Raw genomic sequence first — 110885 nt, 5'->3', positions numbered from 1 at the left:
CGCATCTTCTTTGCACAGTTGCCCTTCGTCGTGGTGGGCTCGGTGGATGCAGACGGCCAGCCCTGGGCGTCAGTGCTGGCCGCGCCACCCGGCTTTGTGGCGTCGCCCAACGACCAGACCCTGACCGTGCAGGCCCTGCCGCTGGCGGCCGACCCGCTGCACGCCAACCTGCACCCGGGTGCCCCCCTGGGCCTGCTGGGCATAGAACCCCACACGCGTCGGCGCAACCGCATGAACGGCGGGGTGAGCGCATTGCACGGCCAGGGCTTTGCCGTGCAGGTACAGCAAAGCTTTGGCAACTGCCCCAAGTACATCCAGGCACGCGAGCCGGTGTACCTGGCACCCGACGCCAGCACGCCGCCCTCGGTGCACCGCGCCACGGGCTTGGACGCCACCGCACGCCAGATGCTGGCGCAAACCGATACCTTCTTCATTGCCACCGCCTACACCGGCGCCGACCTTGCGCAGCGCGGCCCCGCCCACGGCGTGGATGTCTCGCACCGCGGCGGCAAACCCGGCTTTGTGCGGGTGGACGGCAACACGCTGACCGTGCCCGACTTCATCGGCAATTTCTTCTTCAACACGCTGGGCAACCTGGCCGTGAACCCACGCGCTGGCCTGCTGGTGGTGGACTACACCACGGGCGACCTGCTCTACCTGGCCGCGGATGCCAAGATCATCTGGGACGGCCCGCTGGTAGACAGCTTTGTGGGGGCGCAGAGACTGTTGCGTCTGGAAGTACGCAGCATGCTGCGCATTGAGGCGGCGCTGCCGCTGAGGTGGGGTGCGGCGCAGTTGTCGCCGGTTTTGGGGGCTACGGGGAGTTGGGACTAGCTTGGCCTGCGGCGCTCGATGGGCCAGAATCTGGGCAACACAAGCCGTAGCCCATCCATGCACCTTCGACTCCTCGCCGTGATCACCGCACTGTGCGCTGCACACGCTAGCGCCGCGTCGCTTCAACCGGTAGAGGCCGGCCTCCAGCCCCTGTATGACCGAGTTGCCGCCCTTCAAGTTGAGGCGGAGGAAATCCATTTGAAATTGCAAGATGCCGGTTTAGACGGGGAAAGCCGTTCTGCAACCAGCCAGCGCTTGAAAAACGTCGAGGCAGAGAAGCGTCAACTCGAAGAGACCATCGCAAAATCAAAGGCACTCGCTCGATCACCCTTGGTCATGTTTGCGGGACCGGCAGAGTAGGAGAGCATCATCACTATGCTCAGCCTTCTTCGAAGCGGCGCAGCCCTTCTAACTTTTCTTCTTTTTCTCGCCAGCTTCCCTATTTTTTTGCTCTCACAAATATTCCCCGGCGAGGAAGTAATACCTGTCTGGGAGTTCGTAGTCATCGAATATGGTTTTCTGTCTGTCTTCGCCGCCGGTTTTGTTTTGATTACTTGGTGTGGCGATCGCATGCTGCGGTCGATTCGACTACGCATCGTGGGCGGGCTTCTGCTGGCGTTCCCTATTGGTATTTGTGCACTGCCCCTCGTCAGAGAACCCGGAAACTTCCATCCCCTCATCGTCCTGTTTTTGCTCTTGTTGTCTTTTTCCCTTCTATTGTTCTCAGCATTTGTGTTTCCTGCTTGGCTTAGGTACACCAGCGCTAGGGCTTCGCGGCCCGCTTCAGCAGAGGCGACGCCTGACAAGACCATTCATACATAAAACAAGCCTCCAGCCCCCGTAAATATTGCGCCAGCAGCTACAAAAACCGTAGCACCTAGAGCCGCCAGGCAACCGATTGCGCAACCCAGCGCCGATAATTGGGGGATGACCGCTTTCTCCTCTCTCCCCCTCTCCCCCGCCGTATTGGCCAACCTGCAGCTACTGGGCTACGAGTCCATGACGCCCATCCAGGCGGCCAGCCTGCCGATTGCGCTGGCGGGGCAGGACCTGATTGCCCAGGCCAAGACGGGCAGCGGCAAGACCGCCGCCTTTGCGCTGGCGCTGCTGGCCAAGCTGAATCCGCGCTGGTTTGCCGTGCAGGCCATGGTGCTGTGCCCCACGCGCGAGCTGGCGGACCAGGTGACGGTGGAAATTCGCCGCCTGGCGCGGGCACAAGACAACATCAAGGTGGTGACCCTGTGCGGCGGTGTGGCCACGCGCGGCCAGCGTGCCAGCCTGGAAAATGGTGCCCACATCGTGGTCGGCACGCCGGGTCGCATCATGGATCTGCTGGAGCGTGAATACCTGTCGCTGAAAAACCTGAACACCCTGGTGCTGGACGAAGCCGACCGCATGCTGGACATGGGTTTCTTTGACGACATTGCCACCGTGGTCAAGCAAACGCCCAAAGAGCGCCAGACCCTGCTCTTCTCGGCCACTTACCCCGAGGGCATTGCCAAACTGGCCCAGCAGTTCATGCGCGATCCGCAGCAGATCACGGTGAAGGCCGCAGTGGCCGAGAGCACGATTGAGCAGCGCTTTTATGAGGTAGAGCGGAGCAACCGGCTGGAAACCGTGGGCCTGGTGCTCAACCACTTCCGCCCCGTCAGCACCATTGCCTTTTGCAACACCAAGGCGCAGTGCAACGACCTGGTAACGCTGCTGCAAGGCCAGGGCTTTGTGGCCCAGGCCCTGCATGGCGACCTGGAGCAGCGCGACCGTGACCAGGTGCTGGCGCAATTTGCCAACCGCAGCTGCTCGGTGCTGGTGGCTACGGATGTCGCCTCGCGCGGCCTGGATGTGAAAGAGCTGGACCTGGTCATCAACGTGGACATCACGCCGGACGCCGAGGTGCATGTGCACCGCATTGGCCGCACCGGCCGCGCGGGCCAGTCCGGCCTGGCGGTTAGCCTGGCCACCATGAATGAGATGGGCTCAGTCGGAAAGATCGAGCAGTACCAGAACGCACCCTCGGTTTGGTTCAAGCGCGACGAGCTCACGCCTACCGGCAGCGGCCGCTTGTTGCCCCCCATGGTGACGGTGCAGATTGCCGGTGGCCGCAAGGAAAAGATCCGCCCCGGCGACGTGCTGGGCGCGCTGACCAGCCTGGACGGTGGCCCGGCCTACACCCGCGAACAGATCGGCAAAATCGCGGTCACCGAGTACTGCACCTTCGTGGCCGTGGAGCGCAGCATTGCCAAGGACGCCTGCGCCAAGCTCAACGCCGGCAAGGTCAAGGGCAAGAGCGTGCGGGCGAGACTCTTGTAGGAAAAAGCCTTACAAGGTTTACAGCGCGTGTCGGACTCCAGTTCCGCGGGTCTGTGACTACAGTTCATCCAAGCGCCAGTGTTTCTGCACAGCGCACGGAATCCACTGGAGAACTGCCATGAAAGACACCGCCACCGCACTCAACCCCTTCAGCCTGATGATGGAGCCTGAACTGGTTTTGCAAACCATGGAACGCTCCCAGCAGCTGCGCGGCCTGCGCCGCCACAAGCTGCGCCCGCTGGACAAGCCCCTGATCCCCTACACCAAGGAAGCGCTGGCCAACCGCGCCGCCTATGACGCCGCCATCGACGCCGAAGACCTGGAAGCCCAGGCCGACGCCTACCTGCTGAACTAAACCAGCCCCATTTCCCGCCCCAGGCAGGCGGGAGCGAAGCAGGATGGACTGATAATGTTTCGGTCCCTCTCATCCACCAAGGAAGCTTCGCAATGTCCCTCGCCCGTCTTGCCTCCCTGCGCCTTGTCGCCGCTGCCGCACTGGCCGCCTGCTCTGTGGCCGCTGTGGCCCAGTCCACCGAACCCGTGCGGGTCGGCCTGCTGAGCACCCTGTCCGGCCCCGGCGCTGGTTTGGGCGTAGACATCCGCGATGGCTTCCAACTCGCCGTCAAACTGAATGCAGGCAAGCTCGGTGGTCGCACCGCCGAAGTCATCGTCGCCGATGACCAGGCCAACCCCGACGTGGGCCGTCAAACCGCCGACCGTCTGGTCAAGCGTGACAAGGTGGACTTTCTCACCGGCATCGTGTTCTCCAACGTCATGCTGGCCGTGGGCGCCCCCACCTTCGCCTCCAAAACCTTCTACATCAGCACCAACGCCGGCCCCTCGCAGTACGCGGGCGAGCAGTGCAACCCCTATTTCTTCAGCGCCTCGTACCAGAACGACAACATGCACGAGGCCGTGGGCAAGACGGTGACAGACAAGGGCTTCAAGCGCGTGGCGCTCATCGCCCCCAACTACCCCGCCGGCAAGGACGCACTCACCGGCTTCAAGCGCTTCTACCAGGGTGAAGTGGCCTCTGAGACCTACACCGCGCTGAACCAGCTGGACTACAGCGCAGAGCTCTCCAAGCTGCGCGCCACCAAGCCCGATGCGGTCTACATCTTCCTGCCCGGCGGCCTGGGCATCAACTTCATCAAGCAGTTTGTCGGCGCCGGCCTGTCCAAGGACATGACGCTGTTTGGCCCCGGCTTCTCGGGCGACGAGGACGTGATAAAGGCCGTGGGTGAGCCCATGCTGGGCATGTTCAACACCAGCCAGTGGGGCCACGACATGGACAACGCCGCCAACAAGAAGTTTGTGGCCGAGTTTGAAAAGGAATACGGCCGCCTGCCCACGCTGTACGCCGCACAGGGCTACGACGCGGCCCGCCTGATCGACGCCGGCGTGCGCGACAGCAAGGGCAAGCTGGACGACAAGGCCACCGTGAAAAAGGCGCTGGAAGCCGCCAAGTTTGACTCGGTGCGCGGTGCCTTCAAGTTCAACAGCAACCACTTCCCCATCCAGGACTACTACCTGCGCGTCATCACCCGCGACAACAAGGGCCGCGTGACCAACCGCACGCTGGGCGCCGTGTTCAAGAACCACGCCGACGCCTACGTGGGCAACTGCAAGATGCCGGGCCTGTAAGCCACGCACCTGGTTCCGCACGATGGGGATTTTGTTGCTGGAGCAGGCCCTGAACGGCCTGCAGCTGGGGCTCATGCTGTTCTTGCTCGCGGCGGGCCTGACCTTGGTCTTCGGCATCATGGACATGGTGAACCTGGCCCACGGCTCGCTCTACATGGTGGGGGCCTACCTGATTGCCACCGTGTCGGCGGCCAGTGGCTCCTTCTGGCTGGGTCTGGGGACCGGCGTGGTCGCCACTGCGGTGCTGGGCATGCTGCTGGAAGTGACCGTGCTGCGCCGCCTGTACCGCCGTGACCATGTCACGCAGGTGCTGGGCACCTTTGCCATCCTGCTCATGTGCAACGAGGGCGTGCGCATGGTCTGGGGCTCCCAGCCCCTATCGCTGAACCCGCCGGCCGCGCTGGCTGGCCCGGTGGAACTGCTGCCCGGCTTTTACTACCCCGCGTTTCGCCTGCTCATCATTGGGGTGGGCATGGCCACGGCGCTGCTGCTCTACCTGCTGGTCACGCGCACGCGCATGGGCATGCAGGTACGCGCCGGTGCCTCCAACCGCGACATGGCGCTGGCCATGGGCACCAATGTGCAGCGCCTGTTCACCGCCGTGTTTGGCCTGGGCGCCGCGCTGTGTGCGCTGGCGGGTGGCATGCTGGGGCCGCTGCTGGCGGTGCAGGTCGGCATGGGCGAGAGCATCCTCATCCTGGCCTTTGTGGTCATCGTGATTGGCGGCATCGGCTCCATCCGCGGTGCGCTGGTGGGCGCGCTGCTGGTGGGCCTGGTGGACTCGGGCGGGCGCACGCTGCTGCCCATGCTGTTTGAGGCCGTGTTCAGCCCCCAGGTGGCAACGGACGCGGCGCCCGCAGTGGCCTCCATCCTCATTTATGTGCTGATGGCCACGGTGCTGGCCTTCAAACCGCGTGGTCTCTTCCCCGCCCATGGCTGATCCGCGCCCCGCCCCCAGCTTGCTGCAGCACAGCCTGAACCTGCGCTGGACACTGCCGTTGCTGGCCGCGCTGTGCGCCCTGCCCTGGGTGGCGGCCGCGCTGGGTGACAGTTTTTACGTGACGCTGGCCACGCGCATTCTGGTGTTTGCATTGGCCGCCACCAGCCTGAACCTAATCCTCGGCTTTGGGGGCATGGTGAGCTTTGGCCACGCGGCCTTTGTGGGGGTGGGCGCCTACACCGTGGGCATCCTCATGCAGCACGGCATCAGCAGCGCCTGGCTGGCCTGGCCGCTGGCCATGGCGGTGAGTGCGCTGCTGGCGCTGCTCATTGGCGCTATCAGCCTGCGCACGCAGGGCGTGTACTTCATCATGATCACGCTGGCCTTTGCGCAGATGCTGTACTACCTGGCCGTGTCGCTCAAGGCCTACGGTGGGGACGACGGGCTCTCGCTACCCGGACGCTCCACCTTGGGATTCGAACTCACCGATACCGCGCTCTATTACGTGACGCTCACCCTGCTGGTGGCAACCATCGTCTTCATCACCCGCCTGCTCAACGCGCGCTTTGGCCAGGCCCTGCAGGCCATCCGAGAGAACGAGGTGCGCATGGCTGCACTGGGCTACGCGGTGCTGCGCTACAAGCTCGTCGCCTTCACGCTGGCCGGTGCGCTGGCTGGTCTGGCGGGTGCGCTCTTGGCCAACCAGGGCAGCTTTGTCAGCCCGTCGCTCATGCAGTGGAGCCAGTCCGGCATTCTCATGGTGATGGTGATTCTGGGTGGCGTGGGCCATGCGCTGGGCGGCCTGGTGGGCGCCGCGGCCTTCCTGCTCATGGAAGAGTTTTTGGGCCATATAACCGAACACTGGCAGCTGGGCCTGGGCGCATTGCTCTTGCTCGTGGTGCTGGTGGCGCCGCAAGGCCTGATGAGCCTGCTGAAGCGGAGGGCGCCATGAGCACCGTGCCGCTGCTGCAGGTGAATGGTCTGGTGAAGCACTTTGGTGCACTGGCCGCTACCGACCACGCAAACTTGACGGTACAGCCGGGCCAGATCCACGCGCTGATTGGCCCCAACGGCGCGGGCAAGACCACGCTGATCCACCAGATATCGGGCGCGCTGCAACCCGACGCCGGCCACATCGTGTTTGATGGCAACGACGTCACCCGCCAACCCATCCACCGCCGCGTGCACCGCGGTCTGGCGCGCAGCTACCAGATCACCAACGTGTTCTTGCGTCTCAGCGTGCTGGACAACCTGGCGCTGGCCCTGCAGGCCGTGGACGGCAGCAGCCTGCGTTTCTGGAAAGCCGCGCATGCAGAGGCGCAGCGCATGGACCGCGCTGCCGCCGTGGCACGCCATGTGGGCCTGGACACGCGGCTGGACGCGCTGGCCGGTGCGCTCTCGCACGCGGAGCAGCGCCAGCTGGAAGTGGGCCTGGCGCTGGCCGGTGGCCCGAAGCTGTTGTTGCTGGACGAGCCGCTGGCCGGCATGGGGCCCGATGAGTCGCAACGCATGGTGGCGCTGCTGCACAGCCTGCGCGCGGAGACCACGCTGCTGCTGGTGGAACACGACATGGACGCGGTGTTCCAGCTGGCCGATGCCATCTCGGTGCTGGTGTTTGGCAAGCTGATTGCCAGCGGCGCACCCGCTGCCATTCGCGAAGACGCCGAGGTGCGCCGCGCCTATCTTGGCGATGAGGTCTGACAACATGGCCCCAGAAACCCTGCTCGCCATAACCGACCTGGACACCGCCTACGGCAGCAGCCAGGTGCTGTTTGGCCTGAACCTGCACATCGCAGCGGGCGGCGTGGCCACACTCTTGGGGCGCAACGGCATGGGCAAGACCACCACGGTGCGCAGCATCCTGGGCCTCACCCCGGCGCGCAGCGGTAGCATCCGCTTCCGCGGTGAGCGCATTGACCAGCTCAGCCCCGACCGCATTGCGCGCATGGGCGTGGCAGTGGTGCCCGAGGGGCGGCAGATTTTCCCCAACCTCACGGTGCTGGAGAACCTGACGGCCTTTGCCGCGCAGCGCAACGCCAGCCCCACGCCGTGGACGCTGGAGCGCATCTATCACCTGTTCCCCGTGCTGGAGAAGCGCGCCCGCAACATGGGCAACCAGCTCTCGGGTGGCGAACAGCAGATGCTGGCCATTGGCCGCGCGCTGATGACCAACCCGCACATGCTGATCCTGGACGAGGCCACCGAGGGCCTAGCACCGCTAATCCGTGAGGACATCTGGGCCTGCCTGGCCACGTTGCGCGCGCAGGGTCAAAGTATTCTGGTCATTGACAAATACGTGCAACGCCTGCTGCCGCTGGCGCAGCAGCACACCATCATCGAACGCGGCCGCGTGGTCTGGAGCGGCGACTCCACCACACTGGCCGCGCAGCCCGACCTCTGGCACCAATACGTTGGCATCTAACCGCAGGAACCCCACATGCCCAAGCTCTACCGCGACTTTGACACCCAGGCGCAAATCGACGCGCAGTACAACCCCTCCATCGCGCTGGCCGATGCCACCGCACCGGGCAAACACTTTGTGGCCCAGGCCACCAAGGCGCGCAGCACGCTCAAAAACCACCTGGACATTCCGTTTGGGCCCACGGTGCACGAGACGCTGGACATCTTTCCGGCCGACCAGCCCAACGCACCGGTGTTTGTATTCATCCACGGTGGCTACTGGCGCGCCATGTCGTCCAAGGACTTCAGCGGCGTGGCGCTGGGCCTGCAGCCGCTGGGCATCACCACCGTGGTGGTGAACTACGCGCTGTGTCCCTTTGTCACCATTGCCGAGATCACGCGCCAATGCCGCGCGGCCGTGGCCTGGACGCTGCGCAACATCGCTCAGTACGGCGGCGACCCCACGCGCGTGGCCGTGGGTGGCCACTCGGCCGGCGGCCATCTCAGCGCCATGTGCCTGGAAACCGCCTGGGACACCGACTACGGCTTGCCGCGCGACCCGCTCAAGGCCGCAGTGCTGATCAGCGGCCTGCATGAACTGGAGCCGCTGCGCTACAGCTACCTGCAGCCCATGATCCAGCTCGACGAGCAGACCGTGCGCCGCTACTCCCCCGCCGCGAATGTGCGCGCCTGCCCCACACCCACCTGGGTGACCTGGGGCGGGGCCGAGAGCAGCGAATTCGCGCGCCAGTCAGCGCTGTACCACGCCGCCGCACAAGCACTGGGCAACCCCACCGAGCTGCGCGCCGTGCCTGGTGCAGACCATTTCACCATCGTGCAGGAGCTGGAGCGCAGCGACAGCCCGATGGCGCAGTGGCTGAATCGGCAGCTGCGCGCCTGATGGATAGATAAATACGCCTCTAGCCCCCGTGAAATAAGCACAGGTAGCTCCTAAAAAAGGAGCTGCCCCTTTTCCAACGCGCCTGCGTCAGTCAACGGATTGACACAAAACTTTCACAAACGATCACTAGCATCAGCCGCTTCTTTACCAAGGAGTAGTGCATGCCTTCGATCCCGTTCCGCCTTCACCCTGCCGCCAGCGCCGCGCTGCTCTTGGCCCTGGGCCTCTCTGCCTGCGGCACCATAAACACACCCGACGGCCGCGTTGCCACGCTGGACGGCAAGCTGCCCTTGGTGATTGCGCACCGTGGCGCCTCCGGCTACCTGCCTGAGGAAACGCTGGAGGCTTACACCCGCGCCATTGAACTGGGCGCTGACGTGATCGAGATGGACATTGTGGTCACCAAGGACCGCCAGCTCATCACCCGCCACGACCCCAACCTGGCCATCAGCACCGATGTGGCCAAGCACCCCGAATTCGCATCGCGCAAGAAGACCATCCAGGTGGACGGGGAAACGCAAACCGGCTGGTTCAGCGACGACTTCACGCTGGCCGAGATCAAGACCCTGGGCGCCATTTCCACCGATGTGGAACGCCCCCAGGAATTCAACGGCAAGTTCAAGGTGCCCACGCTGCAAGAGGTGATCGACCTGGCCAAGACCCAGTCGACCAAGACCGGCCGCACCATTGCCATTTACCCCGAAACCAAGAACCCCAGCTACTTTGCGGCCCAGGGCCTGCCCATGGAAGACCAGCTGATTGCGCTGATCACCAAGGCGGGTTGGAACAGCAAGAGCGCGCCCGTGTTCGTGCAGTCGTTTGAACCCGGCAGCCTGAAATACATGAAGAGCAAGGGCCTGCAGACCAAGATGGTGCAGCTGATCGACGGTGACGATGTGGACCTGCGCACCGGCAAGGTCACCTACGCGCTGCCCAGCGACCGTCCCTACGACTGGACCATCATGGGTGACAAGCGCAACTTTGACGTGATGGTGACGCCCGAAGGCCTGGCCGAAATCAAGACCTACGCCGACGGCATTGGCCCCTGGAAGCGCTACATCATCAGCACCAAGGGCACCATTGGCGCCGATGGCAAGCCGGTAGACGTGAACGGCGACGGCAAGATCAACGACGCCGACACCACCAGCCTGCCACCCACCCGCCTGGTGGCCGATGCGCACAAGGCCGGGCTGTTTGTGCACCCCTTCACCTTCCGCAATGAGTCGCGCCGCCTGGCAGCCGATTACCAGAAGAACGCGATCGCCGAGTACACCGCCTTCTACCAAGCCGGTGTGGACGGCGTGTTCACCGACTTCACCGACACGGCCCTGGTCGCGCGCAAGGCGCTGGCCCAGTAAACCGCAGGCCCGGCCCTAGCGGCCGCGCCGACGGTTGGGCCGGTCGTCCTGGCCCTGCAGCCAGGCGACAAACTCGTCCATCGGCTGCGGCCGGCTGAAGCAGTAGCCCTGCAGCTCGTCACAGCCCAGCGCGGTCAGCGTCTGGGCCGTGGGAAGGTTCTCCACCCCCTCGGCCACCACCTTCAGGCCCAGGGTGTGGCCCAGCGCAATGACGGCGTGCACGATGGCCGCATCGGCGCTGTCGTCCAGCATGCTTTGCACAAACGACTGGTCCACTTTCAATTTGTCGATCTCAAAGCGCTTGAGGTAGGCCAGGCTGGAATAGCCCGTGCCAAAGTCGTCGATGGCGATTTGCACACCCAGTGCCTTGAGTGCCGACACCTGGGCCTGCGCAGCACCCGGGTTGTCCATCAGCTGCGACTCAGTCAGCTCCAGCTCCAGCTGGTGTGGCGGTATGCCACTGGCGCGCAACACCGATTCCAGCTGCCCGACCAGCTCGGGGTCTGACAGCTGCGCGACCGACAGGTTGACCGACAGCTCGAGCCCCTTGCACACGCCCTGCGCCTCCAGCGCCATCCATTGTGCGCAGGCCTCGCGCAGCACCCACAAACCAATCGGCTTGATCAGCCCGGTCTCTTCGGCCAAATGGATAAAGTGCCCGGGCGCCACCTGGCCCAGCATGGGGTTGTTCCAGCGCAGCAGGGCTTCTGCACCCTGCACGCGACGCGTGCGCGCGTTCAGCCGCGGCTGAAAGTGCAGGCTGAACTCGTCATTGGCCAGCGCCTGGCGCAGCTGGCCCTCCATGGTCTGGCGCGCCAGTACACGCTGGTCGGTCTCGGGCGAGAAAAAGCGCGCAGTGTCGCGTCCGGCGGACTTGGCCTCGTACATGGCCGCATCGGCACGGCGCATGAGCTCGTCCTGGTCGGTCGCGTCGCCCGGGTACAGCGCCACACCCACGCTGCAGGACACCGTGAGGTTGTTGCCGTCCACCAGCGCACTCTGGCGAATGGCGGGAATGAGCCGCTGGTTCACCATGGTGGCCAGCTCTTCGCGGCTCACCACGTGGCGCAGGATGACGACAAACTCGTCACCGCCCAGGCGGCTCACCGTGTCATCAGCCCGCACCGCATTGGTCAGGCGCCGCGCCACGGTGCGCAGCAGACCGTCGCCAATGTGGTGACCCAGCGTGTCGTTGATGAGCTTGAAGCGGTCGAGATCGATGAACAGCACGGCCACCTGCTCGCCGGTCACCCGGGCCTGCGCCAATGCTTCGCCCAGGCGCTGCTGGCACAGCGAGCGATTCGGCAGCTCGGTCAGCACGTCGTGCTGCGCCAGGAAGCGGATGCGCTCTTCCTTGGCCTTGCGGTCGGTGATGTCGATGGAGATGCCGATGTAGTTCACCACCTCGCCGCTGGTGGCGTTTTTGTGCACCGCCGACACCATGAGCCAAGCCGGGTAGGTGTCACCCGACTGCTTGCGGATGTGCACCTCGCCCTGCCATGCGTCCTTGTCTTCCAGGTCGGACCACAGCATGTCCTGCGGGCTGTCCATCACCAGCGACAGGTCATGGCCGATCACCTCGTAGAAGTCGAACGCCGTGCTGCGGCAGAACGCACGGTTCACGCTGATGATCTTGCGCGACTCGTCCATGATGATGATGCTCTCGCTGGACGCTTCAAACACCTTGGCCCACAGCTCCAGGCGCTGCTCCATCACCTTGAGCTTGTTGATGGGTGCAAACGCGGTCAGGATGGCATCGCGCCCCTGGAACTTGAGGCGGCGCGCCGACAACACGGCCCACGACGGCGTGGCCCCCCCCAGCCAGCGCACTTCAAACTCATCGACCGCATCAAAATCTGCCAGGCGCTGGAAGAAACGGCTGCGCACCCCGGCGTCCAGCCCGGTGCGCCAGGGGTCGCCACTGCTGTTGCCCAGCCAGGGCAGGGCCGGCGTGTTGGCGTGCAGCACTTCATGGTCGGGCACCGAGGTCACCACCAAAGGTATGGGAAAGGCCTCTACCAGCTCGCGCTGGGCCTCGGAGGCACGCGCACTGGCGGCCAGCTCCTGCTGGGCCAGACGGTCGCGGTCCAGTTGGGCCAGCATGCCGTTGAAGGCGCTGAACAGCTGGCCGATCTCGTCGCGGCTGTGCCAGGTGGCGCGGTGGGTGTAGTCGGCGGTGCGGCGCACCTCGTCGGCCACACGGGCCAGTGCCTGCAGCGGGCGCGCAATCTGGCTAGCCACCAGGTAGACCAGGCTCAAGATGCAGCCCAGCAGCAAAAAGGCCGTGCCCAGGTGCAGCCACATGCGGTGGAACAAGCCTTCCACCCGCGCTTCCAGCAACACTTGCAACTGTTCCACCCCCACACGCCAAGCGTCGTCCAGGGCTGACAACGCCTGTTGGTAGGCCTGGTCCAGCTCGGCCACTTGGGCCGCCGTGGGTTTTTCCTGTGCGGTGGCCTGCACCGTGACGGCAAAGGCGCGACCGGCTTGCAGCAGGCTTTGCCGGGTATCCAGCAGCGCGCCTTTCAGCTGGGGCGAGCCCGCCAGCCAGGCCTGCTCGTAATCCGACTCCATGCCCTGCAGTACGGCGTCCAGCCGGCCCACCAGGGTCAGCAACTGGGCCGTGGGGTTGGCGCCGCGCTGGTTCTGGCCCCAGTTGCGCATGAAGTCGCGGGTGTCAAACAGGACCTGCAGCAACTCGGGAAAGCGCAGCACCGTGAGCGACATGACGTAATAGCTGTCCAGATCCGGATCCAGGATCAGATTGGACTGGTTGCCCACAATGGTGAGCAGGTCACGGCCCTGGGCCAACAGCTGGGTTTTCTCACGTGTGCCGGCATTGCCTGCCAGCAAGGTCTGCAAGCGCTGCGAGGGCTCCGTGGTGTTCAGCTCGGCGTCGTGCTGCGCGCGGATGGCCTCAAAGTCCTGCAGGGCGGGTGCGGGTGTCGGCACGATGAACACGCCCATCAGATTGCGACGCACCACATCGGTATAGCTGGCGCCCACGATTTCCTTGCGCGCAAAGTCGATGGCCAAGTATTTCTCGTGGATCAAAATGCCCGAGACATAGATCACTGCGGTCAGGTCCAGCAGGTAAATGAGGGTGAGCTTGCGCCCCACACTCAAGCGGCCCAGCCACAACGGAATTTTCGACAGCATCAGGTGTCCTTCCCAACGAAGGAACACTCAAAGCAAAAAGCGCACCAACTTGGCGCAGTCCGGTTTTTACATATTGCGGCGGTACTGCCCACCCACCTCGAACAGCGCGCTGGTGATCTGGCCCAGCGAGCAGACGCGCACGGCGTCCATGAGCACGTTGAAGACGTTCTGGTTGTCGATAACGGCTTGCTGCAGCTTCTTGAGCATGGCGGGTGCGGCGTCGGAGTGGCGGGTGTGGAAGTCTTGCAGGCGCTTGAGCTGGTTTTGCTTCTCGTCATCGGTGCTGCGTGCCAGCTCCAGCTTTTCCAGCACTTGGTCCCCATGGGGGTTGCGGAAGGTGTTGACGCCGATGATGGGCAGTTCGCCCGTGTGTTTGAGCATCTCGTAGTGCATGCTCTCGTCCTGGATCTTGCCGCGCTGGTAGCCGGTCTCCATGGCGCCCAGCACGCCACCACGCTCGGCAATGCTTTCGAATTCCTTGAGCACCGCTTCTTCGACCAGCTCAGTCAGCTCTTCAATGATGAAGGCGCCTTGCGACGGGTTTTCGTTCTTGGCCAGTCCCCACTCGCGGTTGATGATGAGCTGGATGGCCATGGCGCGGCGCACGCTGTCTTCGGTGGGCGTGGTGATGGCCTCGTCAAACGCATTGGTATGCAGGCTGTTGCAGTTGTCGTAGATCGCAATCAGCGCCTGTAGCGTGGTACGGATGTCGTTGAACTGGATCTCCTGCGCGTGCAGGCTGCGGCCGCTGGTCTGGATGTGGTATTTCAGTTTTTGTGAGCGCTCATTCGCGCCGTATTTTTCTTTCATGGCCACGGCCCAAATGCGGCGCGCCACGCGGCCCATCACGGTGTACTCGGGGTCCATGCCGTTGCTGAAGAAGAACGACAGATTGGGCGCGAAGTCATCGATGTGCATGCCGCGCGCCAGGTACGCTTCCACAAACGTGAAACCGTTGGACAGCGTGAACGCGAGCTGGCTGATGGGGTTGGCCCCGGCCTCGGCAATGTGGTACCCGCTGATGGACACGCTGTAGAAGTTGCGCACATCGTGGTGCACAAAGTATTCGGCAATGTCGCCCATCACTTTCAATGAAAACTCGGTGCTGAAGATGCAGGTGTTCTGGCCCTGGTCTTCTTTCAGGATGTCGGCCTGCACCGTGCCGCGCACATTGGCCAGCACCCACTCACGGATCTTGGCGACCTCGGTATCCGTAGGCTGCCGGCCATTGTCGGCCTGGAATTTTTCGATGTTCTGGTCGATCGCCGTGTTCATGAACATGGCCAGTATGGATGGCGCGGGGCCGTTGATGGTCATGGACACGCTGGTGGACGGGCTGCACAGATCGAAGCCGCCGTACAGCACCTTCATGTCGTCCAGCGTGGCGATACTCACGCCGCTGTTGCCCACCTTGCCGTAGATGTCAGGACGGGGGTCGGGGTCGTTGCCGTACAGCGTGACGGAGTCGAATGCGGTGCTGAGCCGCTTGGCTGCCATGCCACTGGAGAGCAGTTTGAACCGCGTGTTGGTGCGGAAGGCATCGCCCTCGCCCGCGAACATGCGCGTGGGGTCTTCGCCCTCGCGCTTGAAAGCGAAGGTGCCGGCGGTGTAGGGGTAGCTGCCGGGCACGTTGTCCAGCATCAACCACTGCAACACTTCGCCGTGGTCTTCGTACTGCGGCAGCGCCACCTTGCGGATGGTGGTGCCGGAAAGGCTCTTGGTGGTCAGCGCCGTGCGGATTTCCTTGTCGCGGATCTTCACCACGTACTCGTCGCCGGCGTAGGCCTTCTGCATCTCGGGCCACTGGGCCAGCAGCTTGCGCTCGGCCGCGCCCATGCGCTCCTCGCGCTGCTGGGCCAGGTCATGGACCGCCAGCACTGCGCGTTCCTTGTCGGGGTTGGCCTCCTGCAACATGCGACCCGAGGCACGCAGCTGCTGGATCTCGCGCGCCAGTTTGGCCTGTTCGCACGCCCGCTTCTTGTAGCCACGCACGGTGTCGCTGATCTCCGCCAGGTAGCGCGTGCGTGCGGCGGGCACCACGGGGGTCTGGTTGCTGCTGTGGCGCACCAACACCTTGGGCAACATGCCGTCCTTGAGCGGCATGCCCAGGGCCTGCAAGCGCGGCAGTAGCGCCTGGTAGAGCGCGGTCACGCCGTCGTCGTTGAAGCGCGCAGCCATGGTGCCAAACACCGGCATCTTGTCGGCAGGCGTGGTCCAGGCTTCCTTGTTGCGCTGCACCTGCTTGGAGACATCGCGCAAGGCGTCGCTGGCGCCCTTGCGGTCGAACTTGTTGATAGCGACAAACTCGGCGAAGTCCAGCATGTCGATCTTTTCCAGCTGGCTGGCCGCGCCAAACTCTGGCGTCATGACATACAGCGGCACGTCCACATGCGGCACGATGGCGGCATCGCCCTGGCCGATGCCCGAGGTCTCAACAACGATCATGTCGAAACCCGCCACCTTGCACGCGGCAATCACGTCGGGCAGCGCGGCGCTGATCTCGGAGCCAAAGTCCCGCGTGGCCAGGCTGCGCATGAATACGCGGGAGCCTTGCTGCCATGGCGAGATGGCATTCATGCGGATGCGGTCGCCCAAAAGCGCACCACCACTCTTGCGGCGGCTGGGGTCGATGGAGATGACTGCCACGCGCAGGCTGTCATTCTGGTCCAGCCGCAAGCGGCGGATCAGCTCATCGGTCAGGCTGGACTTGCCGGCGCCACCCGTACCGGTAATGCCCACTACCGCTATCTTTTTAGTAGCTGCTTGCGCATGTATTTCGCGGGATAGAGCATCATTGAGCTTGGAAGCCTCGATGGCGGTGAGCAACTGGGACAGTGCGCGCCAGCTGGCCTCGGTATGGCCCTGGATAGCGGATAGGTCGGTGGGCGCCAGCGCGGTGATGTCCTTGTCGCAGCGCATCACCATCTCGCCAATCATGCCTGCCAGGCCCATGCGTTGCCCGTCTTCGGGGCTGTAGATGCGGGCCACGCCATAGGCGTGCAGCTCGCGGATTTCGGCCGGCACGATAACCCCGCCACCGCCACCAAACACCTGGATGTGCGCCCCACCCCGCGCCTTGAGCAAGTCCACCATGTACTTGAAGTACTCCACATGGCCGCCCTGGTAGGAGCTGATGGCGATGCCCTGCACGTCTTCCTGCAGCGCAGCAGTGACCACCTCGTCCACACTGCGGTTGTGCCCCAGGTGGATGACTTCGGCACCCATGCCCTGCAGGATCCGTCGCATGATGTTGATCGCCGCATCGTGCCCGTCGAACAGGCTGGCCGCGGTGACAAAACGCACCTTGTGCGTGGGGCGGTAGTTGGCCAGGGCCTTGAAGTCGGCGGACAGATCGGTCATGGGGGCGCTCGCAGAAAAGAGGCTGAAACGGCGAATTGACGTTTACGTAAACGTCAACTGTAAACCATCCCGCCCAACCCAGGCTTACGCATTTACCCGGCCCTCGTCAGCACCGGCAAATCCAGTACAGTGGCAAAGCGTGTTTACGCTTTGTTACTCGTCCACGGACCCGCCCCGCCATGCAACCGATCCAGCTCTTCGACCCGGCATCCAGCACTTACACCTACATCCTGTTTGATGAGGCCAGCCGCGACGCACTGATCGTGGACCCGGTGGACGAACAGCTGGAGCGTGACCTGGCCACGCTGCGCCAATACGGCCTCAAGCTGCAGTGGGCGGTGGAGACCCATGCCCACGCTGACCACATCACCAGCGCCGCGCTGCTGGCCGAGCACACCGGCGCCAGAACGGCAGCCCCTGCAGGTTGTGGCATTGGCACCGCCGCCGTGCAGCTAACCGATGGCGACACCCTGGCCTTTGGCGCCGAGAGCATCCGTGCGCTGCACACCCCGGGCCACACCAGCGGCAGCATGAGCTTCACCTGGCGCGACCACGTGTTCACCGGTGACACGCTCTTGATTGGCGGCTGCGGCCGCACCGACTTCCAGTCCGGCAGCGCCGAAGACTTGTACCGCAGCCTGACCACCGTGCTGTTCGCCCTGCCCGACGCCACCACGGTCTGGCCCGGCCACGACTACCAGGGCCGCACACGCACCACCATTGGCACCGAGAAGACCAGCAATGCGCGCGTGGCCGGCAAGAGCCTGGCGGAATTCGTGGCCATCATGGAAGGGCTGAATCTGCCGCGCCCGCGCCGCATCGACGAGGCCGTGCCCGCCAACCTGAGTTCGGGCGTGCGCCACGACGCGGGCAGTGCTGGTGCCACCGCTGCCCAGGCCGCCGCCGGGTATGCAGGCGATGTGAGCGCCGAACTGGCCTGCGCCTGGTGGCAGGCGGGCGAAGCCGTGCTGGTGGACGTGCGTACCGATGCCGAGCGCGAATGGGTGGGCTTTGTGCCGGGTGCCGTGGCCCTGGCCTGGAAACAGTGGCCCGGCATGGCGATGAATCCGCAGTTTGACGCTGGTCTGCTGGCCGCAGTGCCTGCCGGAAAGAAGGTCGTGCTGCTGTGCCGCAGTGGCGTGCGATCGGTTGCGGCCGCCAAGCGCGCCACCGAGCTGGGCCTGGAGGCTTACAACATCCTCGAAGGCTTTGAGGGTGATCCCGATGCCAACGCCCAGCGCGGCCACCGCGGCGGCTGGCGCCTGCGCGGCCTACCCTGGCGTCAGGGCTGAAGCCCGCACAATACTGCCCAGAGACATCTTTATTAGAACAACGCCATGACATTTCTTGCGCTGGATATCGGCAACACCCGCCTCAAGTGGGCCCAATACGCCAGCCCGCAGCCCGGTGCCGCCCTGCTGGCCCAGGGCGCCGAGTTTCTGGAGAACATTGACAAGCTGGGCGATGGCGCCTGGCGCGGCCTGCGCCCGCCCCGCCATGTGCTGGGCTGCGTGGTGGCCGGCGATGCCGTCAAGCGCCGCGTGCAGGAGCAGATGGACGCCTGGGACGTCACCCCGCAATGGGTAGTATCCAGCGAGGGAGAAGCCGGCCTGCGCAATGGCTACGACCACCCGACCCGATTGGGCGCTGACCGCTGGGTGGCCATGATTGGCGCCTACCACCGCATGCTGGCACACGGCGCGCCGCGCCCCATGGTGGTGGTGATGGTGGGCACCGCAGTGACCGTGGAGGCGATTGATGCCACAGGAAAATTTCTGGGCGGACTGATTCTGCCGGGCCACGGCATCATGTTGCGCGCGCTCGAATCGGGCACGGCCGGGCTGCACGTGCCGACGGGCGAGGTGCGCGAATTTCCCACCAACACCAGCGACGCCCTCACGAGCGGCGGCACCTACGCCATTGCCGGCGCGGTGGAGCGCATGGTGCAACACGTGAGCGCCCACTGCGGCGCTGAGCCCACTTGTATCATGACCGGCGGTGCAGGCTGGAAGATGGCCCCTAGCATGACACGCCCGTTTGAACTGGTGGACAACCTGATTTTTGACGGCCTGCTACAGATGGCACAAGGCCGCTACCAGCCCGCAACGCAGGCCTGACGTTTGGCGCCGGGCCTACAGGTCCAACAACTGCGAAAAGTCGGTGTGGGTGGAGTTGGGACTGCTGTCTGCCGACAGCACAGCGCTGCCTTCGAAAGCATGTTCCACCACGCGCACATCGGGCTCACCGGGCATGGCACCGGTCAATACAGCCCGGTCCACCATGCGCATGAGCAGGGCACGCGCCGCCTCTGGCGACTCGCCCTGCAAGTCCACCGTGGCGGTCAGCGTGAGACGGATGGTGGCCAGATCCGGCGCGCGGTGAGGCGTGCTCGCCACGGCGCCGCTGTCCTGCAAGAGCGTGCCATCGCGCGCCACAAACAGCACACGAGACGGCCCACGGGGTGAGAGCACGTGGGACTGCCCGTCGCCATTCACCACGAGCATGGTGCCGTTGGCAAAGTCACGCGCCCAGGCGGTTTTGCCGCCCTGGAAACCGCGGATGCTGAAACCGTATTCGCGTGGAGACACGAAATGTCTGCCGCTCATGTCCAGCGACGGATCGTCGATCTCCAGATCGTCATGGACAAAGGTGTAGCGGGTCACCCCCGCCTGAATTTGCCGTTGGGTCGCACGGGGCAGACCGGGGGGATGCTCTCGGGGACTGAGTTCGCTCCAGTTGGTCATGGTTACCTCCCGTTACATTCTGTCTTGATCATACGTATTTCAGGACTGCGGCGCGAGCCATTGTTCGGCCAGTCGGACCCAGTAGGTGGCGCCTAGCGGGAGCAGTTCGTCATTGAAATCGTAGCTCGGGTTGTGCAACATGCAAGGCCCGCCACCGTGGCCCATCTCGCGGTGGGCACCGTCGCCGTTGGCAATGAAGCTGTAGCAGCCCGGCTTGGCCTGCAGCATGTAGGCAAAGTCTTCCGCCCCCATGGTGGGCTCTTGTGCCAGCACATTGTCTTCACCCACGATGCTGGCCATGACCTTGCGTGCAAATTCGGCCTCTTTGGGCGCATTGATGGTGGGCGGGTAGTTGCGCACAAATTCGAAGGCACACGTGGTCCCAAACGCCGCACTGGTGTGCTGGGCCAGCTCGCGCATGCGCTGCTCGATCATGTCCAGCACCTCGATAGTAAAAGTGCGCACCGTGCCCTGGATCTCGCAGTGGTCGGGTATCACATTGGTGGCTTCGCCCGTGTGGATCATGGTCACCGAGATCACCCCCGCATCAATCGGCTTCTTGTTGCGGCTGATGATGGTCTGGAAGCCCTGCACCATCTGGCAGGCCACCACCACGGGGTCGATGGCGTTGTGCGGCATGGCGGCGTGGCCGCCCTTGCCGGTGATGGTGATCTTGAATTCGTTGCTGGACGCCATGACTGGCCCCGCGCTGGCGGCAAACGTGCCGGCGCGCATGCCAGGCCAGTTGTGCATGCCAAACACGGCCTCGACCGGGAACTGCTCAAACAAGCCATCCTTGATCATCTCGCGCGCACCGCCACCGCCTTCTTCGGCCGGCTGGAACACCAGGTACACCGTGCCATCAAAGTTGCGGTGCTGCGCCAGGTACTGGGCCGCGCCCAGCAACATGGCGGCGTGGCCGTCGTGGCCGCAAGCGTGCATCTTGCCGGGGTGCTGGCTGGTGTGGGCAAAGGTGTTGAACTCCTGCATGGGCAGCGCGTCCATGTCGGCACGCAAGGCCAGCGCGCGGCTGGAAGTGCCGGCCTTGACGATACCGACCACACCCGTGGTGCCCAGGCCGCGGTGGATGGGGATGCCCCATTCGGTCAGCTTGGCGGCCACAAGGTCGGCGGTACGCACCTCTTCAAAACACAGCTCAGGGTGGGCGTGCAAATCACGGCGCAAGGCGGCAATTTGGGGGGTATTGGCAACAATGGGGTCTAGCAGTTTCATGGGGAGAACTCCAGCAAGGACATGGATTGTGCACCGCCCTCACGGCAGGCCCGGGTCAGACTCGCTAAAGTAGAGCCATGCACCCAGAGATTTCTCCCGCCGCCCCCGAATCCAAAGTCCTGGGCGCCTGCCCCCACGACTGCCCCGACACCTGTTCCATGGTGGTGACCGTGCAAGGTGGCATCGCCATCAAGGTGCAAGGCAACGCGGACCATCCGGCCACCAATGGCGCGCTGTGCACCAAGGTGTCGCGCTACACCGAACGCACCTACCACCCCGAGCGCGTGCTGCGTCCGCTGCGCCGTGTCGGACCCAAGGGCAGCGGCCAGTTTGAGACTGTGAGCTGGGAGGTTGCCTTGGCCGACATTGCACAACGCCTGGGCCAGATCGCCAACCGCGGAGGCCGGAGCGCTGAAACAATCCTGCCCTATAGCTACGCTGGCACCATGGGCCGGGTGCAGGGAGAAGGCATGGCGGCACGCTTCTTCAACAAGTTGGGCGCATCGCGCCTGGACCGCACCATCTGTGCATCGGCCGGCGCTGAGGCCCTGAGCCAGACCCTGGGCAACAAGGTCGGCACACGTGTCGAATTCTTCGCCGAGTCGCAACTGATCCTCATCTGGGGCAGCAACTCCATTGGCAGCAATGTGCACTTCTGGCGCCACGTGCAAACGGCCAAGCGCAATGGCGCCAAGGTGATTTGCATCGACCCGCGCCGCACCGAGACTGCCGAGAAATGCCACGAGCACATTGCCCTGCTGCCCGGTACCGACGCCGCACTGGCGCTGGGCCTGATGCACCAGCTCATCACCCACGACTGGCTGGACAACGACTACATTGCCCGCCACACCCTGGGCTGGGACGCCCTGCGCGCGCGCGCGCTGGAGTGGCCGCCCGAACGCGTGGCCGCCGTCTGCGGCATCACCGCGGAACAGGTGGCGTCACTGGCACGTGACTATGGGGAAACCGGCAAGCAGGGCAAGCCTGCGGCCATTCGCATGAACTATGGGCTGCAACGCACGCGTGGCGGCGGCAATGCGGTGCGCGCCATTGCCTGTCTGCCCGCACTCATCGGCGCCTGGCGCCACCGTGCCGGCGGCGTGCTGCTGTCCAGCTCGGGCTATGTGCCGGTGCAGGCGGCCGCCCTGGAGCGGCCCGAGCTGCTGGCCGGCCGCAACCCGCGCACGATCAACATGAGCACCATTGGCGACGACCTGCTGCGCCCCGCCAGCGAAGCCTTTGGCCCCGCCGTGGAGGCGGTCATCGTCTACAACAGCAACCCCGTGGCCGTGGCGCCTGACTCCACCAAGGTGGTGCAGGGCTTTGCGCGCGAGGACCTGTTCACCGTCGTGCTGGAGCACTTCCAGACCGACACGGCCGACTATGCCGACTACGTGCTGCCCGCCACCACGCAGCTGGAACACTGGGATGTGCACAGCAGCTACGGCCACACCGACATCCTGCTGAACCGTCCTTCCATCACCCCGCTGGGCGAGGCGCGCACCAACACCCAGTTCTTCCGCGACCTGGCGCGCCACATGGGCTACACCGAAGCCGTGTTTGCGGAGACGGACGAAAGCCTGTGCCGCACCGCCTTTGGCGACAAGGTGGACTTTGAGTCGCTGCTGACCCGCGGCTTTGCGCCACTGCAGGTGCCCGAGGCTCCGTTTGCCCAAGGCAACTTCCCCACGCCCAGCGGCAAGTGCGAATTTTTCAGTGAACGCCTGGCCCGCCAGGGGCAAGACGGCCTGCCCGACTTTGTGCCCAACTACGAACCCGCGGGCGCCGATGCGCGTTACCCGCTGGCCATGATTTCACCGCCCGCGCGCAACTTCCTCAACTCCACGTTTGTGAACGTGAAAAGCCTTCGCGACATCGAAGGTGAGCCACTGGTGGAAATCCACGCCAGCGACGCTGCGGCACGCCAGATTGATGACGGCGCGGTAGTGCGCGTGTTCAACGCGCGCGGTGCCTACGAATGCGTGGCCCGCGTGTCGGACCGGGCGCGGCCCGGCGTGGTGAATGGGCTGGGCGTGTGGTGGCGCAAGCTGGGGCGCGACGGCACGAATGTGAACGAACTAACCAGCCAACGCCTCACCGACATGGGCCGGGCGCCCACGTTCTACGACTGCGCAGTAGAAGTGCAGCGCGTCTAACGCGCTGTTTAAGGTGCAGTCATGGGCGCTGCGGCGGCAGCGTACCTTTCTTCCCGAAATTGAGCAGCCGCGTGGCAATTAACGTCTCGGCCATGAAGCATAGCAACGCGAGCAGAAAGCAGCCCACGCCACCCAGAAAGGTGAAGATGGAAATGCGCAGGCCAGGAAAATCGATGGTCTCGCCCAGGAACAACACCATGATGGTGACCCCGATCAAAATGCCGCACAGCGTGAGCAACGCAATGCAGGCATTGGCTAGCAGGCCGCGTGTGCGCAGCTCGGCCAGCTCGGCGTAGTTGGCATCCGTCTCTTCGGGGTGGGTCTGGTGCTTGATGTGCTGCTCCACCGTGCGCGCCCGATCGATGATGCGCGCCAGGCGGCCAGCCACCGCACCAATCATGCCCGACACCGCGGTGAGCAGAAACACGGGAGCCACCGAGAGCTGAATGCCGTGCGAAACGGTGTCGGGTTCCAGGGGAAAGGCCATATGCAAACACCTCAATGAAAAACGCCATGCGGGCGAGCACCCGCATGGCGTTGCATTGTAGGTCTGCGCCCTACTTCTGCTGCGCCAGTTGCTGCTCCAACTGGTGCAGCACGCGGTAACAGTCCAGTACGCGGCCCACGCTGGAGTTGGGCTCGCGGCCTTCGCGGATGGCGGCAAAGAATTCGCGGTCCTGCAGCTCGATGCCGTTCATGCTCACCGCGACCTGGCTCACGTCGATCTTTTCTTCCTTGCCGGTGAACAGGTCGTCGTAGCGCGCGATGTAGGTCGCCGTGTCGCCGATGTAGCGGAAATAGGTACCCAAGGGACCGTCGTTGTTGAAGCTCAGGGACAGCGTACAAATGGCGCCATTGGCCGCGCGCAGCTGGATGCTCATGTCCATGGCGATGCCCAGCACCGGGTGGATGGGGCCCTGGATGGCGTTGGCCTGCACGATGGGGCTGTTGGCCTGGTAGGCGAACAGGTCCACCGTGTGGGCGGCGTGGTGCCACAGCAAGTGGTCGGTCCAGGATCTGGCCTGGCCCAGCGCGTTGGTGTTGGTGCGGCGGAAGAAGTAGGTTTGCACATCCATCTGCTGGATGTTGAACTTGCCAGCCGTGATCTGCTGGTTAACGTACTGGTGGCTGGGATTGAAGCGGCGGGTGTGGCCGCACATGGCGACCAGACCGGTCTTCTTCTGCTCAGCCACCACGGCATCAGCGCCGGCCCAGCTATCAGCCAGCGGAATTTCCACTTGCACGTGCTTGCCGGCTTTCAAACAAGCCAGTGTTTGCTCAGCGTGCATCTGGGTGGGGGTACACAAAATCACTGCGTCCAGCTCAGGGATTGCCAAGCTTTCAGACAGCTCAGTCGTCACGTGGCCTACACCGTACTTGGCGGCGACTTCCTGGGTCTTGTCCAGTTCACGGCCGATGAGGGAGATAACTTCCACGCCCTCGATGTACTTGATGCCGTCCAGATGTTTGACGCCAAACGCGCCGGCACCAGCCAGCGCAACTTTGATGGGTTTGCTCATGTCAGTTGTTCTCCAAAATCACATGCCCCACTGCCGTGTTGCTGGCGGGCACATGGTAAAAACGGTGTGCAACCCCCACAGAATGGGCGCGAGCAGCTTCCAAATCTGTAGCATCGTAGGGTACGTCCGACATGGCGCCACGGGCGATCAGCCACATCACGAGCTCAATGCCTTCGCTACCGGCTTCGCGCACGTAGTCGATGTGCGGCGTGGCGGCGCAGGCCGCGGGGTCGGTGATCATCTGGTCCAGCCAGGCGTTGTCCCACGCACGGTTGATGAGACCGGCACGCGCGCCCTGCAGCTGGTGGCTCATGCCGCCCGTGCCCCAGATGTGCACATTCAAGTCTTCGTCATAGCTCTCCACCGCCTTGCGGATGGCCTTGCCCAGATTGAAGCAGCGCTGGCCGCTGGGCACGGGGTACTGCACCACGTTCACCGCAAACGGAATCACCGGGCAGGGCCAACTGTCCTTGACCGGGTCTTTCTCACCGCACATCAGGCTCAGGGGCACGGTCAGGCCGTGGTCCACATCCATCTTGTTCACGATGGTGAGGTCAAAGTCTTGCTGGATGACGGAATGCGCGATGTGCGAAGCCAGATCCGGGTGGCCCTTCACCTTGGGCACGGGGCGGGGACCGAAGCCTTCGTCCGCCGGGGTGTATTCGGATGCCGTGCCGATGGCAAAGGTGGGAATCAGGTCCAGGCTGAACGCAGTGGCATGGTCGTTGTAGACCAGAAAGATCACGTCGGGCTTGTTGTCCTTCATCCATTGCTTGGAGAAGTCGTAGCCTGCGAACAGCGGTTTCCAATAGTCTTCGTGGGTCTTGCCCAGATCCATGGCGGCGCCGATGGCCGGCACGTGGGAGGTGTAAACGGAGGCGGTAATGCGGGCCATCTCAGGCACTCTCTTTCTTGCCAGCTTGGCCTTGGGGTTGTCGGTGGGGTTGGGCGTCGCCGTCCTCACCGAGGTGGCGATTGCCTTCGGCCGAGCGGCCGCCGGCGATCATCATGGCGCGGTATTCCTCTTCGGTCATGCCGGTCATGCTGCCCGCCATCTGCTGGAAGCTCTTGCCGTGGGTGGCGCCGATCTTGGCCAGGAAGTAGATGTTGCCACCCAGTTGCATGGCGCGGTTCAGGTCCATGTCGATGACGGCCTGCTTCTGCTCCTCGCTCATGGGCCATTCGTTCAGGTAGGCACGCTGGTCGGCCTTGAAGCGGGTGCGGTTCTCCGCCTTCATCAGGCTCATGCAAAACTGGTTGAGCCAGTAGCCCTTGCGGCTTTGTTCGGCATCAAAAATGATGGTGCCGGGAATGTCCTGGTAGGGTTTGTCGAGTGCCATATCAGTCTTTAAGAGTTTCAGGCCAATAGAGGCGGTTGGGGTTGTCCACCAGCAGCTTGCGTTGCAGCTCGGAAGTGGGGGCGATGTGGGGAATGAAGTCCACCAGCAAGCCGTCGTCGGGCATGTGGTCCTTCAGGTTGGGGTGCGGCCAGTCGGTGCCCCACAACACGCGGTCGGGGAACTGCTCCACGATGCGCTTGGCAAAGGGAATCACATCGCGGTAGGCGTTCTGTTCGCCGTTCAGGGCCTTGGGGCCCGTCACGCTCAAACGCTCAGGACAACTTACCTTGCTCCATACATTGCTGTGCTCACGCATGAACTTTTCAAACAACGCGAACTGAGGTCCATCCACCGGCAGCGACACATCCGGCCGGCCCATGTGGTCCACCACCACGGTGGTCGGCAGCGCGGTGAAGAAGTCCCACAGCTCGGGCAGGTCCACCGCCTCAAAGTAGATCACCACATGCCAGCCCCATTTCGCGATGCGGCTGGCAATCTCCATCAGCTCGTCCTTGGGTGTGAAGTCCACCAGGCGCTTGACGAAGTTGAAGCGCAAGCCACGCACACCGGCGTCATGCATGGCCTGGATTTCTTCATCGGTAACGCTGCGCCTGACCGTGGCCACGCCCCGCGCTTTGCCATGGCTGGCCAGCAGCGCATCCACCATGGCACGGTTGTCCGCACCGTGGCAAGTGGCCTGCACGATAACGTTTTTCTCAAAGCCCAGATGGTCACGTAGCGCAAAGAGTTGCGTTTTGGAGGCGTCACACGGCGTGTACTTGCGCTCTGGCGCATACGGAAACTCGGCGCCCGGGCCGAACACATGGCAGTGCGCATCGACTGCGCCAGCGGGCAATTTGAACGCGGGCGTGGCCGGACCGGTGTACCAGTCCAACCAGCCCGCAGTCTTGGCGAAGTCACCCGAAGTAGGTTTGCTCATGTCACGCCCTCAGTCGAAGTACTTCAAACCCAGCGCCGCCAAAGGCTCGCGCATCTTGTACATGTCCAGGCCCAGCACACCGGCTGCCAACTTGGCGCGCTTCTCGCCTTCAAAACTTTCGCGCTTTTGCGCGGCTTCCAGCGTGGCGGCGGCGCGCGCTGCGGGCACGCAGACCACGCCGTCATCATCCGCCACGATCACATCTCCGGGTGTCACCAGCATGCCGGCGCACACGATGGGTATGTTGACTGAGCCCAGGGTTGCCTTGATGGTGCCCTTGCTGCTGATAGCCTTGCTCCAAACGGGAAAGCCCATGCGCTGCAGCTCTTTCACGTCGCGCACGCCACCGTCGATGATGAGCGCGCGCGCGCCGCGGGCTTGGAAGCTGGTGGCCAACAGGTCACCGAAAAATCCGTCGGTGCACTCCGCAGTCACCGTGGCCACCACGATATCGCCAGGCTGGATCTGCTCCGCAGCCACATGCATCATCCAGTTGTCACCGGGCTGCAGCAGCACGGTAACAGCCGTGCCAGACACCTGCTGACCGCTGTAGATGGGGCGCATATAGGGCTTGAGCAGGCCCACGCGGCCCATGGCTTCGTGCACGGTGGCAGAGCCGAGTGCGGCCAAGCCGTCTGCCGCTGCGCGGTCAGCGCGGTGGATGTTTCTGTAGACAACGCCTAATTCGTACATTTCTGTTTCTCCTGAATATTTCTCGTCTATGTTTTAGCTGGCTCCGCGGCGGATCAGGGGAGAGTGCCTCCGCTCATGTCCCCCGCCCGCTTTGCGGGCTCCTCCTTGACTTCGCTGCGGCACTCACCCCTACTCCACCGCTGCGAACAAAATTCTTCACTCCCCGCTTCAAGCACGCCAGCAAGGAGCGGGGTGGCCATGCGTTTTGCGGAGGTAAAGGAGGAGCCCGCAAAGCGGGCGGGGGACACGCAGCAAAACGCATGGCCACCCCGACCCCCCCAAACCCCGCAGAGTTACTTGCCTTTCGCTTTCAAAGCCGCATCCAAGCGCGGAAACACCCGCCGCGCATTCCCCTCGTAAATCTCAAACCGGTCCTCGTTGCTCAAAATCTTGGACGCCTCGATATAGCGCTTGGTGTCGTCGTAGTAGTTGCCAGTCTGCGGGTCGATGCCACGCACAGCGCCAATCATCTCGGAAGCAAACAGCACGTTCTTGACCGGGATCACGGTATTGAGCAAATCAATGCCGGGCTGGTGGTACACACACGTGTCGAAGTAGATGTTGTTGAGCAAATGCTCTTCCAGCAGCGGCTTCTTCAGCTCCTGCGCCAGGCCGCGGAAACGGCCCCAGTGGTAAGGCACGGCGCCACCGCCATGCGGAATCAGGAACTTGAGCGTGGGGAAGTGCTTGAACAGGTCGCTGGACAGGCACTGCATGAAGGCCGTGGTGTCCGCGTTCAGATAGTGGGCGCCGGTGGTGTGGAAGCAGGCGTTGCAGCTGGTGCTGACGTGGATCATCGCGGGGATGTCGTACTCCACCATCTTCTCGTAGATGGGGAACCAGTGCTTGTCGCTCAGCGGGGGGGAGTTCCAATGGCCGCCGCTAGGGTCGGGGTTGAGGTTGATGCCCACGTTACCGTACTGCTCCACGCACTTCACCAGCTCGGGAATGCAAGTAGCCGGGTCCACACCGGGGCTTTGCGGGAGCATGGCCGCGGGGATGAAGTTGTCCGGGAAGAGCTGGCTCACGCGGAAGCACAGCTCGTTGCAGATGGCGGCCCAGGTGGCGCTGGTGTTGAAGTCGCCGATGTGATGGGCCATGAAGCTGGCGCGCGGGCTGAAGATGGTGAGGTCCGAGCCACGCTCCTTCATCAGGCGCAGCTGGTTCTGCTCAATGGTCTCGATCAACTCGTCGTCGCTGATCTTGAGGTCCGCCACCTTGGGGCCCAGCTCGGACGTATTGAGGTTGGCGATCTGGGCGTTGCGCCAGTTTTCCAGCGCCTTGGGCGCGGTGGTGTAGTGGCCGTGGCAGTCAATGATCAGGGGCTTTTTCACGGGTGTCTCCTGGGGTTCTTTTCAAATGGGATGGCTCAGGCGGGCTGCATGCCCTCGCGCTGCTTGGCCGCTGCGACCTGGGGTGAGGCCATGAAGGCCAACAACGCGCGCACCGCCTCGGGCTGGGCAGACTGGCTGCCCACGCCGGCCGAGAAGGTGGTGGTGATCTGGATGGCGGGCGGCAGCGGGCCCACGATGGTGATGCCCTCGACATGGATGAGCTCGCTGAACTGCTGGAAGCCCAACGCCACCTCGCCGCGCGCCACCAGCGCGCCCACGGGCACGCCGGGCGGCGCCTGCACGATGCGGCTTTGCAAGGCTTCGGCAATGCCCCAACGCTCGAACAGCTTGACCAAGGCCACGCCGCTGGGGCCGGTGGAATAGCCCAGCGTGGGCGCGGCCAGCACCGCGGTGCGCACCGCGTCTTCCGAGGAAATATCGGGCGTCTGCGCACCGGTGGGCACCGCCACGGCCACTCCGGAATGCACCAGGTCCACGCGGGCACCTTGCAGATGGCCGGCGGCGATCAGCTTGTCGATGGCGTCGGACGCGAGAAACACGGCGTCAAACACCTCACCGGCCTGCACGCGCTTGGCCGCATCCACCCCGCCCACGGACTCAATGACGACAGCCTGGCCGGTCTGGGCCGTGAAGTCCGCCGCCAGCGCATTGAGCAGCAGGCGTGTGGCCATGGACGAGATGCACTTCAGGGCCACGGAAGGAGTGGGGACGGTGTTGGACATGCTCGGTATTCTGGTCGGCAGGCCGCCATTTGATAAGGCAAGGGGGGCACTAGCAGCTATCTCAAATTGGCATAATTCAGCCGCAGCTATTCGCTGATGCCACACCCTTATCTGGAGACCTGCCATGGACCTGAAACAGCTGGAATACTTTGTGCGGGTGGCCGAGCTGGGCAGTTTCACGCGCGCCTCCATCTCGCTGGACGTGGCCCAGCCCGCGTTGAGCCGACAAATCCGCCTGCTGGAGGTGGAGCTGCGGCAAAACCTGCTGACGCGCAATGGCCGCGGCGCCGTGCCCACCGAGGCAGGCAAGCTGCTGCTGGAGCACGGGCGCGGCATTCTGCACCAGGTGCAGCTCACGCGCGAAGAGTTGGGCGCGGCGCGCGGCGCGCTGGCCGGGCGCGTGTCCATCGGCCTGCCCCCCAGCCTGTCCAAGCTCATCACCGTGCCCTTGGTGCTGGCGTTTCGCGAACACCTGCCGCAGGCGCAACTGACGTTGACCGAAGGCTTCTCGGTGCAGATGCACGAAGGCCTGCGCCTGGGCAACCTGGACATGGCCGTGCTCTACAACCCCGGGCAGAGCACCGAGCTGGAAATGAGCACGCTGGACGAGGACGAACTCTCGCTGATCTCACACAACCCGCAGGCCGGTGCGGCAGGCAAAAAGACCAAGGCCGCGCCCGCGATCAGCCTCAAGGATGTGGCCGACCTGCCACTGATTTTGCCCAGCCGGCCGAACGCGTTTCGCATCCTCATTGAGGGCGAAATGATGGCCATTGGCCGACGCCCCGAGGTGATGCTGGAGGTCGATGGCCTCAACGCCATCCTGAACCTGGTGAAAGAAGGGATGGGCCACGCCGTGCTGCCCAGCTACACGCTGAGCAACTTTGACAACCCCGGCACCTTCACCGTGCAGTCCATCCACAGCCCGCGCATCATGAGCCAGCTGATGCTGGTGTGGTCAGCCCGCCGGCCCACCACGCAAACGCAGCGCAAGGCCATGGACGTGGTAAGCCAGGTGGTACTCAAAGCCATCCACCACTAGCGCGACCCGCTCACACCGAAGAGTGGCTCACCCCCATTTGCGGCGTTTGACTTCTTCCAGCATGTGCCGCTTGAATGCCTGCGCCAGCGGAGACAGCCGCTTGCTGGACGGATGCACGATGTGCCACGCGGATGGAAGGGGAAAGCCCTGGACATCCACCACACGCACGCCATGCTCTTTGTCCAGGCCATGCAAAACGTGGCTGGACACAATACCCAAGCCCAGCCCGCCCGCAACGGACTCCTTCACAGCCTCATTGCTGCCCAGCTCCAGCCGGACATCTGGACGAAATTTTTCTGTCCGAAAAAACCGCTCTGCAGCCATACGCGTACCCGAGCCTTTTTCACGCAAGATGAAGCGATGCTGGGAGAGTTCGGGCATTGCAACGGCGCTCTGCTTGACCAGCGGAGATGCAGTGGGCGCAATCAGCACAATGGGGTTGGACATGAACACTTCGTCGCTCAAGTCCATGTCGGCGGGCGGCATGGACATGATGTAGATGTCGTCCAGGTTCTCACGCATGCGGTGGACGACGCCATCGCGGTTGAGAATTTCCAACGAGATGTCAACAGCGGGGTGCTTCTTGCAAAAGCTGCCGATGAGACGCGGCATGAAATATTTTGCGGTGCTGACCACCGCCACCCTCAATCGGCCGCGCGACAGGCCTTTGGCTGCATCCACGCCCTGTTCAAACGCATCCCACGTCTGGGCTACGGCACGCGCCGTCGTAGCCAACTCCTTGCCCACGTCCGTCAGGTAGATTTTCTTTCCAATCACTTCGTAAAGCGGCATCCCCACTGACTGGGACACCTCTTTCAACTGCATCGAAGCCGTGGGCTGCGTGACATGCATGGCCTTGGCGGCCGCACTCACACTGCCGGTCTCCGCCAAGGCAAGAAATAACCGGAGCTGTCGGAAAGTGATATTCATAGATATTTATCTATATGCAAGCACATAAGAATCGATTTTACAAACCATGAGAGGATTTTTAGTATGGGGGCCAGGAGAACCCTTATGCAAAACCTGCTTGACCCCGCAATCCTTTTCTTTGTTTTCGGCGTGCTGGCTGGAACAGCCAAGTCGAACCTTGAGATTCCACCAGCCATTTCACGATTCTTGTCTCTGTATTTGTTGATGGCTCTGGGCCTGAAGGGCGGGTTTGCGCTCTCCCATTCAGGGCTGAGCGACAAAGTGGGAGCCACCATTGCAGCTGCCATCGTTTTGGCAGTGGCCATTCCGATGCTGGGCTACAGCGTCCTGCGGCGATTCGTCTCGGGGTTTGATGCCGCAGCGGTCGCGGCTACTTATGGTTCGGTCAGTGCCGTGACCTTCGTGACCACGGTGCAGTACCTGGAAAATCAGCAGATCCCCTACGGCGGGCACATGGCTGCTGCGATGGCGTTGATGGAGTCACCTGCCATCGTGATGGCGGTGATATTCGCCAACACCCTGAGACAACGGGCGGGTGAAGGCGTGGTTGCACTGGCCAGCGGTGCGGCAGTCATGCAGGGGCCGACCAAGATGCCGAGGGTATCGATCGGCAAGATACTGCATGAGTCGTTTACCGACGGCGCACAGCTCTTGCTCCTGGGTGCCATGGCGGTGGGACTGATCACCGGCGACACCGGAAAGGCGGCCATGCAGCCGTTTTCCGGCGACCTTTTCAAGGGAATGCTGTCATTTTTCCTGCTGGATATGGGGCTGATGGCTGCGCGCAATTTGTCGAACATCCGGGGAAAGTCGCCCGTCTTTCTCGCATACGCCGTGTTGGGCCCCGTCACGCATGCAAGTCTTGCGCTCGGCCTGGCGCACCTGCTCCATCTACCCCCCGGCGATGGCGCCCTGCTGATGGTTCTTGCTGCCAGTGCTTCTTACATTGCTGTTCCAGCGGTACTGCGTTATGCACTTCCGGAAGCGAGCCCCTCCCTGTACTTCGGTTTGAGCCTGGGCGTCACGTTTCCGATGAACATCATTCTGGGAATCCCCACCTACACGGCTGTTGCGCAAGCCGTCTTGCAGTGACCTACCGATTACCGTGGCCAGGATTGTTCGCATGGTTCTGCCGGCGCAAAATAGGGATTTGCACAGAGACCTTATGACCATGGAACAACCAGAGCCCATCGAAGAATATGTTCCGGGCGTAGCAGGCAGCCAGCACTACATGGCCAAGCTGTGCCACACCCCCAGTGGCCCTTGGTACATCGAGATCATCCACGTTGAATCACGCCCACCCTTGTTCGACCACGGCAGAACCTGGCCTACGCGGGATGCGGCAATCCAGGCGGTCAACACGCTGGTTGCCGTCAAAGCGGGTAGTGCTTCAGCGCCAGCAGCAACAGATTCAGCGTGAAGAACGAGGCGATGGTGGTGGCCAGCAGTGCGGCGGCACTCACATCTTCATGGCCATGCCGTTGTGCCAACAGCGGGTAAATGCCCAGCATGGGCATGGCGGCGAACAGCAACGCGGCGGTGCGCAACTGGGGGTCGCTGATAGGCGATATCCAGGTCAGCGCAATGAATACGCACAGCGGGTGCAACATCAGCTTGCCGATCACGATCTTGCCCACCATGCGGCGCTTGCCCTGCAAGCGCAGGCCCACTAGCGCGCCGCCGATGACAAACAGCGCCACGGCGGTGGTGGCCTGCGAGAACAGCGTCACCGTCCGGCCCAGCGGGCCTGGCAAATGCCACTCCAGCACCGAACACACAAATCCCGCCAGGATGGCGACCAACATGGGGGTACGCAGCAAGCCCAGCACGGTGGACACCAGCACACGCCATAGGCTGCGGCGGTGACCTGCTGGTTGAGCCTCGCCGGCATCGGCCAGTGACATGAGGATGGGCAGCTTCACCAGGTTTTCGACCACCATGTTCAGCGCCAGTGCCACCGGCGCAATGGCACCGAGCGTGAGCGACACCACCGGATAGCCCACATACCCACTGTTGGAGCAGCACATCCCCATGGCGAAGTAGGCGCGGTAGGTTTTTTCTCCCTTGTCCACCCAACGCGCCCAGGCATAGCCGCCGACCAGCATGGTGCAGGAGCCCAGGCCATAGGCCAGCAGGTAGTCAGCGTGCATGACCTCACGCAACGGGCGCTGTGACACTGCGTTGAAGAGCAAGGCGGGCAGCGCAAAGTTCAGCACGAACTTGCCCAGCACCCGCATGTCCGCTTTGCTGAAAACGCCGTAGCGCGTCGCCAGAAAGCCTGCGGCAATGCAGAGGTAGATGGGGCCGGTGATGGCCAGGATATCCAGCAAGCTTGGGACTCAGAGTTTGGGTACGTTCGCTTTGGCGATCACATCGCTCCAGCGCTTGATTTCGCTGGCCAGCAGCTCGCCCAGCTTCTCGGGCGTGGAGCCGCGCGCTTCGACGTTCAGCTCGTACAGCTTTTTCTTCACATCAGGCGAGTTCAGCGCGGCCTGCACTTCCCGGTTCAGGCGGGCGATCACGTCCTTGGGTGTCTTGGCCGGCGCGGCCAGCGCGTTCCAGGACGACACATCAAAGTCCTTCACACCGCTTTGCATCAGCGTGGGCACATCGGGCAGCAGGCTGGCGCGCGTATCGCTCAGCACGGCCAGCGGGCGCACGGCCTTGGAACTCACCTGACCCATCATGGGGCCGAGAATTTCCACCGCCACGTCGATCTGCCCGCCACGCAACGCCGTGGTCAGTGCGGGGGTGCCGTTGAAGGGCACGACCAGAAAGTCCACGCCCGCGCGGGTTTTGAGCAGCTCGGCGGCCAGGTTCTGCGTACTGCCAATATTGATGGTGCCCACATTGAGCTTGCCCGGGTTGGCCTTGGCATAGGCCAGCAGATCGGTCATGGTCTTGTAGGGTGCATTGGGCGAGGCCAGCACGGCCAGATCAAAGTAGCCCAGGGTGGAGATGGGTGCAAAGTCGCGCTGGGCATCAAACGGCAGACTCTTGAACAAGCCAGCACTCACCGCGGTGCCATTGGACATGAGCAGCAGCGTGTAGCCATCGGGCTCTGCCTTGGCCACGGCGTCGCCTGCCACCACCCCGCCCGCGCCGGGCTTGTTGTCCACCACAATGGCTTGCCCCAGGGACTCGGACATCTTCTGCGCCACGGTGCGCGCGGTCAGGTCGGCCACACCGCCGGCACCAAACGGCACCACCAGGCGAATCGGTTTCGACGGGTAGGTATCCGCCAGCGCAGGCGCCACGCCGAGCGCGCCAGCCAGCACAGTGGCCAGTACCGAGGAAAGCAGCCTGGACATAGTCTTCATAGATTTCAGGCCTCTAGCCCCCGTAAATATTGCGCCACCAGCTATCAAATTCATAGTGCTACCGTGCTACGCCCAGCAGCTTGTCCAACAACGCCGGCTGGTCTTGCAGCCCCTTGGCCGTGCCGCTGTGCACCACCGTGCCGCGGTCCAGCACCGCAGCGGTATCGCTGATGGCCAGGATAGCCTGCGGATGCTGCTCCACGATGATGGCGGAGAGGCCCTCTTCCCGTGTGATGCGGCGAATGGCCCGCAGCAGCTCCTGCACGATGATGGGTGCCAGTCCTTCGCAAGGCTCATCCAGCAGCAGCAGGGTGGGATTGAGCACCAGCGCACGACCCACGGCCAGCATCTGCTGCTCGCCGCCAGAGAGCTGTGTACCCAGGTTGGTCTTGCGCTCGGCCAAGCGCGGAAACAGCTCGTACACACGCGCTGGCGTCCACATCGCCGCCTTGCGGCCGGCGCGTGCGGGGCGGGCCACGGCGGAGAGATTCTCGTCCACCGTGAGCGACTTGAAGATGTTGCGCTCCTGCGGCACCCAGCCAATGCCGGCCGCCGCACGCTCGTGCTGCGGCAGCTTGTGCAGGGTCACGCCGCCCAGGGCGATGGTGCCGCCGTGCTGTCGCGTGGCGCCGGCCAGGGTGTTCATGAAGGTGGTCTTGCCAGTGCCGTTACGCCCCAGCAGCGCCAGGGTTTCGCCTTCGTTGATGCTGACGGACACACCATGCAGCACCACGGCTTCGCCATAGCCAGCCGACAGGTTCTCGACTTTGAGCAGCTCAGCCATGGTGGGCCTCCTCACCTTCGGCATGGCCCAGGTACACGGCCTTGACCTGCGGGTCGTTGGCAATCTGTTCGGGGTTGCCCTCCGTGAGCAGGGTGCCGTTGACCAGCACCGTCATGCGGTTGGCAAAGCTGAAGACCAGATCCATGTCATGTTCAATCAAAAGGATGGACACATCGGCGGGCAGGGCCGCCACGGTTTGGAGCAGCTCTTCACGCTCACCTGCGGGCACACCGGCCACGGGTTCGTCCAGCAGCAGCACGCGTGGCTCGCAGGCCAGCGCAATCGCAATCTCCAACAGGCGGCGCTTGCCATAGGCCAGCACGCGGGTTTCCTGCGCCATCACGCTGGTCAGGTGGAACTGCTCCAGCAATTGCTCGCAGCGCTCCGTCACGCGGCGGCTGGCGCCCAGCGGCTGCCACCACTTGCCGCCCAGGCCCTGGTGCTGGCTGACCACCATGGCCAGGGTTTCCATCGGGCTTAGCGTGTCAAACAGCTGGTTGATCTGGAAGGTGCGCACCATGCCGCGGCGCACGCGCTGGTGCGGTGCCAGGTCGGTGATGTCCTGGCCTTCGAGCACGATACGGCCCTCGGTGGGCTGCAGCACACCGGTCAGCAGGTTGATCAGTGTGGTCTTGCCTGCGCCGTTGGGGCCAATGAGCGCATGGCGGGCGCCCTGCTTCAGGTCCAGGCTGACGTTGTTGGTGGCGGTGATGCCGCCAAATTTCATGACCAGGCCCTGGGCGCTGAGCACGGTGTTGGGAGAGGCTTGCATCGTCGTGTTCATGCTTGTCCTCCGCTGGAGGATTTCTTGCGGGAGAACCAGGTCCAGGGGCGCACCAGGCGTTCACGCCCGACCAGCACCAGCACCACCAGGAACAGACCGATCCAGAACGTCCAGTACTGCGGGGTGATGTTGGAGAGGAAGTCCTGCATGAGCTTGAAGACCAGGGCACCTGCCACACCACCATACAACCAGCCCACGCCGCCGATGACCAGCACCAGCATCACATCGGCCGAGCGGTGAAACTCGAACACATCCAGCGAGGCAAAGCCCGAGGTCTGGGCCAGCAGGGCACCGGCCGCACCGGCTGCACCGGCGGCCACGGTGTAGGCCACGGCCAGGCGCTGTGACACAGGAATACCGATGGCCATGGCGCGCAGGCGGTTGTCATGGATGGCCTTGAGCGTGGCACCAAACGGCGAACCCACAAACCGGCGCGCGAGAACAAACAGAAGGAGCAGCACGGTGAGCGAGTACCAGGCTGCAGTCTGGCCGGCCAGGTCAAACTCAAAGCGGCCCAGCAGCGGCCCCATGACCACGCCCTGCAGCCCGTCGGCACCGCCGGTCAACCAGTCCAGCTTGTTGGCCAGCTCCATGAGGATGAGGCCCACACCCAGAGTCACCATGAGACGGGTCAGGTCGGTGCCGCGCAGGATGGTGACGCTGCAGACCGCGCCCAGCACGGTGGCGGTGGCAACGCCCACAGCCAACCCAACCAGCGGGTCCGGCATGACCAGCTTGGCAAACAGGGCGGCCGAGTAGGCACCCATGCCAAAGAAAGCGGCGTGGCCCAGCGAGACGATGCCGGTGTAACCCAGGATGATGTCCAGGGAGAGCGCAAACAGCGCGACGATGGCAATCTCGTTGATGATGAGGGCGTGGCTGGACAGCAGCCAGGGCGAGGCCAGGGCCACGGCCCACAGCACGACTTCCCACCAGCGCCAGCGGCGTGCGGCCAACAGGATGTTGGGCTTGTTGGAGGTTGTGGTGGTCATGCCTTGCCCCCCTTGCGCACAAACAGGCCTTGCGGGCGCCAAACCAGAATCAAGATCATCAGGCTATACACGATGAAGGCCCCCAGCTTGGGGATGTAGTACTTGCCGGCCACGTCGGCAATGCCGAGCAACAGCGCGGCCAGCAATGGTCCGGTGATGCTGGATGTGCCGCCCACGGCGACCACGATCAGGAAGTAAATCATGAACTTGAGGGGAAAGGTGGGGTCCATGCCCAGCACATCGGCACCCAACGCTCCGCCCAGGCCGGCCAGGCCCGAGCCCACGGCAAAGGTGGAAAGGAAGACCACGTTGACATTGATGCCAAGGCCTGCGGCCACACGCTGGTCGTCCACCGAGGCACGCAGGCGGCTGCCAAAGCGGGTCTTGGTGAGGATGTATTGCAGCCCAACGGTAAGCGCGGCACAGACAGCGATGATGAACAGGCGGTAGTGGCCCATGCCCAGCATCCAGGCGCCCTCGCCCAGTTCGGTGCGGCCCTTGAGCCATTCCGGCAGTTGCAGGATTTGCTGGGTAGAGCCCACAAAGTAGTCCACCGCGGCCACGGCCATGAAGGTCAGGCCAATGGAGAACAGCACCTGGTCCAGGTGGGGCTTGTGGTACAGCGGGCGGTACAGCGTGCGCTCCAGCACGGCGCCCAGCAAGGCGGCCCCGATGAACGCCGCTGGCAGGCACAGCAGGAAGGGCACATTGAGCCGCTGCATCAAGAGCACGGTGATGTAGCCCCCCACCATGGCAAACGCGCCGTGGGCCAGGTTGATGAAGTTCATCAGGCCCATGGTCACCGCCAGGCCTACGGCCAGGATGAACAGCAGCATGCCGTAGGCGATGCCGTCGAAAAGCAGGGTCAACATAAATTTACCAATCCATATCTCGCAAAGCAGGCCCAACGGTAGCGCGCGGGCAACAAAAAAGCGAGGGGAGTGCCATCGCTTTTTTGCCTGGGGGTGCGTACCGTGTTCAGCGGTTCTTGCCGGGGTCTTTCACGTCCTTGATTACGTCGAACTCGATGTTGTAGAGCTGACCGTCTTTCTTCTCGACCTTGCGCAGGTAGATGTTTTGCACCACGTCGCGGGTTTGCGCGTCGATGAACATCGGGCCGCGCGGGCTCTCAAAAATCTGGCCCTTCATGGCCGCCAGAAGGGCGTCACCGCCGCCCGCCCCCTTGGTGGCCTTGAGCGCTTCGTAGATGACGCGCATGCCGTCATAGCCACCCACGGCCATGAAGTTGGGACGCAGGTTGTTGTTGGCCTTCTGGAACGCCTCGACAAACTTCTTGTTCAGGGCAGAGGGGTGGGCCGTGGAGTAGTGGTGCGAGGTAACCACACCCAGGGCACCGTCGCCCATGTCGTTCAATTGGTCGTCATCGGTCACGTCGCCAGTGCCAATGAGCTTGATGCCGGCCTTGTCCATGCCGCGCTCCAGGAACTGCTTCATCACCGCGGCGCCGGCACCCGAGGGCACGAACACAAACAGCGCATCGGGTTTCAGGTCACGCACTTTTTGCAGGAAGGGCGCGAAGTCCGGGTTGCGCAGCGGCACGCGCAGGGCTTCGGTCACTTGGCCGCCGTTGAAGGTTAGACGTTCCTTGAAGAATTTCTCGGCATCGATACCAGGGCCGTAATCCGACACCAGGGTCACGACCTTTTTGATGCCGTTCTTGGGCGCCCAGTCGGCCAATGCCACCGATGCCTGGGGCAGCGTGAAGCTGGTGCGGACCACGTAGGGCGAGGCTTCGGTGATGCTGGAGGTAGCCGCAGCCATCACCACCAACGGGGTCTTGGACTGGGTGGCAATGGCTGCCGTGGCCAGGGCAGAGGGCGTGATGCCCATGCCGGCCAGCACATTGACCTTGTCGTTCACCACCAGTTCTTGTGCCAGGCGCTTGGTCACGTCGGGGATGCTGGTGTCATCCTTGATGATGAGCTGGACTTTTTTGCCAGCAATCATGTCGCCGTTCTGCGCCATGTAGAGCTTGGCGGCCGCTTCAATCTGGCGGCCGGTGGTGGCCTGTTGGCCGGTCATGGGCAGGATCAGGCCGATCTTGAAGGTATTGTCCTGCGCGAGGGCCACGGTGCCGACCAGGGCGAGGCTGGCCAGGGCGGTGGCGCGAAGGAAGTGACGCTTGTTCATGTGCTGTCTCCTGTTGGGGTTTTGTCATCTCACACTGGGCGGAATATCGCCGCTAAATGGGACTTGCGCAATCGAGAATCCCCACTCTTTGATATAGCATTTTGCAATATCCCGCGGAAAAATTACGCCGGTATTGCATTTTTCTCTGGACGGTACGCACTGTCCAGCGTGATGCACCCCACCACCCGTGACACGCAGACACAGATGCGCTGGTTGGCCTGCTTCTCATGCGGGCTCAGGAATACATCGCGGTGGTCAATCTCGCCGTCCAGCGACAGCACGTTGGTGGCACACAGCCCGCATTCGCCCTTGCGGCAGTTGGAGAGCATGGGCACACCGGCCATCTCCAGCGCCTCCAGCAAGCTGCCGTCGGCAGGCACCTGCAAGGCCAGGCCCTGGGGCGCCACGCGCACGTCGAAGGCCTGTGCAGGCAAGCTCCCGCTATTGCCAAAGGTTTCAAACCGCAGATCGGCCGCGGGGCGCCCGGCCTGTGCCCAAGACAGCCGCGCGGCCTCTAGCATGCCACTGGGGCCGCACACCACCATCTGGGCGCCCGCGGGCAGCGCCGCAATTTCGGCTGCAAAGTCCACATGCTGGCCTTGGTCAGACGCCAGGGTAAGCAGCCGCGCCCCCAACAGCGCGCGCAGGGGTTCGGCATAGGCCAGCTCGGCCGTGGTGCGCGCGGCCAGCAACATGCGCAAGGGCGTAGCCCGCGGCGCCAGCTGCTGCGCCATGCCGACGAGCGGCGTGACACCAATGCCGCCCGCCACCAGCAGTGTGGCGCTGGCGTGCTGGCTGGCGGCAAACTGGCCCACTGGCGTGCTGATGCGCAGCCGGTCCCCCACGGCCAGGCGCCACATGGCGTGCGAGCCACCCCGGCTGTGTTCTACGCGCTTCACGGCAATACGGTAGCCGCTAGCGTCGGGCAGGCCCACCAGCGAGTACGAACGCGTTTGTGGGCGCCCCTGCAGCAGCAGCTCCACCTGCAGATGCGCACCGGGTGTGTAGGACCGCACGGCGTCGCCAGCCACGGCAGGCACCAGGACAAATTCGCGCACGGTGGGGGTGATGTCGGTCACTGACTGCACGGTGGCAGTGGACCAGGAGAGTTGGCTCTGCATGTGGGGGCTCGTAAAAATTGGGGGGATTAGCTGCGTTTGCGGATCAGGCGCACACCGGGCATGGCATGCAGTTGCTGGCCGTGCACCGCCTCGCGCAGGTTGCGCTGGGCCAGGCGCGAGTGCTCGCGCATTAGGGCTTCGGCACGGCTACCCTCGCGGCGCTCAATGGCATCCAGCACCTGACGGTGCTGGTCTTGTGCAACGATGAGCATGTCGCGCGCACTGGGGGAATTGGCCTGCACCACCACAAAGCCGGAGGGCGAAGCGAACGGCAGGCTGTAAACCCGCTCCAGCTCACGCGCCACCACGGCGCTGGCCGACATTTCGCCCAGCAGGGCGTGGAAGCGTGCGTTCAGGTCCACATAGCGCGAGAACGCCGCCTCGTCCAGCGCGGACTCGGCCAGCACGGTGTCAATCGCGTCCAGGCATTCGCGCGCTTCGGCCAGCACCACGGGCGCCACGCCGCGCTCGGCGCACAGCCGTGCCGACAGCCCTTCCAGCGTGCCACGCAGCTCGATGGCGTCGGACACATCGCGCTCGGAAAAAGTTTTGACCGCATAGCCGCCATGCGGCAATGCGTCCAGCAGGCCCTCCTGCTCCAGCCGCATCAGCGCGGCACGTATGGGCGTGCGCGAGAAGCCCAGCTTGTCCACGATGGTGAGCTCGGCAATGCGGGCGCCAGCGGGCAATTCCCCGGCCAGAATCATCTCGCGCAGACGCAGCAGAGCTTGCACCTGGACACTGCTTTGGGCATTGTTTTGGCCACTAGCCCCTGTGGCATCTGCGCCGGCAGCTATCGAAACAGGAGCACCCTGGAAGCGTGATTTGGAAGCAGCAGCCATATCAACCCGCCACTGCACGTATCGGGATCACACCGCTGGGTGCCTGCACGCCCCCCACCTGTTCCTTGGCCACCAGCCCGTCAATCAGGCGGCGCGCCCACATGGAGCCGGCGTCGATGCTGAGGTTGTAGAAGGTGTAGCCGGGGTGGTCCTCGATCGCTTTTTGCTGGGCTTCCAGCACCAACTCGTCCTCGCGGAAGATGCTGGCCACGCCCTCCCGCAGCTTATGCGTCAAAGCCTGTTCGCCCAGGCAGTAGTTGCGTGCAAAGGCCCAGAAGTACAGGCAGCTGCCATCGGTCTCCGGCGTGATGGTGTTGAGCACAAAGCCGTTCACACCCCGCTGGCGCTGGCTCAGGCTGGCATCGCCCTGGTTGCCGCCGGGCGGAATGGCACCTGTGCCAGCCTGGGCCACGCCGACGTCGATAGTGACGGTACAGGGCGCCTCGAAACGGATGATCTGCCAGCGGTCTACCGGACCTTCGTAGCCCAGTGCGTGCTTGATTTGCCCGGCCCAGAATGGCGGTGCATCGATGTTGTCCATCCAGCGCGTGACCGTGGCGGTGCGGTCGCCATGGGTGGCAACAAACGGTGCCTCCGCCACGGCGCGCTGTCCGATGCTGGAGCCATGCACAAAGGTTTCGTGCGTGAGGTCCATCAGGTTGTCCACCACCAGGCGGTAGTCACACTGCACCCGGATCATCTTGCCGTCGCCCGCCCAGGCTGGGTCGTCGTTCCAGTGCAGATCGGGCACCAGCGCGGGGTCGGCCTTGGCCGGGTCGCCGGGCCAGATCCAGACAAAGCGGTGACGCTCCAGCACAGGGTAGCTGCGTACGCAGGCTGAAGGGTTGATCGTTTCCTGGCTGGGCATGTGGGTGCAGCGCCCCTCCGCGTTGAACACCAGGCCGTGGTAGCCGCAGGTGACCTCGTCGCCATTCAGATGCCCCATCGACAGCGGCAACAGTCGGTGCCAACACGCGTCTTCGAGCGCTGCCACACTGCCGTCCAGCATGCGGTACAGCACCAGTTTCTGGTTGCAGATGGTGCGCGGCAACAGGGTGCGGGCCACTTCCACATCGTAGGCGGCGGCGTACCAAGCGTTCAGGGGAAAGGAGGGTTTGTCGGTCTTCATGGATACTTAATGTATACATTAGTGGTGGTTTTTGGGATATTTTTGCCTTATTTAGGCCGTATTTCAGTTATTCCTGTATTCAATAACTGCTTATTTTTTGGGTCTACGATGTTTGCCAGAACCACTCAAGGAGACCGACATGCCCCAGAACGAACACCACCTGCCCGCCCACTACGACCACGTAGGCAGTTTTTTGCGCCCGCGCTACTTGCTGGAAGCCCGCGAGCAACATGCCAAGGGCAACATCACGCCCGCGCAGCTGCGCGCCGAGGAAGACAAGGCCATTGCCGAGATCGTGCAGTTTCAGCAAGACGTGGGGCTCAAGAGCATTACCGACGGTGAGTTTCGCCGCACCTATTTCCACATCGATTTTCTGGAGCAGCTCGGTGGTGTCAAAACCGACATTCCGGTCACCATCCAGAAGCCCGAAGGCACACAGGAGTTGGCCCCCCCGGTCATGCGTGTGATCGACAAGGTGCGCCATGTCAAAGACATCCAGTTGGCCGACTTTCAGTACCTGAAGTCCCGGGTGGCGCCAGGCTGCACGCCCAAGGTCACCATCCCCTCCCCCACCATGCTGCATTTCCGCGGCGGGCGCGCCGGCATCAGCAAGCAGCACTACCCCGAGCTGGACCCGGATTTCTACCAGGATGTGGCCAACGCCTATGGCGATGAGTTGCGCAGCCTGGCCGCCGCTGGTTGTACCTATGTGCAAATGGATGATACGAACCTGGCTTACCTGTGCGACGAAAAAATGCGTGAGGCTGCCCGCCAGCGCGGTGATGACCCCAATGAGCTACCGCACCGCTATGCCAAGTTCATCAACCTGGTGGTGGCCCAAAAGCCACCTGGCATGCTGCTGGCCATGCACCTGTGCCGTGGCAACTTCAAGAGCACACACGCCGCCAGCGGCAACTACGAGCCGGTGGCCGAGGCGCTGTTAAAGGAGATGGATCTGGACGCCTACTTCATGGAGTACGACGACGACCGCAGCGGCGACTTCAAGCCCCTGCGCTACCTGCCCAAGGGCAAAACGGTGGTGCTGGGCCTCGTCACCACCAAGTTTGGCGCCATGGAGAGCAAGGACGATCTGAAGCGTCGCATCGACGAAGCGGCCCGCTATGCCCCCCTGGAGCAGTTGGCCCTGTCACCGCAATGCGGTTTCAGCAGCACCGTGCACGGCAACGACATCGCAGTGGAAGCGCAGCGTGCCAAGTTGCAACTGGTGGTGGAGACAGCGCGTGAGGTCTGGGGCGACTGAGTGCGCCGTCCTCGTTAAGCAGCCTGCAGCTCGGCCAGTTGCCGACGCAGGTCCGCATTCTCGACCTCCAATTCCGCCACGCGCTGTTGCAGCGCCTGCACGGGGTCTGGGGTCTTGCTCTCAGCCTCTGACGAAAACTCCTCACGTGCGGCCCGCTTGGCTTCACGCACGCGCTTGGCAGCCTGCTTGAGCTGGTCTTTGCCGGCTACCGCCGCTGCAATCTGCTCGTCCGCGGGCAGCGTGGCCACAGCGGCCGCGGCGTTGATGGAGATGGTTCCGGATTTCACCGCAGCGACCAGCTCAGGGGCGGCCTGCTTCTGGATCTTTTCGATCATCACCACCTGATTACTGCTCAGGCGGGCTGCCTTGGCGATGTCTTCGCGACTTTGGCGCGGCTCGGTCACCACCACTGGCGCATTTGGAGCCTGCTCGTTGCTCTCTGTCCCACCGGCAGACATCGCAGCTTGGGTCCGTGCCCGGCGCTCCGAGATGATTTCCCGCTTGCGCAGAGCCAGTACGCCACGCTGAAAGACGGACACGCTGCGGCGGCCCAGATGCTGATCGATCATCCACAGGTGCACATCGTCCATGGATTGAAATACGGTGCTTTGCAGCGTCTGGAATGGCAAACCATGCTTCTGGCAGATCCCGTAGCGGTTATGCCCATCCACCAGCACGTCACCCCACAGCACCAATGCATCCCGACAGCCCTCGGCCAGAATACTGCGCTCCAATGCCTCGTATTCCTCCGGCGTCAGCGGATCGATATAGGCCTTGAGGTCTTCATTGACAACGATATGCATGGGGAAATGGCGAGGGAGCGGAAAAGATGGCACAAAGCAAAACGCCCACTGATGTGGGCGTTTTTCTGCAAGCATTAGCTGCTTGCTGTATTGGTTGCGGAGGCTAGATTTGAACTAACGACCTTTGGGTTATGAGCCCAACGAGCTACCAGGCTGCTCCACTCCGCGTCAAGACTTCAATTATAACCTATTAAGCTTGCACTGCGTCGGAAGTTTCAACAACTTCTTCAGCACGGTCCACCAATTCCACCAACGCCATGGGCGCATTGTCACCCACGCGGAAACCCATCTTCAGGATACGGGTATAGCCGCCAGGACGAGCCTTGAAACGGGGGCCCAGGACGTCAAACAGCTTGGTCACGCTGTCGCGATCGCGCAGGCGGTCAAATGCCAGACGGCGGTTGGCCACGGTGGCTTCTTTGGCCAAAGTGATCATGGGTTCTACAACGCGGCGCAGTTCCTTGGCCTTGGGGACCGTGGTCTTGATGACTTCGTGTTCGATCAACGAGTTCATCATGTTGCGCAGCATTGCCAAGCGGTGAGAGCTTGTGCGGTTGAGTTTACGTAGTCCGTGTCCGTGACGCATGGTAGTTTTCCTTCAGTTTTTAGACAGGCAGCCGGATCAGGTACTGCCCGTGGCACGGAACCCCTGCGGGGTTCAATTTAAATTAACGCTTTTCCAAGGAAGCGGGAGGCCAGCTTTCCAGCTTCATTCCCAGTGTCAGACCACGAGAGGCCAACACTTCCTTGATTTCGTTGAGCGACTTACGACCCAGGTTAGGGGTCTTGAGCAGCTCGTTCTCGGTGCGCTGAATCAGATCACCGATGTAATAGATGTTTTCTGCTTTCAGGCAGTTGGCAGAGCGCACGGTAAGCTCCAACTCGTCCACGGGGCGCAGCAAGATAGGATCGAACTGCGTGTTGCCACGTGGTGCGGGAGAGTCGAATGCAGCCAGCTCGCTGCCTTCCAGCTGCGCAAACACCGCCAGCTGCTCCACCAAAATCTTCGCCGAAGCGCGCACAGCATCTTCTGCAGACACGGCGCCGTTGGTTTCGATCTCGACGACCAGCTTGTCCAGGTCGGTACGTTGCTCAACGCGGGCGCTTTCCACGGTGTAGCTCACGCGCTTCACGGGGGAGAACGACGCATCCAGAACGATGCGACCGATAGACTTGTTAGGTTCATCAGCGTAACGACGCATGCTGCCGGGCACATAGCCACGGCCTTTTTCAACCTTGATCTGCATGTCCAGCTTGCCACCGTGCGACAAATTGGCAATCACGTGGTCAGGATTGATGATTTCCACATCGTGCGGTGTCTGGATATCAGCAGCAGTCACCAAGCCTTCAACGTCCTTGCGCAGGCTCAACGTGACTTCTTCGCGGTTGTGCAGTTTGAAAACCACACCCTTCAAATTCAGCAGAATGTTGACCACATCTTCTTGCACACCGTCAATCGACGAGTACTCATGCAGAACGCCCGCAATCGTCACCTCGGTGGCTGCAAATCCAGGCATGGACGACAACAACACGCGACGAAGAGCATTGCCCAGAGTGTGTCCGTAACCACGTTCAAAGGGCTCGAGAGCGACCTTGGCGCGGTTCACACCAATCTGTTCAACACTGATGGATTTGGGCTTCAGCAAATTATTTTGCATGCAAAACTTCCTCTCAATACCCCCGACTCGTTACGTCAGTAAGGCTGGTGAAGCACCTATATCGCGGTGCCCCGCGATATAGGAACGAATTCAACGACGCAGTTGTAATTAGCGAGAATACAGTTCGACGATCAACGATTCGTTGATGTCAGCACCGAATTGGTCGCGGTCAGGAACCGACTTGAATGTGCCTTCGGCTTTGTCGATGCTTACTTCAACCCAAGCGGGCATGCCAACTTGCTGGGCCAGTTGCAAAGCTTCCACAATACGGTTTTGCTTCTTGGATTTGTCGCGAACAGCAATTACATCACCCGCCTTGACCATGTAAGACGGAATGTTCACGGGAGCACCGTTCACAGTGATGGCCTTGTGCGACACCAACTGGCGTGCTTCGGCGCGCGTAGAACCAAAGCCCATGCGGTACACGACGTTGTCCAGGCGGGACTCCAGCAAGAACATCAAGTTAGCGCCGGTGTTGCCCTTACGACGGTCCGCTTCTGCAAAGTAACGGCGAAACTGACGCTCCAGCACGCCATACATGCGCTTGACCTTCTGTTTCTCACGCAGTTGCAAACCGTAATCGGAGGTGCGTGCGCCAGAAGTGCGGCCATGTTGGCCAGGTTTGGAGTCGAATTTGGCCTTGTCGCCGATGGAGCGACGTGCGCTCTTCAGGAACAGGTCCGTGCCTTCGCGGCGGGAGAGTTTGGCCTTGGGGCCGAGATAGCGTGCCACTTGAACTTCCTTTTATGTCATCTACCGCACAGAAATGCGGGAGCCGTCAACGAAAGTTGACGGCGGTGGGCTTGTTAAAAATTAAATACGGCGACGCTTTTGAGGGCGGCAACCGTTGTGCGGCACAGGAGTCACATCAGCAATCATGTTGATGCGGATGCCCAGTGCAGCCAAGGCACGAACCGACGATTCGCGACCAGGACCGGGGCCCTTGATTTCGACGTCCAAGTTCTTGATACCTTGTTCCAGAGCTGCGCGGCCAGCCACTTCAGATGCTACCTGAGCAGCAAATGGTGTGGATTTACGCGAACCCTTGAAACCTTGACCACCGGAAGAAGCCCAGGACAAAGCGTTGCCTTGGCGATCGGTGATGGTAATGATGGTGTTGTTGAACGACGCGTGAACGTGTGCAATACCGTCCGCGACATTCTTGCGGACCTTCTTGCGCACACGTTGTGCGGCGTTATTGGCGGGAGCTTTTGCCATAGTGGTATCTCAATCCCTATTATTTCTTCAAAGACGCAGCAGCCTTACGTGGGCCTTTGCGTGTGCGGGCGTTGGTGCGTGTGCGCTGACCGCGCATGGGCAAACCGCGGCGATGACGGAAGCCACGGTAGCAACCAATGTCCATCAAACGCTTGATGTTCATGGTTGTCTCGCGACGCAAATCACCTTCAATTGTAAATTGCGCGATCTGATCGCGAATTTTTTCCAGGTCTCCATCGGTCAAATCTTTGACCTTTTTGGAGTAAGCGATGCCACAAGCTTCGCAAATTTTGCGTGCGCGGGTGCGACCGATGCCAAAAATAGCTGTCAAGCCAATTTCGGAATGCTGATGCGGCGGAATGTTGATGCCAGCGATACGTGCCATTTTCGTCCTCTAAAACTCTTGCAATTAACCCTGACGCTGCTTGTGACGCGGATCTGTACAGATCACACGCACAACGCCCTTGCGACGGATAATTTTGCAGTTACGGCAAATTTTCTTGACCGAAGCCGAAACTTTCATATTTCTCTCCTAAAACTCTTCGCCTCGTTCCGACTTTGAATCGCGCGGAACATGCGCTGCTACTTCATTTTCGATATCACTCTTAATGCCACCTAGCTAATTTCGCCGCCAAGGACAACATCAAAGTTACGTCGTTTTTCCTTCAAACTACCAGATCAAGATGCCTTGAAATTTGCCTTCTTGAGCAGTGATTCGTATTGCTGCGACATCATGTAGTTCTGAACTTGTGCCATGAAATCCATGGTCACTACCACAATAATCAAGAGTGATGTACCACCGAAGTAAAACGGAACGTTGTACTTCAAAATCAAAAACTCAGGCAACAGACATACAAACGTGATGTAAATAGCACCGGCCAATGTCAAGCGGAGCAGTATTTTATCGATGTATTTCGCCGTCTGGTCACCAGGACGGATCCCGGGGATGAAGGCGCCACTCTTTTTCAGGTTATCCGCTGTCTCACGGCTGTTGAATACCAGTGCCGTGTAGAAGAAGCAGAAAAACACAATCGCCGCTGCATACAACATGACATACACAGGCTGTCCGGGACTCAAGGTACTGGCGATGTCCTTTAACCAGCGCATCGACTCACCAGAGCTAAACCAGTTGGCCACCGTTGCAGGCAACAAAATGATCGACGAAGCGAAAATGGGGGGAATCACACCTGCCATATTCAGCTTGAGTGGCAAGTGCGAAGACTGACCCCCATACACCTTGTTTCCGACCTGACGCCTGGCGTAATTCACCAGAATCTTGCGCTGACCGCGCTCGACGAACACGACGAAGTAGGTGACCAACGCGATCAACACCACAACCAGCAATGCAACGATAATGCTCATGGAGCCGGTGCGAACCAGCTCCAACAAGCCACCGACCGCGTTAGGCAATCCGGCAGCAATGCCGCCGAAGATCAGAATAGAAATTCCGTTACCCAAGCCACGTTCGGTGATCTGCTCGCCCAACCACATCAGAAACATGGTTCCTGCCGTCAGTGTGACTACGGTAGTCATCCGGAAACCGAATCCAGGCGCAATCACCAAACCAGCAGAGGCTTCCAAGGCCATGGCAATACCCAGCGACTGGAATAGCGCCAAACCCAAAGTGCCATAACGGGTGTATTGGGTAATCTTGCGACGTCCCGCCTCACCTTCCTTTTTCAGCTGTTCGAATGCAGGCAGCACGTAGCCGAGCAACTGCATGATGATCGATGCCGAGATATACGGCATGATTCCCAACGCAAAGATTGTGAACCGGGAGAGCGCGCCACCCGAGAACATATTGAACAAACTCAATATGCCGCCCTGCTGACCCTTGAACAGCTGTTGCAGCTGCGCTGGATCAATGCCGGGAACAGGGATGTGCGCACCCAAGCGGTACACCACCAAAGCGAGCAGCAAAAAGACCAGTCGACGACGCAAATCGCCGAACTTGCCTGCTTTTGCTGTTTGAGCCGCGTTTGTTGCCACGTGCTAACTTTCGCTTCGCAGAGCTTAAGCTACGCTACCGCCAGCAGCTTCAATAGCTGCCTTGGCACCGGCTGTGGCTCCAATACCGGTGAGCTTGACTGCCTTGGCAATCGCGCCGGTGTTGATAACCTTCACCACTTTGGCGATTTCGCCCACGGCACCGGCTTGCTTCAGAGCCAGCAGATCAACTTCTGCCAATCCCAGAGCTTCCAGCGCGGTCAAAGTGATTTCAGCATTGAACTTCAGCAAATGCGATTTAAAGCCACGCTTGGGCAAACGGCGATGCATTGGCATCTGGCCGCCTTCGAAGCCAACCTTATGGTAGCCACCCGAACGCGACTTTTGACCTTTATGTCCACGGCCAGCTGTCTTACCCAGACCAGAGCCGATACCACGACCCACGCGACGCTTCGCGTGCTTAGCACCGTCAGCGGGTTTGATGTTATTGAGTTCCATCATCAACCTCTTAGAGCACTTTGACCAGGTAACTGATCTTGTTGATCATTCCGCGCACAGCCGGTGTGTCTTGCAACTCACTGGTGCTGTTGAGCTTGCGCAGACCCAAGCCGCGCACGGTGGCGCGATGCGATTCTTTGGTTCCAATCGGGCTACGCACCAACTGGATCTTCACGGTTTGTTGTGTTGTCATTTTGAAATCCTCGATTAAGCGAAGAGTTCTTCAACGGTCTTGCCGCGCTTGGCTGCAACCTGAGACGGTGTCGTAGACACAGACAGGGCATCCAACGTGGCACGAACCATGTTGTAAGGGTTGGTAGAACCGTGGCTCTTGGCCACGATATCAGTGATACCAACCACTTCAAAAACTGCGCGCATAGGGCCGCCAGCGATGATACCGGTACCCTTGGGAGCCGGAGCCATCATGACGCTAGCCGCACCGTGGTGGCCCATCACCTTGTGGTGAATGGTTCCGTTTTTCAACGAAACTTTGAGCATGTTGCGGCGTGCTTCTTCCATCGCTTTCTGCACGGCTGCTGGCACTTCCTTGGACTTGCCTTTACCCATGCCGATGCGACCATCGCCATCACCCACTACGGTCAAGGCAGCGAAACCGAGAATACGGCCGCCCTTCACCACTTTGGTGACGCGATTGATCGCGATCATCTTCTCGCGCAGACCGTCCTCAGGACCCTCGGCCTTACCTTGCATTTTTGCTTGAACTTTAGCCATCTTTATTTCCGATCTGCTTAGAACTGCAAGCCAGCTTCACGCGCGGCATCAGCCAACGCCTTGACGCGTCCGTGGTAGGCAAAGCCAGCGCGGTCAAACGCAACCTTTTCCACACCAGCGGCTTTGGCTTTTTCAGCCACGCGCTTGCCAATGATTTGGGCGGCAGCTACGTTGCCGCCTTTTCCGCTAGTACCCAAGGATTTACGCACTTCTGCTTCCGCAGTGGAGGCGCTGGCCAATACCTTGCCACCGTCGCCAGAGATAACGCTGGCGTAGATGTGCAGGTTGGTACGCGTCACGGTCAAGCGTGCAATGCCTTGCGTGGCAATGCGAATGCGAGTCTGACGGGCTCTGCGAAGACGCTGCTCTTTTTTGGTCAACATGTTGCAGCTCCTTATTTCTTCTTGGTTTCTTTGATCGTGATCTTCTCATCCGCGTAGCGGATGCCCTTGCCCTTGTAGGGCTCAGGAGGGCGAATAGCACGAATCTCGGCGGCGATCTGGCCAACACGTTGGCGATCAGCACCCTTGATCAAGATTTCAGTGGGAGTGGGAGTGGCCACGGAAATGCCAGCAGGCATATCCAGGTTCACAGGGTGGGAGTAACCCACCGCCAAGTTCAACTTGGCGCCAGTAGCTTGCGCCTTGTAACCCACACCAATCAGGGTGAGCTTGCGCTCAAAGCCCTTGGTCACACCAACCACCATGTTGTTGACCAACTGGCGAATCGTGCCAGTCATTGCGTCAGCTTCACGGGAATCATTGGCAGGCTGAAAGCTCAGCTTGCCGGCGTCGTTAGCGATTTTCACCAGGCTGTTTTGAGCCAGCTGCAAGGAGCCGCCAGTACCCTTCACGCTGATTTGATCAGCCTTGATGGATACTTCGACGCCTGCAGGAATGGTGACAGGAAGTTTGCCTACACGGGACATTGTTTATTACTCCTCAATGCAGTGTTAAGCGACGTAGCACAGCACTTCGCCACCGACACCGGAGGCACGCGCTTTGCGATCTGTCATAACACCCTTGGGGGTGGTCACGATGGCAACGCCCAAGCCATTTTGGACTTGAGGAATTGCTTCGCTGCCACGGTATACACGCAGGCCGGGACGGCTGACGCGCTCGATACGCTCAATCACAGGGCGACCTGCGTAATATTTCAGGGCGATTTGGAGTTCCGACTTTCCACTTTCGGTGGAAACTTTGAAACCGTCGATATAGCCTTCGTCTTTCAACACTTGGGCAATGGCAACCTTCACTTTGGAAGAGGGCACCGAGACAGTCGTCTTGGCAACCATTTGCGCATTGCGGATACGTGTCAACAGGTCGGCGATGGGATCACTCATGCTCATGTTCTGTTCTCCTGTCGCTTACCAGCTGGCCTTGACAATGCCAGGGATCTCACCAGCAAAAGCCATTTCACGGATCTTTGCACGGCCCAGACCGAAGTGCTGGAACGTTCCACGGGGGCGACCCGTGATCGCGCAACGGTTACGTTGACGCGTGGGGTTTGCGTTGCGAGGCAACTTTTGCAGACCCAAACGGGCTGCAGCGCGCTCTTCTTCAGAACGCTTGATGTCGCTGGCGATTGCCTTGAGTTCCGCGTATTTCTTCGCGTACTTGGCGGCCAACTTGTCGCGCTTGTTTTCGCGTTCGATTAATGCCATCTTAGCCACAGGTCACCTCAATTCTTGAACGGAAAACGGAAGCCAGCGAGCAGTGCTTTGCACTCTTCATCAGTCTTTGCCGTTGTGGTGATGCTGATATTGAGGCCGCGCAAGGCATCAACCTTGTCATATTCAATCTCAGGGAAAATGATCTGTTCTTTGACGCCGATGTTGTAGTTACCGCGGCCATCAAAAGCGCGACCAGAGATACCACGGAAGTCACGCACGCGAGGCAGAGCCACGGTCACGAAACGGTCCAGGAATTCATACATCTGAACGCCACGCAGAGTCACCATGCAACCAATCGCCTGGCCTTCGCGGATCTTGAAACCAGCGATAGCTTTCTTGGACTTGGTCACCACAGGCTTCTGACCCGCAATCTTAGTCAGGTCGGCAACAGCGTTGTCCATGACCTTCTTGTCGGCAACGGCTTCGCTCACACCCATGTTCAGGGTGATCTTGGTCAGGCGAGGGACTTGCATGGGCGAGGTATAGCCAAACTTGGCTGTCAGCTCGGCCGCTACTTTTTCGCGGTAGTGTTGTTGGAGACGTGCCATGGTTATGCCACCTTGATTTCTTCGCCGCTGGACTTGTAAACGCGAACGCGTTTGCCGTCAGCCAGCACTTTGATACCAACACGGTCAGCCTTGCCAGTCGCAGCGTTGAAAATCGCCACGTTGGATTGGTGAATAGGCATGGTCTTTTCAACGATGCCGCCGGTTGTGCCCTTCATGGGGTTTGGCTTGGTGTGCTTTTTCACCAAGTTAATACCATCGACAACCACATGCGAGTCGTCTTTGCGCAAGGAGATAACTCCGCGCTTGCCCTTGTCGCGACCTGCGATAACGATGACTTGGTCGCCTTTGCGAATCTTGTTCATGGCGGGTCCTTACAAAACTTCAGGGGCCAGGGACACGATCTTCATGAACTTTTCAGTGCGCAGTTCGCGCGTCACTGGTCCAAAGATGCGGGTGCCGATGGGCTCCAGCTTGGCGTTGAGCAACACTGCTGCGTTGCCGTCGAATTTCACCAAAGAGCCGTCGCCACGGCGGATGCCCTTGGCAGTACGAACGACCACAGCACTGTAAACCTCGCCTTTTTTGACGCGGCCACGGGGAGCGGCTTCTTTGATGCTAACTTTGATGATGTCGCCAACACTTGCATAGCGACGCTTAGAACCGCCCAGCACCTTGATGCACAGGACGGACTTAGCGCCGGTGTTGTCGGCAACTTCCAATCGAGATTCAGTTTGGATCATTTCAATATTCCCAACTTGCACCGGAGATTGCACCTGCCACTGCGGCAAACACCTTCATCCAGTCAGTCTTGGGCCCGCTGTCCGCAGCACGAACCACTCATGCTGCTTTCATTTGGGCAGAACCTTCATACTTTTTCAAGCGAAGCCCACGATTGTGCATGGCCTTGGCAAGGCTGTCAACAACTATTCTGGCCGAATCAGCAAATATTGTTGCGCCAGCGCCCTGAATTCTGCTTCTTTGGCGGGCAGGCCCGTTTCTTCCACCAAAATTTCCGCAACGCGCCTCGCTAGAGAACGGGCCAAGCCCGCATCCAGAAACAGCAGACGGGACCGCCGGGCCAGCACATCCTCCACCGTTACCGCATATTCATAGCGCGCGGCAAACCGAACCATGCCCTCCGTAAACCCTGGTGCCAAGTCAACACTGGCACCCGGCATGTGGGCCACGACGCCCTGCTCGTCACCGTAGCTTAGCAACCCCGGGGGCAGGCAAATCGATTGCACGGATGCGCCACCCTTCGTGGCACCCACAAGTTTCAGGCGCACTGTGGCGCCTGCCGGGCGCTGGGGTAGCAGGTGTTTTTCTGCGCATTTTTCGAGCACATCCTCCGCCATGGCACGGTAGGTGGTCCATTTGCCCCCCGTTACCGTGACCAGGCCGCTGCGGCTGACCAGCACCGTGTGCTCCCGGCTGATGCCTTTGGTGCTGTTGCCGTCGTCATCCAGGGGTTTGACCAGCGGACGCAGGCCCACCCAGATGCTCTTGACATCCGCCCGCGTGGGCGCCCGGCGCAGGTAGCGCGCCGATTCGGTCAGGATGAACTCAATTTCCTCCTCGAACGCCAAAGGCTCGCGAGCGAGGTCATGGCGCGGCGTGTCCGTGGTGCCCAAGATGACCTTGCCCAGCCACGGCACGGCAAACAACACGCGACCATCGGCGGTTTTCGGCACCATGAGCGCCGTATCCCCGCCCAAAAAGTCACGGTCCACCACGATGTGTACGCCTTGACTCGGCGCCACCATGGGTTTGGTGGGCTTGCGGCCGTCACCAGCATTGGCGTCACCGTCTTTTTGCCGCAACTCATCCACCCACACGCCAGTGGCATTGACCACGCAGCGCGCTCTCACCGGGTATTGCCGACCCGTCAGCGCGTCTTCGCACAGGACGCCCTGCACCTTGTTATCTATATAGAGTAGGTCTGCCGCCCGGCAGTAGTTCACCAGCAGGGCACCCTTGGTGGCCGCCGTGCGCGCCAGCGCCAAGGCCAAACGGGCATCGTTGAACTGTCCATCCCAGTACTTCACGCCCCCCTTAAGACCTTGGTCACGGGCCGTAGGTAGGAGTTTGAGCGTGGCATCGCGCCCCAGAAACTGGGTTTTGCCCAGCCCGGCCTTGCCGGCCAGGGCGTCGTAGGCCACCAGTCCAGCGCCATAGAAAGGTGTTTCCCACCATTGGTAAGAAGGCATCACAAACGGCAGGGGCTGCGCCAGATGGGGCGCATTGCTGAGCAAGGTCGTGCGCTCATGCAAGGCTTCACGCACCAGGGAAATATTGCCCTGGGCCAGGTAGCGCACCCCGCCATGGACCAGTTTGGTGGCTCGGGAAGACGTCCCTTTGGCGAAATCATGCGATTCGACCAGCACTACGCTGAAGCCACGCGCTGCGGCATCCAGTGCGACTCCCAGACCCGTGGCACCCCCGCCCACAATGGCAAGGTCGTAGGTGCGGTCTTGCGCCAGCTGCGCAATCAGGTCTTCACGGCGGGTGGGGAGAGGGCTGGCAACTGAAGGCATGGCAACAACGAAGTAAAAAAGGTGTTCGATGTTATTCCTTTTTATTCGTTTTGTCACTTTTCAACGCGATTTCATTCGTTTATAGTTCGCTCCCGCTGCCCACATCTTTTTTTTATGACCCCCAATCCCCGCCAACTCACCTTGCTGTCCCTTGTGCAGGGGCAGGGCAGTCTGTCCGTGGAACAACTGGCGGAACGGCTCGGGGTGACGCTGCAAACCGTGCGGCGCGATGTCCAAAAGTTGGCGGAGGAAGGCCTGCTTGCCCGATTCCATGGCGGGGTGCGGGTGCCCAACTCCACCGTCGAAAACATTGGACATGTGCAACGCGAAACCCTCAACGCGATCGGCAAGCGGCGTATTGCGCAGGCCATTGCTACGGCGATTCCCAACGACTGCTCGCTGATCCTGAACATTGGCACCACCACCGAAGCGGTGGCTCGCGCATTGGGGGAGCACAGCGGCCTGCGCGTGATCACCAACAACCTGAATATCGCCCGCATCCTGAGTACCAACGCCAAGACCGAAGTGATCGTGACCGGCGGTGTGGTGCGCGGGCGCGACCAAGGCATCGTGGGCGAAGCGACTGTGGATTTCATTCGCCAGTTCAAGGTGGATTTGGCCGTGATCGGCATATCCGGCATTGAAGCCGATGGCACGCTGCGGGACTACGACTACCGTGAAGTCAAGGTCACCCAAACCATCCTTCACCACGCGCGCGAGGTCTGGGTCGCAGCGGATGCGAGCAAGTTCAACCGCCCCGCCATGGTGGAGGTGGGGCATCTTTCACACATTGACCGCCTGTTTACCGATGCCACCCCGCCAGCGGCCTTTGGCGCGCTGTTGGCGGAGGCCCATGTACAACTGCATATCGCAGACTGAGCGCGCACCTGATACGGAGACACGCATGACCCACCCCACTTACCTGCTCGCCCTCGACCAGGGCACCTCCAGCTCCCGCAGCATCGTGTTCACGCCCGAAGGCGGCATCGTGGCCATGGCGCAGAAGGAACTGACCCAGATCTACCCCCAGCCCGGCTGGGTGGAGCACGACGCGCTGGAAATCTGGCGCATCCAGCTCGCCACGGCACGCGAGGCACTGGCCAAGGCCGGCATTACCGCGGCGCAAGTCAAGGCCGTGGGCATTACCAACCAGCGCGAGACCACCGTGGTGTGGAACCGCTTGACCGGCCAGCCCATCCACCACGCCATCGTCTGGCAGGACCGGCGCGCCGAACCCACCTGCGCCGAGCTGCGCGCCAGGGGCCTGGCCGACACCATCCGCGACAAGACCGGCCTGCTGGTGGACGCCTATTTCTCGGGCACCAAGCTCAAGTGGATCTTGGACCACGTGCCCGGCGCGCGCGCGCAGGCCGCCAACGGCGAACTGGCCTTTGGCACCATCGACAGCTGGCTGATCTGGCAGCTGACCGAGGGCCGCGTGCACGTCACCGACGTGAGCAATGCCTCGCGCACCATGCTCTTCAATGTGCACACCAACCTGTGGGACGACGACCTGCTGGCCGCGCTGGACATTCCTGCCAGCCTGATGCCGGCCGTGCAGCCCTCGGCCTCGCTGTTTGGCGAAGTGGCGCCCGCGCTGCTGGGCGGCGCCATCCCGATTGGCGGCGTGGCCGGCGACCAACAAAGCGCACTGTTTGGCCAGGCCTGCTTCAAGGCCGGCATGGTGAAGAACACCTATGGCACGGGCTGCTTCATGCTCATGCACACGGGCCAGAACTTCCAGATATCGGAAAACGGCCTCATCACCACCAGCGCGGCACAGACCACCGCCAAGCCCGAGTTCGCGCTGGAAGGCAGCGTGTTTGTGGGCGGCGCCGTGGTGCAGTGGCTGCGAGACGGGCTGCACGCCATCCAGGGCAGCGGCGAGGTGCAGAGCCTGGCGCAAAGCGTGCCCGACGCGGGCGGCGTGATTGTGGTGCCGGCCTTCACCGGCCTGGGTGCGCCCTACTGGAAACCCGATGCACGCGGCTCCATTACGGGATTGACCCGTGGCTCCACCCTCGCCCACATTGCGCGGGCCGCTCTCGAAAGCATAGCATTCCAAAGCGCCGCACTGCTGCAGGCCATGAGCCGCGACGCGGTGCGCGCGGGCGGTGCGCAGGTGTCCGAGCTGCGCGTGGACGGCGGCGCGTGCGTGAACGACCTGCTCATGCAGTTCCAGGCCGACCTGCTGGGCATTCCCGTGGTACGCCCCGCCGTGACGGAGACCACCGCCTTGGGCGCGGCCTACCTGGCCGGCCTGACCACCGGCGTGTACGGCAGCACCAGCGAGCTGACCGACCTGTGGAAGGCCGAGCGCCGCTTCCTGCCCACCATGCCACCCGCACGCGCTCGGGAGCGCATGGAGCAGTGGGAACACGCGGTGCGCCAGACCACGCTGTAAGGCCTTTGTTGGTCTTCGCCGGGTGGCTTTGGATAGACTCTGACGCTCTCTCCACCCACAACGACTGAGGACAACTCCATGGGCAAGCGCATTGCGTTCATCGGCGGCGGCAATATGGCCAGCGCCATCATCGGCGGGCTGGTCCGCCAGGGCTTCGCGGCCAGCCAGATCGACGTGGTGGAGCCCTGGGCCGAAGCACGCGAACGCCTGCAGGTCGACTTTGGCATTGCCGCACAGGCCGAGGCCGGTGCCTTTCTCGCCAACGCCGACCTCATCGTCTGGGCCGTGAAGCCCCAGACCTTCAAGGACGCGGCTGCCGCCGTGGCCGCACACAACACGGGCGCACTGCACCTGAGCGTGGCCGCCGGCATTCCCAGCGACAGCATTGCCGCCTGGCTGGGCAGCGAGCGCATCATCCGGACCATGCCCAACACGCCCGCGCTGATCGGCAAGGGCATCACTGCGCTGTACGCCCGCCCGGCCGTCACCCAGGCCGAGAAGGACTGGGCCGACGAGGTGATTGCCACCACCGGCGCCACCGTGTGGTTGACGGCCGAGGCGCAGCTGGACGCGGTCACCGCCATCAGCGGTTCGGGCCCGGCCTACATGTTCTATTTCATGGAGGCCATGACCGAGGCAGGTGCCCAGATGGGCCTGGAGCGCGAACAGGCCTACCGCCTGGCCGTGGCCACCTTCATTGGCGCGGGCGAACTGGCCCGTGAGTCCACCGAGCCGCCCGAGAGCCTGCGCGCCAAGGTCACCTCCAAGGGCGGTACCACCTATGCGGCCATCACCAGCATGGATGAGAGCGGTGTGAAAGCCCTGTTTGCCAAGGCCCTGTTTGCCGCGCAAACACGCGCGGGAGAGCTGGGCCGGGAATTTGGCGGGGCCTGAAGGAGTCTGAACATGGCCATCGAAATCTCCAAAGAAGCACGCAAGCAGGCCATCACCTCCATCGAGCGCTACTTCCGCGAAAACATGGACGAGCCCATTGGCAACGTATCTGCCGGTGCGCTGCTGGGTTTCTTTCTGGAAGAAGTGGGCCCGGTGGTCTACAACCAGGCCGTGACCGATGTGCAAGACCGGCTGCAGGCCCGCGTGATGGAGGTGGACCTGGAAGTGCACGAGGACGAGTTCCAGTACTGGCGCAAGTTCGACAAGAAGCGCTAAAGACGCTGCCGGCGCCGGCTGGCCGGTTTACACTGATTCCCAATCACCGCCACTCTGAGGGGCACGGCCTTTGGGACAGGTTGACATCACATTGTTCTACATGGACATGGTGCTCACCGCCATGTGGGCATTCTCGTGGGGCGTCATTGGCGGTGCCATGAAGATGGCGCCCAAGGCCACCATCCGTTTCTGCGCGGCCAACCTGCTGTTTGCCGCCACCGTGGGCCTGCTGATCCAGCGCACCGCCGAACCCAGCTACCTGCACTACCAACTGGTGGAGTGGATGGTGTTTGCGGGCCTGGCAGCGTTCCACAGCGGCATTGTGTTTCTGGTGCGGCTGGACGAGCTACCCACGCTGGCCCGGCGCATCGGCCCCATTCTGGTGGCCATGCTGATCACGCTGCAGGTGGCCCCCGACTCCAGCTCCTTCGTCATTCGCGCCATCGTGTTCTCGGTCACAGTGGCCATCCTCACCTTCAACTGCTTTTGGGACTGCTACCGCGGCCTGCGCAATGACCAGTTTTCACTGTCGGTACGCTGGGCCATCAGCGGGCCGTTTCTGCTCGCCACGGTGGCCCTGCTGCTGCGCGCGGTGTTGGTGGCCGTGCAGGGTACGCCGCCCCTGAGCACCGGAGAGTTTGTGCCGGTGCCGCGCTTCACGCCTATCTTGTGGCTGCTCACGGTCATCGTGATGGCCATGAACATCACCATGGCCGGGCTGACTGCAGGCCGGTTGATCAAGCGTTTTCGCAGCCTGGCCGAGCAAGACTATCTGACGGGTTGCTTCAACCGCGCCTCGCTGGAGGGGCGGCTGGACATCGAGTTTGAGCGCACCCGGCGCAATGGCGAACCCGTGGCCTGCGTGTTCTTTGACCTGGACCACTTCAAGGCTATCAACGACCGCCTGGGCCACGCCGTGGGCGACCAGGCGCTGTGCCATGTGGTGGCCGTGGTGCAGCGGCGCCTGCGCATGGTGGACGCGCTGGGCCGTTTTGGCGGCGAAGAATTTTTGGTGCTGATGCCTGGCACCCATGTGACCGGCGCGCGCGAGGCGGCCAACCGAATGCGCCAGGCGCTGGAAGACAACCCACTCATGCTGCAAAACGAGCCGGTACCCCTGACCGCCAGCTTTGGCGTGGCCGTGCTGGGCACGTCCGAATCCAAGGCCAGCGTGCTGCGCCGCGCCGACGCCGCCATGTACCTGGCCAAGCGCAATGGGCGCAACCGGGTGGAAGTCTCCACGCAGCCAGCTTAGGAATAAAACTACCCTTCAGCCCCCGTATTCATTGGGCAAAAGCTCCTACTTTTGTAGCGCTTGCCAAAACCCTGGCGAACTGTAGCGCTCCTTGATGAAGTCGATCCACAGCCGCACGCGCAGCGGCAAATGCTTGCGCTGGGGGAAGACAGCGTAGATGCCATTGGGCGGCGCGGCGTAGTCTTCCAGCACGGCCACCAACTGGCCGGCGGCGATTTCGGCCTCCACCTCCCAGGTGCTGCGCCAGGCAATGCCCAGGCCGGCCAGGCACCAGTCGTGCAACACCTGGCCATCGCTGCAGTCCAACGGGCCGGCGGGCTTCATGTAGAGCACTTCGCCATTGGCTTGCTTGAAGGCCCAGCCCCGTGTCTGAGAGGCATCGCTGGACAGCGTGAGGCAGTGGAACTTGGACAGGTCGGCGGGCGTTTGCGGCGTGCCATGGCGCTTCAGGTACGCGGGGGTGGCCACGCAGAGGCGGCGGTTGTCGGCCATGCGCACGCTCACCAGCGACGAGTCGGGCATGTCGCCCACCCGCACGGCGCAGTCAAAGCCCTCACCCGCAATGTCGACCACGCGGTCACTCAAGTTCAGCGACACGGTGACCTCGGGGTGCAGCGCGCGGAACTTGGGCACCAGCGGTGCCACGTGCCGCCGGCCAAAGCCGGCTGGCGCCGTGATGCGCAGGTGGCCGCTGGCCTTGATGCCGCCCGCGCTGACACTGGCCTCCGCATTGGCCACGTCGGCAATGATGCGCTGGCAGTCTTCCAGAAAGGCGCTGCCCTCGTGCGTGAGCGTGATGCGCCGTGTGGTGCGGATCAGCAGCTTCACACCCAGGCGTTCCTCCAGCCCGTCCAGGCGGCGTCCCATGATGGCCGGGGCCACGCCCTCGGCATTGGCAGCAGCGGTCAGGCTGCCGCGGGTGGCGACGGACACAAAGGATTCGAGTTGCTTGAGCTTATCCATGATTTCAGCCTCTAGCCCCCGTCGATATTTCGCAAGCAGCTACTGTTTTCATAGCACTATGCTTTCCGCGTGCAAGGCTGCTACGTCGCCGGCGGAGTAGCCCAGGCTTTGTAACAGTGCATCGGTGTGCTCGCCCAGCTTGGGCGGGTCCAGCCGCAGGCCCAGGCGTTCGCCGTCCAGGGTAATGGGCAGCAGCGGCACCTGGGTCTGACGGCCATCGGGCAACTCCATAGGCGCCAGGCCGCCCGTGGCCTGCAGGTGCGGGTCGTCAAACAAATGCTGCGGGTCGGTGATGGGGGCAAACGGCAGACCCACCTGCTCGAAGCGCTGCGACAGTTCCGCACGGCTGAACTGCGCCAGGCGCGTGCGCAGCTCGGGGATGAGCCAGCTGCGGGCCAGCACACGGTCGTTGTTGGTGGTGACGCGCGGGTCGGCAAACAGGTCGGCGTAGGCAAAGGCTTCGCAGAAGGTTTTCCACTGCCCGTCGCCGACCACGGCCAGGAAGATTTGCTCGCCATCCTTGACGCTGAACACGTCGTAAATGCCCCACGGGGATATCTTGTTCGGCATGGGCGCAGCGGCCGTGCCGGTCACCGCGAACTGCATCATGTGCTGGGCCACGAGGAAGATGTTGTTCTCGAACAGCGCGCTTTGCACCTCCTGGCCTTTGCCCGTCTGCTGGCGCTGCATGAGCGCGGCCATGGCGCCGATGGCACCGAACATGCCGCCCATGATGTCGTTCACGCTACTGCCCGCGCGCAGCGGGTCGCCGGGGCGCCCGGTCATGTAGGCCAGGCCGCCCATCATCTGCACCACTTCGTCCAGCGCGGTGCGGTGGTCGTAAGGGCCGGGCAAAAAGCCCTTGTGGCTCACGTAGATGAGACGCGGGTCCAACTTGCTGAGCGTGGCGTAGTCCAGCCCCAGCTTCTGCATGGTCTCGGTCTTGAAGTTCTCGCTCACGATGTCGGCGGTGGCGATGAGCTTGAGCACGATCTCGCGCCCCCTGGGGCTTTTCAGGTCCACCGCAATGCTCTTCTTGTTGCGGTTGAACAGCGGGTAAAAGCCCGCGCCGCTGCCCAGCAGCTTGCGCGTGCTGTCGCCGGCCAGCGGCTCCACCTTGATGACCTCGGCACCCAGGTCGCCCAGCGTCATGCCGCAGGTGGGGCCCATCACCATGTGGGTGAACTCGACGACGCGGATGCCGGCCAGCGGCAGGGGCTTGCTCTCGCTCATGGGCGCTTACACAGCGTAGTCCAGCACCAGCACATCGTCCAGCGTGGGTTTCAAAATCTCCACAAACGCCAGGTGGTCCGGGTGCGGCAGGTAGACCGCGCGGGCGGCGGCGTCGGCAAAAGTGAGGTTGAAGCAGTGCGTGAAGCCCTTGTCCAGGCCTTCGGGGCTGTTGTTGGTGCCCCATTCCAGGCTTTGCACGGCACTGATCTTGCTGCGCAAATCAACAAATCCGGCCTCGATCTTCTGGATCTCGGGCGCGGTCACAGAGGCTTTGAATTTCAGCAGGACCAGGTGGCGGATAGACATGGAATACCTTTGGTTTTGTCACAAATAGATTGATATTCTTCCATATAGTGCCGCACAAAGGATGGAATACAGTACCTAACCAGCTTCAGGCCGTGCGCGGTCGGCACCCCATTTCTCTTTTTCCCGAAAGGCATTGCCCATGTCCAACGCAAACACCACGCCCCGCACCACCGTGCACCGCCTGCAGGTGGCCACCAGCCTGCACGCCTTCATCGAAGAGAAGGTGCTGCCCGGTACCGGCATTGCACCCGCCACGTTCTGGAGCGGCTTTGACGCCATCGTGGCCGACCTGGCGCCCAAGAACATCGCCCTGTTGGCCGAACGCGACCGCCTGCAAACCGAGCTGGACACCTGGCACCAAACCCACCCCGGCCCCATTGCCGACATGCCAGCCTACAAGGCCTTTCTGGAAAAGATCGGCTACCTGGTGCCCAGCCCCAAGAAGGTGAAGATCAGCACCAAGAACGTGGACGCCGAGCTGGCCACGCAAGCCGGCCCGCAGCTGGTGGTGCCTGTGCTCAACGCGCGCTACGCGCTGAACGCCGCCAACGCGCGCTGGGGCAGCCTGTACGACGCGCTGTATGGCACTGACGTCATCAGCGAAGAGAAGGGCCAGGAAAAGGTTGGCCCCAAGGGCTACAACCCCAAGCGCGGCAAGAAGGTCATTGAATACGCACGCCACGTGCTGGACCGTACGGCCCCGCTGAAGAAGGGCTCGCACGTGGGCTCTACCGGCTACGCCGTCAAGGGCGGTGACCTGGTCGTCACCCTGAAGGACGGCAGCACCTCCAAGCTGGCCGACAAGGCCCAGTTCATCGGCTTCCAGGGCGCAGCCAAAGATCCTTCCAGCGTGCTGCTGCAGCACAACGGTCTGCACCTGGACGTCATCATCAACCGCACCACCCCCATCGGCAAGAGCGACGCCGCCGGTGTGAGCGACCTGGTACTGGAAGCGGCCCTCTCCACCATCCTGGACCTGGAAGATTCCGTGGCCGTGGTGGATGCCGAAGACAAGGTGCTGGCCTATGGCAACTGGCTGGGCATTCTGCAAGGCACGCTGGTGGAAAGCTTTGAGAAGGGCGGCAAGACGCTGACCCGCGGCCTGAACGGTGACCGCGTGTACACCGCGCCTGACGGCAAGAAGGAAGTCAAACTGCACGGCCGCAGCCTCATGTTTGTGCGCAATGTGGGCCACCTGATGACCAACCCGGCCATCACCTACACCGCAGCCGACGGCACAACAAAAGAAATCCCCGAAGGCATCATGGACGCGGTGGTCACCACCACCATCGCCCTGCACGACCTGAAGAAGACCAAGAAGGACGCCATCCGCAACTCGCGCAAGGGCTCGGTCTACATCGTCAAGCCCAAGATGCACGGCCCGGCCGAAGTGGCCTTTGCCGCAGAACTGTTCACCCGCGTCGAGAAGATGCTGGGCCTGGCAGACAGCACGGTCAAGCTGGGCATCATGGACGAAGAGCGCCGCACCTCCGTCAACCTGAAGGCCTGTATCGCCGCCGCCGAAAGCCGCGTGGCCTTCATCAACACCGGCTTCCTGGACCGCACGGGCGACGAAATGCACACCGCCATGCAGGCCGGCCCCATGATCCGCAAGGCGGACATGAAGAGCAGCGCCTGGATTGCGGCGTATGAGAAGAACAACGTGCTGGTGGGCTTGTCATCCGGCCTGCGCGGCAAGGCGCAGATCGGCAAGGGCATGTGGGCCATGCCCGACCTGATGAAGGCCATGATGGAGCAGAAGATTGCCCACCCCAAGGCCGGTGCCAACACCGCCTGGGTGCCCAGCCCCACCGGCGCCACGCTGCACGCCCTGCACTACCACCAGCTGCTGGTCAGCGACGTGCAAAAGGAACTGGAAAAGACCAACTACGAGAAGGCCCGTAACGGCATTCTGGACAGCCTGCTGCAGATCCCGGTGACCGCCACCCCCAACTGGAGCGAGACTTACAAGCAGGCCGAGCTGGACAACAACGCGCAGGGCATCCTTGGCTATGTGGTGCGCTGGGTGGACCAGGGCGTGGGCTGCTCCAAGGTGCCCGATATCAACGACATCGGCCTGATGGAAGACCGCGCCACGCTGCGCATCAGCAGCCAGCACATGGCCAACTGGCTGCACCACGGTGTGGTCACCAAAGCCCAGGTCGAAGCAACCTTTGCCCGCATGGCCGCCAAGGTGGACAAGCAGAACGCTGGTGACAAGCTCTACACCCCCATGGTGGGCAACTTCAGCGGCGCGGCCTACCAGGCGGCTACCGAGTTGGTGTTCAAGGGCCTGGCCCAGCCCAGCGGCTACACCGAGCCGCTGCTGCATGCCTGGCGCTTGAAGGTGAAGGCGGCGGCGTAAAGCTGCTACGGCGCGCAGGCGCTACTGTTTTAGTAGCTGCTTGCGCATACTCTGCGGGGGCTCCAGCGGACGATTTCGGTCTAAATCATTCGACTCAAGTAGGGGCAGAAATACTGGTTCCGTTTGCACGCAAAGTAGCCTTCGAGGACAGACCTCGCATTGCGGCAGTCGATTCCCGAACGACCAGCTCTGTCGGCAGCGTGACCTGAGGCGTCACTACTTCAAGTCCGGCGATGCTGGCCAGGAGCGTGTTGACTGCCGCCCTCCCCATCTCAGCAATTGGCTGCCGGACAGTCGTCAAAGATGGATGGGCTTGCGAGGCCGTCGGAAGATCATCGAAACCAATAATCGAAATGTCATCAGGCACCCGTAGTCCGGCAGCCTGGAGGGCGGACATCGCGCCTATTGCGCTGAGATCGTTGCTGGCGAACACGGCCGTAGGCCGAACTTTCATTGTCATGAGCCTCTGCGCCGCTTCGCGACCGCCTTGTGCCGTGTGGTCACCACGCAGCACGAGCGCCGGATCACTTTCGAGCCGAAAAATTGCCACCGCATCGTCATAAGCGCGGTGCCGATCCTGCGCCGATCCCAACTGCTCCTCTCCGGTGATAAAGGCAACCCTGCGATGGCCCAATGTCGCCAAGTGCTGCATGGCACTACGGGCACCACCGTAATTGTCCGCTGCGATCGAAGGGAACTCGGCATGCTCGCGGTGATGGTCAATGGTAATGACGGGTAAGCGCGCAGCTGTGAGGCCCTCCACGAAGCCGAACTGATATGGCAAGACAGCAATCACACCGTCTGTGAATTGCTGTAGCAATTGCAGCACTCTGGCCGTGGGCCGCTGATCATTTCCCACAAGAGAATAGATCAACACTTCGTGCCCAGCTACCGAAGCCGCCCGCACCGCACCAGAGACCAAAGCACTGATGTAAGGGTTGTTGAGGTCGGCAGCCAGCAGACCGATCACCCCGCTGCGGCCACCCGACAACTTCTGCGCACTGCGATTGGCCACGTAACCCATCTCGGCGGCCAACTTCAGGATGAGTTCCCGTGTTTCACGGGAGACCCCCGGCAAGAGATTGACCGCACGCGAGGCGGACATTGTGGAGACCCCCGCAGATTTGGCGAGTTCGGCCAACGTTGGCGCGTTTTTCTTGGTCATCTTATTGTCGATTGGTCATCAATCACTGGCAAAGCTGTGGCGGCTGCGATCGGGTGATCATACCGGTAGCGCTAGCGTTAGAGGGCACGCGCCTGCCGAGCAAGGCAATCGCCTGATCCCGAAGCACCCCACCTCAATCTTGACGTCGCATGACAAATTAAGGGTATCCACCAATGACTTTATTTAACGTTAACGTTAACGTTCGCTACGTTAGAAATCACTTTCCCAGCCCTTCCAAGGAGAAATGTATGAAAGTCCGCTCGCTGCTCTTAACAACACTGATCGCTTTGCCGACTCTGGCAATGGCCGCCGACAAGGTCACCGTAAAAATGGCCGACAACCTGCCTGACCGCAACACCGGCTGGGGGGCCGTCGTCGAGGCGATCAACACCGAGTTCAAGGCCGCCAATCCCGGCGTGGACATCGTCACGGAGAGCTATCCGGATCAGCCCTACCAGGAAAAAATGAAGATCTACGCCACGGCCAAGCAAATGCCGGACGTTTTCAAGTACTGGAGTTTTTCAACCTTGCTCAAACCCATGGTCGATGGCAAGTTCGTCATGCCGCTCGATCAGGCAAGTTTCGCAAAGTACGGCTATCTGCCAGGCGCACTGGAATCCAACGTCTACAACGGCAAGCTCTATGGCATCCCGGTGTCTGCAGACTTGTGGGTCGTGTACTACAACAAGAAGCTATTCAAGGAAGCCGGTATCGACAAGCTGCCCAATACGCTGGAGGACATGGTCGCGCTGGCACCCAAGTTCAAAGCCAAGGGCATCATCCCGATGACAACTGACGGCAAAGACGCGTGGCCGTTGGCCATTACCTTCGACCAGATCGTGTGGCGCTTGTCCGGAGACGCGACCTTGCCGCGTCAGGCACTGGCCCGCAAGATCAAATTCACCGATCCGGTGTTCGTAAAGGCTGCCACCGTGCTGCAGGATATGGTGAAAGCTGGAATGTTCCAGGAGGATCTCGGCGTCTCTGACTACGGGGCTTCCCGCAATCTGTTCGGGCAGGGCAAGGCGGCGATGTACCTGATGGGCAGTTGGGAACTCGGCCTGGCCTCGGATGCTAACTTTTCGGAGGACTTCCGCGCGAACATCGATGTGTTGAAGTTCCCCACCATCGCCGGCGGCAAGGGCAAAGCGGACGACTTGTTTGCTTGGTACGGCGGCAACTATGTCGTGAGCGCGGCCAGCAAGAACGCCGCACTCGGCGCCAAGTACCTTGAGTTCTACGCGAAGCGCTTTCCCGCCCTGGCCTGGGAGAAGCAGGCCACCTTCCCTGCGCAGACCGTGGCTGCGCGGCCGAGCGACACACCTGTAGCCAAGTCGCTGCTTCACATTGCGGCCGAAGCCAAGGCGACGTCCGGAACCGGCTCGCTTGACCTCTCGACTCCTGCGTTCAAGGAGGACATCCAGAACGCGATCCGCGAACTCAGCTCCCTGCTGATCACACCGCAGGAATTCACCGCAAAGGTTGATGCCGCGGCGGAGAAGGCCGCGCGCAAGCAGTAGTCCGCCTCCGGCGACCCGCGGTTCAACGACGAAATGCGGGGCCGGCCGCAACACTCTGGCGTCCAGCGCCTACGCGTGAAAAGGATCCCCATGCAAAGCCCCTTCGAAAACAAGGCCCTGGTTGCCTGTCTGGTCCTGCCAGCCGTCGCCGTCATGGTCTTCGCGATGCTGATCCCTATGGGCTTCAGCATCTACTTCAGCCTGACCGATTGGGCAGGCTTCGGTGACTACCGATTCATTGGCCTGGAGAACTACCGCGAAATCCTGATGGACGACGCAGTGTTCTGGCGCGCGCTGTGGAACACGCTGTTGCTGATGGTGGTGACGATCCTGGTCCAGAACCCCATCGCCTTCGCGCTGGCAGCCGTGCTAGCGCACGTGACGCAGCGCCTCTCGCGCATTCTGCGCACGATCTACTTCGTCCCCGCGGTGCTGTCGGTCGTGATCATCGCAAAGATGTGGGTCAGCATCCTCAATCCGACCTACGGCGTGCTGAACAAGGCGCTGGTTGCGGTAGGTCTGAAATCGCTGGCGGTGTCCTGGCTGTCGAACCCGCAGACGGCCATCTGGGCGGTGATTTTCATCATCGTGTGGCAAGGTCTCGGGTGGGCGCTGCTCTTCTATTACGCAGGACTCATGACGGTCCCCAAGGAGCTCGAGGAGGCGGCTCGGGTCGACGGCGCCGGTTGGTTCGCAACGTATTTCCACATCGTGATCCCTTACCTGTACCCGGTGATCGGCGCAGTGATCGTCATCGACGTGATCTCGTCGATGAAGCAGATGGAACTGATCCTGCTGTCTACGGCTGGGGGGCCCGGACAACTCACCCAGTTTCTCGGTGTCTATCTCTACCAGAAGGCCTTCACGGCCGGCGAATACGGCTACGGCAACGCACTGTCCGTCCTCTTTGTCGCCATCTCCATTGCACTGACGCTGGTCGTGCGACGCGCCATGCCAGCGCCTTCGGAGGCCGCATGAAAGTCAATTCAATGCTGCAGGTCAGAAGCAACAACGCGTACCGGTTTCAGCGGCAAACCTTGAAGGTGGCGCTGTATGCACTGCTGGTATTCGTGGCGATCATGCAGCTCTTCCCGCTGATCTGGGTGGCGTCGTACTCGCTGCAGAAGTCCGGTGATCTGTTTGGCGGCGAACTGCTGCGCCTGCCATTGCATCCGCAATGGGACAACTATGTGCGCGCCTTTCGGGACGGCAAGGTGCTCCAGTATTCGATGAACAGCCTGTTCGTCGTGACGGTCTCGACGGCGATCTCCACGGTCTTGTCCTTCTGCATGGCCTACGCCCTCACGCGTCTGCAGTGGCGGTTGAAGGCCGTGGCCCTCGGGGCCATCACCATGGGCATGGTGGTGCCAATCCACACGACGCTACTGCCGAACTTCATCTGGTTCGGCTACTTCGGACTGGTCGACACGCACCTGGCCCTGATCATCACCTACGTGGCCTTCACGCTGTCTTTCAACACGCTGGTGTTCATGGGCCACTTCGCCAACCTGCCCCGCTCGATCGAGGAAGCTGCGCTGATGGACGGCGCGTCCTGGCCGCGGTTGTTGTGGAGTGTCGTGGCCCCCATGTCGATGCCGGCCACCATGACGGTGGCCGTGATGACCTTCCTCACCAACTGGAACGAATTCATCATGGCCAACACCTACCTCTCGACCGATGACAAGAGGACTCTGCCGTTCTCCATCATCAGGTTTCAGGGGCAGTACTCGTCCGACTACGCCGTGCAGTTTGCCTGCATGGTGCTAGTCGCACTACCCGCGCTGGCGCTGTACTTCACGTTCAGCCGCCGAATCATGGAAGGTGCCACAGCTGGTGCCGTAAAAGGATAAGAAACTCGTATGAACGAAAGTCAAATTTTGCATTTCCCGGATCGCTTCGTCTGGGGTACCGCTACAGCTTCGACACAGGTGGACGGCGCAGCCATGGAAGACGGTAAGTCGGAATCGATCTGGGATCACTTCGCGCGAGATTCTTCGCGCATCGCCGACGGCACCAACCCTGCTGCCACCTGTGACCACTACCACCGATACTCTGAAGAGTTCGACCTAATGCGCTCGCTCGGCCTTCAGGCTTACCGCTTCTCGATCGCATGGCCACGCGTGGTTCCAAGCGGTGATGGCGCGGTCAATACGGCCGGCCTCGACTTTTATGATCGATTCGTCGATTCATTGCTGGAGCGAGGCATTCGTCCATTCGCAACGCTGTTCCATTGGGATCTGCCGCAGACGCTACAGGACCGAGGCGGCTGGGCTCGGCGCGAAACGATCGATGCGTACTTGCGGTACACCGAGGCAACCGTCCAGCGGCTAGGCGACCGTGTCAAAGACTGGATGACACACAACGAACCCTGGGTCTTTTCGTTCTGCGGCCACCTCTACGGCGTGCATGCGCCCGGCTCGAAAGACCTGTCCACCGCACTGTCGGTGGCGCACAACCTGCTGGTCGCACACGGCAAGGCCGTGCCCTTGATCCGCGAGACCTGCCCGGGCGCGCGCGTGGGGCTCGTCAACAACCTGGAGTGGATCGAGCCGGCCTCCGACCGTGTCGAGGACCAGGCGGCGGCGACACGCTGGGATGGCGCTTTCAACCGGTGGTTCCTCGATCCGGTCTATGGGCGCGGCTACCCTGAGGACATGCTCGCCTGGTACGGCAAGGCGGCGCCACGGGTGGAGCCCGGAGACTTCGAGGCAATGGCCGCCCCTACAGACTTTCTCGGCGTGAATTACTACACCCGTCGCATCATCGCACACGACCCAGCGGGCCGTGACGCGTCAGAGCGTTCGTTTCTGGCTGCACGCCAGATCTACTGGCCATTCGTACCGCGCGCCGAGTTCGCCGAATGGGAGGTCGCACCGGAAGGCCTTTACAAGACATTGCTGCGTGTGCAACGCGACTACCAGCCAGCCAGCCTCTACGTTACCGAGAACGGAACCACGGGGCCAGACAGCCCCGGCGCCAACGGCGCTGTCAACGACCTGTACCGCACCCGCTATTTGGCACGCCACACCGCTGCTGTGCACCAAGCCATTGCCGATGGCGCCGACATTCGTGGTTATTTCGTCTGGTCACTCGTCGACAACTACGAGTGGGCGTTCGGCTTCACGAAGCGGTTCGGCATCATTCATGTGGACCATGCGTCTCAGCAGCGCACCGTGAAAGATTCGGGGTACTGGTACGGCCGCACTGCACGCAACAACGGCTTTCCCTTGGCCGATGCCAACGCGACGTTGTAACAAGCAATCAGCCCGTTGAAGCGCCGATGAGTATTGAACCTGCACAAGAGAAACCTACATGACCCAAATCTCAATGCGATCCGTTCAGAAATCCTATGATGGCTCGACCCAGGTCATCCGCAATGCCGACCTTCAGATCGACACGGGCGAGTTTTGCGTCTTCCTTGGCCCGTCGGGCTGCGGAAAATCAACCCTGTTGCGCATGATCGCCGGCCTGGAATCCATCTCGGCCGGCGACCTGCTCATCGATAACGTGCTCATGAACGAAGTGCCCGTCGCCAAGCGACAGGTGGCCATGGTGTTCCAGAACTATGCGCTGTATCCGCACATGAGCCTGTACGACAACATGGCCTTCGGCCTGCGCCAGACCAAGGTCGAAAAGGGCGAGATCGATCGCCGTGTTCGCGCTGCCGCTGAGAGCCTGCAGATCACGCACATGCTTGACCGCCTGCCCAAGGCCCTGTCAGGTGGCCAACGCCAACGGGTAGCCATTGGGCGTGCCATCGTCCGCCGACCCAAGGTGTTCCTGTTCGACGAGCCACTATCGAATCTGGACGCCGCGCTGCGCGTTCACATGCGCGGAGAGATTGCCCGCATGCACCGCGACTTCGAGAGCGCCAGCATTGTCTACGTCACCCACGACCAGACCGAAGCCATGGCGTTGGCAGACAAGATCGTGCTCCTGCGGGCGGGTGAAGGCATGGTCAAGCACGGCAGCGTGGCCCAGGTCGGCGCGCCGCTGGAGCTCTACCACCGCCCGAACGATCTGTTCGTCGCGGGCTTCATCGGGACGCCGCGCATGAACTTTCTGCCTGCCCAGGTGAGCGAAATCGTGGGTGACATGCTGCACCTGGAGATTGACGCGGCGGCCGGCGGGGGCAGCCTGCGGCTTCCCGCCAGAGGTCGTGCCGTTGCACCGGGCAGCCACGTGACATTGGGCATCCGCCCTGAGCACATGGCGCCCGCTGCAGCTGGCGACGCGACTATCACGCGCTAGGTCCAGAAGGTCGAACACTTTGGCGAATATAGCTACGTGTACCTGCAAAGCACCGCAGGTGAAGGTCTGATCGTCAAAGTGGCAGGCCACGGCAGTTCGGTCGCAGGCGAACAGGCCTCGTTCCTAATCGACGCCGACCAGTACCACCTCTTCGATGCCAACAGCTTTGCTATTGCACGGCAGACCCACTAAACACCGGTCAGGTTCTTTTCGCTTCCCCTGTCACTGCTTCCCTATTACCATGACTACCACGCCCCTCCCCCTCTACAAGGATCCAAACCACCCTATCGCGGAGCGTGTCCGGGATTTGCTCGGACGCATGACGCCCGAAGAGAAAATCGCACAGATGCATGCCTTTTGGTTGGTGCTATCGGAAGACGGAAAACATGAGGTGCGCCCCGGCGAAGCCTTCATCGGACGAAGTGACCCCCACGAGGTTCAGCGACGATTGAAGAACGGCCTTGGACAAATCACCCGTCCAATGGGGACACATGGGGTTGACGCCAGCACTGGATTGCGTGCGCTGAACCACCTGCAACGTTTTTTGCGCAATGAGACCCGGCTTGGCATTCCTGCGATCTCGCACGAAGAATGCCTGATGGGCATCATGACGCGCGATGGCACGCTTTTTCCGTCGTCGTTGGGTTTGAGCGCCAGCTGGAACCCCGAGCTCGTCGAGCAGGTCGGTCAGCAAATCGGCGCGGAATGCCGTGAGATCGGCTGCCATCAGGGCTTGGCGCCGGTGCTCGACGTGTCTCGCGACGTGCGTTGGGGCCGCACCGAAGAGACCTTCGGCGAGGACCCCTACCTTGTCGGCGTGATGGCCACGCGTTACGTGCGAGGTATGCAAGGGCCGGACCGGTCCTTGCTCGCGACCTTAAAGCATTACGTCGGTCACTCCTTCAGTGAAGGTGCGCGCAACCATGCACCGGTGCATGTCGGTTGGCGCGAGCTGAACGACATCTTTCTGCTGCCCTTCGAAATGGCTGTCAAGTTGGCCAACGCGGGCTCGGTCATGCCGGCTTATCACGACATTGATGGCGAGCCGGTCCATGCTTCGCATCACTTGCTGACGGAGGTACTGCGCAATCAATGGGGCTTCGATGGACTGGTTGTGGCGGACTATGTGGGCGTTAGCCTGCTGTATCAGCACCACGGCGTGGCAGCGAACGCGACCGATGCCGCTGCGCTCGCGTTCAATGCCGGCCTCGACGTTGAACTACCGGGCGATGATTGCGCGCAGCACCTCGCGTCTGCCATCGAACGCGGACTGATCACGACGGCGACGATCGATGTCATCGTCGGTCGCGTGCTGACAGAGAAGTTTCGCCTTGGTCTGTTCGAGCAGACCTTCGAGGATGGCCCCACGCCTCAGCTGCGCAAGCCGAAGGCCATTGCGACAGCTTTGGAGGCAGCGCGCCAAGCGATTGTTGTGCTCGACAACCGCAGCGGCATGCTGCCGCTCTCCCCCTCCATCGGGCGCCGCATTGCCGTCATCGGACCAACCGCAGCGGACCCAATGGCGCAACTCAGCGGCTACAGCTACCCGGCCCATGTTGTGCTGCATGACCAGATCGAAGACACGCGCCATATCGTGACGCCCTTGCAGGGCTTGCAGCAGGTGTTTGGCGCCGACAACGTGGTCTACGCCAGAGGGTGTCAGATCATCGAAGAGCGCCGCAGCGGCACGCCGGTATTCCCGGGAGACGTGTTGGACGCCCCCGAACTACCAAATTCGCCCGTGTCGCAGCGGAGTGACGAATTCCCCGCCGCCATCTTGGCAGCGCGCAGCGCCGACGTGGCGATTGTGTGCTTGGGCGACTTGGCTGGCCTGTTTCAGACTGGCACCATCGGGGAAGGTTCCGATACCGACTCTCTAAGCCTGCCGGGTGTGCAACAGCAACTGCTCGAGGCCGTGGTTGCAACTGGCACGCCCACCGTCGTGGTGCTGAGCAGCGGGCGCCCGTACAACCTGGGTGGCCTGGAGGAGCATGTTGCGGCGTTCGTGATGGCCTTTGCCGGAGGCCAGCAGGGCGGCACAGCGATTGCCGAGGTTCTTGCGGGCATCGTGCAACCGAGCGGACGCCTTACCGTGTCGATGCCGAAGAATGCCGGCGCGCTGCCGTACTACTACAACCACAAGGTCAAGAGCGGTGGGACGCCAATCGCGCTGCACTTCGGCAGCCGCTATCCCTTCGGTCACGGTCTGACCTATACCCAATTCGAGTATCGTAATCTCCAACTGGAAAGCCCCACGGTGCCAATCGACGGTGAAATCGTAGTCAGCTTCGAAATAGCCAACGTCGGAGCACAAGGCGGAGTAGATGTACCGCAACTCTATGTGCGCGACCGGCTGGCGAGCGTGGTGCGTCCGGTGCGTGAACTCAAGGCGTTCCAACGCGTCGAACTGAGTCCCGGCGAGATGGCCCGCATCACGCTCCGTGTCCCGGTCGACATGCTTGGGTTCACTGGCGCAAACGGACAACGAATTGTCGAGCCCGGCAACTTTGAACTCGCGATCGGGGCGTCGAGCGCTGACATTCGACTACGCGCTGAGGTCGAAGCGATCGGCAGCGCGCGCACGCTGCCGAGGAATTGGCGAATGCAAAGCTGCAGCGACATTCGAACAGTCTGAAGGTTCTAGCAAACCATATGAAGTTCCAGTCATAAGACCCCATCAGGGCGCATAAAAAGGACGACATCTGATGAGCCCCCTCGGGCACGCCATTGAGACTTTGGACATCAAGGAGGTGCAGAAAACTGGAAGGCACCAACGACGAGGGTGCTCGCGCCGGCATCCTCGATAACCTGCTGTAGATCCCGGTGACTACCACCCGAACCAAAGGGACGCCGACAAGCAGGCCGAGCCGGAAACAACGCCTAAGGCAGCGGCGTAAGGCGTCAAGCCTCCGCCATGTGGCGCACCGCCCGAATATCGTCCGGACCAGTGCGACAGCAGCCACCGATCATGCGTGCGCCCTTGGCTTGCCAGCGCGCGGCCTGCTCGGCATAGGCCGCAGCTTGATCGCAAGCCCCGGTCCAGATTTTGCCTTCGGCGTCGTAGTATTCGCCGGAGTTGGGGTAGGCCAGCACAGGCTTGGCGGTGTGGGCCTTGGCCTGCTCCACCAGGCTGGCCACATGCTCGGGTGCGGTGCAGTTGATGCCGATCGCCGCGATGTGCGGGTAGGCCTCCAGCGCGGACACGCAGTCGGCCAGGCGCTCGCCCTGCACGTTATGTTCGCCATCTTTGCAGGAGAAGCTGATCCACGCGGTGATATTGTTCTGCTCGGCCAGTACATCGGCAATCGCCAGGGCTTCGTCCAAGCAGGGAATGGTCTCGCAGGCCAGCAGATCGGCACCGGAGGTGGCCAGCACCTGCATGCGCTCGCGGTGGAAGTCGGCCAGTGCCACACGGTCCAGGCCGTAGTGGCCGCGATATTCCGAACCATCGGCCAGCATGGCGCCATACGGGCCTACCGATGCTGCCACCAGCGGGCGCAGGCGCCCCACGCGGTTGGCGGGCTCGCCCCAGAACGCATCGCGCGCCTCGCAGGCCAGGGTGACGGAGAGGCGCATCAGATCGGCGGCCTCAGCACGGCTCATGCCGCGGCGGGTAAACGCTTCAAACGTGGCTTGGTAGCTGGCCGTGGTAGCCACATCAGCGCCGGCGGCAAAGTAGTCGGCGTGCACGGCACGGATGAGCTCAGGCTGCTCGATCAGCAGCTTGGCGGACCACAGGGCGTCGTTCAGGTTGGCGCCGCGGCGCTCCAGCTCGGTGGCCAAGGCGCCGTCCAGCACCATCAGGCGGTCGTGGGCCAAAAAACTTTCAAGAGGGTTCAGCATCATGGGAGTTCGACTCAAACAATCGACGATGAGATTAGCCAAAGCGCGTGCGCCCTGGCGGCAATTTACGGCGGCTTGGTGCGGACAAGCAGCTCACGCTCAGTGGCTTTTGCGGTACCGCTCCAACAGGTGCACACCGCCCGCAATCAGCAAGGTCAGCACGCCGTAGACCATGCCGGCCATCACCAGCGCATCGGTGGTGTACGACTCGGTGGACAGGCGACGGGCCACGCCGGTGAGGTCAAACACGGTGATGGTGCTGACCAAGGCAGTGGCCTTGAGCAGCGACACCACCTCGTTGCCCAGGGCCGGGGTAGCAATGCGCAAGGCTTGGGGCAGCACGATGCGGCGCAGCAGCGTACCGGTCGGCATGCCGAAGGCGCGTGCAGCTTCCTGCTGCCCCGGCGGCACGGCCAGGATGCCGGCACGGATGTCTTCGGCCATGTAGGCGGCGATGTTGAGCGTCAAGGCGATGAGCCCACAGTAGAACGCATCCTCCAGCACCACCCACGCGGCGGACGCCCGCACCCACTCGAACTGGCTGAGCCCGTAGTACAGCAAAAACATCTGCACCAGCAGTGGCGTGCCCCGCAGGGCCGCGCTGTACACGCGCACCAAGCGCTGCACCACCTGCCCGCCGTGGGTGGCACCCAGTGCCAGGCCCAAGGCCAACACCAAGCCGGCCACCCCTGAAGCAGCCCACAGCTGCAGGGTGACGACCAGGCCGTCCCACAGCTCAGCACGGTTGTCCTGCAGCAAGACGAGGGTGTCGGTGAACCAGGTGTCCATGGCTAGCTGCGGTGCGCCTGGTAAGGGCGCTGCGCCCGCCGCTCCAGCGCGGAGATCAGCGGATCGGAGAGCGCCAGCAGGCCAAAATACATAACGGCAGCCGCCATCAAAAACAAAAAGGGCTGGTGCGACGCCTGTGCGGCCATGTTGGACTTTTTCAGCAAGTCTTCCAGCCCCACCACAGAGACCAGCGAGGTGTCTTTGAGCAAGGATTGCCAGAGGTTGCCCAGGCTGGGAATGGCGATGCGCCAGGCCTGCGGCAGGCGCACCAGAAAGAAGGTGTGCACCGGGCTCAAGCCGAGCGAGCGGGCGGCTTCCAGTTGCCCACGCGCCAAGGCCACGAAACTCCCCCGGAACACCTCGGAGGCATAAGCCCCCAAGACCAGCGCCAAAGACACCACGCCCGCAAAAAACGGGCTGATGTCAAACGCACTGTCGAAGTGATTGTTGATGAGGTTGGACAGCCCGAAGTAGCACACCAGCACCACCAGAAACTCGGGCACCCCGCGCAGCACGCCGGTGAGCACGGCCACCGGACGGCGCAGCCATGCGTGGCGGCTGAGCTGGCAGGCCGCCAGCAACAGGCCCAAAGCCAGCCCGAACACCAGGGCGGCACAGGCCAATTGCACGGTCATCAGCGCACCTTGCAGCAACTGGCCCGTGTAGGCCTGCAAAACATCCATCGCGACTCCGGGAAAGCGCCGCCACCGCCCGCAAGGGGCGGTGGCGGCCTCTCAATTACTTGCTGTTGGGCGCAATGCTAAACGGGAACACTTTCTTGTTCTCGGCCGCAAAGCTGCCGTCGGCCAGCACCTTCTTGATGGCGGCGTTGAAACGTGCCTTCAGGGCGTCTCCCTTGCGCACAGCAATGCCGGTGCCTTCACCGAACATTTCCACGTCGTTCAAGGGCTTGCCGGCGAAGTCAAAGCCTTTGGCCTTGCCGGTTTTCATGAGCCACTCGTAGGCCACGGTGGTATCGGTCAGCGTAGTGTTCAAGCGACCGGCTTCCAGGTCGAGCCAAATGGCGTCCTGGTTGGGGTACGACTTGGTGGCGATGCCGGACTTGGCTTTGGGCAGGCGTTTCTTGAGGTAGGTCTCATGGTTGGAGCCGCTGTACACGCCCACGGTCTTGCCGCGCAGGGTGGCGGGGTCTTCGCTGATACCGGAGCCCACCTTGGCCACGTACTGCACGGGTGCCAGGGTGAACAGGTCGGTGAAGTCCACCACTTGTCTGCGCTCGTCGGTGATGGACATCTGGGCCAGAACTGCATCAATTTTCTTGGCCTTCAGCGCAGGAATCAGCGCATCAAAGTCCATGGTGACGTACTCGCACTTGGCTTGCATGTGCTTGCAGATCACGTTGCCCAACTCGATTTCCATGCCCTTGAGCTGGCCCGAGGCATCCTTGTACTCAAAGGGAGGGTAGTCCGATAGGGTGCCAATGCGCACCACGTCCTGGGCATAGGCCAGACCTGCGGCCAACAACAGACCACCCACCAAAGCTTTCACAACCTGACGATTCATTCTTCGCTACTCCAGACAAAACCGGTCACCCGGCAAACCAAACCCCATCGTGGGAACAACTTCCGGCACCGGAGACATCGCATGGGTTGCCGTAAACAACAAGATGTTGCCTATAGCCACCCGCCACCCGGTACCTCGCGTTAGACACGCAAAAATGCGTTTTTGAGGCGCAAAGGAAACCCAAGTTTCTCCAAAAAAAATGGCGCCAGGCGGCGTATTTGGCGCCTCATACGCGGTGAAACCGCGCAAGTAAGGGCCCTCACGCCGCACAGGCTCAACACCCCTTTTACCTACAATCAAGCGATGGAAACGCCTTTGGACGCCTTTGACCGCAAGATTCTGGAGTTTGTGCAACGCGATTGCCAGGTCAATGCAGAAGTGATTGCCGAGGCGGTCGGGCTCTCCGCGTCTGCGGTGCAGCGGCGCCTGCGCCGACTGCGGGCCGAGAAGGTGATTACGGCGGAGGTAGCCATCGTGGACCCGCAAGCCATCGGCCAGCGCATGCAGTTCATCGCTGGCGTCGAGCTCAAGGACAACTACGAAGCCCTGCCACGCATCCGCACCTGGGTGCAAAAAGAACCTGAAGTGCAACAGCTCTTTTATGTGACCGGCGCGGTGGACCTGGTCATGGTCATCCTGAGCAAGAGCGTCAAGGAATACGACGCCTTGTCCGCGCGTTTGATGGCCGAGGTTCCCCAGGTCGTTCGCATGACCACCAATGTGGTGATCGACACGATGAAGTCAGACCTTTACGTGCCGGTGGACGACTGAATCGCCAGAGGCCCAAGACTGCGGCCCGTGCTCAGCCCGCGCGACGGCTCAATGCACAGCTCAAGCCACCAAGATGTAGGCTGGCGGCCCTTCGAAGTCCGCTTTGCCCAGGGGTATGCCCTTGGCACGCAGCAATGCATAGACCATGGAGAGATGGAACAGCGCATTGGGCACGGCATATCGCTCCAAAAAGGCAGTGGCGACGAACTGCCGCGCGTTACCGGCGCGGCGCACCGTCAGTAGGGTGTCGGGCGGCAGCCACTGCGCGGGCGCTGCCATCACTTGCGCCTCACGCTGTGCCGCATCCACACGCGCCACAGCCTCCTCCGGCGTGTGGCAGGGCGAGGCAGGCAGCAAGTCTTCCCCACGGTTGAACACCTTGCCAGTGGCTACGTGGTCCACGCCCGCCAGCAAGGCCACGCTGCCCACCACGCCATCGACCAACACCTCTACCTGGTGGGCCAGATGCAGCATGTCGGGCGCCAGCCGCGCAGCCAGCAATGATTGGTCATCCGGTGCATGGTGTTGCGCCACGCGCAACAGGTGCGCGGCTCGGTCCAAGCTTTGCAAGAGCTGGCGCACACTGGGCGCAAAAGGTGTGGTGTTCATGCTTGCCATTGTGCAGAAACTCGCCGCCCCTACGGCTTGAAACAACTACAACGAATCCAAGATCAAGCGGCTCGCGCAGGTCACAGAGGCTTCACCGGGATGCACAGCTCGCAGCTGAAGGCACCAGTGGCCGGGTCGTAGCGCATGTCGGGCGGCATGTGCTCGAACAGGGGGCGGCCGTCCATCTGCATGCCGCTGGCGGGCAGCCAGTCGCGCAGCAGCTCGGTCCAGGCCAGCGTGAGCTGGGGCACGGTGCCCTCCACCGCTGCCACCGCATAGCGGCCGCCGGGCAGCGTGGTGATGGACACCGGGCTCTTGGCCACAAAGTCATCGGGCACGGCCACGCAGGCGTCGTAGCGGCACTGTGGGGCTGGCGTGATGCCCGGGTCATCCAGCCCGATGCCGTAGCACGAGGCGCCCGGAAGCAGGCCCTGCGCCTCGGCCCAGGGCAAAAAGGTTTGCATCCAGAACTGATGGATGGGCATTCCGTAGGCGCCAATGCGGCGCATGGAGGCCACGCGCACGGCGGGCAATGTGGTGATGCGGACTTGCATGAGAGCGGATTCCTGAAGGTTAAACAGGCCTGCATGGTCGCCGCCAGGTGCCGGCGCGGCCTGATCCATCTTGCTCTGCGCCTGATCCGGATTGCGCTCTGCCAGCCGGCGCGCATGCTGCAGCTGGTGCGCCCAGCGCTGCGGCGTGTTGGCGCGCCAGGCGGTAGGTGTGCAGCCAAAGCGCAGTTTGAAGGCGCGGGCCAGGGCCTCCCCCGAGCCAAAGCCTACATTCAGCGCCACTTCCAGCACGCTCACGCGGGCATTGCCTTCCAGGTGCAGGGCCGCCACTTCCAGGCGCCGGCGGCGCACGTAGTCACCTAGGGTCTCGCCCATCCAGGCGGCAAACATGCGGTGGAAATGGAAGGCCGAGAAGTGCGCCACCTCGGCCAGCGCGGCCAGTTCCAGTGGCGTGTCCAGGTGACGGTCGATATGGTCCAGCACGCGGTTCATGCGCTGGACATACTCCGTTGCGGGGCTGCGGGGCAAAACAGAAGCAGTCATGTCCGGCAGTGTAATGCTCCTATTTTAGGAGCTACTCGTACATATTTCACAAGGACTAGAGGCTTGAAACGCTTATGGCTTGCTGGCCAGCACGGCCCCCAGCCCCAGGGCGGCATCAAAGAAATCTACCACCGCATCCTGGTAGGTGCTGCCAAAGCGCGGCGTGAACGCCTCGATGTGGCCACCGCCGGGCACCGTCATCAAGTGCTTGGGCTCACGGGCCTGCGCCAGCAGGCGTTCGGCATGGGCATGGGGGATGACGGGGTCGGCCGTGCCGTGGATGAGCAGCAACGGCAGCGGCGCGATCTGGCCTACATAGTTGGCGGCGCTGTAGCTATCGTTCATCAGCACGCCGGCGCCACTGACCTTGTCGCTCGCGATGCTGCTGTAGCTGTAGAACGTGGCCTCGATGGCCACGGCCTTGACGCCGCCCCGGTTGCCACTGCCCACGGCGGCAATGGCATTGGTACCGCCCAGACTCTGGCCCAGCACCAGCAGCCGCTCAGGGTTCACGTCGGGGCGGGTGCGTACGTAGTCCAGCGCGGCATTCGCATCCTCAAACACGCCCTTTACGTCGGGCTCGCCCTGCGAAGCGCCGTAGCCGCGATAGTCAAACACGAACACGTTGTAGCCCCGGCGCGGCGACCACGCCACGTACTGCCAGTGGGCGGTCATGTTTTGCGCATTGCCGTGGAAGTGCACCACCGTGCCTTTGGCATCCCGCGGGTTGGCATAACCGGTGGCGGGGATGAACCAGCCCGTGAGCCATGTGCCATCCTTGCTGCGGAAGTTCACCGCGTCAAAGCGCAGCCCCAGGTCGGCGGGGGTGCTGTAGAGAACGCTGTCCGGGTGGTAGAACAGACTTTGCACGCCGCAGCCGCCCAGCAGCGCAACCGCCAGGCACAAAAGCAGGGCCCGCAGCCCACGGGTCAACAGAGGAATGTTCATGGAAGCCGAGTGTAGCGCTCCTGATTTAGGAGCTACCAACGCACGTTCTACGGGGGCTAGGGACCTATTTTCCTTGCAAGCCCGTCAGTTCGCCGGCTTGGGTGGTGGCTTGCCTTGGCTGTCGCCCTGGGGCGGTTGTGCGGGCCGGCAGGCCAGCGGCTTGCCTTCAGGGCCACCGCAGGTACCGGCCAGGGTACCGCGCGGGGTGGTCATGCTGCAGGCCGCACCACTGGCCAGCGACTTGCACGCCGCCAATGCTTCGGGGGGCGGGCCACGGTGGGAGGGGTCCTGACCACTGCCCTGCCCTTCGGGTGGCTTGGGGGGTGCGGTCTGCTGGGCCAGCGCCGCGTAGCACAGCAGGGCAGCGCAAATGGCCAGCGAGGGAGGAAGGGTGCGCATGGTCGGTCTCCTGTATTGCAAGGCCCCAATGTGCACCTGCCATGTTGCGGAATTGTAAATTTGGCGGCGCTCATGTCACCACTTGGTAAAGGGATGCGTCGCCAGGTTGGAATTGAAATAACGCGCGTCGTGGGTCACCTCCTCGCCCAGCCAGTCCGGTCGGGCAAAGGGCTGGTCTTCCGAGGCCAGCTCCACCTCGGCCACCACCAGGCCGGCGTTGTCGCCCGCAAACACATCCACTTCCCAGGTGGTGCCCTGGTGCTGCAACACATAGCGGGTCTTCTCGATCAGCGGGCCGTCGCACAGCGCCAGCAGGGCCTGGGCGTCCGCCAGCGGAATGGGGTATTCAAACTCGGCGCGCGTGGCGCCCACGCTCACGCCCTTGATGGTGAGGAAGGCCGCTTCCCCGGCCACGCGCACCCGCACCGTGCGGGCCTTGTCGCGGTTCAGGTAGCCCTGGCGAAACGGCACGCCGGGTGCCAGTTTCCACGCAGTGTCCGTGACCAAGAATTTGCGTTCGATTTCCAGAGCCATAGCGGCGTGCATCCTTATTGAAAAAAAGGGAAAGCGGTGGCTACACTGGGCGCATGTCCACACCCCGCTCCGTCAACCCTGAAGTGTGCCCGCTGTGCGGCCAGGGGAACCAGTGCGCCATGGAAGTGGAGCGTGCCACTGGCCAGAAGCAACCGCCCTGCTGGTGCACCCAGACCACGTTCAGCGCCGAACTGCTCGCCCAGGTTCCAGACGATGACCGGGGCAAGGCTTGCATTTGCGCCGCCTGCGCGCAAAAGGCCAACGCTGCGTCTATTCCACGCGGTGCAACGCTGCCAGGTTGATCAGGGCAGACAACACTTCCGGCTTGAAACCCACCCGGTTGCGGCTGGCGTCGCTGTAGCCGCCGCTGAGCACCAGCGTCTGCAGGTACTCCACGCAGTCGCGGTGGCCCCAGAATTTTTCGATCGCCAAGGCAATGCGCATGTGGTGCTCGGCAATGATGGCCATCTCGTGGTCGATACGGGCCTGCAGCGGCCGCTCGTGGAATGGCATGGGACGCGTCGGCAAATCTTCCTCTTCCCACTGCAAAGAGGGGAACCCGGTTTCTTGAAAACGTGAGTCTTTGGGATCTGGCACCACGGCCCTTGGTTAGCGTCTTGCCCAGCACTCTACCGCATACGGGCGCAACAATCACGGGGCACAATAAGGCCATGTCCAGCCTGCCCCCTTTCATCGCCCCCGCCCGCTTCACCGACCCGGCCGCCGCGCTGGCCCAGGTACAGCGCATTTACGACAGCAGCATCCAGCACCTGCGCCAGGCCATGCAGCGCTTTGTGGCGGGTGACGACAGTGCCGGCCATGTGCGGGCCTGCTACCCGCTGGTGCGCATCCACACCGACACCGTATCGCGCGCGCCCACCGCCGACAAATCCCTGTTGAGCTATGGGTTTGTCGCCGGGCCCGGCCGTTTTGAGACCACGCTGACCCGCCCTGACCTGTACAGCGGCTACTACCTGGAGCAGTTCAGTCTGCTGCTGCAAAACCATGGCGTGGAGCTGGAGGTAGGCACCAGCAGCCAGCCGATTCCCGTGCATTTCTCGTTTGCCGAACACGACCATGTGGAAGGCAATATGAGTGCCGAGCGCCGCACGTTGATGCGGGACATGTTCGACTTGCCCGACCTGGCCGCCATGGACGACGGCATCGCCAACGGCACCTACGTGCCCAAAGCCGGCGAAGCGCTGCCCCTGGCGCTTTTCACCGCGCCGCGCGTGGACTACTCGCTGCACCGTTTGCGCCACTACAGCGGCACCGGGCCCGAGCATTTCCAGAACTTTGTGCTGTTTACCAACTACCAGTTCTACATCGACGAGTTTGTTCGCATGGGCCATGCGGCCATGGCCGATCCGAACAGCGAATACTGTGCATTTGTGGAGCCCGGCAATGTGGTCACGCGCCGCGTGGGCCTGCCGGCCCAACCCAACGACGCGCTGGGCGCTGCCCCGCCGCGCCTGCCACAGATGCCGGGCTACCACCTGGTGCGCGCGGACAACGCGGGCATCACCATGGTGAATATCGGCGTGGGCCCGGCCAATGCCAAGAACATCACCGATCACATCGCCGTGCTGCGCCCCCATGCCTGGATCATGGTCGGCCACTGCGCCGGCCTGCGTAACAGCCAGCAGCTGGGTGACTATGTGCTGGCCCATGGCTATGTGCGCGAGGACCATGTACTGGATGAAGAGCTGCCGCTGTGGGTGCCGATTCCGGCGCTGGCCGAAGTGCAGTTGGCGCTGGAAAAAGCCGTGGCTGAAGTGACCCAGGTGCAAGGCGCCGCGCTCAAGAGCATCATGCGCACCGGCACCGTGGCCAGCACCGACAACCGCAACTGGGAGCTGCTGCCCGACAACCAGCCCCAGCGCCGTTTCAGCCAAAGCCGCGCCGTGGCGCTGGACATGGAAAGCGCGACCATCGCCGCCAATGGCTTCCGCTTCCGCGTGCCCTACGGAACCCTGCTGTGCGTGAGCGACAAGCCACTGCACGGTGAGATCAAGCTGCCCGGCATGGCCAACCACTTCTACCGTGAGCGCGTGGACCAGCACCTGCGCATCGGCATCCGCGCGCTGGAACTGCTGCGCGCGCAAAGCCTGAACAAGCTGCACAGCCGCAAGTTGCGCAGCTTTGCCGAGGTTGCCTTCCAATAACTTCATGGAGCATCTCAGTGTCCTGACCATCCTGGTACTGACGGCGCTCAACCTGAGCACCGTCTCCATCGCCCTGCCCGCCATCATGGGCAAAGGCATCAGCCGTGCGGCACGCCTGGCGCAGTCCAGCCTGCTGAGCCAGACCATCGGCTGGATGGCCATCATCAGCTCGGGGTTCTTGAGCGGGCATTGGCTAGACCCCGTGCTCTCGACCGTGGCCATGGCCTTTGGCTCGCTGGCCAATTGCCTGATGTTTTTTGCCCTGCGCGAGTGGCTGGGGCACCGCCCCTTCCCGCGCCTGCTCGTGGGCTTGTCCATCGCCATGCCGATTGGCTACGCCCTGGTGTTTGGCAACTACAGCTGGCGCGTGGGCTATGCCAACCTGCTGTTCTCTCTGCAGTTGCTGATCGTCATGCGTGCAGCGCTTTACCCAGCGCGGAATGCCAGCCTGCGCTGGCGCACACTGATTGCCCTGTGCTACGCGGCATTTGCCGTGGCCAACCTGGCGCGCGGGGTGTTGGGTGCATTCTTCCCGGCGCTTTACCCCAGCTTCGATGCACCGCATGTGGTGAACATCGCTGCCCAGATCACCGCCAACGTGGCGCTGGTGCTGACCACCGTGGCCATCCTGGTGGCCTGGCGCGAAGAGGCCGAGGCGCAGCTGCGTGAGCAGGCCTTCACCGACAACGTCACCGGGCTGCTGAACCGGCACGGCTGGGACGACCGGGCCACCGCCCTGTTTGACCAGGCCCGCCGCCACCACACACCGCTGGTCTTGATCCTGCTGGACCTGGACCATTTCAAACGCATCAACGACACCCAGGGCCACGACATGGGCGACCAGGTGCTGCGCATGACCGGCGGCGTGCTGGAGGCCAACCGGCGCAGCAGCGATCTGGCCGCCCGCATTGGCGGGGAAGAATTCGCCCTGCTGCTGCCGCAGACCGACCGCTCGGCAGCCCTGCATGTGGAGCAGCGCCTGCGGCTGGCGCTGCGCGAAGAAGGCATCCAGGAACCCCACATGCGCGTGAACTACAGCGCCGGGCTGGCGCTCCTACAACCAGGGGACCTCAAGCTGTCCGACCTGATGGCACGCGCCGATGCAGCGCTATACCAGGCCAAAGCACAGGGTCGGGGCCGCCTGCTGCAGGCAGACTGAAAGCCCTGCGGCAGAATGGCCGCATGAATGCAAAACTGTTTGAAGTGCAGCACTTGCACAAGCGCTACGGCGACGCAGAAGTCGTCAAAGACCTGTCATTCGAGATTGCGCCCGGCGAGTGCTTGGGAGTCATCGGACCCAACGGCGCAGGCAAAACCACCACCATCCGCATGTGCTTGGGGCACACTGTGCCCGATGGCGGCAGCATCCACGCCATTGGCCTGGAAATGCCGCGTGACGCGCTGGCCATCAAGGCCCAATTGGGCGTCGTCACCCAGTTCGATACGCTGGACCCGGACTTCAGCTGCGCCGAGAACCTGCTGGTCTATGGCCGCTACTTTGGAATGAGGGACGCGGCCATCCGCGCGCGCATTCCGCAGCTGCTGGAGTTTGCCGCCCTCACCCACAAGGCCAACGCCAAGCCTGGCGAACTGTCGGGCGGCATGCGCCGGCGCCTGAGCCTGGCGCGTGCGCTGGTGAACGACCCGAAGCTGTTGTTGCTGGACGAGCCCACCACCGGCCTGGACCCACAAGCCCGCCACCTGATGTGGGAGCGCCTGCAGGTGCTGCTGCAACAGGGCAAGTCCATCTTGTTGACCACCCACTTCATGGACGAGGCCGAACGCCTCTGCAACCGCCTGCTGGTGCTGGACCATGGCAAGAAGATTGCCGAAGGCACCCCGCGTGCCCTGATCGCCCAGCACCTGGAGCCCGACGTGGTGGAGGTGTTTGGCGTGGGTGCGCTGGCGCTGGTGGACGGGCCACTGCGCAGCCTGGCCGCGCGCGTGGAGGTGAGCGGCGAGACCGTGTTCTTCTACACGCAAGATGCCGGTGCTCTGCTGCAGGGCCTGGCGGCCCACCCGCAGCTGCGCACCCTGCACCGCCCAGCCAACCTGGAAGATTTATTTCTGAAACTGACCGGACGCCAGATCCGTGAGGAGGCTTGATATGAGCACCGCATCCACCTACACCCCGCCCAAGCCCCAAAGCATCTGGCGCGCGCCCGAAGTGTCGCTGCGCTTTTGGCCCGTGTTTCTGCGCAACCTGCTGGTCTGGCGCAAGCTGGCCATCCCCAGCCTGGTGGGCAACATTGCCGAACCGCTGATGTGGCTGGTTGCCTTTGGCTACGGCATGGGCGCACTGGTCGGGCAAGTTACCGTCGTCGGCCCCGCGGGCAGTGTGCAGGTACCCTACATCCTGTTTCTGGCCAGCGGCTCCATTTGCATGAGTGCCATGCAGGCTGCGTCGTTTGAAGCGCTGTACTCCGCCTTCAGCCGCATGCATGTGCAAAAGACCTGGGACGGCATCATGAACGCCCCTGTGGCACTGGACGATGTGGTGCTGGCCGAGATGCTGTGGGCCGCGTTCAAGGCCCTGTTCACGGTGACGGCCATCATGGGCGTGATGCTGGCGCTGGGCATCAGCCACAGCCCCAAACTGTTCGTGGCCTGGCCCATCCTGTTCGGCGTGGGCATCACCTTCAGCTGCATCGCTCTCATCTTCAACGCACTAGCCAAGGGGTACGACTTTTTTACCTACTACTTCACGCTGTTCCTCACACCCATGATGTTCCTGAGCGGCGTGTTCTTCCCCTTGGAGCAACTGCCTGTGGTGGTGCGCGTGGTGGCCGACTGGTTGCCACTGTCGAACGCTGTGGCCTTGATTCGACCATTGTTCATGGACCAATGGCCAGCGGAAGCTGCGCGCCATCTGGCAGTGCTGGCGGTGTACGCAGTGGGGTCGTTCTGGATTGCGCTGGCGTTGACGCGAAAGCGGTTTGCGAAGTGAGGTGACGTCCGTTTTGCGGCGAAAGCCGACGTTCAAGAATTCACTCGAACGGGGGATATTCATGAGCAGCATAGCTGGGTATGGTGCTGAAAATGCCTGAAATTTCGACACACAAGTTTTACGACGAAGTTGCAGCTAGGTTCCCTGCACTCTGGCCGCAGATGCCCGAATGGGAGTGGATCAACATTCACGATGGTATGGCACCCAACACGCCAGTAATTTCAGACATGCTGGAGCGAGTCTTCGATGCATCTGAGCTGGTGGTGGTTCTGCACTCAGAGCCAGGAGTAGCCTTTTCACTCTCCAAGTCAGAGGTCGTTGACTACGTCGCAAAGCACATGCTGAAATATGAGATTCAGGTATCAGATCCCATGTTTACCCGCTTTGTCTCGGTGAGCCTTCACGGAGTTGCAACTAGTGACGCTTGATCTCGATTTTCTCGTCCCGCTCCTCCTCGTAGCGCGGGTGTGTCTTGATGTGGCTTCCATGGCCGGGCACATAGCGTCTTACAAGTTGGAGTTCTTCTATTTTGTGTTGTTCGCTGTCACGGCGGGGCTCTTACTCAATGCAGACCTTGGCAATTGGTTTGGTTGGTCAAGTGCAGTTATAGCGACCTACAGTCTTGCTGCATATTTCATTAAGCGAGCCAAATTCTCTGAATCTGCAGCCTGATGGGTTTTGGTCCAGACGCCGCTGAGTCCGCTTTCAGTCTGTAGACGCCTGAGCTCTGGGGAGAAATCAGACCGCCAGATGTTTGGTCAAAGGGCTTCGCCTATTCGCCCTAGGCGACTTCGACGTTGGGCGAATTTCGGTGAAAACTAACCATCAACTTAAATCGAACGAATGAGCTTCCTATGACCAGAATCGTTTTGAAATATTTTGCAGGTTTGCTCGGCACAATGGCAGTGTCTTTAGCCCTCCCCGCAATAGTCCAGGCTCAACCGAAAATTGATGGTGCATGGAGTAATACCTCCTCCACTTTCCAGTTGGATGTGGTCAGTAGTGGAAGCCTAGTCTGCGGCAATTACAACGCAAGAAGTGGTAACAAATTGGACTCCTCGGCTTTTGTGGGCTCGAGGGATGGAAAGGCCATACACGTCTATTTTCGAAACGGCTTCAGCGAAACCAATGCGCAATCGCTTGGTGATGCCCGTCTTTTCCTTGAGCGCGGTCTTCTCAGATGGCACCTGTTAGAAGCACCTTCAGGTGAGAACTATGTCTGGGAAAAGTCCGACCTACATCGAGTAAAGAAAAATCTGACGTCGGAGCAAGTAAAAATGCTTGCGGAACGATGCGCACGACTTGGACGAACATACAAAATCGTTTCACCCGAAAACGCAGCGAAAGTTCTATCTCAGAACTAATGCTGCTAGATATGTATCTGCAAGCGATTCAATGAGTGACAACAGCCGCTTTAGAGAGCAAGCAAAGACCGCAATCAGTCTATTGCTGGCGCGCAAACCTACATGACATCTGCAGACGCCTGTGTTGACAACTCAACAACAGTTGTGCAACAAAACCGGCCTCCAGCCCGCGTATTCGTTGCGCCACTAGCTACCAAATTAATAGCGAATTAGAGCTTGGCCTGCCACGCCGCCTTGATCAAATCTGCCGCCTTCTCCGCAATCATGATTGTTGGCGCATTGGTGTTGCCACTGACCACGCGGGGCATGATGGAGGCATCCACCACGCGCAAGCCTTGGATGCCGTGCACACGCAGTTCGTGGTCCACCACGTCCAGCGGGCCGGGGCCCATGCGGCAGGTGCCTACCGGGTGGTAGACAGTGTCCGCGTTGTCGCGGATGAACTGTTCGATCTCGAAGTCGTTGCGCGCGGCGGCAGACTTGGGGCCCTCTTTGCCACCCAGGGCCGCCAACGCCGGCTGCTGCAGCACGGTGCGCATGAGTTTGAAGCCGCGCACCAGGCGCTCTACGTCGTCGCGCTCGCCCAGAAAGTTCGGGTCGATCAGCGGTGCATCCATCGGGTCTTTGCTGGCCAGGCGCACACTGCCGCGGCTGTAGGGGCGCAGCAGGCACACGTGGCACGAATAGCCGTGGCCCAGCACCGTGCTGCGGCCATGGTTCACCAGCTTGGCGATGGCGAAGTGGAATTGCAGATCGGGCGTGCGCTCGTCCGGTTGGCTTTTGATGAATCCGCCAGCCTCGGCAAAATTGGTGGTGAGCATGCCGGTGCGTTGCTTGCGCCACTCAAAGATGCCGCGCAGTGCATTGGCCAGTCCTTTGAATGACACGCCAAAGGTTTCCGTCAGTTGCGGGGCGTTCACCATCTGCACCACGTCGATGTGGTCGTGCAGATGTTGCCCCACGCCGGGCAGGTCGTGCAGCGTGGCAATTCCCTTTTCCACCAAATGTTGGCGCGGACCAATGCCGGAAAGCATGAGGATCTGCGGGGATTGCAGCGCGCCCGCGCACAGCAGCACCTCGCGGCTGGCACGCAGCTCTTTCATTTCGCCTTCGTGCAGGAACTGCACACCCACGGCCCGCTTGTGCTCCAGCAGGATGCGCGTGGTGTGCGCGCCCGTGAATACATGCAGGTTGGGTCGCCCCAAGTTCGGTGTGAGATAGCCCTTGGCTGCGCTGAAGCGCTCGCCATTCTTGTGCGTTACCTGGTAGACGCCCACGCCCTCCTGGCTGTCGCCATTGAAGTCGCGGTTGACGGGGTAGCCAGCCTGGCGCCCGGCCTCCACAAACAGCGGGCCCAGGCGGTTGGGCGTCGTCAGGTCCTGCACATGCAGGGGGCCGCCCTGACCGTGGAAGGCGTCGGCGCCGCGGTCGTTGTCCTCGGCCTTTTTGAAATACGGCAGCACGTCCGCGTAGCTCCAGCCGGGGTTGCCCTCAGAAGCCCAGTGGTCGTAGTCTTCCTTCTGGCCACGGATATAGATCATGGCATTCACCGAGCTCGAGCCGCCCAGCACCTTGCCACGCGGCTGGTAGCCGCTGCGCCCGTTCAGGCCCGGCTGGGCTGTGGTGTCGAACTTCCAGTTGGCCTGGCCATTCTTGGCCAACACGGCCAGTCCGGCCGGACAGTGGATCAGCACGCTGCTGTCAACCGGGCCGGCTTCCAGCAGGGCCACGTTTACCGTGGAGTCTTCGCTCAGGCGCGCCGCCAACACGCAACCGGCCGAGCCACCGCCAACAATGATGTAGTCAAACACGCGCCGTCTCCTCTGAAGGTGGCGTTGACGTTACCGCACGGGGCACAGCGCTGCCAAGCCCGGTTTACCCTTGCAAAGGGACAGACACAATTTTTTGCAATTTGTATTGCACGCAATTTAATTGCTTGCTATAATTCAACCCATGCCAAGCAACCGTGCCATCTCCGCTAACGACGCCGCCCTGCGGCTGGACAACCAGCTGTGCTTTGCGCTGTACTCCACCTCGCTGGCCATGACCAAGTTGTACAAGCCGCTGCTGGAGGAACTGCAGCTGACCTACCCGCAGTACCTGGTGATGATGGTGCTGTGGGAACAAGACGGCCTGAGTGTCTCGGCCTTGGGCGAACGCCTGTTTCTGGATTCCGGCACCCTTACCCCGCTGCTCAAGCGCATGGAGCAAGCCGAGTTGCTGAGCCGCCAGCGCAGCGCCGCCGATGAGCGCCGCGTGGAAGTGTTTCTGACTGCCAAAGGCCGTGCCCTCAAGCTGCAGGCCACCCGCATTCCCGCTTGTGTGCTGGCCGCGGCCGACTGCCCGCTGGACGAGCTCATGAGCCTGACCCAGCAGGTACAAGCCCTGCGACAGCGCTTGACCGCCACCTGATTTCTCCCCCTCCCATTACCCACCCCGCTGCCAGCTGGCAGCACTTTATGAAAGAAGCGCCATGAGCAACAAGATCGAAAAAGTGATTTACCAAGCCCACGCCAAGTCCACCGGCGGCCGTGACGGCACGACCCGCACTTCCGATGGTCTGCTGGACCTCAAGCTGGCTGTGCCCAAGGAAATGGGAGGCCCCGGCGGCGGTGTGAACCCCGAGCAACTGTTCGCCTCCGGCTACAGCGCCTGCTTCATTGGCGCCATGAAGTTCGTGGCCGGCACACAAAAAATTGCCCTGCCTGCTGACACCAGCATCAACGCCACCGTCGGCATTGGCCAGATCCCCCAGGGCTTTGGCATTGAAGTGCAATTGGAAGTGTCCATCCCTGGCATGGACAAGGCCGCAGCCGAAGCCCTGGTGGCCAAGGCCCACCAGGTCTGCCCCTACTCCAACGCCACCCGCGGCAATATCGACGTGACCATCACCGTGGTCTAAATCGACAGCGCGGTCAGGGCCCTGCGCCCTGTCACCTCGGAGGCCGTACCCGCTTGGCGGGCCCGGCCTTTTGTTTTATGGTGCGGCGCATGCACACCACCGAACTCCGGGTTCGCAAGAACCATCTCGAACAGTCCCAGTTGCACAGCACCACGCTGGGCCCCTTGCAGGCCGGCCAGGTCCGCTTGCGCATTGACCGCTTTGCGCTGACCTCCAACAACATCACCTACGCCGCCTTTGGCGACGCCATGCAGTATTGGCAGTTCTTTCCCGTCACGGATGACGACGCTGCAGCGTGGGGCTGCATTCCCGTGTGGGGCTTTGGCACCGTGGTGCAGAGCCAGCATGCCGAGGTGCCCGTGGGCGAACGCGTGTACGGCTACTTCCCCATGGCCAGCGCAGTGGATCTGACACCGGGCAAGGTCAACGCTGGCGGCTGGTCCGATGTGGCGCCCCACCGTGCCACGCTGCACGCGGTCTATAACCAATACACCCGCTGCGCCACTGACCCGTTCTACACGGCCAGCACCGAGGACATCCAGGCCCTGCTGCGGCCGCTGTTCATCACCTCATGGCTGATTGACGACTTTCTGCACGACAACGCCTGGTTCGGCGCCACCGACACGGGCCGCGCCGCCATCCTGCTGTCCAGCGCCTCCAGCAAAACTGCGTACGGCACCGCCTTCCAGCTCGCGCAGCGCGAGGGCATTGAGGTGATCGGCTTGACCTCGGAGCGCAATGTGGCGTTTTGCGAAAGTCTGGGCGTCTACCACCGCGTGCTGACCTATGCGCAGCTGGACCAAATAGCGCCAGGCACGCCCTCCATTTACGTCGACTTTGCTGGCAATGCAGCGTTCCGAAAGGCGCTGCACACGCACTGCTCGGCGCTGGTGTACAGCAGCTCCATTGGCGGCACCCATGTGGCCGAGCTGGGTGGTGGAAAAGACCTGCCGGGGCCGCGCCCCACGCTGTTCTTTGCGCCCGCGCAAATCAAGAAGCGCAGCCTGGAATGGGGCGGCGCCGAACTGGGTCGCCGGCTGCTGCAGTCCTGGCAAGCCTTCACCGCGAAGGTTGCCAACCCGGTCCAGCCCTGGCTGCAGGTGCAGCACCACACGGGGCCAGAGGCGGTGCAGACGGCTTACGCCGCCATTCTGGCGGGCGAGGGCAATCCGCGCGGTGGGCACATCCTGTCGCTGTAGCGCACCGGCGCCGGCCGGCGCTGCAAACTTGCCGTCAGGCGGGTGGCGCATGATGGCGTTTTTGCATTCCCCACCGGAGACTTGATGAGACTGGCGCTGCTGTCGGACATTCACGGCAATATCCAGGCGCTGGACGCCTGCCTGGCCCACGCCCGCGCGCAGCAGACGCAGCGCTTTGCCTTTCTGGGCGACATGGTGGGTTACGGTGCCAACCCGGCGCAAGTGGTGGAGCGCGTCATGCTGCTCACCGAGGAAGGTGCCATTGTGCTCAAGGGCAACCACGACGAGATGGCCGTGAACCCACCGCCCGTGGTGAAGACCGTGGGCGACAGCACTGCCGCCTGGACGCACCATCAGCTATCCGACACGCAGCGGCAGTGGATCGATGCGCTGCCACTCACCCAGCACCTGGATACTGTGCTGCTGGTGCATGCCAGTGCCGATGCGCCCGAGCTCTGGCGCTATGTGTACGACCAGCGCGCCGCCACCGCCAGCCTGAACGCCGCCACCCAGTGGAGCGGCGTGCGCTATGTGTTCGGCGGCCATGTGCACCTGCAAACCCTGTACTACCGCGGCGCTACCGATGGGCTGATGATGTTCATCCCCCAGCCCGGTGTGGCCGTGCCGGTTCCCAAACACCGGCAGTGGTTGTCCACCGTCGGCTCCGTGGGCCAACCACGCGATGGAAACCCGCAAGCCATGTATGCCCTGCTGGACACCGAGCGCGCCCAGCTCACCTTTCACCGCGTGCCATATGACCACGGCGCAGCCGCCCAGGCTATCCGCCGCGCGGGCTTGCCAGAGTTCTTTGCCCACCGTCTGGAGGAGGGCCGATGAAACTGCTGGAGCCAGGCGCCGAGCTGGACGGATTCACCATCGAGGAGTGCATCCATTCGGGTGGCATGGCGCACATTTACCGCGTGGTCTACGCCGATGGCCGCCCCGGCCCGGGCTTTGCCATGGCCATGAAGGTGCCACGCATGACCGCCGGCGACGGGGCCGAGAACATCGTCAGCTTCGAAGTGGAATGCCAGATCATGCAAACCTTGCACGGCAACACCACGCCGCGCTTTGTGGCTGCGGGCGACCTGCAGCGCGTGCCCTACCTGGTGATGGAGTATGTGCCTGGCCACACCCTGCAGCGCTGGCTGGATGGCCCACAACCCGTGGCGCTGGACACCATCCCCAAACTGGGCGCCGCCATGGCCCGCGCGGCCCACGCGCTGCACCAGCAGAACGCCGTGCACCTGGACCTGAAACCCGCCAACGTGCTGATCCGCGAGGACGGCAGCGCCGTGCTGCTGGACTTTGGCCTGTCGTGCCACGCGCACTACCCCGACCTGCTGGCCGAGCAGTTGCGCAAGGCCGTGGGCTCGCCTGCGTGGATCGCGCCCGAGCAGGTGGTGGGCGTGCGCGGCGACCCGCGTAGCGACGTGTTTGCCATCGGTGTAATGCTGTACCAGCTCTGCACCGGGGAACTACCGTTTGGCGAGCCGCAAACCGCAGCCGGCCTGCGCCAGCGCCTGTGGATGGACCCCACACCACCGCGCAAACTGCGCCCAGACCTGCCGGCCTGGTTGCAGGAGGTAGTGCTGCGCTGCCTGGAGCCCGAAGCCGCCAAGCGCTACCCCTCGGCCGCCCACTTGGCGTTTGACCTGAGCCACCCCACCCAGGTGAACATCACCCAGCGCGGCACCGACACCGTGGGCACGCCGTTTCGCACGCACTTCAAACGCTGGCTCAAGGCGGCGGGCATGCACTACCAGCCCAGCCCCCTGCCTTCCTCGCAGCAGGTGCAGGAGGTGCCCATCGTCATGGTGGCGGTGCCGCACAAGGACACTACCGACGCCACGCTGTACTCGCTGCGCGAGGCCGTGGCCCGCGCACTGGGCACCCGGCCCGGCGCGCGGCTGGCCTGCGTCACGGTCATCAGCAGCAGCCAGACCAGTGCCACCGATGACGACCAGAGCGAAACCAATGTGCACCGCCGCCACCTGACCGCCTTGCGCCAATGGGCCCAGCCGCTCGACCATCCGGGCCACCAGACTTCCTGCCATGTGCTGGAGAGCGGCGACGTGGCCCAGGCCCTGCTGGACTACGCACGTGGCAACAACGTCAGCGTCATCGTCATGGGCGCCGCCACCCATGGCCTGAAGACCCAGCGCTTTGTGGCCACCGTACCCATCAAGGTGGCCATGGAAGCCCCTTGCACCATCATCCTCGTCAAGCAGAGCCTGCCGTTTGAACAGCTGGGCGATGTGCCCCACAAGGCACCCGCACCGGCCGGTGGCTATTCGGATTCGGACGCCGACAGCGCCGCGCCCAAGCTCTATGGCGACGACCTGGGGCCGCTGGGCTAAGCCACCTGCGCGTGCAAGGACAAGCCCGCAGACGACAATCGGGGCATGCACAGCACCACGGGCACTGCCCTTCACCCCTTTGAACCCCTGACTCCCGACCTGGTGCTGGACGCACTGGACAGCGTGGGCCTGCGCGGCGATGGCCGCCTCACCGCCCTGTCGTCGTATGAAAACCGCGTCTACCAGGTGCAACTGGAGGACGGTGCACCGGTGGTGGCCAAGTTCTACCGGCCCGAACGCTGGACCGATGCGCAAATCCAGGAAGAGCACGACTTTGCCGCCGAACTGATGGCGGATGAAATTCCGGCCGTGGGACCCCTGGTGTTGAACGGACAGACCTTGCACCACTTTGGCGGCTTCTCTTTCAGCGTGAGCCCACGCCGCGGCGGGCGCCCGCCCGAGCTGGACGATGGCGAGGTGCTGGAGTGGATTGGCCGCTTTCTCGCGCGCATCCACGCCGTGGGCGCCAAGCGCCCCTTCGTGCACCGCCCGGCGCTGGACGTGCAAACCTTTGCGATTGAGCCCATGCAGTGGCTGCTGGCCAACCACATGGTGCCGCTGGATGTGCAGGGCCCCTGGGCCCAGCGCTGCCAGGAAGCTATCGATTTAATAGCTGCCCGCGCAGATATGGCGGGGGCTAGCGGCCAAAATAAGTCCAATAGCAGCGGCATACGCCAGTTGCGTCTGCATGGCGACTGCCACCCTGGCAACATTCTCTGGACCCCCACTGATGTGGCTGCCAGTGCAGGCCCCGGCCCACACTTTGTGGACCTGGACGACACACGCACCGGCCCCGCCGTGCAAGACCTGTGGATGCTGCTGAGCGGTGACCGCCAGCAGCGCACCCGCCAGTTGGGCATGCTGGTGGACGGCTACGAGCAGTTCCGCGAATTCGACCGCGCCGAGTTGGCACTGATCGAACCGCTGCGCACGCTGCGCCTGATCCACTACAGCGCCTGGCTGGCGCGGCGCTGGACCGACCCCACCTTCCCCGCCAACTTTCCCTGGTTTGGCAGCAGCGACTACTGGAAGGGCCAGATCCTGATGTTGGAAGAGCAGATCGAGGCGATGCAGGAAGACTCGTTGGTGGTCTGATTACGGAGCTATTCGGGGGCACCGCAGTGCGCCACATCACTCTACGTTTTGAGGGGCGGTGGGAAAACGAGCGACCAATTCATTCCACGCTTTTCGGGTTTCATAAAAGTCGTAGAAGGCAAACACCGCAACCGCGCCGCACAGTATGGCCAAGCCTGCCGCTGGCCCACCACTAGGCGCGGCGTGTGCGTAAACCCATAGCAATTCGAAAGCAACCACGCTACTCATTGAACAAATCAGGAAAGTCCTCAAACCAAGATCGGACATATCAGGACCCACCAATTTCCCGGTGTCGTTGTCAAACCATCCAACCAGCGTTGACCAATTTCCTTTTTTTCGAAGTACCGCCACCACGGACTGCCCGACGGCAATGTCTTGCCTTCCCGGAATAGTTGCGCCTTTGTAAGCAACAGATTGGGCGACGAACCCAAAATCCGTGTAGACACCCGCACGGGTCACACGTTTTCTGACGTAGAGAATTTGGTCAAACTGGACTGGTTGTAGCGGCATTTGTGATCTCAGGTTGCACCTCAAGAGCGCGTTCAAGTTTAGGCGGAATGCCCCAACAAAGCCGCGGCTACACTGACGCCAGTTCTTGCACCGCAACATTTCCCATGCCCGACGCCCATTTGCCGCCTGCACACGCCTGGTGGATCCTGACCCACATGGGTGCCTCCAGCTTGCTGCTCCCGGCGTTGCTGCTGGTGCTCGGTGGCATGTGGGAATCTGGCGCACACGATGCGGCGCGGCGCTACCTGCTGCGCTTGGTGGCGGCAGTCGGCATCACGGTGGTGAGCAAGTGCCTGTTCTTTGGCTGGGGCATTGGCATTGCGGCGCTGGATTTCACGGGCGTGAGCGGCCACACGCTCTTGGCCACCAGCATCCTTCCGGTGCTGTTACGCGGCATTCCCTGGCCCGCGCTGCAAGCGCGTGGCGGTGGCGCAGCTTTGGGCGGATTGCTGGCGCTGGTGGTGGGCATCTCCCGGGTAGCAGTCCACGCGCACAGCGTGAGCGAAGTGGTGGCGGGCTGGATTCTGGGCGCTGCGGTCAGCTGGCCCACAGTGCGCCAGCTGGCGCCGCTGGCCTTGACCCACTGGGCCAGCAAAGTGGCGCCGCTGGTGTTGCTGCTGGCACTGAACACCTCGACCGCCACCTACCTGCCTACCCACGACATTGAAGTGCGCCTGGCGCTGCTGGTCTCCGGCCAGGGCAAGCCCTTTGCACGGCACCACCTGCACCAGCAGCGGCCAGCAGCCGCACCCGTCAGCCCAGCACGTCCTTGACGCCGTAGCGCGGCGCGTAGCCCAAGAGGCGCGCCGCCTTGGCATGCGAGATCAGCGGGTCGGTGCCCGCAAAGCCCGGTGCGAACTCGGTCACCTCGGGCCAGAATTCGGCCAGCAACTTGCGGCCGTCCTGGCCGGTCCAGTTGTGCGGGCCGGTGATGAAGAAGGCCTCGTGCTTGTTCTCCAACTCCACTTCCAGCGCCAGGCGGTGGGCCGTGGCCACATCGCGCGCATCCACAAAGGTCCAGAGGTTCTTGTACCAGTTGGCGTACTCGGCCACCAGTGTCCGGTAGAAGGGGCGCTGCGCATCGTCGGGCAGCCAGACCCAGGGCATGCGCAGGCACACGGTGCGCATGCCATAGCGCTCGGTGTAGGTCTTGCAGATCTGTTCGCTCACCACCTTGCTCAGGCCATAGGGGTCTTGCGGGCGTGCGGCGTGGGCTTCGTCCACGGGAATGTAGAGCGGTGCGAGCCGGTGCGTGGCAAACGCAAAACCCATGGTCGATTCGCTGGAGGTGAACACCACCTTGCCAATGCCATGCTGGGCCGCAGCCTCCAGCACATTGAAGGTGCCGTTCACATTCACGTCGAACACGCGTTTGGCCGGGTCGTTCAGCGGGTGCGGAATGCCCGCCACATGCATGACCGCGTCATAGCCCGCCATGGCTTGCACCACCGCGTCCAGCTGCAGCACGTCTACCGCGTGGTGCACCACGTCGCTGCGTGCAGGGGCGGAAAGATCCAGGACACCGACCTGGTAATCGTGGTGCACCAGATCGTCGACTACGTATTTGCCGACGGCACCGGTGCCGCCTGTGACGAGAATTTTCATACAACGGATGGTAGTGGTTGCGGGCGCCAGGCTCAAGTCACTATCAAAACAGGAGCTACTCGCGCAATATGGACGGGGGCTAGTACCCTATTTCCTTTGAAGATTCTGACGCACGAAGACCAGCAGGCTCAACACGGCCACCGCCGCCAGCCCCCACTGCGCGGGCTGGTTCTCGGCAAAGTCCAGCTCTTCGGTCAGCAGGTGAAAAACCGCCAGCGCCACCAGGGCGGCGACCAGACGCAGGCTCCAGGCGGTGGGCACATAGTGGCGCGGGTCCAGCCGCATCCACAGCTGGTGGCCGAGCAGGCCCGACAGCAGGCCCAGGCTGGCTCCCACGGCCACATCGCCGGGCCAGTGCGCGCCCACGGCAATGCGTGACAGACCCGTACCCATGGCCAGCAGCCACAGCCAGGCATGGCGGCGGCGCTGCACGGGGGTGAGCGCGAAGAAGATGCCGGCCGCCACTGCGAATGCGGTCAGCGTGTGGCCCGACGGCATGGAAACGTTGTGCAACAGCTCGCCCACCACGCGCATCTGGCTGTTGTCCACCACGGCAGCGGGGCGCGGGCTTTCAATGAAAAACTTGCCCGTGCGTGCAAACAGGATCGCAAACGGGGCGGCGCACAGCCAGGCCCACATCAGGCGCGGCGCCAGCACCAGCAGCGGCGCCGTGACGCCCAGAATGCCCCAACCATTGCCCAGCAGCGACAAGCCCGTCCATACCGGCGCAGCCACCGGCGCACACCACTGGTTGATAGCGATGAACATCGCGGGTTCCCACACCTGCAACCACAGCGGCGCGCCCACCACGAACAGCACCAGCGGCAACCACCACACCCAGCGGGCAACCGGGCTGCTGAGGGCATGGGGCAAAGGAGGGGGAGCAAACATGGGCAGGTTCAAGAGGTGGGCGCGAGTGTAAGGCGTGGTTGGGGCGCACCGGACCAGCCACGGCAATCGTAGAAACGGAAACTGGCCAGTGGCATACCCCAGTGGCTGGTGTGCAGCGTGTCCAGCAACGTACAGCTGGCAAAGCCATGCGGCGCCGCGGGTACCTCGTACGCCATGTAGGACCAGTCCACCAGCAACGTGTTGCCCCCCACGGGCAGGTCTCCGGCCCACAGGCTGAACTGGCTCAGCCCATCTTCGAGCACATGCACGGGCAACGGTCGTGCATACCAGCCCAGGCGGCTGGCCAGCGTCCAGTTCTGCACGGCCACACTGTTCAGTTGCTGCTGGGCGGCCAGGGCTTGGGCGCGGGTCCCTGCGGCCTGCCATCCATGCAGATCGGCAAACGGGTTGGGCTGCGGTGCCACAGCCGCGGCGCTGCCCGCCACCAGCGGCCAGCCCGCGCTAAGCATCAGCCCCAGCAGTGCCACACAGGCCAGTGCCTGCAGCCCAGCCAACCCCACAATTGCCCAGCGGCGCCCTGCCTGCCACCCAGTGGCCACGCCCCAGCCCGCGAATGGGGCCAAGGCCACCCAGGCGGGCGCGGTCCAGTGCGGCAAGCTGGAGCCTCCACCGGACAGGTAGGTAAAGATGGCAAACGGCAGCGCAAAAAACAGCAACAACCAAACGGCCTGCCCCGTGCTGCGCCGCCAACCCACCCAGCCCAGCAGCAACAGCGGACCATAGGCCAACAGCTGCGTCAACAGGAAGCGCAGCACGTGCTGCACGTGCCAGACGCTGCCCTTGCCGTGTGCCACCTGATAGGTGAACGAGATCCAGCCGTTCTGCGCATTCCACACCGCCACCGGCACCACCACGAGCACCGCCAGCGCCAGTGCCGCCCACAACCAGGGCTTGCGCAGCACGGCCATGCCATGTGCGGCGAGCAGGCAAACGCCCACCGCCACTGCGGTGAACACGGCGGTGTATTTGGACAACCCCGCCAGCCCCAGCAGTCCGCCCAGCAACAACCAGGCGCCGGGGGTACCGGCAGTGGGGGATTGCACCAGGGCCCAGGTCTGCCACATCAGCGCCACGGTCAGTGCCATGAGCAAGGTGTCGGGCAAGAGCCCTATGCCCAGGATATGCAGCAGCGGCGCCAGCGCCAGCGCCCATACGGCCGCGAGCGCAGCCTGCGGTGCCATGGGGCTGGGGGCGAAGATGCGCAGCGTCAACCGGTATACACCCCATACCGTGGCCAGCCATAGCAGGCCGGGCAGCAGGCGCAGTGCGGCCACTGGCGCGCCCATAGTGACCAAGGGCCATTGCAGCCAGCCCACCAGAGGCGGGTGGTCAAAGTAGCTCAGCGCCGGGTGGGTGGCATACAGCAGGTAGTGCGCCTCGTCCACCGAGAGGCCTAGGGCCGCGCCCAACAGGGCGTGCAGGGCGAACACAGCCCACAGCACATGGCCTGCACGGGCACCGGCATGGGGCGGGAACAAAATTTGCAAGGGGAAGTCAGAGGAAAATGGAAACCCCCGCAGTCTAATCTGCGCCTTCTATTCCCCACACCAAGGAACCCCATGCCCACCTACCATGTTGAACTGCTGGAAGGCCGCACCCAGGAGCAAAAGAAAAAGCTCGTGGACGAAGTGACCCGCGTCACCGTTGAAACCCTGGGCTGCTCGCCCGAGGCAGTGGACATCATCTTCGTGGACGTCAAGCGCGACAACTGGGCGACGGGCGGCAAGTTCTGGAGCGAGCCCCGCGCATAAGCACAGACAGATTTCGCATAGCGCCAGCCGCCCCCAGCCACCACCCCGGAGTACACTGTTTCCATGTGCCAACTGCTTGGGATGAACAGCCATTTGCCGGCCAGCCTGACGCTGAGCTTCACCGGCTTTTCACAGCGCGGCGGCTGTACCGACCACCACGCAGATGGCTGGGGCATTGCCTTCTTCGAGAGCGAGGGCGACCTGCCCGGCAAAGCGGCACGGCATTTTGTGGACAAGGAAAGCGCATCCACCTCGCCCATTGCGAAGATGCTCAAGTCCTACCCCATCAAGAGCCACAATGTGGTGGCCCATGTGCGCAAGGCCACGGTGGGCGCGGTCACGCTGGAAAACTGCCACCCCTTTACCCGTGAACTCTGGGGCCGCTATTGGGTGTTTGCCCACAACGGTGACCTCAAGGAATTCAACCCGCCGTTGCACGGCAGTTTCAAACCCGTAGGCACCACCGACAGCGAGCTGGCGTTTTGCTGGCTGCTGCAGGAACTCAACAAATCGCACGCCTCGGTGCCTTCGGTCGAAGAACTGACCCAGACCCTGGCCGAGCTGGTGCCCAAGATTGCGCGGCACGGCACCTTCAACTTCTTGCTGAGCAACGGCCAGGCCCTGTGGGCACATGCGAGTACCAAGCTTTGCTACGTGGTGCGTCAGCACCCGTTCAGCGAAGTGCAGCTCAAGGACGAAGATGTGACGGTAGACCTGTCCCAGCTCAACGGCCCCGATGACCGGCTGGTGATTGTGGTGACCGAGCCACTCACCACCAACGAGGCCTGGGTGGCCATGGAGGCAGGCGAACTTCACGCCTTTGTGGATGGCCAGCCTCTCACCCGCAAGGTATGCAAAGCCACGCTGATTGCCGCCGCGGCAGCCGCTGCGGCCCAGCGCGAAGCAGAAGAGGCTGCCAGAGCCTCAGCCCTGGCAGCCCCTGCTGCGGTGTAAAGATGCAGCGGGCCACTGGCCCGCCAGCCCTCAGGGCTTGCAGCCGTACTGGCCTTTCTTGGTGTTCTCAAAGTAGCTCAGGTCGCCCTTGCACACGGGTTTTTCGGCAGGCAGTGCCGTACCAGCCTTGGCGGCACAGGTGAAGGACCCGGTCTTGGCGTTGAGCTTGCCAGACAGCTTCCAACCCTTGGCGCAGACATCGGCCGGTTTCAATGGAACAGGCTTGGCCGGAGCGACGGGGCCCGCCACCGTAATGTCCACGGCCTTTTCCTGGCCCGAGCAGTTCGGGTGGTTTTGCACATTCTTGCCGCCCAGGGTCACATGGTAGCCACCGGCCTTGGCATAGGTGTGGGTGAGTACCAAGGGTGTGGCGTTGCTCACATCGCTCACAGCGTCCTGCTGTGTGCCATCTCCAAAGCCCACCACAAAGCCGCAGTAGTTGCCGTTGATAACGTCAATGGTGGCAGTGACTGTCACCGGCTCGCCCACTTTGGCAGCCATGGGGCTTGCAGTAATGCCGCCCAGCACCTGCGCCTGCGCGCTCAGGGCGAAACACGAGAGGGTGGCAACGGTGGCACAAAGGGTAGAAAAACGCATGGTGGGCTCCTTGGAAATGAAACAGAAGGCTACCACGAAGGCTGGCGGCCGTCTGCCACACACACTTCCAGCTTAGTACTGGCGCTTCTTCAGCAACCGCGCTTGAATGACCACCACCACAAGAAGAAAGACACCGCGCACCACGGATTGCCAATAGGAGGACAGCGTGAACTGACCCAGACCGTTCTCGAAGTTCAGCAGGTTGAAGATCAAACCCAGCAGCACCACGCCCACCATAGTGGCGGCAATGGAACCCGCACCACCACTGAGCAGCGTACCCCCCACCACCACCGCGGAGATGGCGAACAGGTCCCAGCCCATGCCCTCGTTGGGCTGGCCTGAGCCTTGGGCGGCGAGGAACACACCCGCCAGGCCGGCCAGCGTACCCGACAACACATACACCAGCAACAGCTTGCGGTTCACGTTCAGCCCCATGAGCTTGGAGGCTTCTTCGCTGCCGCCAATGGCCAGCGTGTGGCGGCCAAACGCGGTGTACATATGGGCCACGCCCGCCAGGATCAGCACCAGCAGCAGCACCCACATGGGCACCGGGATGCCAAGCCAGTCACCCTGGCCAAAGTCGGTAAAGCCAGTGTCATACGAGGGCGACACGGCCTGGTTGTCGGCCAGCAGCAAGGCCAGGCCGTGGGCTGCCAGCGTCATCGCCAGCGTGGCGATGAAGGGCTGGATGCGCAGACGCGTGATCACCAGGCCGTTCACCAAGCCACAGGCGCTACCCGCCAGTGTGCCAGCCGCCACCGCCAGCCACGCGTTGTGCGGCGATAGCAATGCAGACACCACCGAGCCCAGTGCGGCCACCGTGCCCACCGACAGGTCGATACCACCGGTCATGATGACAAAGGCCATGCCGATGGAGATCAGCGCGAACATGGTGTTGTAGCGGCCGAATTCCAGCAGGTTGTAGGCACTGAAGAAATTCTCGTAACGCAGCGCGCCAAACAAAAACAGCAGTGCCACCACGACGGACACGCCAATGAGTTCTTTGTTTTTCATCACTTCTTTTGCACCCACACAGCCACAACAATGATGGCGGCCTTGGCCACCATGGCCGCCGCGTCCGGTACGCCGTGCGCCAGCAGGGTATAGCGCATCAGCTGAATGATCAGGGCCCCGATCAGGGTGCCGAAAATACGGGCCCGCCCGCCGCTGAGCAGCGTGCCGCCCACAGCCGTCGCGGCAATCGCATCCAGCTCCATCCCCAAGCCGTTCTGGTTGGCATCGGACGAGGAATTGATGGACACCGTGATGAGCCCCGCCAGACCGGCCAGTGCACCGCAAAGCGCATACACCAGTACTTTGATGCGCACCGCCGGAATGCCGGTCAGGCGTGCGGCCTTCTCGTTGCCACCCGTGGCCACGATGAAGCGGCCAAACACCGTGTGCCGCAACACCCACGATGCGAGGCCCACGATCACCAGCATCAGCAGCACCTGCACCGGCACGCCCAACAACTGGCCCTTGCCCAGCACGGCAAAGCCCGGGTTGTCAAAGCTCTGCAGGTTGCCGTTGGTCAGAACCTGCGCCACACCGCGGCCCGCAATGAACAGCACCAGCGTCGCCACAATGGGCTGGATGCCAAAGCCGCTGACCAGCCAGCCGTTGAAGCAGCCGCAGGCCGCGGCCACCGCGATCGGAATCACGATGCTGGCGACCAGACCGCCGCCACCGGGCATGGCCTGAAAGATCAGCGGTGCCAGCGTGCCAGCAATCGCCATCAGGGCCCCCACGGACAGGTCAATGCCGCCCGTCGCAATCACCAGCGTCATGCCAACGCCCACGATCACGATGGTGGTGACCTGGGTCAGATTCACGTTCAGGGTTTGCAGGGACAGAAAACTCTCGGTGAACAACAGGTTAAACACCACCAACAGCGCCAGCGCCAGCAGCGCCCCGCCTTGAACCAGCCAATGACGCACACGCGCTCCTGAAGAAACTTTAGACATGCACAGCACCCTCCTGCGCAGAGTCCGCGCCCCGCCCTTCGGCGATGGCGGACATGATGGCGTGCTCGCTCAGATCGTCACCGCGCAACTCGGCAATGCTCGCGCCGTCACGGATCACCACCACGCGGTCGCTCATGCTGACCAGTTCTTCGAGCTCGGAGGCGGACATCAGAATGCCCACCCCGGTGGCTGCCAGGCCATGGATCAGATTCGCAATATCAGCCTTGGCCCCCACGTCGATACCGCGTGTGGGCTCGTCCAGCAACAGCAGCCGCGGTGACAGGGCCAGCCAACGTGCCAGCAACACCTTTTGCTGGTTGCCGCCCGACAGCTCGCGTATGGGCTGCTCAGGGCCAGAGGTTTTGATGCCCAGGCGCGCGATGAAATCGTCCACGATCTTCAGCTGCGCCGCACGGTCCACCACCCCCAGGCGCGCCAGCTGCGGCAGCATCACCATGGTCATGTTCTCGCGCACCGAGAGGTCGGGGAAGATGCCCTCGATCTTGCGGTCTTCCGACAGGTAGGCGATGCCCTTGGCAATCGCATCGGCTGGGTCGTTGAAATCCACACGCTGCTGCTCAAACCGCAGGCCGCCGGAATCGGGCCGGTCAGCGCCGAACACAGCGCGCATGGTCTCGGTGCGGCCGGAGCCCAGCAGGCCGGCCAGGCCCACGGTTTCGCCCGCACCCACATTGAGCGAGATGCCGCGCAGGCGCGGCGCCACATGCAGGGACTCCACGCCCAGCAGGTCTGCGCGCGGGCCGGCATCGGCCGCGGCGGCCAGCTTGCCATGCGCCACCGACAGTTCCTTGCCCAGCATGGTGGTCACCAGGTCCAGCTTGGAGATATCGGCCATGGGTGACACGTGCACGGTCTGGCCGTCGCGCATCACGGTCACGCGGTCGCAGATGGCGTAGAGCTCGTCCAGACGGTGGGAGACAAACACGACGGCACGGCCGTCCTGCTTGAGCTTGCGGATCACACCGAAAAGCACCTCGACCTCGCGGTCGTCCAGGCTGGAGGTGGACTCGTCCATGATGACCAGCTTGGCGCCCACCGACACGGCGCGCGCAATGGCGACCATCTGCTGCGAGGCGGTGGACAGGCTGGAGACAGGCTTGCGCACATCCACCGACAGCCCAACGGAGGCCACGACCTGCTCGGCCTCGCGGTGAACGCGGGCCCAATCGATGAGGCCGAAGCGGCGCGGTTCGCGCCCCAAAAAAATGTTCTCTGCCACGGAGGCAAAAGGCACTAGGTTGATTTCCTGGTAAATAGTGCTGACGCCGCTTTCGCGCGCCTGCTTGGGAGACCGGAAGCGCACGGGGGCGCCATCAAAGCGGATCTGTCCGCGGTCCTGGGGGCCGTCCAGCGCATAGGCGCCGGTCACGACCTTGATCATGGTGGACTTGCCCGCGCCGTTTTGCCCGATCAGGGCATGCACTTCCCCGGCATACAGCTGCAGGGACGCATCGCGCAAGGCGGGTACGCCGGCAAAATATTTGTGGATGCCCTGCATGGACAGCAGCGGCTCGCTGGCGGAGTTCACAGTGGTCTGGTTCCTGGATGGGCAACAAATGCCGGGTCAACTAGTGCACATGGCGGCGCCAGAAACTGGCGCCGCCATGACGTCAAACAACCTTAGTGCGGAGACTCAGGATCAGAAGCCTTCGGCGAGATCCTTGGCAGCATTGCTGATGTCATAGATCTTGTCTTCCACCTTCACCCAAGTAGGGATCTTCTCGCCCTTGGCAGAAGCCTGGGCAGTCTTGCAGCTGATGGGGCCAAAGTAAGGCGAGGACTGCACGGTGGCAACCATCTTGCCGGCAATGATGGCTTCCAGCGCATTGCGTTGGCCGTCGATGGAGACCACGAAGATGTCCTTACCTGCAACCTTGCCGGCAGCTTCGATGGCGGTGATTGCGCCAACGGCCATTTCGTCGTTGTGGCCGTAGACCGCATTGGCTTCAGGGTGGGCTTGCAGCAGGGTTTGCGCCAGTTGGCGGCCCTTGTCACGGTTGAAGTCACCAGATTGCGAAGCCACGATCTTCATGCCGGGGTTCTTGGCGATTTCGTCGTCAAAGCCCTTCTTGCGATCAGTCGCGGCGGAAGCGCCGGTGCTGCCTTCGAGTTCAATGATGTTGGCCTTGCCGCCGGTGGCTTTCACCAGGGCTTGCGCAGCGCGACGGCCTTGGTCGATGAAGTCGGAACCGATGAAGGTGATGTAGTCCACGCCAGGCTTGGCCAGTTTGTGGTCCACGTCACGGTCAACCAGGATCACGGGGATACCGGCCTTCTTGGCCTTCATCACCGCGGGAATCAGGGGCTTGTCTTCACGGGGAGGGAACACCAACAGGTCGACCTTTTGGGCGATCAGGGAGTCGATGTCGGCCACTTGCTTGGCGGCAGAGCCGCCGGCATCGGTAGTCACCACTTGCCAGCCGCACTTGGCAGCCACGTCCATGAAGCTCTTGGTTTCAGCCAAGCGCCAGGGGTTGTTGCTTTCGGTTTGGGCAAAACCCACTTTGTAGGAAGCCTTCTGAGGGACTTTGGGGGCATCTGCCGCGGAGGCCGAGAAACTGGCCGCGGCCAGCGCCAGTGCGAGAAGTGTGTAGTTGAAGCGCATGATTCCTCTTTGTTGGTAGTTAAACAGAGCCTCCGAACCATTTCGATTGAAGACAAGAGGAATCGTACGGCGAATTAATAATTTTTCTATTGGTGTTATTACTAATATGAATTAATTTTTCGGCGGCCCGACGGTCTCCCGCTCCACCAGTTGCACATCGACCTTGATACGGCGCTTGCGCTGCGGCCCGCCCGTCGCCTCGTCCAACAACAGCTCCACCGCCAAGCGACCCATTTCATAGTTGGGCAACACCAGCGTGGTTAGCGGTGGTCGGGTGTGGCGCGAGATTTCTTGGTCGTCATAGCCAATCACCGACACATCGGCCGGCGCATGCAGCCCCAGCTCTTGCAGAGCCTCCAGACAGCCCACGGCCATCAAGTCATTGGCGCAGAAGATGGCGGTAGGCGGGGCCTCGCTTTTCATGAGCGACAGCGTGCAGTCAAAACCCGTGGCCACCTGCCAATCGCCCTCGCGCACCAGGGCGGGGTTGAAGGCAATGTCGGCGCTGGCCAGCGCGCGGCGGTAGCCCTTGAAACGGTCTTTGGCCGCATCCATCCAGGGCTCACCGTTGATGAAACCAATGCGCTTGTGACCGGCCTTGATCAGGTACTCGGTGGCGGTGTAGCCCCCCACCACCTCCGAGGGAACCACCGAGGAAAACCGCGGCTCGCCGGCCTCGGGCGTGTAACAGTTCAGCAGCACCGTGGGTACGTTGCCCAGCTCGGAGGGTGGCATCGCCTGGCGCGTAAAGATGGTGGAGTAGATCACGCCCACCAGCATGGGGTTGGCCAGCATGGCCTCCAGCACCGCGGACTCGATGTCTTGCTTGGAACGGGTGGCAAACACCGACACCAGTGCGCCCTGGCTCCAGGCTTCATCCTTGGCACCGTCCACCGAAATCACAGGGTGCGGGCTGGTCGAAATCTCATCCACCAGATAGAGCAGCAGCTTGCGTCCATCGCGCACCGCGGGCGCCGCCGCCGACTGTGCCACTCGGCCCGGCGCGGCAGCACTGGCGGCCTTGCGCCCCTCGGGCAGGCGGTAGCCCAACTCGCCAGCCACCCGCAGCACCTTCTGCCGGGTTTCTTCCGACAGCTTGGCGCCCGTCATGGCATTGAGCACCAGGGACACGGTGGACTGCGACACCCCCGCCAGGGTCGCGATGTCGGTCATCGTCGCCCGTTTGGCGGACGTGGAAACCGAGCCTGAAAGTCTCTTTTTTGGTGTATTCATTACTAATAAAGTATGGATTTACATTTTTATGATTAATAATGCAAGCGCTTCCCGCATTCATTCATTAAATCATAAGAGCCGCCCACCCCGCCATGCAGGAGGCGCCTGGAGACACGATGCAGCACAAGGTCGCGCTGGAGCCAGCCAGCCAACAACCGCCGACGGGCACCGCCACGCCCGCAAACACCCGCCCGCGCGGAACGCCAGCACTGCAACTGCTGCAATGGGGCGACCTGCGCGCAGAAGTGGTCCCCGACATTGGGGGCTCGCTGGCCAGCCTGTTCTCAGTACACCCCACCACGGGCGAGCGCCGCCACTGGCTGCGCCCCGCCAGCCCCAAGGGCCTGGCCACCGCAGACCCGCTCCTGATGTCCAGCTTTCCGCTGATCCCCTGGGCCAACCGCATCCGCAACGGGCATTTCGTGTTTGAAGGCCGTAGCATCCAGCTGCAGCCCCACCCGGGCCTGGGGCCGCATGCCATCCACGGCCTGGGCTGGACCACGGCCTGGGACATTGCAGCGCGCTCCCAGTCCCACATCCGCCTACGCATGGCCTACGACGGCTCGGGCGGATGGCCATTCGCCTTTGCCGCCACACAGACCTACACGCTGGACGACCAGGGCCTGCGCATCGACATGGATATCACCAACCTGGGCCAAGAGCGCATGCCAGCCGACATGGGGCACCACCCCTACCTGCCGCACGACAAGGCCGGTGGGGGCACGCGGGTACAAACCCAGGTCACCGGCATGTGGGAGAGCGATACCGATCTGCTGCCCACGCACGTAGCGATCAACCACCCCACCGTGCAGGCCCTGCAGCACGGCATGCTGCTGCGCGACTTCAACCTGGACAACAACTTCACGGGCTTCGGCCGGCAAGCCGAGGTGCAGTGGCCCAATGGCGACCGCCTGCGCATGGAGGCCACCGCGCCCATGGACTACTTCGTCCTCTACTGCCCGCAGGACCAGGCCATCTTCTGCATGGAGCCGGTCTCCAACTGCACGGACTGGTTCAACCTGCGGCACAGCGCACCCGACACGGCCGAACGCGACGCCGGCGGCAATGTGCTGGAACCCGGCCAGACCCTGCGCGGCAGCCTGCGTCTGCAACCCCAAGCCGCGGAGCCTGCCCGCTAGCCACCCTGCTTTCCCCATAACGACAAGGAGACCGTTGGATGAAAATTGCAACCCGCCTCATGCTGCTGGTCGGCATCGTGTCCGTGGTGCTCATAGGCGTGGGCAGCCTGGGCCTCTACGGCATCGGCAAATCCAATGCTGCGCTGAGGGCCGTGTACGAAGGTCGCACCGTGCCCGCGGGGCAGCTGGGGTCCATAGACTCCATGCTCAACGCCAACCGGCTCGCCATCTCGATTGCCTGGATCATGCCCACACCCGAGATGATTGCATCCAGCGCCACCACGGTGGAAACCAACAACGCGGCCATTGCCGATGTGCTCAAGACCTACATGGCCACGGGCCTGAGCGCGGAGGAAAGCAAGCTGGCCCAGACCTTTGTGGAAGACAACCAGAAGTTTGTGCAAAAGGGCCTAGCCCCCGCCGTGGCCGCCTTGCGCGCCACCGACTTCAATGCGGTGAAGCAGATCGTGGTGGAAGTGATTCCGCCGCTGTACACGCCGGTTAAACAAGGCATTGACGCACTGAGCCGGCTGCAGTTGCAAGAGGCGCAAAAGGAATACACCGACGAAGTGGCGCGCTACGCCACCATCCGCGCCGTGTCGATTGCAGCCATCGTGGGCGGCATGGTGTTTGCCGCCCTGTTTGGTTTGGCCATGGCACGGTCCATCAGCCGCCAGCTGGGCGCCGAGCCGCACGAGGCGGCCGTGGTGGCCCACCGTGTGGGTAGCGGTGATTTGAGCGTGGCGATTCCGCTGCAACCGGGTGACCGCACCAGCCTCATGGCTGAGCTGCAGGCCATGCAGACCAGCCTGCTGGCCGTGGTTGCCAGCGTGCGCCAAGGCAGCGAATCGGTCGCCACGGCCAGCGCCGAGATCGCCCAAGGCAACCATGATCTGAGTGCCCGCACTGAACAACAAGCCAG

At 62.5% G+C, this 110885-nt stretch carries 115 protein-coding genes, 1 tRNA gene and 2 pseudogenes (1 of these 118 running past the window's edge); 50 read left to right on the top strand and 68 right to left on the bottom strand.

Annotated features, from left to right (window positions below; all coding sequences use genetic code 11):
• From AC07OE_RS10970 to AC07OE_RS10915, 12 genes are all read left to right on the top strand, one after another.
• On the top strand, nt 1-834 hold the 3' portion of the coding sequence (locus AC07OE_RS10970; RefSeq protein ID WP_495070597.1) for a pyridoxamine 5'-phosphate oxidase family protein. 129 nt of this gene lie to the left of the window's left edge; 834 of the gene's 963 nt are visible here — the last part of the coding sequence; its start codon lies off the left edge, out of view; it ends in the stop codon at nt 832-834.
• Nucleotides 835-912: 78 nt separating this feature from the next.
• The gene (locus AC07OE_RS10965; RefSeq protein ID WP_495070596.1) at nt 913-1194 is read left to right on the top strand and encodes a hypothetical protein; all 282 of its coding nucleotides are present in this window, start codon (nt 913-915) and stop codon (nt 1192-1194) included.
• A gap of 15 nt (nt 1195-1209) precedes the next feature.
• Nucleotides 1210-1656: a hypothetical protein gene (locus AC07OE_RS10960; protein ID WP_495070595.1), complete on the top strand. Its 447-nt coding sequence runs from the start codon at nt 1210-1212 to the stop codon at nt 1654-1656.
• 105 nt (nt 1657-1761) lie between these two features.
• Complete coding sequence (gene dbpA, locus AC07OE_RS10955) at nt 1762-3144, top strand: ATP-dependent RNA helicase DbpA (RefSeq protein WP_495070594.1); 1383 nt, start codon at nt 1762-1764, stop codon at nt 3142-3144.
• A gap of 118 nt (nt 3145-3262) precedes the next feature.
• Nucleotides 3263-3499, top strand: coding sequence for a hypothetical protein (locus AC07OE_RS10950; protein ID WP_495070593.1), 237 nt, complete (start codon nt 3263-3265; stop codon nt 3497-3499).
• 92 nt (nt 3500-3591) lie between these two features.
• On the top strand, nt 3592-4788 hold the full coding sequence (locus tag AC07OE_RS10945) for an ABC transporter substrate-binding protein (protein ID WP_495070592.1): 1197 nt from the start codon (nt 3592-3594) through the stop codon (nt 4786-4788).
• A 22-nt stretch (nt 4789-4810) separates the two neighbouring features.
• On the top strand, nt 4811-5728 hold the full coding sequence (locus tag AC07OE_RS10940; RefSeq protein ID WP_495070591.1) for a branched-chain amino acid ABC transporter permease: 918 nt from the start codon (nt 4811-4813) through the stop codon (nt 5726-5728).
• A complete protein-coding gene (locus AC07OE_RS10935) occupies nt 5721-6680 on the top strand; it encodes a branched-chain amino acid ABC transporter permease (protein ID WP_495070590.1) in 960 nt (319 codons plus the stop codon). Before AC07OE_RS10940 ends, AC07OE_RS10935 begins: the two co-directional genes overlap by 8 nt.
• On the top strand, nt 6677-7429 hold the full coding sequence (locus AC07OE_RS10930; protein WP_495070589.1) for an ABC transporter ATP-binding protein: 753 nt from the start codon (nt 6677-6679) through the stop codon (nt 7427-7429). The genes AC07OE_RS10935 and AC07OE_RS10930 overlap by 4 nt, the downstream gene beginning before the upstream one ends.
• Nucleotides 7430-7433: 4 nt before the next feature.
• Nucleotides 7434-8150, top strand: coding sequence for an ABC transporter ATP-binding protein (locus AC07OE_RS10925; protein ID WP_495070588.1), 717 nt, complete (start codon nt 7434-7436; stop codon nt 8148-8150).
• A 15-nt stretch (nt 8151-8165) separates the two neighbouring features.
• The gene (locus AC07OE_RS10920) at nt 8166-9029 is read left to right on the top strand and encodes an alpha/beta hydrolase (protein WP_495070587.1); all 864 of its coding nucleotides are present in this window, start codon (nt 8166-8168) and stop codon (nt 9027-9029) included.
• 161 nt (nt 9030-9190) lie between these two features.
• Nucleotides 9191-10387, top strand: coding sequence for a glycerophosphodiester phosphodiesterase (locus AC07OE_RS10915; RefSeq protein ID WP_495070586.1), 1197 nt, complete (start codon nt 9191-9193; stop codon nt 10385-10387).
• Nucleotides 10388-10402: 15 nt separating this feature from the next.
• Here the strand turns inward: AC07OE_RS10915 and AC07OE_RS10910 are convergent, their stop codons facing one another.
• Nucleotides 10403-13546 (bottom strand): EAL domain-containing protein, encoded by a 3144-nt coding sequence (locus AC07OE_RS10910; RefSeq protein WP_495070585.1) that lies wholly within the window; start codon nt 13544-13546, stop codon nt 10403-10405.
• Nucleotides 13547-13612: 66 nt separating this feature from the next.
• Nucleotides 13613-16906 carry a fused isobutyryl-CoA mutase/GTPase IcmF gene (gene icmF, locus AC07OE_RS10905; protein WP_495070584.1) on the bottom strand — a complete coding sequence of 1098 codons (3294 nt, stop codon included), beginning with the start codon at nt 16904-16906 and terminating at the stop codon, nt 13613-13615.
• A gap of 179 nt (nt 16907-17085) precedes the next feature.
• Between icmF and AC07OE_RS10900 the strand changes: the two are divergent.
• The 3 genes and pseudogenes from AC07OE_RS10900 to AC07OE_RS10890 form a co-directional block, all read left to right on the top strand.
• Nucleotides 17086-17586, top strand: a pseudogene (locus AC07OE_RS10900) (MBL fold metallo-hydrolase); the annotation flags it as partial.
• Between the two features lie 174 nt (nt 17587-17760).
• Nucleotides 17761-18198, top strand: coding sequence for a rhodanese-like domain-containing protein (locus AC07OE_RS10895; RefSeq protein ID WP_495070909.1), 438 nt, complete (start codon nt 17761-17763; stop codon nt 18196-18198).
• Between the two features lie 45 nt (nt 18199-18243).
• Nucleotides 18244-19023, top strand: a complete 780-nt coding sequence (locus AC07OE_RS10890; protein ID WP_495070583.1) for a type III pantothenate kinase — start codon at nt 18244-18246, stop codon at nt 19021-19023.
• Nucleotides 19024-19038: 15 nt separating this feature from the next.
• Here the strand turns inward: AC07OE_RS10890 and AC07OE_RS10885 are convergent, their stop codons facing one another.
• Together AC07OE_RS10885 and AC07OE_RS10880 are read right to left on the bottom strand one after the other, a co-directional pair.
• Nucleotides 19039-19650: a hypothetical protein gene (locus tag AC07OE_RS10885; RefSeq protein WP_495070582.1), complete on the bottom strand. Its 612-nt coding sequence runs from the start codon at nt 19648-19650 to the stop codon at nt 19039-19041.
• A gap of 39 nt (nt 19651-19689) precedes the next feature.
• Entirely contained in the window at nt 19690-20883 is a 1194-nt protein-coding gene (locus AC07OE_RS10880; RefSeq protein ID WP_495070581.1) for a M20 aminoacylase family protein, read from the bottom strand.
• 77 nt (nt 20884-20960) lie between these two features.
• Here AC07OE_RS10880 and AC07OE_RS10875 point away from each other — a divergent pair, with 77 nt between their 5' ends.
• Complete coding sequence (locus AC07OE_RS10875) at nt 20961-23039, top strand: molybdopterin-containing oxidoreductase family protein (RefSeq protein WP_495070580.1); 2079 nt, start codon at nt 20961-20963, stop codon at nt 23037-23039.
• A gap of 19 nt (nt 23040-23058) precedes the next feature.
• Here AC07OE_RS10875 and AC07OE_RS10870 read toward each other — a convergent pair whose 3' ends face one another.
• From AC07OE_RS10870 to AC07OE_RS10835, 8 genes are all read right to left on the bottom strand, one after another.
• Nucleotides 23059-23526: a DUF2721 domain-containing protein gene (locus AC07OE_RS10870; protein ID WP_495070579.1), complete on the bottom strand. Its 468-nt coding sequence runs from the start codon at nt 23524-23526 to the stop codon at nt 23059-23061.
• 70 nt (nt 23527-23596) lie between these two features.
• Nucleotides 23597-24559 (bottom strand): Gfo/Idh/MocA family oxidoreductase, encoded by a 963-nt coding sequence (locus AC07OE_RS10865; RefSeq protein ID WP_495070578.1) that lies wholly within the window; start codon nt 24557-24559, stop codon nt 23597-23599.
• 1 nt (nt 24560) lies between these two features.
• On the bottom strand, nt 24561-25454 hold the full coding sequence (locus tag AC07OE_RS10860; protein WP_495070577.1) for a class III extradiol dioxygenase subunit beta: 894 nt from the start codon (nt 25452-25454) through the stop codon (nt 24561-24563).
• Between the two features lies 1 nt (nt 25455).
• Nucleotides 25456-25899 (bottom strand): protocatechuate 4,5-dioxygenase subunit alpha, encoded by a 444-nt coding sequence (gene ligA / locus AC07OE_RS10855; RefSeq protein ID WP_495070576.1) that lies wholly within the window; start codon nt 25897-25899, stop codon nt 25456-25458.
• A gap of 1 nt (nt 25900) precedes the next feature.
• Nucleotides 25901-26839 carry an amidohydrolase family protein gene (locus AC07OE_RS10850; RefSeq protein WP_495070575.1) on the bottom strand — a complete coding sequence of 313 codons (939 nt, stop codon included), beginning with the start codon at nt 26837-26839 and terminating at the stop codon, nt 25901-25903.
• 9 nt (nt 26840-26848) lie between these two features.
• Complete coding sequence (gene ligK / locus AC07OE_RS10845; protein WP_495070574.1) at nt 26849-27532, bottom strand: 4-carboxy-4-hydroxy-2-oxoadipate aldolase/oxaloacetate decarboxylase; 684 nt, start codon at nt 27530-27532, stop codon at nt 26849-26851.
• A gap of 293 nt (nt 27533-27825) precedes the next feature.
• Nucleotides 27826-28854, bottom strand: coding sequence for an amidohydrolase family protein (locus AC07OE_RS10840; protein WP_495070908.1), 1029 nt, complete (start codon nt 28852-28854; stop codon nt 27826-27828).
• Between the two features lie 47 nt (nt 28855-28901).
• A complete protein-coding gene (locus tag AC07OE_RS10835) occupies nt 28902-29609 on the bottom strand; it encodes a substrate-binding domain-containing protein (RefSeq protein WP_495070573.1) in 708 nt (235 codons plus the stop codon).
• Nucleotides 29610-29733: 124 nt separating this feature from the next.
• Here AC07OE_RS10835 and AC07OE_RS10830 point away from each other — a divergent pair, with 124 nt between their 5' ends.
• Entirely contained in the window at nt 29734-30651 is a 918-nt protein-coding gene (locus tag AC07OE_RS10830; RefSeq protein ID WP_495070572.1) for a LysR family transcriptional regulator, read from the top strand.
• Between the two features lie 27 nt (nt 30652-30678).
• On the opposite strand, the gene AC07OE_RS10825 is transcribed toward AC07OE_RS10830, so the two are convergent.
• On the bottom strand, nt 30679-31581 hold the full coding sequence (locus AC07OE_RS10825) for a LysR family transcriptional regulator (RefSeq protein ID WP_495070571.1): 903 nt from the start codon (nt 31579-31581) through the stop codon (nt 30679-30681).
• Nucleotides 31582-31665: 84 nt separating this feature from the next.
• On the opposite strand from AC07OE_RS10825, the gene AC07OE_RS10820 reads away from it, so the two are divergent.
• The gene (locus tag AC07OE_RS10820) at nt 31666-32673 is read left to right on the top strand and encodes a sodium-dependent bicarbonate transport family permease (protein WP_495070570.1); all 1008 of its coding nucleotides are present in this window, start codon (nt 31666-31668) and stop codon (nt 32671-32673) included.
• A gap of 281 nt (nt 32674-32954) precedes the next feature.
• On the opposite strand, the gene AC07OE_RS10815 is transcribed toward AC07OE_RS10820, so the two are convergent.
• From AC07OE_RS10815 to AC07OE_RS10770, 10 genes are all read right to left on the bottom strand, one after another.
• Nucleotides 32955-33911 (bottom strand): AEC family transporter, encoded by a 957-nt coding sequence (locus AC07OE_RS10815; protein ID WP_495070569.1) that lies wholly within the window; start codon nt 33909-33911, stop codon nt 32955-32957.
• A gap of 9 nt (nt 33912-33920) precedes the next feature.
• On the bottom strand, nt 33921-34901 hold the full coding sequence (locus tag AC07OE_RS10810) for a Bug family tripartite tricarboxylate transporter substrate binding protein (protein WP_495070568.1): 981 nt from the start codon (nt 34899-34901) through the stop codon (nt 33921-33923).
• A 58-nt stretch (nt 34902-34959) separates the two neighbouring features.
• Nucleotides 34960-35685, bottom strand: coding sequence for an ABC transporter ATP-binding protein (locus tag AC07OE_RS10805; protein WP_495070567.1), 726 nt, complete (start codon nt 35683-35685; stop codon nt 34960-34962).
• Complete coding sequence (locus tag AC07OE_RS10800) at nt 35678-36469, bottom strand: ABC transporter ATP-binding protein (RefSeq protein WP_495070566.1); 792 nt, start codon at nt 36467-36469, stop codon at nt 35678-35680. Before AC07OE_RS10800 ends, AC07OE_RS10805 begins: the two co-directional genes overlap by 8 nt.
• Nucleotides 36466-37461: a branched-chain amino acid ABC transporter permease gene (locus AC07OE_RS10795; RefSeq protein WP_495070565.1), complete on the bottom strand. Its 996-nt coding sequence runs from the start codon at nt 37459-37461 to the stop codon at nt 36466-36468. The genes AC07OE_RS10800 and AC07OE_RS10795 overlap by 4 nt, the downstream gene beginning before the upstream one ends.
• Nucleotides 37458-38333, bottom strand: a complete 876-nt coding sequence (locus tag AC07OE_RS10790) for a branched-chain amino acid ABC transporter permease (RefSeq protein WP_495070564.1) — start codon at nt 38331-38333, stop codon at nt 37458-37460. Before AC07OE_RS10790 ends, AC07OE_RS10795 begins: the two co-directional genes overlap by 4 nt.
• Nucleotides 38334-38439: 106 nt before the next feature.
• Complete coding sequence (locus AC07OE_RS10785; protein ID WP_495070563.1) at nt 38440-39612, bottom strand: ABC transporter substrate-binding protein; 1173 nt, start codon at nt 39610-39612, stop codon at nt 38440-38442.
• A 122-nt stretch (nt 39613-39734) separates the two neighbouring features.
• Entirely contained in the window at nt 39735-40733 is a 999-nt protein-coding gene (locus AC07OE_RS10780) for a PDR/VanB family oxidoreductase (RefSeq protein WP_495070562.1), read from the bottom strand.
• A gap of 26 nt (nt 40734-40759) precedes the next feature.
• Nucleotides 40760-41575 (bottom strand): GntR family transcriptional regulator, encoded by an 816-nt coding sequence (locus tag AC07OE_RS10775; RefSeq protein ID WP_495070561.1) that lies wholly within the window; start codon nt 41573-41575, stop codon nt 40760-40762.
• Nucleotide 41576: 1 nt separating this feature from the next.
• On the bottom strand, nt 41577-42704 hold the full coding sequence (locus AC07OE_RS10770; RefSeq protein WP_495070560.1) for an aromatic ring-hydroxylating dioxygenase subunit alpha: 1128 nt from the start codon (nt 42702-42704) through the stop codon (nt 41577-41579).
• A gap of 139 nt (nt 42705-42843) precedes the next feature.
• Here AC07OE_RS10770 and AC07OE_RS10765 point away from each other — a divergent pair, with 139 nt between their 5' ends.
• Complete coding sequence (locus tag AC07OE_RS10765) at nt 42844-43965, top strand: 5-methyltetrahydropteroyltriglutamate--homocysteine S-methyltransferase (protein WP_495070559.1); 1122 nt, start codon at nt 42844-42846, stop codon at nt 43963-43965.
• Between the two features lie 14 nt (nt 43966-43979).
• Here AC07OE_RS10765 and AC07OE_RS10760 read toward each other — a convergent pair whose 3' ends face one another.
• The 20 genes from AC07OE_RS10760 to AC07OE_RS10665 all read right to left on the bottom strand — a co-directional run bounded on the left by AC07OE_RS10760 (nt 43980) and on the right by AC07OE_RS10665 (nt 55536).
• Nucleotides 43980-44768: a ParB N-terminal domain-containing protein gene (locus tag AC07OE_RS10760; RefSeq protein WP_495070558.1), complete on the bottom strand. Its 789-nt coding sequence runs from the start codon at nt 44766-44768 to the stop codon at nt 43980-43982.
• A gap of 91 nt (nt 44769-44859) precedes the next feature.
• Nucleotides 44860-44936: transfer RNA gene (locus AC07OE_RS10755), tRNA-Met, on the bottom strand.
• A 22-nt stretch (nt 44937-44958) separates the two neighbouring features.
• Entirely contained in the window at nt 44959-45354 is a 396-nt protein-coding gene (gene rplQ / locus AC07OE_RS10750; RefSeq protein ID WP_495070557.1) for a 50S ribosomal protein L17, read from the bottom strand.
• A gap of 82 nt (nt 45355-45436) precedes the next feature.
• Entirely contained in the window at nt 45437-46426 is a 990-nt protein-coding gene (locus AC07OE_RS10745) for a DNA-directed RNA polymerase subunit alpha (protein ID WP_310340888.1), read from the bottom strand.
• A 108-nt stretch (nt 46427-46534) separates the two neighbouring features.
• Nucleotides 46535-47158 carry a 30S ribosomal protein S4 gene (gene rpsD / locus AC07OE_RS10740; protein WP_495070556.1) on the bottom strand — a complete coding sequence of 208 codons (624 nt, stop codon included), beginning with the start codon at nt 47156-47158 and terminating at the stop codon, nt 46535-46537.
• A gap of 81 nt (nt 47159-47239) precedes the next feature.
• Nucleotides 47240-47644 (bottom strand): 30S ribosomal protein S11, encoded by a 405-nt coding sequence (gene rpsK, locus AC07OE_RS10735; RefSeq protein WP_029706489.1) that lies wholly within the window; start codon nt 47642-47644, stop codon nt 47240-47242.
• A gap of 19 nt (nt 47645-47663) precedes the next feature.
• The gene (gene rpsM / locus AC07OE_RS10730) at nt 47664-48029 is read right to left on the bottom strand and encodes a 30S ribosomal protein S13 (protein WP_105259338.1); all 366 of its coding nucleotides are present in this window, start codon (nt 48027-48029) and stop codon (nt 47664-47666) included.
• Nucleotides 48030-48053: 24 nt separating this feature from the next.
• A complete protein-coding gene (gene rpmJ / locus AC07OE_RS10725) occupies nt 48054-48167 on the bottom strand; it encodes a 50S ribosomal protein L36 (protein WP_012348927.1) in 114 nt (37 codons plus the stop codon).
• A 155-nt stretch (nt 48168-48322) separates the two neighbouring features.
• Nucleotides 48323-49633 carry a preprotein translocase subunit SecY gene (gene secY, locus AC07OE_RS10720; RefSeq protein WP_495070555.1) on the bottom strand — a complete coding sequence of 437 codons (1311 nt, stop codon included), beginning with the start codon at nt 49631-49633 and terminating at the stop codon, nt 48323-48325.
• 24 nt (nt 49634-49657) lie between these two features.
• Nucleotides 49658-50089: a 50S ribosomal protein L15 gene (gene rplO, locus AC07OE_RS10715; protein WP_310341244.1), complete on the bottom strand. Its 432-nt coding sequence runs from the start codon at nt 50087-50089 to the stop codon at nt 49658-49660.
• A gap of 10 nt (nt 50090-50099) precedes the next feature.
• Nucleotides 50100-50282 (bottom strand): 50S ribosomal protein L30, encoded by a 183-nt coding sequence (gene rpmD / locus AC07OE_RS10710; protein ID WP_105259340.1) that lies wholly within the window; start codon nt 50280-50282, stop codon nt 50100-50102.
• Between the two features lie 14 nt (nt 50283-50296).
• A complete protein-coding gene (gene rpsE / locus AC07OE_RS10705; protein ID WP_495070554.1) occupies nt 50297-50821 on the bottom strand; it encodes a 30S ribosomal protein S5 in 525 nt (174 codons plus the stop codon).
• Between the two features lie 17 nt (nt 50822-50838).
• On the bottom strand, nt 50839-51204 hold the full coding sequence (rplR, locus tag AC07OE_RS10700) for a 50S ribosomal protein L18 (protein WP_495070553.1): 366 nt from the start codon (nt 51202-51204) through the stop codon (nt 50839-50841).
• Nucleotides 51205-51215: 11 nt separating this feature from the next.
• Nucleotides 51216-51749, bottom strand: a complete 534-nt coding sequence (gene rplF, locus AC07OE_RS10695) for a 50S ribosomal protein L6 (protein WP_495070552.1) — start codon at nt 51747-51749, stop codon at nt 51216-51218.
• 24 nt (nt 51750-51773) lie between these two features.
• Nucleotides 51774-52169 (bottom strand): 30S ribosomal protein S8, encoded by a 396-nt coding sequence (gene rpsH, locus AC07OE_RS10690; RefSeq protein WP_495070551.1) that lies wholly within the window; start codon nt 52167-52169, stop codon nt 51774-51776.
• 18 nt (nt 52170-52187) lie between these two features.
• On the bottom strand, nt 52188-52493 hold the full coding sequence (gene rpsN, locus AC07OE_RS10685; RefSeq protein WP_495070550.1) for a 30S ribosomal protein S14: 306 nt from the start codon (nt 52491-52493) through the stop codon (nt 52188-52190).
• 8 nt (nt 52494-52501) lie between these two features.
• A complete protein-coding gene (gene rplE, locus AC07OE_RS10680) occupies nt 52502-53041 on the bottom strand; it encodes a 50S ribosomal protein L5 (RefSeq protein WP_495070549.1) in 540 nt (179 codons plus the stop codon).
• Between the two features lie 2 nt (nt 53042-53043).
• Nucleotides 53044-53364, bottom strand: coding sequence for a 50S ribosomal protein L24 (rplX, locus tag AC07OE_RS10675; protein WP_310340946.1), 321 nt, complete (start codon nt 53362-53364; stop codon nt 53044-53046).
• Nucleotides 53365-53373: 9 nt separating this feature from the next.
• A complete protein-coding gene (rplN, locus tag AC07OE_RS10670) occupies nt 53374-53742 on the bottom strand; it encodes a 50S ribosomal protein L14 (protein ID WP_007861702.1) in 369 nt (122 codons plus the stop codon).
• 183 nt (nt 53743-53925) lie between these two features.
• A complete protein-coding gene (locus AC07OE_RS10665; RefSeq protein WP_495070548.1) occupies nt 53926-55536 on the bottom strand; it encodes a glycerol-3-phosphate dehydrogenase/oxidase in 1611 nt (536 codons plus the stop codon).
• A gap of 114 nt (nt 55537-55650) precedes the next feature.
• Between AC07OE_RS10665 and AC07OE_RS10660 the strand changes: the two genes are divergently transcribed.
• The 5 genes from AC07OE_RS10660 (at nt 55651) to AC07OE_RS10640 (ending at nt 60365) form a co-directional block, all read left to right on the top strand.
• Nucleotides 55651-56415, top strand: a complete 765-nt coding sequence (locus AC07OE_RS10660) for a DeoR/GlpR family DNA-binding transcription regulator (protein ID WP_495070547.1) — start codon at nt 55651-55653, stop codon at nt 56413-56415.
• A 25-nt stretch (nt 56416-56440) separates the two neighbouring features.
• The gene (gene glpK, locus AC07OE_RS10655) at nt 56441-57940 is read left to right on the top strand and encodes a glycerol kinase GlpK (RefSeq protein WP_495070546.1); all 1500 of its coding nucleotides are present in this window, start codon (nt 56441-56443) and stop codon (nt 57938-57940) included.
• 78 nt (nt 57941-58018) lie between these two features.
• Complete coding sequence (gene proC / locus AC07OE_RS10650; protein ID WP_495070545.1) at nt 58019-58834, top strand: pyrroline-5-carboxylate reductase; 816 nt, start codon at nt 58019-58021, stop codon at nt 58832-58834.
• A 12-nt stretch (nt 58835-58846) separates the two neighbouring features.
• A complete protein-coding gene (locus AC07OE_RS10645; protein ID WP_495070544.1) occupies nt 58847-59110 on the top strand; it encodes a DUF2164 domain-containing protein in 264 nt (87 codons plus the stop codon).
• 70 nt (nt 59111-59180) lie between these two features.
• A complete protein-coding gene (locus tag AC07OE_RS10640; protein WP_495070543.1) occupies nt 59181-60365 on the top strand; it encodes a GGDEF domain-containing protein in 1185 nt (394 codons plus the stop codon).
• 45 nt (nt 60366-60410) lie between these two features.
• Here AC07OE_RS10640 and AC07OE_RS10635 read toward each other — a convergent pair whose 3' ends face one another.
• The 3 genes from AC07OE_RS10635 to AC07OE_RS10625 are packed head-to-tail and all read right to left on the bottom strand — an operon-like array spanning nt 60411 to nt 62867.
• Nucleotides 60411-61328, bottom strand: coding sequence for a LysR family transcriptional regulator (locus tag AC07OE_RS10635; protein WP_495070542.1), 918 nt, complete (start codon nt 61326-61328; stop codon nt 60411-60413).
• A 48-nt stretch (nt 61329-61376) separates the two neighbouring features.
• Nucleotides 61377-62561, bottom strand: a complete 1185-nt coding sequence (locus tag AC07OE_RS10630; protein ID WP_495070541.1) for a CaiB/BaiF CoA transferase family protein — start codon at nt 62559-62561, stop codon at nt 61377-61379.
• Between the two features lie 6 nt (nt 62562-62567).
• On the bottom strand, nt 62568-62867 hold the full coding sequence (locus tag AC07OE_RS10625) for a Dabb family protein (protein WP_495070540.1): 300 nt from the start codon (nt 62865-62867) through the stop codon (nt 62568-62570).
• A 139-nt stretch (nt 62868-63006) separates the two neighbouring features.
• On the opposite strand from AC07OE_RS10625, the gene AC07OE_RS10620 reads away from it, so the two are divergent.
• Complete coding sequence (locus tag AC07OE_RS10620) at nt 63007-65232, top strand: malate synthase G (RefSeq protein WP_495070539.1); 2226 nt, start codon at nt 63007-63009, stop codon at nt 65230-65232.
• Nucleotides 65233-65326: 94 nt separating this feature from the next.
• On the opposite strand, the gene AC07OE_RS10615 is transcribed toward AC07OE_RS10620, so the two are convergent.
• Entirely contained in the window at nt 65327-66397 is a 1071-nt protein-coding gene (locus AC07OE_RS10615; RefSeq protein WP_495070538.1) for a LacI family DNA-binding transcriptional regulator, read from the bottom strand.
• Nucleotides 66398-66645: 248 nt separating this feature from the next.
• Between AC07OE_RS10615 and AC07OE_RS10610 the strand changes: the two genes are divergently transcribed.
• The 6 genes and pseudogenes from AC07OE_RS10610 (at nt 66646) to AC07OE_RS10585 (ending at nt 74803) form a co-directional block, all read left to right on the top strand.
• Nucleotides 66646-67917 (top strand): extracellular solute-binding protein, encoded by a 1272-nt coding sequence (locus tag AC07OE_RS10610; RefSeq protein WP_495070537.1) that lies wholly within the window; start codon nt 66646-66648, stop codon nt 67915-67917.
• Nucleotides 67918-68007: 90 nt separating this feature from the next.
• On the top strand, nt 68008-68895 hold the full coding sequence (locus AC07OE_RS10605; protein ID WP_495070536.1) for a carbohydrate ABC transporter permease: 888 nt from the start codon (nt 68008-68010) through the stop codon (nt 68893-68895).
• Nucleotides 68892-69767 carry a carbohydrate ABC transporter permease gene (locus tag AC07OE_RS10600; RefSeq protein ID WP_495070535.1) on the top strand — a complete coding sequence of 292 codons (876 nt, stop codon included), beginning with the start codon at nt 68892-68894 and terminating at the stop codon, nt 69765-69767. The genes AC07OE_RS10605 and AC07OE_RS10600 overlap by 4 nt, the downstream gene beginning before the upstream one ends.
• Nucleotides 69768-69776: 9 nt before the next feature.
• Nucleotides 69777-71171, top strand: a complete 1395-nt coding sequence (locus AC07OE_RS10595; protein WP_495070534.1) for a GH1 family beta-glucosidase — start codon at nt 69777-69779, stop codon at nt 71169-71171.
• Nucleotides 71172-71229: 58 nt separating this feature from the next.
• Nucleotides 71230-72360: pseudogene (locus AC07OE_RS10590) on the top strand (ABC transporter ATP-binding protein).
• 49 nt (nt 72361-72409) lie between these two features.
• Nucleotides 72410-74803, top strand: a complete 2394-nt coding sequence (locus tag AC07OE_RS10585) for a glycoside hydrolase family 3 N-terminal domain-containing protein (protein ID WP_495070533.1) — start codon at nt 72410-72412, stop codon at nt 74801-74803.
• Nucleotides 74804-75069: 266 nt separating this feature from the next.
• On the opposite strand, the gene mmuM is transcribed toward AC07OE_RS10585, so the two are convergent.
• From mmuM to AC07OE_RS10565, 4 genes are all read right to left on the bottom strand, one after another.
• Nucleotides 75070-76014: a homocysteine S-methyltransferase gene (gene mmuM / locus AC07OE_RS10580; RefSeq protein WP_495070532.1), complete on the bottom strand. Its 945-nt coding sequence runs from the start codon at nt 76012-76014 to the stop codon at nt 75070-75072.
• Nucleotides 76015-76110: 96 nt separating this feature from the next.
• Nucleotides 76111-76800, bottom strand: coding sequence for an ABC transporter permease (locus AC07OE_RS10575; RefSeq protein WP_495070531.1), 690 nt, complete (start codon nt 76798-76800; stop codon nt 76111-76113).
• A 2-nt stretch (nt 76801-76802) separates the two neighbouring features.
• Complete coding sequence (locus AC07OE_RS10570; RefSeq protein ID WP_495070530.1) at nt 76803-77483, bottom strand: ABC transporter permease; 681 nt, start codon at nt 77481-77483, stop codon at nt 76803-76805.
• A 55-nt stretch (nt 77484-77538) separates the two neighbouring features.
• On the bottom strand, nt 77539-78324 hold the full coding sequence (locus AC07OE_RS10565) for an ABC transporter substrate-binding protein (protein WP_495070529.1): 786 nt from the start codon (nt 78322-78324) through the stop codon (nt 77539-77541).
• A gap of 303 nt (nt 78325-78627) precedes the next feature.
• Here AC07OE_RS10565 and AC07OE_RS10560 point away from each other — a divergent pair, with 303 nt between their 5' ends.
• Nucleotides 78628-79095, top strand: a complete 468-nt coding sequence (locus AC07OE_RS10560) for an Lrp/AsnC family transcriptional regulator (protein ID WP_495070528.1) — start codon at nt 78628-78630, stop codon at nt 79093-79095.
• A gap of 60 nt (nt 79096-79155) precedes the next feature.
• On the opposite strand, the gene AC07OE_RS10555 is transcribed toward AC07OE_RS10560, so the two are convergent.
• The 5 genes from AC07OE_RS10555 to AC07OE_RS10535 form a co-directional block, all read right to left on the bottom strand.
• Nucleotides 79156-79704 carry a DUF1993 family protein gene (locus AC07OE_RS10555; RefSeq protein ID WP_495070527.1) on the bottom strand — a complete coding sequence of 183 codons (549 nt, stop codon included), beginning with the start codon at nt 79702-79704 and terminating at the stop codon, nt 79156-79158.
• Between the two features lie 80 nt (nt 79705-79784).
• On the bottom strand, nt 79785-80759 hold the full coding sequence (locus AC07OE_RS10550; protein ID WP_495070526.1) for an AraC family transcriptional regulator: 975 nt from the start codon (nt 80757-80759) through the stop codon (nt 79785-79787).
• A 72-nt stretch (nt 80760-80831) separates the two neighbouring features.
• Entirely contained in the window at nt 80832-81707 is an 876-nt protein-coding gene (locus tag AC07OE_RS10545) for an alpha/beta hydrolase (RefSeq protein WP_495070525.1), read from the bottom strand.
• A gap of 84 nt (nt 81708-81791) precedes the next feature.
• The gene (locus AC07OE_RS10540; RefSeq protein WP_495070524.1) at nt 81792-82106 is read right to left on the bottom strand and encodes a hypothetical protein; all 315 of its coding nucleotides are present in this window, start codon (nt 82104-82106) and stop codon (nt 81792-81794) included.
• A gap of 75 nt (nt 82107-82181) precedes the next feature.
• Complete coding sequence (locus AC07OE_RS10535) at nt 82182-82640, bottom strand: CYTH domain-containing protein (protein WP_495070523.1); 459 nt, start codon at nt 82638-82640, stop codon at nt 82182-82184.
• Between the two features lie 53 nt (nt 82641-82693).
• On the opposite strand from AC07OE_RS10535, the gene AC07OE_RS10530 reads away from it, so the two are divergent.
• Complete coding sequence (locus tag AC07OE_RS10530; protein WP_495070522.1) at nt 82694-82942, top strand: cysteine-rich CWC family protein; 249 nt, start codon at nt 82694-82696, stop codon at nt 82940-82942.
• Here the strand turns inward: AC07OE_RS10530 and AC07OE_RS10525 are convergent.
• Nucleotides 82911-83153: a hypothetical protein gene (locus AC07OE_RS10525; protein ID WP_495070521.1), complete on the bottom strand. Its 243-nt coding sequence runs from the start codon at nt 83151-83153 to the stop codon at nt 82911-82913. The two genes, AC07OE_RS10530 and AC07OE_RS10525, sit on opposite strands and share 32 nt — an antisense overlap.
• Nucleotides 83154-83311: 158 nt before the next feature.
• Between AC07OE_RS10525 and AC07OE_RS10520 the strand changes: the two genes are divergently transcribed.
• The 6 genes from AC07OE_RS10520 to AC07OE_RS10495 all read left to right on the top strand — a co-directional run bounded on the left by AC07OE_RS10520 (nt 83312) and on the right by AC07OE_RS10495 (nt 89116).
• Nucleotides 83312-84805, top strand: coding sequence for an AMP nucleosidase (locus tag AC07OE_RS10520; protein ID WP_495070520.1), 1494 nt, complete (start codon nt 83312-83314; stop codon nt 84803-84805).
• Nucleotides 84806-84809: 4 nt separating this feature from the next.
• The gene (locus tag AC07OE_RS10515) at nt 84810-85964 is read left to right on the top strand and encodes a GGDEF domain-containing protein (protein ID WP_495070519.1); all 1155 of its coding nucleotides are present in this window, start codon (nt 84810-84812) and stop codon (nt 85962-85964) included.
• A gap of 23 nt (nt 85965-85987) precedes the next feature.
• Nucleotides 85988-86911 (top strand): ATP-binding cassette domain-containing protein, encoded by a 924-nt coding sequence (locus tag AC07OE_RS10510; protein WP_495070518.1) that lies wholly within the window; start codon nt 85988-85990, stop codon nt 86909-86911.
• A 1-nt stretch (nt 86912) separates the two neighbouring features.
• Entirely contained in the window at nt 86913-87752 is an 840-nt protein-coding gene (locus tag AC07OE_RS10505; protein WP_495070517.1) for an ABC transporter permease, read from the top strand.
• Nucleotides 87753-87832: 80 nt separating this feature from the next.
• Complete coding sequence (locus AC07OE_RS10500) at nt 87833-88180, top strand: hypothetical protein (protein ID WP_495070516.1); 348 nt, start codon at nt 87833-87835, stop codon at nt 88178-88180.
• Nucleotides 88181-88606: 426 nt separating this feature from the next.
• Nucleotides 88607-89116 (top strand): hypothetical protein, encoded by a 510-nt coding sequence (locus AC07OE_RS10495; protein WP_495070515.1) that lies wholly within the window; start codon nt 88607-88609, stop codon nt 89114-89116.
• A gap of 209 nt (nt 89117-89325) precedes the next feature.
• Here AC07OE_RS10495 and AC07OE_RS10490 read toward each other — a convergent pair whose 3' ends face one another.
• Nucleotides 89326-90927: a GMC family oxidoreductase gene (locus AC07OE_RS10490; RefSeq protein ID WP_495070514.1), complete on the bottom strand. Its 1602-nt coding sequence runs from the start codon at nt 90925-90927 to the stop codon at nt 89326-89328.
• A gap of 142 nt (nt 90928-91069) precedes the next feature.
• On the opposite strand from AC07OE_RS10490, the gene AC07OE_RS10485 reads away from it, so the two are divergent.
• From AC07OE_RS10485 to AC07OE_RS10460, 6 genes are all read left to right on the top strand, one after another.
• Nucleotides 91070-91528, top strand: coding sequence for a MarR family winged helix-turn-helix transcriptional regulator (locus AC07OE_RS10485; RefSeq protein WP_495070513.1), 459 nt, complete (start codon nt 91070-91072; stop codon nt 91526-91528).
• A 61-nt stretch (nt 91529-91589) separates the two neighbouring features.
• Nucleotides 91590-92018 carry an organic hydroperoxide resistance protein gene (locus tag AC07OE_RS10480; RefSeq protein WP_495070512.1) on the top strand — a complete coding sequence of 143 codons (429 nt, stop codon included), beginning with the start codon at nt 91590-91592 and terminating at the stop codon, nt 92016-92018.
• Nucleotides 92019-92107: 89 nt separating this feature from the next.
• The gene (locus AC07OE_RS10475; RefSeq protein ID WP_495070511.1) at nt 92108-93217 is read left to right on the top strand and encodes a DUF2855 family protein; all 1110 of its coding nucleotides are present in this window, start codon (nt 92108-92110) and stop codon (nt 93215-93217) included.
• Between the two features lie 84 nt (nt 93218-93301).
• Nucleotides 93302-94054, top strand: coding sequence for a metallophosphoesterase family protein (locus AC07OE_RS10470; RefSeq protein ID WP_495070510.1), 753 nt, complete (start codon nt 93302-93304; stop codon nt 94052-94054).
• Nucleotides 94051-95577 (top strand): serine/threonine protein kinase, encoded by a 1527-nt coding sequence (locus AC07OE_RS10465; RefSeq protein WP_495070509.1) that lies wholly within the window; start codon nt 94051-94053, stop codon nt 95575-95577. Before AC07OE_RS10470 ends, AC07OE_RS10465 begins: the two co-directional genes overlap by 4 nt.
• A gap of 45 nt (nt 95578-95622) precedes the next feature.
• The gene (locus tag AC07OE_RS10460; RefSeq protein ID WP_495070508.1) at nt 95623-96672 is read left to right on the top strand and encodes a serine/threonine protein kinase; all 1050 of its coding nucleotides are present in this window, start codon (nt 95623-95625) and stop codon (nt 96670-96672) included.
• Between the two features lie 36 nt (nt 96673-96708).
• On the opposite strand, the gene AC07OE_RS10455 is transcribed toward AC07OE_RS10460, so the two are convergent.
• Nucleotides 96709-97182, bottom strand: a complete 474-nt coding sequence (locus tag AC07OE_RS10455) for a hypothetical protein (protein WP_495070507.1) — start codon at nt 97180-97182, stop codon at nt 96709-96711.
• Between the two features lie 104 nt (nt 97183-97286).
• Here AC07OE_RS10455 and AC07OE_RS10450 point away from each other — a divergent pair, with 104 nt between their 5' ends.
• Entirely contained in the window at nt 97287-97955 is a 669-nt protein-coding gene (locus tag AC07OE_RS10450; protein ID WP_495070506.1) for a phosphatase PAP2 family protein, read from the top strand.
• Here the strand turns inward: AC07OE_RS10450 and AC07OE_RS10445 are convergent.
• The 3 genes from AC07OE_RS10445 to AC07OE_RS10435 form a co-directional block, all read right to left on the bottom strand.
• Nucleotides 97936-98787, bottom strand: a complete 852-nt coding sequence (locus AC07OE_RS10445) for an NAD-dependent epimerase/dehydratase family protein (protein ID WP_495070505.1) — start codon at nt 98785-98787, stop codon at nt 97936-97938. The genes AC07OE_RS10450 and AC07OE_RS10445 overlap by 20 nt on opposite strands.
• Nucleotides 98788-98874: 87 nt before the next feature.
• The gene (locus AC07OE_RS10440) at nt 98875-99678 is read right to left on the bottom strand and encodes a phosphatase PAP2 family protein (protein ID WP_495070504.1); all 804 of its coding nucleotides are present in this window, start codon (nt 99676-99678) and stop codon (nt 98875-98877) included.
• 8 nt (nt 99679-99686) lie between these two features.
• Nucleotides 99687-101186 carry a glycosyltransferase family 39 protein gene (locus AC07OE_RS10435; RefSeq protein ID WP_495070503.1) on the bottom strand — a complete coding sequence of 500 codons (1500 nt, stop codon included), beginning with the start codon at nt 101184-101186 and terminating at the stop codon, nt 99687-99689.
• A gap of 72 nt (nt 101187-101258) precedes the next feature.
• Between AC07OE_RS10435 and AC07OE_RS10430 the strand changes: the two genes are divergently transcribed.
• Together AC07OE_RS10430 and AC07OE_RS10425 are read left to right on the top strand one after the other, a co-directional pair.
• The gene (locus AC07OE_RS10430; RefSeq protein ID WP_477888431.1) at nt 101259-101450 is read left to right on the top strand and encodes a 4-oxalocrotonate tautomerase; all 192 of its coding nucleotides are present in this window, start codon (nt 101259-101261) and stop codon (nt 101448-101450) included.
• 63 nt (nt 101451-101513) lie between these two features.
• The gene (locus tag AC07OE_RS10425; protein WP_495070502.1) at nt 101514-102404 is read left to right on the top strand and encodes a class II glutamine amidotransferase; all 891 of its coding nucleotides are present in this window, start codon (nt 101514-101516) and stop codon (nt 102402-102404) included.
• Nucleotides 102405-102434: 30 nt separating this feature from the next.
• Here AC07OE_RS10425 and AC07OE_RS10420 read toward each other — a convergent pair whose 3' ends face one another.
• From AC07OE_RS10420 to AC07OE_RS10395, 6 genes are all read right to left on the bottom strand, one after another.
• Entirely contained in the window at nt 102435-103001 is a 567-nt protein-coding gene (locus tag AC07OE_RS10420; RefSeq protein WP_495070501.1) for a PKD domain-containing protein, read from the bottom strand.
• Nucleotides 103002-103073: 72 nt separating this feature from the next.
• Nucleotides 103074-104015, bottom strand: coding sequence for an ABC transporter permease (locus AC07OE_RS10415; protein ID WP_495070500.1), 942 nt, complete (start codon nt 104013-104015; stop codon nt 103074-103076).
• Complete coding sequence (locus tag AC07OE_RS10410; RefSeq protein WP_495070499.1) at nt 104015-104965, bottom strand: ABC transporter permease; 951 nt, start codon at nt 104963-104965, stop codon at nt 104015-104017. The genes AC07OE_RS10415 and AC07OE_RS10410 overlap by 1 nt, the downstream gene beginning before the upstream one ends.
• Nucleotides 104958-106484 carry a sugar ABC transporter ATP-binding protein gene (locus tag AC07OE_RS10405; RefSeq protein ID WP_495070907.1) on the bottom strand — a complete coding sequence of 509 codons (1527 nt, stop codon included), beginning with the start codon at nt 106482-106484 and terminating at the stop codon, nt 104958-104960. The genes AC07OE_RS10410 and AC07OE_RS10405 overlap by 8 nt, the downstream gene beginning before the upstream one ends.
• A 141-nt stretch (nt 106485-106625) precedes the next feature.
• Complete coding sequence (locus AC07OE_RS10400) at nt 106626-107591, bottom strand: ABC transporter substrate-binding protein (RefSeq protein ID WP_495070498.1); 966 nt, start codon at nt 107589-107591, stop codon at nt 106626-106628.
• A 111-nt stretch (nt 107592-107702) separates the two neighbouring features.
• Nucleotides 107703-108764: a LacI family DNA-binding transcriptional regulator gene (locus tag AC07OE_RS10395; protein ID WP_495070497.1), complete on the bottom strand. Its 1062-nt coding sequence runs from the start codon at nt 108762-108764 to the stop codon at nt 107703-107705.
• A gap of 176 nt (nt 108765-108940) precedes the next feature.
• Between AC07OE_RS10395 and AC07OE_RS10390 the strand changes: the two genes are divergently transcribed.
• Complete coding sequence (locus AC07OE_RS10390; protein WP_495070496.1) at nt 108941-109963, top strand: aldose 1-epimerase; 1023 nt, start codon at nt 108941-108943, stop codon at nt 109961-109963.
• A gap of 38 nt (nt 109964-110001) precedes the next feature.
• Nucleotides 110002-110885 (top strand): Tar ligand binding domain-containing protein (locus tag AC07OE_RS10385; RefSeq protein WP_495070495.1); only part of this gene is annotated, 884 nt, incomplete at its 3' end.

The organism is Rhodoferax sp. GW821-FHT09E07, from assembly GCF_059416145.1.
This window is presented reverse-complemented; position numbering and strand designations above follow the sequence as displayed.

Coding starts and splice junctions, on each gene's coding strand:
- AC07OE_RS10960 (WP_495070595.1), top strand. CDS start 1,210: ATGCTCAGCCTTCTTCGAAGCGGCGCAGCCCTTCTAACTTTTCTTCTT.
- dbpA (WP_495070594.1), top strand. CDS start 1,762: ATGACCGCTTTCTCCTCTCTCCCCCTCTCCCCCGCCGTATTGGCCAAC.
- AC07OE_RS10950 (WP_495070593.1), top strand. CDS start 3,263: ATGAAAGACACCGCCACCGCACTCAACCCCTTCAGCCTGATGATGGAG.
- AC07OE_RS10945 (WP_495070592.1), top strand. CDS start 3,592: ATGTCCCTCGCCCGTCTTGCCTCCCTGCGCCTTGTCGCCGCTGCCGCA.
- AC07OE_RS10940 (WP_495070591.1), top strand. CDS start 4,811: ATGGGGATTTTGTTGCTGGAGCAGGCCCTGAACGGCCTGCAGCTGGGG.
- AC07OE_RS10935 (WP_495070590.1), top strand. CDS start 5,721: ATGGCTGATCCGCGCCCCGCCCCCAGCTTGCTGCAGCACAGCCTGAAC.
- AC07OE_RS10930 (WP_495070589.1), top strand. CDS start 6,677: ATGAGCACCGTGCCGCTGCTGCAGGTGAATGGTCTGGTGAAGCACTTT.
- AC07OE_RS10925 (WP_495070588.1), top strand. CDS start 7,434: ATGGCCCCAGAAACCCTGCTCGCCATAACCGACCTGGACACCGCCTAC.
- AC07OE_RS10920 (WP_495070587.1), top strand. CDS start 8,166: ATGCCCAAGCTCTACCGCGACTTTGACACCCAGGCGCAAATCGACGCG.
- AC07OE_RS10915 (WP_495070586.1), top strand. CDS start 9,191: ATGCCTTCGATCCCGTTCCGCCTTCACCCTGCCGCCAGCGCCGCGCTG.
- AC07OE_RS10910 (WP_495070585.1), bottom strand. CDS start 13,546: ATGCTGTCGAAAATTCCGTTGTGGCTGGGCCGCTTGAGTGTGGGGCGC.
- icmF (WP_495070584.1), bottom strand. CDS start 16,906: ATGACCGATCTGTCCGCCGACTTCAAGGCCCTGGCCAACTACCGCCCC.
- AC07OE_RS10890 (WP_495070583.1), top strand. CDS start 18,244: ATGACATTTCTTGCGCTGGATATCGGCAACACCCGCCTCAAGTGGGCC.
- AC07OE_RS10885 (WP_495070582.1), bottom strand. CDS start 19,650: ATGACCAACTGGAGCGAACTCAGTCCCCGAGAGCATCCCCCCGGTCTG.
- AC07OE_RS10880 (WP_495070581.1), bottom strand. CDS start 20,883: ATGAAACTGCTAGACCCCATTGTTGCCAATACCCCCCAAATTGCCGCC.
- AC07OE_RS10875 (WP_495070580.1), top strand. CDS start 20,961: ATGCACCCAGAGATTTCTCCCGCCGCCCCCGAATCCAAAGTCCTGGGC.
- AC07OE_RS10870 (WP_495070579.1), bottom strand. CDS start 23,526: ATGGCCTTTCCCCTGGAACCCGACACCGTTTCGCACGGCATTCAGCTC.
- AC07OE_RS10865 (WP_495070578.1), bottom strand. CDS start 24,559: ATGAGCAAACCCATCAAAGTTGCGCTGGCTGGTGCCGGCGCGTTTGGC.
- AC07OE_RS10860 (WP_495070577.1), bottom strand. CDS start 25,454: ATGGCCCGCATTACCGCCTCCGTTTACACCTCCCACGTGCCGGCCATC.
- ligA (WP_495070576.1), bottom strand. CDS start 25,899: ATGGCACTCGACAAACCCTACCAGGACATTCCCGGCACCATCATTTTT.
- AC07OE_RS10850 (WP_495070575.1), bottom strand. CDS start 26,839: ATGAGCAAACCTACTTCGGGTGACTTCGCCAAGACTGCGGGCTGGTTG.
- ligK (WP_495070574.1), bottom strand. CDS start 27,532: ATGTACGAATTAGGCGTTGTCTACAGAAACATCCACCGCGCTGACCGC.
- AC07OE_RS10835 (WP_495070573.1), bottom strand. CDS start 29,609: ATGTCCAACACCGTCCCCACTCCTTCCGTGGCCCTGAAGTGCATCTCG.
- AC07OE_RS10830 (WP_495070572.1), top strand. CDS start 29,734: ATGGACCTGAAACAGCTGGAATACTTTGTGCGGGTGGCCGAGCTGGGC.
- AC07OE_RS10825 (WP_495070571.1), bottom strand. CDS start 31,581: ATGAATATCACTTTCCGACAGCTCCGGTTATTTCTTGCCTTGGCGGAG.
- AC07OE_RS10820 (WP_495070570.1), top strand. CDS start 31,666: ATGCAAAACCTGCTTGACCCCGCAATCCTTTTCTTTGTTTTCGGCGTG.
- AC07OE_RS10810 (WP_495070568.1), bottom strand. CDS start 34,901: ATGAAGACTATGTCCAGGCTGCTTTCCTCGGTACTGGCCACTGTGCTG.
- AC07OE_RS10805 (WP_495070567.1), bottom strand. CDS start 35,685: ATGGCTGAGCTGCTCAAAGTCGAGAACCTGTCGGCTGGCTATGGCGAA.
- AC07OE_RS10800 (WP_495070566.1), bottom strand. CDS start 36,469: ATGAACACGACGATGCAAGCCTCTCCCAACACCGTGCTCAGCGCCCAG.
- AC07OE_RS10795 (WP_495070565.1), bottom strand. CDS start 37,461: ATGACCACCACAACCTCCAACAAGCCCAACATCCTGTTGGCCGCACGC.
- AC07OE_RS10790 (WP_495070564.1), bottom strand. CDS start 38,333: ATGTTGACCCTGCTTTTCGACGGCATCGCCTACGGCATGCTGCTGTTC.
- AC07OE_RS10785 (WP_495070563.1), bottom strand. CDS start 39,612: ATGAACAAGCGTCACTTCCTTCGCGCCACCGCCCTGGCCAGCCTCGCC.
- AC07OE_RS10780 (WP_495070562.1), bottom strand. CDS start 40,733: ATGCAGAGCCAACTCTCCTGGTCCACTGCCACCGTGCAGTCAGTGACC.
- AC07OE_RS10775 (WP_495070561.1), bottom strand. CDS start 41,575: ATGGCTGCTGCTTCCAAATCACGCTTCCAGGGTGCTCCTGTTTCGATA.
- AC07OE_RS10770 (WP_495070560.1), bottom strand. CDS start 42,704: ATGAAGACCGACAAACCCTCCTTTCCCCTGAACGCTTGGTACGCCGCC.
- AC07OE_RS10765 (WP_495070559.1), top strand. CDS start 42,844: ATGCCCCAGAACGAACACCACCTGCCCGCCCACTACGACCACGTAGGC.
- AC07OE_RS10760 (WP_495070558.1), bottom strand. CDS start 44,768: ATGCATATCGTTGTCAATGAAGACCTCAAGGCCTATATCGATCCGCTG.
- rplQ (WP_495070557.1), bottom strand. CDS start 45,354: ATGCGTCACGGACACGGACTACGTAAACTCAACCGCACAAGCTCTCAC.
- AC07OE_RS10745 (WP_310340888.1), bottom strand. CDS start 46,426: ATGCAAAATAATTTGCTGAAGCCCAAATCCATCAGTGTTGAACAGATT.
- rpsK (WP_029706489.1), bottom strand. CDS start 47,644: ATGGCAAAAGCTCCCGCCAATAACGCCGCACAACGTGTGCGCAAGAAG.
- rpsM (WP_105259338.1), bottom strand. CDS start 48,029: ATGGCACGTATCGCTGGCATCAACATTCCGCCGCATCAGCATTCCGAA.
- rpmJ (WP_012348927.1), bottom strand. CDS start 48,167: ATGAAAGTTTCGGCTTCGGTCAAGAAAATTTGCCGTAACTGCAAAATT.
- rplO (WP_310341244.1), bottom strand. CDS start 50,089: ATGGAACTCAATAACATCAAACCCGCTGACGGTGCTAAGCACGCGAAG.
- rpmD (WP_105259340.1), bottom strand. CDS start 50,282: ATGACAACACAACAAACCGTGAAGATCCAGTTGGTGCGTAGCCCGATT.
- rpsE (WP_495070554.1), bottom strand. CDS start 50,821: ATGGCTAAAGTTCAAGCAAAAATGCAAGGTAAGGCCGAGGGTCCTGAG.
- rplR (WP_495070553.1), bottom strand. CDS start 51,204: ATGTTGACCAAAAAAGAGCAGCGTCTTCGCAGAGCCCGTCAGACTCGC.
- rplF (WP_495070552.1), bottom strand. CDS start 51,749: ATGTCCCGTGTAGGCAAACTTCCTGTCACCATTCCTGCAGGCGTCGAA.
- rpsH (WP_495070551.1), bottom strand. CDS start 52,169: ATGAGCATGAGTGATCCCATCGCCGACCTGTTGACACGTATCCGCAAT.
- rplE (WP_495070549.1), bottom strand. CDS start 53,041: ATGGCACGTCTCCAACAACACTACCGCGAAAAAGTAGCGGCCGAGCTG.
- rplX (WP_310340946.1), bottom strand. CDS start 53,364: ATGAACAAGATTCGCAAAGGCGACCAAGTCATCGTTATCGCAGGTCGC.
- rplN (WP_007861702.1), bottom strand. CDS start 53,742: ATGATCCAAACTGAATCTCGATTGGAAGTTGCCGACAACACCGGCGCT.
- AC07OE_RS10665 (WP_495070548.1), bottom strand. CDS start 55,536: ATGCCTTCAGTTGCCAGCCCTCTCCCCACCCGCCGTGAAGACCTGATT.
- AC07OE_RS10660 (WP_495070547.1), top strand. CDS start 55,651: ATGACCCCCAATCCCCGCCAACTCACCTTGCTGTCCCTTGTGCAGGGG.
- glpK (WP_495070546.1), top strand. CDS start 56,441: ATGACCCACCCCACTTACCTGCTCGCCCTCGACCAGGGCACCTCCAGC.
- proC (WP_495070545.1), top strand. CDS start 58,019: ATGGGCAAGCGCATTGCGTTCATCGGCGGCGGCAATATGGCCAGCGCC.
- AC07OE_RS10645 (WP_495070544.1), top strand. CDS start 58,847: ATGGCCATCGAAATCTCCAAAGAAGCACGCAAGCAGGCCATCACCTCC.
- AC07OE_RS10635 (WP_495070542.1), bottom strand. CDS start 61,328: ATGGATAAGCTCAAGCAACTCGAATCCTTTGTGTCCGTCGCCACCCGC.
- AC07OE_RS10630 (WP_495070541.1), bottom strand. CDS start 62,561: ATGAGCGAGAGCAAGCCCCTGCCGCTGGCCGGCATCCGCGTCGTCGAG.
- AC07OE_RS10625 (WP_495070540.1), bottom strand. CDS start 62,867: ATGTCTATCCGCCACCTGGTCCTGCTGAAATTCAAAGCCTCTGTGACC.
- AC07OE_RS10620 (WP_495070539.1), top strand. CDS start 63,007: ATGTCCAACGCAAACACCACGCCCCGCACCACCGTGCACCGCCTGCAG.
- AC07OE_RS10615 (WP_495070538.1), bottom strand. CDS start 66,397: ATGACCAAGAAAAACGCGCCAACGTTGGCCGAACTCGCCAAATCTGCG.
- AC07OE_RS10610 (WP_495070537.1), top strand. CDS start 66,646: ATGAAAGTCCGCTCGCTGCTCTTAACAACACTGATCGCTTTGCCGACT.
- AC07OE_RS10605 (WP_495070536.1), top strand. CDS start 68,008: ATGCAAAGCCCCTTCGAAAACAAGGCCCTGGTTGCCTGTCTGGTCCTG.
- AC07OE_RS10600 (WP_495070535.1), top strand. CDS start 68,892: ATGAAAGTCAATTCAATGCTGCAGGTCAGAAGCAACAACGCGTACCGG.
- AC07OE_RS10595 (WP_495070534.1), top strand. CDS start 69,777: ATGAACGAAAGTCAAATTTTGCATTTCCCGGATCGCTTCGTCTGGGGT.
- AC07OE_RS10585 (WP_495070533.1), top strand. CDS start 72,410: ATGACTACCACGCCCCTCCCCCTCTACAAGGATCCAAACCACCCTATC.
- mmuM (WP_495070532.1), bottom strand. CDS start 76,014: ATGATGCTGAACCCTCTTGAAAGTTTTTTGGCCCACGACCGCCTGATG.
- AC07OE_RS10575 (WP_495070531.1), bottom strand. CDS start 76,800: ATGGACACCTGGTTCACCGACACCCTCGTCTTGCTGCAGGACAACCGT.
- AC07OE_RS10570 (WP_495070530.1), bottom strand. CDS start 77,483: ATGGATGTTTTGCAGGCCTACACGGGCCAGTTGCTGCAAGGTGCGCTG.
- AC07OE_RS10565 (WP_495070529.1), bottom strand. CDS start 78,324: ATGAATCGTCAGGTTGTGAAAGCTTTGGTGGGTGGTCTGTTGTTGGCC.
- AC07OE_RS10560 (WP_495070528.1), top strand. CDS start 78,628: ATGGAAACGCCTTTGGACGCCTTTGACCGCAAGATTCTGGAGTTTGTG.
- AC07OE_RS10555 (WP_495070527.1), bottom strand. CDS start 79,704: ATGAACACCACACCTTTTGCGCCCAGTGTGCGCCAGCTCTTGCAAAGC.
- AC07OE_RS10550 (WP_495070526.1), bottom strand. CDS start 80,759: ATGACTGCTTCTGTTTTGCCCCGCAGCCCCGCAACGGAGTATGTCCAG.
- AC07OE_RS10545 (WP_495070525.1), bottom strand. CDS start 81,707: ATGAACATTCCTCTGTTGACCCGTGGGCTGCGGGCCCTGCTTTTGTGC.
- AC07OE_RS10540 (WP_495070524.1), bottom strand. CDS start 82,106: ATGCGCACCCTTCCTCCCTCGCTGGCCATTTGCGCTGCCCTGCTGTGC.
- AC07OE_RS10535 (WP_495070523.1), bottom strand. CDS start 82,640: ATGGCTCTGGAAATCGAACGCAAATTCTTGGTCACGGACACTGCGTGG.
- AC07OE_RS10530 (WP_495070522.1), top strand. CDS start 82,694: ATGTCCACACCCCGCTCCGTCAACCCTGAAGTGTGCCCGCTGTGCGGC.
- AC07OE_RS10525 (WP_495070521.1), bottom strand. CDS start 83,153: ATGCCATTCCACGAGCGGCCGCTGCAGGCCCGTATCGACCACGAGATG.
- AC07OE_RS10520 (WP_495070520.1), top strand. CDS start 83,312: ATGTCCAGCCTGCCCCCTTTCATCGCCCCCGCCCGCTTCACCGACCCG.
- AC07OE_RS10515 (WP_495070519.1), top strand. CDS start 84,810: ATGGAGCATCTCAGTGTCCTGACCATCCTGGTACTGACGGCGCTCAAC.
- AC07OE_RS10510 (WP_495070518.1), top strand. CDS start 85,988: ATGAATGCAAAACTGTTTGAAGTGCAGCACTTGCACAAGCGCTACGGC.
- AC07OE_RS10505 (WP_495070517.1), top strand. CDS start 86,913: ATGAGCACCGCATCCACCTACACCCCGCCCAAGCCCCAAAGCATCTGG.
- AC07OE_RS10500 (WP_495070516.1), top strand. CDS start 87,833: ATGGTGCTGAAAATGCCTGAAATTTCGACACACAAGTTTTACGACGAA.
- AC07OE_RS10495 (WP_495070515.1), top strand. CDS start 88,607: ATGACCAGAATCGTTTTGAAATATTTTGCAGGTTTGCTCGGCACAATG.
- AC07OE_RS10485 (WP_495070513.1), top strand. CDS start 91,070: ATGCCAAGCAACCGTGCCATCTCCGCTAACGACGCCGCCCTGCGGCTG.
- AC07OE_RS10480 (WP_495070512.1), top strand. CDS start 91,590: ATGAGCAACAAGATCGAAAAAGTGATTTACCAAGCCCACGCCAAGTCC.
- AC07OE_RS10475 (WP_495070511.1), top strand. CDS start 92,108: ATGCACACCACCGAACTCCGGGTTCGCAAGAACCATCTCGAACAGTCC.
- AC07OE_RS10470 (WP_495070510.1), top strand. CDS start 93,302: ATGAGACTGGCGCTGCTGTCGGACATTCACGGCAATATCCAGGCGCTG.
- AC07OE_RS10465 (WP_495070509.1), top strand. CDS start 94,051: ATGAAACTGCTGGAGCCAGGCGCCGAGCTGGACGGATTCACCATCGAG.
- AC07OE_RS10460 (WP_495070508.1), top strand. CDS start 95,623: ATGCACAGCACCACGGGCACTGCCCTTCACCCCTTTGAACCCCTGACT.
- AC07OE_RS10455 (WP_495070507.1), bottom strand. CDS start 97,182: ATGCCGCTACAACCAGTCCAGTTTGACCAAATTCTCTACGTCAGAAAA.
- AC07OE_RS10450 (WP_495070506.1), top strand. CDS start 97,287: ATGCCCGACGCCCATTTGCCGCCTGCACACGCCTGGTGGATCCTGACC.
- AC07OE_RS10445 (WP_495070505.1), bottom strand. CDS start 98,787: ATGAAAATTCTCGTCACAGGCGGCACCGGTGCCGTCGGCAAATACGTA.
- AC07OE_RS10440 (WP_495070504.1), bottom strand. CDS start 99,678: ATGTTTGCTCCCCCTCCTTTGCCCCATGCCCTCAGCAGCCCGGTTGCC.
- AC07OE_RS10430 (WP_477888431.1), top strand. CDS start 101,259: ATGCCCACCTACCATGTTGAACTGCTGGAAGGCCGCACCCAGGAGCAA.
- AC07OE_RS10425 (WP_495070502.1), top strand. CDS start 101,514: ATGTGCCAACTGCTTGGGATGAACAGCCATTTGCCGGCCAGCCTGACG.
- AC07OE_RS10420 (WP_495070501.1), bottom strand. CDS start 103,001: ATGCGTTTTTCTACCCTTTGTGCCACCGTTGCCACCCTCTCGTGTTTC.
- AC07OE_RS10415 (WP_495070500.1), bottom strand. CDS start 104,015: ATGAAAAACAAAGAACTCATTGGCGTGTCCGTCGTGGTGGCACTGCTG.
- AC07OE_RS10410 (WP_495070499.1), bottom strand. CDS start 104,965: ATGTCTAAAGTTTCTTCAGGAGCGCGTGTGCGTCATTGGCTGGTTCAA.
- AC07OE_RS10405 (WP_495070907.1), bottom strand. CDS start 106,484: ATGCAGGGCATCCACAAATATTTTGCCGGCGTACCCGCCTTGCGCGAT.
- AC07OE_RS10400 (WP_495070498.1), bottom strand. CDS start 107,591: ATGCGCTTCAACTACACACTTCTCGCACTGGCGCTGGCCGCGGCCAGT.
- AC07OE_RS10395 (WP_495070497.1), bottom strand. CDS start 108,764: ATGACCGACATCGCGACCCTGGCGGGGGTGTCGCAGTCCACCGTGTCC.
- AC07OE_RS10390 (WP_495070496.1), top strand. CDS start 108,941: ATGCAGCACAAGGTCGCGCTGGAGCCAGCCAGCCAACAACCGCCGACG.